Source organism: Paenibacillus sp. FSL K6-3182 (genome assembly GCF_037976325.1).
Taxonomy (GTDB): domain Bacteria; phylum Bacillota; class Bacilli; order Paenibacillales; family Paenibacillaceae; genus Pristimantibacillus.
In genome coordinates, this window is the sequence record NZ_CP150265.1 from 4833983 (window position 1) to 4949325 (window position 115343).

General features: G+C 44.4%; 96 protein-coding genes, 1 pseudogene and 1 riboswitch (2 of these 98 running past the window's edge). Of the genes and pseudogenes, 23 read left to right on the forward strand and 74 right to left on the reverse strand.

Annotation, left to right across the window (positions count from 1 at the left end):
* The 11 genes from MHH56_RS21495 to MHH56_RS21545 form a co-directional block, all read right to left on the reverse strand.
* A protein-coding gene (locus MHH56_RS21495) for an ECF transporter S component (RefSeq protein WP_144376710.1) crosses the window boundary here: on the reverse strand, positions 1-31 show its 5' end (the start). 602 nt of this gene lie to the left of the window's left edge; 31 of the gene's 633 nt are visible here — the first part of the coding sequence; the start codon lies at positions 29-31; its stop codon lies off the left edge, out of view.
* A 41-nt stretch (positions 32-72) separates the two neighbouring features.
* Positions 73-1722, reverse strand: coding sequence for an ATP-binding cassette domain-containing protein (locus MHH56_RS21500; RefSeq protein ID WP_339203718.1), 1650 nt, complete (start codon positions 1720-1722; stop codon positions 73-75).
* The gene (locus MHH56_RS21505; RefSeq protein WP_339203719.1) at positions 1713-2582 is read right to left on the reverse strand and encodes an energy-coupling factor transporter transmembrane component T; all 870 of its coding nucleotides are present in this window, start codon (positions 2580-2582) and stop codon (positions 1713-1715) included. Before MHH56_RS21505 ends, MHH56_RS21500 begins: the two co-directional genes overlap by 10 nt.
* Positions 2575-3348 carry a DUF4430 domain-containing protein gene (locus MHH56_RS21510; RefSeq protein WP_339203720.1) on the reverse strand — a complete coding sequence of 258 codons (774 nt, stop codon included), beginning with the start codon at positions 3346-3348 and terminating at the stop codon, positions 2575-2577. Before MHH56_RS21510 ends, MHH56_RS21505 begins: the two co-directional genes overlap by 8 nt.
* Positions 3349-3522: 174 nt before the next feature.
* Positions 3523-3724, reverse strand: a riboswitch (cobalamin riboswitch).
* Positions 3725-3738: 14 nt separating this feature from the next.
* Positions 3739-4404, reverse strand: coding sequence for an ABC transporter ATP-binding protein (locus MHH56_RS21515; protein WP_339203721.1), 666 nt, complete (start codon positions 4402-4404; stop codon positions 3739-3741).
* Entirely contained in the window at positions 4401-5999 is a 1599-nt protein-coding gene (locus tag MHH56_RS21520; protein ID WP_339203722.1) for an iron ABC transporter permease, read from the reverse strand. Before MHH56_RS21520 ends, MHH56_RS21515 begins: the two co-directional genes overlap by 4 nt.
* Before the next feature lie 59 nt (positions 6000-6058).
* Positions 6059-7198 carry a Fe(3+) ABC transporter substrate-binding protein gene (locus MHH56_RS21525; RefSeq protein WP_339203723.1) on the reverse strand — a complete coding sequence of 380 codons (1140 nt, stop codon included), beginning with the start codon at positions 7196-7198 and terminating at the stop codon, positions 6059-6061.
* Between the two features lie 127 nt (positions 7199-7325).
* Positions 7326-8741, reverse strand: a complete 1416-nt coding sequence (locus tag MHH56_RS21530; RefSeq protein ID WP_339203724.1) for an ATP-binding protein — start codon at positions 8739-8741, stop codon at positions 7326-7328.
* Positions 8738-9415, reverse strand: coding sequence for a response regulator transcription factor (locus MHH56_RS21535; protein WP_339203725.1), 678 nt, complete (start codon positions 9413-9415; stop codon positions 8738-8740). The genes MHH56_RS21530 and MHH56_RS21535 overlap by 4 nt, the downstream gene beginning before the upstream one ends.
* A gap of 144 nt (positions 9416-9559) precedes the next feature.
* Complete coding sequence (locus MHH56_RS21540) at positions 9560-11002, reverse strand: DHA2 family efflux MFS transporter permease subunit (RefSeq protein WP_339203726.1); 1443 nt, start codon at positions 11000-11002, stop codon at positions 9560-9562.
* Between the two features lie 57 nt (positions 11003-11059).
* The gene (locus tag MHH56_RS21545; RefSeq protein ID WP_339203727.1) at positions 11060-11644 is read right to left on the reverse strand and encodes a TetR/AcrR family transcriptional regulator; all 585 of its coding nucleotides are present in this window, start codon (positions 11642-11644) and stop codon (positions 11060-11062) included.
* A gap of 212 nt (positions 11645-11856) precedes the next feature.
* On the opposite strand from MHH56_RS21545, the gene MHH56_RS21550 reads away from it, so the two are divergent.
* On the forward strand, positions 11857-12846 hold the full coding sequence (locus MHH56_RS21550; protein ID WP_339203728.1) for an aldo/keto reductase family protein: 990 nt from the start codon (positions 11857-11859) through the stop codon (positions 12844-12846).
* 14 nt (positions 12847-12860) lie between these two features.
* Here MHH56_RS21550 and MHH56_RS21555 read toward each other — a convergent pair whose 3' ends face one another.
* The 6 genes and pseudogenes from MHH56_RS21555 to MHH56_RS21580 form a co-directional block, all read right to left on the reverse strand.
* Positions 12861-13754, reverse strand: coding sequence for a LysR substrate-binding domain-containing protein (locus MHH56_RS21555; RefSeq protein WP_339203729.1), 894 nt, complete (start codon positions 13752-13754; stop codon positions 12861-12863).
* A 177-nt stretch (positions 13755-13931) separates the two neighbouring features.
* Complete coding sequence (locus MHH56_RS21560; RefSeq protein ID WP_076266669.1) at positions 13932-14558, reverse strand: FMN-dependent NADH-azoreductase; 627 nt, start codon at positions 14556-14558, stop codon at positions 13932-13934.
* A 159-nt stretch (positions 14559-14717) separates the two neighbouring features.
* On the reverse strand, positions 14718-15377 hold the full coding sequence (locus MHH56_RS21565; protein WP_076266668.1) for a response regulator transcription factor: 660 nt from the start codon (positions 15375-15377) through the stop codon (positions 14718-14720).
* Between the two features lie 9 nt (positions 15378-15386).
* A complete protein-coding gene (locus tag MHH56_RS21570) occupies positions 15387-17039 on the reverse strand; it encodes a GAF domain-containing sensor histidine kinase (RefSeq protein WP_339203731.1) in 1653 nt (550 codons plus the stop codon).
* Between the two features lie 107 nt (positions 17040-17146).
* A pseudogene (locus MHH56_RS21575) lies at positions 17147-17464 on the reverse strand (MFS transporter); the annotation flags it as partial.
* Positions 17446-17697: a hypothetical protein gene (locus MHH56_RS21580; RefSeq protein ID WP_339203732.1), complete on the reverse strand. Its 252-nt coding sequence runs from the start codon at positions 17695-17697 to the stop codon at positions 17446-17448. The pseudogene MHH56_RS21575 and the gene MHH56_RS21580, both read right to left, overlap by 19 nt.
* 128 nt (positions 17698-17825) lie before the next feature.
* Between MHH56_RS21580 and MHH56_RS21585 the strand changes: the two genes are divergently transcribed.
* The 4 genes from MHH56_RS21585 to MHH56_RS21600 all read left to right on the forward strand — a co-directional run bounded on the left by MHH56_RS21585 (position 17826) and on the right by MHH56_RS21600 (position 22613).
* Positions 17826-18767: a ribose-phosphate pyrophosphokinase gene (locus MHH56_RS21585; RefSeq protein ID WP_076266664.1), complete on the forward strand. Its 942-nt coding sequence runs from the start codon at positions 17826-17828 to the stop codon at positions 18765-18767.
* Positions 18768-18916: 149 nt separating this feature from the next.
* The gene (locus MHH56_RS21590; RefSeq protein WP_339203734.1) at positions 18917-20395 is read left to right on the forward strand and encodes a spore germination protein; all 1479 of its coding nucleotides are present in this window, start codon (positions 18917-18919) and stop codon (positions 20393-20395) included.
* The gene (locus MHH56_RS21595) at positions 20392-21492 is read left to right on the forward strand and encodes an endospore germination permease (RefSeq protein WP_339203735.1); all 1101 of its coding nucleotides are present in this window, start codon (positions 20392-20394) and stop codon (positions 21490-21492) included. Before MHH56_RS21590 ends, MHH56_RS21595 begins: the two co-directional genes overlap by 4 nt.
* Positions 21489-22613 carry a Ger(x)C family spore germination protein gene (locus MHH56_RS21600; RefSeq protein WP_339203737.1) on the forward strand — a complete coding sequence of 375 codons (1125 nt, stop codon included), beginning with the start codon at positions 21489-21491 and terminating at the stop codon, positions 22611-22613. Before MHH56_RS21595 ends, MHH56_RS21600 begins: the two co-directional genes overlap by 4 nt.
* A 69-nt stretch (positions 22614-22682) precedes the next feature.
* On the opposite strand, the gene MHH56_RS21605 is transcribed toward MHH56_RS21600, so the two are convergent.
* From MHH56_RS21605 to MHH56_RS21615, 3 genes are all read right to left on the reverse strand, one after another.
* Positions 22683-23450 carry a DUF3891 family protein gene (locus tag MHH56_RS21605; protein WP_339203738.1) on the reverse strand — a complete coding sequence of 256 codons (768 nt, stop codon included), beginning with the start codon at positions 23448-23450 and terminating at the stop codon, positions 22683-22685.
* Positions 23451-23499: 49 nt separating this feature from the next.
* Positions 23500-23802: a chorismate mutase gene (locus MHH56_RS21610; protein ID WP_339203739.1), complete on the reverse strand. Its 303-nt coding sequence runs from the start codon at positions 23800-23802 to the stop codon at positions 23500-23502.
* 171 nt (positions 23803-23973) lie between these two features.
* Positions 23974-25281, reverse strand: a complete 1308-nt coding sequence (locus MHH56_RS21615) for a hypothetical protein (protein ID WP_339203740.1) — start codon at positions 25279-25281, stop codon at positions 23974-23976.
* 67 nt (positions 25282-25348) lie between these two features.
* Here MHH56_RS21615 and MHH56_RS21620 point away from each other — a divergent pair, with 67 nt between their 5' ends.
* Positions 25349-26329 (forward strand): AraC family transcriptional regulator, encoded by a 981-nt coding sequence (locus MHH56_RS21620; RefSeq protein WP_339203741.1) that lies wholly within the window; start codon positions 25349-25351, stop codon positions 26327-26329.
* On the opposite strand, the gene MHH56_RS21625 is transcribed toward MHH56_RS21620, so the two are convergent.
* From MHH56_RS21625 to MHH56_RS21665, 9 genes are all read right to left on the reverse strand, one after another.
* The gene (locus MHH56_RS21625) at positions 26316-27932 is read right to left on the reverse strand and encodes a hypothetical protein (protein WP_339203742.1); all 1617 of its coding nucleotides are present in this window, start codon (positions 27930-27932) and stop codon (positions 26316-26318) included. The genes MHH56_RS21620 and MHH56_RS21625 overlap by 14 nt on opposite strands.
* Before the next feature lie 203 nt (positions 27933-28135).
* Positions 28136-29227: an LLM class flavin-dependent oxidoreductase gene (locus tag MHH56_RS21630; protein ID WP_339209694.1), complete on the reverse strand. Its 1092-nt coding sequence runs from the start codon at positions 29225-29227 to the stop codon at positions 28136-28138.
* A 199-nt stretch (positions 29228-29426) separates the two neighbouring features.
* The gene (locus MHH56_RS21635; protein ID WP_339203743.1) at positions 29427-31424 is read right to left on the reverse strand and encodes a beta-galactosidase; all 1998 of its coding nucleotides are present in this window, start codon (positions 31422-31424) and stop codon (positions 29427-29429) included.
* Entirely contained in the window at positions 31421-32248 is an 828-nt protein-coding gene (locus MHH56_RS21640; RefSeq protein ID WP_339203745.1) for a carbohydrate ABC transporter permease, read from the reverse strand. The genes MHH56_RS21635 and MHH56_RS21640 overlap by 4 nt, the downstream gene beginning before the upstream one ends.
* The gene (locus MHH56_RS21645) at positions 32245-33129 is read right to left on the reverse strand and encodes a sugar ABC transporter permease (RefSeq protein ID WP_339203747.1); all 885 of its coding nucleotides are present in this window, start codon (positions 33127-33129) and stop codon (positions 32245-32247) included. Before MHH56_RS21645 ends, MHH56_RS21640 begins: the two co-directional genes overlap by 4 nt.
* 187 nt (positions 33130-33316) lie before the next feature.
* Positions 33317-34612: an extracellular solute-binding protein gene (locus MHH56_RS21650; RefSeq protein ID WP_339203749.1), complete on the reverse strand. Its 1296-nt coding sequence runs from the start codon at positions 34610-34612 to the stop codon at positions 33317-33319.
* A gap of 101 nt (positions 34613-34713) precedes the next feature.
* The gene (locus MHH56_RS21655) at positions 34714-35775 is read right to left on the reverse strand and encodes a response regulator (protein WP_339203750.1); all 1062 of its coding nucleotides are present in this window, start codon (positions 35773-35775) and stop codon (positions 34714-34716) included.
* Entirely contained in the window at positions 35768-37546 is a 1779-nt protein-coding gene (locus MHH56_RS21660) for a sensor histidine kinase (RefSeq protein WP_339203751.1), read from the reverse strand. The genes MHH56_RS21655 and MHH56_RS21660 overlap by 8 nt, the downstream gene beginning before the upstream one ends.
* 89 nt (positions 37547-37635) lie before the next feature.
* Positions 37636-38979: a glycosyl hydrolase gene (locus MHH56_RS21665; RefSeq protein ID WP_339203753.1), complete on the reverse strand. Its 1344-nt coding sequence runs from the start codon at positions 38977-38979 to the stop codon at positions 37636-37638.
* 216 nt (positions 38980-39195) lie between these two features.
* Here MHH56_RS21665 and MHH56_RS21670 point away from each other — a divergent pair, with 216 nt between their 5' ends.
* Positions 39196-45903 (forward strand): hypothetical protein, encoded by a 6708-nt coding sequence (locus tag MHH56_RS21670; protein WP_339203754.1) that lies wholly within the window; start codon positions 39196-39198, stop codon positions 45901-45903.
* Between the two features lie 23 nt (positions 45904-45926).
* Entirely contained in the window at positions 45927-47579 is a 1653-nt protein-coding gene (locus MHH56_RS21675) for a DUF11 domain-containing protein (RefSeq protein WP_339203755.1), read from the forward strand.
* A gap of 57 nt (positions 47580-47636) precedes the next feature.
* On the opposite strand, the gene MHH56_RS21680 is transcribed toward MHH56_RS21675, so the two are convergent.
* Positions 47637-48500 carry a sugar phosphate isomerase/epimerase gene (locus MHH56_RS21680; protein WP_339203756.1) on the reverse strand — a complete coding sequence of 288 codons (864 nt, stop codon included), beginning with the start codon at positions 48498-48500 and terminating at the stop codon, positions 47637-47639.
* Between the two features lie 3 nt (positions 48501-48503).
* Complete coding sequence (locus tag MHH56_RS21685; protein WP_339209696.1) at positions 48504-49313, reverse strand: phytanoyl-CoA dioxygenase family protein; 810 nt, start codon at positions 49311-49313, stop codon at positions 48504-48506.
* 134 nt (positions 49314-49447) lie between these two features.
* Between MHH56_RS21685 and MHH56_RS21690 the strand changes: the two genes are divergently transcribed.
* Positions 49448-50260, forward strand: coding sequence for a helix-turn-helix domain-containing protein (locus tag MHH56_RS21690; RefSeq protein WP_339203757.1), 813 nt, complete (start codon positions 49448-49450; stop codon positions 50258-50260).
* Between the two features lie 41 nt (positions 50261-50301).
* Here MHH56_RS21690 and MHH56_RS21695 read toward each other — a convergent pair whose 3' ends face one another.
* Positions 50302-51240 (reverse strand): aldo/keto reductase, encoded by a 939-nt coding sequence (locus MHH56_RS21695; RefSeq protein WP_339203758.1) that lies wholly within the window; start codon positions 51238-51240, stop codon positions 50302-50304.
* A gap of 30 nt (positions 51241-51270) precedes the next feature.
* On the reverse strand, positions 51271-52242 hold the full coding sequence (locus MHH56_RS21700) for a Gfo/Idh/MocA family oxidoreductase (protein ID WP_339209697.1): 972 nt from the start codon (positions 52240-52242) through the stop codon (positions 51271-51273).
* A gap of 247 nt (positions 52243-52489) precedes the next feature.
* Between MHH56_RS21700 and MHH56_RS21705 the strand changes: the two genes are divergently transcribed.
* Positions 52490-53326: an AraC family transcriptional regulator gene (locus tag MHH56_RS21705; RefSeq protein WP_076270881.1), complete on the forward strand. Its 837-nt coding sequence runs from the start codon at positions 52490-52492 to the stop codon at positions 53324-53326.
* A 480-nt stretch (positions 53327-53806) separates the two neighbouring features.
* Here MHH56_RS21705 and MHH56_RS21710 read toward each other — a convergent pair whose 3' ends face one another.
* The 6 genes from MHH56_RS21710 to isdC form a co-directional block, all read right to left on the reverse strand.
* Positions 53807-54577, reverse strand: coding sequence for an ABC transporter ATP-binding protein (locus MHH56_RS21710; protein WP_339203760.1), 771 nt, complete (start codon positions 54575-54577; stop codon positions 53807-53809).
* Positions 54567-55550, reverse strand: coding sequence for an iron ABC transporter permease (locus tag MHH56_RS21715; protein WP_339203761.1), 984 nt, complete (start codon positions 55548-55550; stop codon positions 54567-54569). Before MHH56_RS21715 ends, MHH56_RS21710 begins: the two co-directional genes overlap by 11 nt.
* Before the next feature lie 12 nt (positions 55551-55562).
* Positions 55563-56510, reverse strand: a complete 948-nt coding sequence (gene isdE / locus MHH56_RS21720; protein WP_339203762.1) for a heme ABC transporter substrate-binding protein IsdE — start codon at positions 56508-56510, stop codon at positions 55563-55565.
* 119 nt (positions 56511-56629) lie between these two features.
* Positions 56630-59956 carry an NEAT domain-containing protein gene (locus MHH56_RS21725; RefSeq protein ID WP_339203763.1) on the reverse strand — a complete coding sequence of 1109 codons (3327 nt, stop codon included), beginning with the start codon at positions 59954-59956 and terminating at the stop codon, positions 56630-56632.
* A gap of 137 nt (positions 59957-60093) precedes the next feature.
* Positions 60094-60519, reverse strand: a complete 426-nt coding sequence (locus MHH56_RS21730; protein WP_339203764.1) for an NEAT domain-containing protein — start codon at positions 60517-60519, stop codon at positions 60094-60096.
* Between the two features lie 13 nt (positions 60520-60532).
* Positions 60533-61552, reverse strand: coding sequence for a heme uptake protein IsdC (isdC, locus tag MHH56_RS21735; RefSeq protein WP_339203766.1), 1020 nt, complete (start codon positions 61550-61552; stop codon positions 60533-60535).
* A gap of 340 nt (positions 61553-61892) precedes the next feature.
* Between isdC and MHH56_RS21740 the strand changes: the two genes are divergently transcribed.
* The 3 genes from MHH56_RS21740 to isdG are packed head-to-tail and all read left to right on the forward strand — an operon-like array spanning position 61893 to position 64983.
* Positions 61893-62834, forward strand: coding sequence for an ABC transporter substrate-binding protein (locus tag MHH56_RS21740; protein WP_339203767.1), 942 nt, complete (start codon positions 61893-61895; stop codon positions 62832-62834).
* A 20-nt stretch (positions 62835-62854) separates the two neighbouring features.
* Positions 62855-63850 (forward strand): iron ABC transporter permease, encoded by a 996-nt coding sequence (locus MHH56_RS21745; RefSeq protein WP_339203768.1) that lies wholly within the window; start codon positions 62855-62857, stop codon positions 63848-63850.
* Positions 63847-64983 (forward strand): heme oxygenase, encoded by a 1137-nt coding sequence (gene isdG / locus MHH56_RS21750; protein ID WP_339203769.1) that lies wholly within the window; start codon positions 63847-63849, stop codon positions 64981-64983. The genes MHH56_RS21745 and isdG overlap by 4 nt, the downstream gene beginning before the upstream one ends.
* A 118-nt stretch (positions 64984-65101) precedes the next feature.
* Here the strand turns inward: isdG and MHH56_RS21755 are convergent, their stop codons facing one another.
* Genes MHH56_RS21755 through MHH56_RS21765 form a run of 3 tightly spaced genes read right to left on the reverse strand, consistent with a single transcriptional unit; the run spans position 65102 to position 67655 of the window.
* A complete protein-coding gene (locus MHH56_RS21755) occupies positions 65102-66112 on the reverse strand; it encodes a Gfo/Idh/MocA family oxidoreductase (RefSeq protein ID WP_339203770.1) in 1011 nt (336 codons plus the stop codon).
* 37 nt (positions 66113-66149) lie between these two features.
* Complete coding sequence (locus tag MHH56_RS21760) at positions 66150-66989, reverse strand: sugar phosphate isomerase/epimerase family protein (protein WP_339203771.1); 840 nt, start codon at positions 66987-66989, stop codon at positions 66150-66152.
* Positions 66990-67013: 24 nt separating this feature from the next.
* Entirely contained in the window at positions 67014-67655 is a 642-nt protein-coding gene (locus MHH56_RS21765; protein ID WP_076270892.1) for a carbohydrate-binding family 9-like protein, read from the reverse strand.
* A 168-nt stretch (positions 67656-67823) separates the two neighbouring features.
* On the opposite strand from MHH56_RS21765, the gene MHH56_RS21770 reads away from it, so the two are divergent.
* The 3 genes from MHH56_RS21770 to MHH56_RS21780 all read left to right on the forward strand — a co-directional run bounded on the left by MHH56_RS21770 (position 67824) and on the right by MHH56_RS21780 (position 71650).
* Positions 67824-68729 carry an AraC family transcriptional regulator gene (locus MHH56_RS21770; protein WP_339203772.1) on the forward strand — a complete coding sequence of 302 codons (906 nt, stop codon included), beginning with the start codon at positions 67824-67826 and terminating at the stop codon, positions 68727-68729.
* Between the two features lie 190 nt (positions 68730-68919).
* Positions 68920-69912 (forward strand): ABC transporter substrate-binding protein, encoded by a 993-nt coding sequence (locus MHH56_RS21775; protein WP_339203773.1) that lies wholly within the window; start codon positions 68920-68922, stop codon positions 69910-69912.
* Between the two features lie 121 nt (positions 69913-70033).
* Complete coding sequence (locus tag MHH56_RS21780; protein ID WP_339203774.1) at positions 70034-71650, forward strand: AraC family transcriptional regulator; 1617 nt, start codon at positions 70034-70036, stop codon at positions 71648-71650.
* Positions 71651-71657: 7 nt separating this feature from the next.
* Here the strand turns inward: MHH56_RS21780 and MHH56_RS21785 are convergent, their stop codons facing one another.
* Positions 71658-73373 carry an ABC transporter ATP-binding protein gene (locus tag MHH56_RS21785; RefSeq protein WP_339203775.1) on the reverse strand — a complete coding sequence of 572 codons (1716 nt, stop codon included), beginning with the start codon at positions 73371-73373 and terminating at the stop codon, positions 71658-71660.
* Between the two features lie 253 nt (positions 73374-73626).
* On the opposite strand from MHH56_RS21785, the gene MHH56_RS21790 reads away from it, so the two are divergent.
* Complete coding sequence (locus tag MHH56_RS21790) at positions 73627-74709, forward strand: Gfo/Idh/MocA family oxidoreductase (RefSeq protein WP_076270896.1); 1083 nt, start codon at positions 73627-73629, stop codon at positions 74707-74709.
* A gap of 156 nt (positions 74710-74865) precedes the next feature.
* The gene (locus MHH56_RS21795) at positions 74866-75534 is read left to right on the forward strand and encodes an SIMPL domain-containing protein (RefSeq protein ID WP_339203776.1); all 669 of its coding nucleotides are present in this window, start codon (positions 74866-74868) and stop codon (positions 75532-75534) included.
* A gap of 44 nt (positions 75535-75578) precedes the next feature.
* Here MHH56_RS21795 and MHH56_RS21800 read toward each other — a convergent pair whose 3' ends face one another.
* The 4 genes from MHH56_RS21800 to MHH56_RS21815 form a co-directional block, all read right to left on the reverse strand.
* The gene (locus tag MHH56_RS21800) at positions 75579-75755 is read right to left on the reverse strand and encodes a hypothetical protein (protein ID WP_161807520.1); all 177 of its coding nucleotides are present in this window, start codon (positions 75753-75755) and stop codon (positions 75579-75581) included.
* Positions 75756-75951: 196 nt separating this feature from the next.
* Positions 75952-76509, reverse strand: a complete 558-nt coding sequence (locus MHH56_RS21805; protein WP_339203777.1) for a hypothetical protein — start codon at positions 76507-76509, stop codon at positions 75952-75954.
* Between the two features lie 12 nt (positions 76510-76521).
* Positions 76522-77268: a GTP pyrophosphokinase family protein gene (locus MHH56_RS21810; protein ID WP_076270899.1), complete on the reverse strand. Its 747-nt coding sequence runs from the start codon at positions 77266-77268 to the stop codon at positions 76522-76524.
* A gap of 54 nt (positions 77269-77322) precedes the next feature.
* Positions 77323-77739, reverse strand: a complete 417-nt coding sequence (locus MHH56_RS21815) for a MarR family transcriptional regulator (protein WP_076270900.1) — start codon at positions 77737-77739, stop codon at positions 77323-77325.
* A gap of 106 nt (positions 77740-77845) precedes the next feature.
* On the opposite strand from MHH56_RS21815, the gene MHH56_RS21820 reads away from it, so the two are divergent.
* Positions 77846-78310, forward strand: a complete 465-nt coding sequence (locus tag MHH56_RS21820) for a MarR family transcriptional regulator (protein WP_339203779.1) — start codon at positions 77846-77848, stop codon at positions 78308-78310.
* Positions 78311-78377: 67 nt separating this feature from the next.
* Here the strand turns inward: MHH56_RS21820 and MHH56_RS21825 are convergent, their stop codons facing one another.
* The 5 genes from MHH56_RS21825 to MHH56_RS21845 all read right to left on the reverse strand — a co-directional run bounded on the left by MHH56_RS21825 (position 78378) and on the right by MHH56_RS21845 (position 84333).
* Complete coding sequence (locus tag MHH56_RS21825) at positions 78378-80000, reverse strand: MDR family MFS transporter (RefSeq protein WP_339203780.1); 1623 nt, start codon at positions 79998-80000, stop codon at positions 78378-78380.
* Positions 80001-80227: 227 nt separating this feature from the next.
* A complete protein-coding gene (locus MHH56_RS21830) occupies positions 80228-81352 on the reverse strand; it encodes an NADH-dependent flavin oxidoreductase (RefSeq protein ID WP_339203781.1) in 1125 nt (374 codons plus the stop codon).
* A 153-nt stretch (positions 81353-81505) separates the two neighbouring features.
* Entirely contained in the window at positions 81506-82162 is a 657-nt protein-coding gene (locus MHH56_RS21835) for an SDR family NAD(P)-dependent oxidoreductase (RefSeq protein ID WP_339203782.1), read from the reverse strand.
* Between the two features lie 225 nt (positions 82163-82387).
* On the reverse strand, positions 82388-83800 hold the full coding sequence (locus tag MHH56_RS21840; RefSeq protein WP_339203783.1) for an MFS transporter: 1413 nt from the start codon (positions 83798-83800) through the stop codon (positions 82388-82390).
* Positions 83801-83880: 80 nt separating this feature from the next.
* Positions 83881-84333 (reverse strand): MarR family transcriptional regulator, encoded by a 453-nt coding sequence (locus tag MHH56_RS21845; RefSeq protein ID WP_339203785.1) that lies wholly within the window; start codon positions 84331-84333, stop codon positions 83881-83883.
* A gap of 216 nt (positions 84334-84549) precedes the next feature.
* On the opposite strand from MHH56_RS21845, the gene MHH56_RS21850 reads away from it, so the two are divergent.
* Both MHH56_RS21850 and mprF read left to right on the forward strand, forming a co-directional pair.
* Positions 84550-84768, forward strand: a complete 219-nt coding sequence (locus MHH56_RS21850) for a hypothetical protein (RefSeq protein ID WP_339203787.1) — start codon at positions 84550-84552, stop codon at positions 84766-84768.
* Positions 84769-85006: 238 nt separating this feature from the next.
* Positions 85007-87655, forward strand: coding sequence for a bifunctional lysylphosphatidylglycerol flippase/synthetase MprF (gene mprF / locus MHH56_RS21855; RefSeq protein WP_339203788.1), 2649 nt, complete (start codon positions 85007-85009; stop codon positions 87653-87655).
* A 52-nt stretch (positions 87656-87707) separates the two neighbouring features.
* Here mprF and MHH56_RS21860 read toward each other — a convergent pair whose 3' ends face one another.
* The 13 genes from MHH56_RS21860 to MHH56_RS21920 form a co-directional block, all read right to left on the reverse strand.
* Positions 87708-88487 carry a phytoene/squalene synthase family protein gene (locus tag MHH56_RS21860; RefSeq protein ID WP_076270964.1) on the reverse strand — a complete coding sequence of 260 codons (780 nt, stop codon included), beginning with the start codon at positions 88485-88487 and terminating at the stop codon, positions 87708-87710.
* 372 nt (positions 88488-88859) lie between these two features.
* Positions 88860-89456 (reverse strand): YdcF family protein, encoded by a 597-nt coding sequence (locus MHH56_RS21865; protein WP_339203789.1) that lies wholly within the window; start codon positions 89454-89456, stop codon positions 88860-88862.
* A 43-nt stretch (positions 89457-89499) separates the two neighbouring features.
* Positions 89500-90354 carry an AraC family transcriptional regulator gene (locus MHH56_RS21870; RefSeq protein ID WP_339203790.1) on the reverse strand — a complete coding sequence of 285 codons (855 nt, stop codon included), beginning with the start codon at positions 90352-90354 and terminating at the stop codon, positions 89500-89502.
* A gap of 23 nt (positions 90355-90377) precedes the next feature.
* Positions 90378-91184: a sugar phosphate isomerase/epimerase gene (locus MHH56_RS21875; RefSeq protein WP_339203791.1), complete on the reverse strand. Its 807-nt coding sequence runs from the start codon at positions 91182-91184 to the stop codon at positions 90378-90380.
* A gap of 27 nt (positions 91185-91211) precedes the next feature.
* Complete coding sequence (locus tag MHH56_RS21880; protein WP_339203792.1) at positions 91212-91949, reverse strand: phytanoyl-CoA dioxygenase family protein; 738 nt, start codon at positions 91947-91949, stop codon at positions 91212-91214.
* Positions 91950-92131: 182 nt separating this feature from the next.
* Positions 92132-93976, reverse strand: a complete 1845-nt coding sequence (locus tag MHH56_RS21885; protein WP_339203793.1) for a sensor histidine kinase — start codon at positions 93974-93976, stop codon at positions 92132-92134.
* Positions 93977-93997: 21 nt separating this feature from the next.
* Positions 93998-95575, reverse strand: coding sequence for a response regulator (locus MHH56_RS21890; RefSeq protein WP_339203794.1), 1578 nt, complete (start codon positions 95573-95575; stop codon positions 93998-94000).
* 32 nt (positions 95576-95607) lie between these two features.
* Positions 95608-97245, reverse strand: a complete 1638-nt coding sequence (locus MHH56_RS21895; RefSeq protein WP_339203795.1) for an extracellular solute-binding protein — start codon at positions 97243-97245, stop codon at positions 95608-95610.
* A 202-nt stretch (positions 97246-97447) separates the two neighbouring features.
* Positions 97448-99136 (reverse strand): ABC transporter substrate-binding protein, encoded by a 1689-nt coding sequence (locus MHH56_RS21900; RefSeq protein WP_339203796.1) that lies wholly within the window; start codon positions 99134-99136, stop codon positions 97448-97450.
* Between the two features lie 72 nt (positions 99137-99208).
* On the reverse strand, positions 99209-100069 hold the full coding sequence (locus MHH56_RS21905) for a carbohydrate ABC transporter permease (RefSeq protein WP_339209698.1): 861 nt from the start codon (positions 100067-100069) through the stop codon (positions 99209-99211).
* Between the two features lie 67 nt (positions 100070-100136).
* Positions 100137-101114 (reverse strand): ABC transporter permease subunit, encoded by a 978-nt coding sequence (locus tag MHH56_RS21910; protein ID WP_339203797.1) that lies wholly within the window; start codon positions 101112-101114, stop codon positions 100137-100139.
* A 284-nt stretch (positions 101115-101398) separates the two neighbouring features.
* Positions 101399-103231, reverse strand: a complete 1833-nt coding sequence (locus tag MHH56_RS21915; protein ID WP_339203799.1) for a UbiD family decarboxylase — start codon at positions 103229-103231, stop codon at positions 101399-101401.
* Between the two features lie 257 nt (positions 103232-103488).
* A complete protein-coding gene (locus MHH56_RS21920; RefSeq protein WP_339203800.1) occupies positions 103489-104346 on the reverse strand; it encodes a phytanoyl-CoA dioxygenase family protein in 858 nt (285 codons plus the stop codon).
* Between the two features lie 180 nt (positions 104347-104526).
* Here MHH56_RS21920 and MHH56_RS21925 point away from each other — a divergent pair, with 180 nt between their 5' ends.
* Entirely contained in the window at positions 104527-105420 is an 894-nt protein-coding gene (locus MHH56_RS21925; protein WP_339203801.1) for an AraC family transcriptional regulator, read from the forward strand.
* Positions 105421-105522: 102 nt separating this feature from the next.
* On the opposite strand, the gene MHH56_RS21930 is transcribed toward MHH56_RS21925, so the two are convergent.
* From MHH56_RS21930 to MHH56_RS21950, 5 genes are all read right to left on the reverse strand, one after another.
* On the reverse strand, positions 105523-106557 hold the full coding sequence (locus MHH56_RS21930) for a DUF1835 domain-containing protein (RefSeq protein WP_339209699.1): 1035 nt from the start codon (positions 106555-106557) through the stop codon (positions 105523-105525).
* A gap of 1 nt (position 106558) precedes the next feature.
* Positions 106559-107359, reverse strand: a complete 801-nt coding sequence (locus MHH56_RS21935; protein WP_339203803.1) for a GNAT family N-acetyltransferase — start codon at positions 107357-107359, stop codon at positions 106559-106561.
* Positions 107360-107699: 340 nt separating this feature from the next.
* Entirely contained in the window at positions 107700-108719 is a 1020-nt protein-coding gene (locus MHH56_RS21940) for a LacI family DNA-binding transcriptional regulator (protein WP_339203804.1), read from the reverse strand.
* A gap of 223 nt (positions 108720-108942) precedes the next feature.
* Positions 108943-110199 (reverse strand): glucuronate isomerase, encoded by a 1257-nt coding sequence (locus MHH56_RS21945; protein WP_339203806.1) that lies wholly within the window; start codon positions 110197-110199, stop codon positions 108943-108945.
* A gap of 106 nt (positions 110200-110305) precedes the next feature.
* Positions 110306-111067 (reverse strand): SDR family oxidoreductase, encoded by a 762-nt coding sequence (locus tag MHH56_RS21950; RefSeq protein ID WP_339203808.1) that lies wholly within the window; start codon positions 111065-111067, stop codon positions 110306-110308.
* 169 nt (positions 111068-111236) lie between these two features.
* On the opposite strand from MHH56_RS21950, the gene MHH56_RS21955 reads away from it, so the two are divergent.
* Positions 111237-112235 (forward strand): LacI family DNA-binding transcriptional regulator, encoded by a 999-nt coding sequence (locus MHH56_RS21955; RefSeq protein WP_339203809.1) that lies wholly within the window; start codon positions 111237-111239, stop codon positions 112233-112235.
* A gap of 82 nt (positions 112236-112317) precedes the next feature.
* On the opposite strand, the gene MHH56_RS21960 is transcribed toward MHH56_RS21955, so the two are convergent.
* From MHH56_RS21960 to MHH56_RS21975, 4 genes are all read right to left on the reverse strand, one after another.
* The gene (locus tag MHH56_RS21960) at positions 112318-113166 is read right to left on the reverse strand and encodes a DNA alkylation repair protein (protein ID WP_339203810.1); all 849 of its coding nucleotides are present in this window, start codon (positions 113164-113166) and stop codon (positions 112318-112320) included.
* 106 nt (positions 113167-113272) lie between these two features.
* Entirely contained in the window at positions 113273-113953 is a 681-nt protein-coding gene (locus tag MHH56_RS21965; protein ID WP_339203811.1) for a Crp/Fnr family transcriptional regulator, read from the reverse strand.
* Between the two features lie 40 nt (positions 113954-113993).
* Positions 113994-114902, reverse strand: coding sequence for an alpha/beta hydrolase (locus MHH56_RS21970; protein WP_339203812.1), 909 nt, complete (start codon positions 114900-114902; stop codon positions 113994-113996).
* Positions 114903-114966: 64 nt separating this feature from the next.
* Positions 114967-115343: the 3' portion of a MerR family transcriptional regulator gene (locus MHH56_RS21975; RefSeq protein ID WP_339203813.1), read on the reverse strand. The gene runs 31 nt beyond the window's last position; only the last 377 of its 408 coding nucleotides appear in the window; the start codon falls outside the window, past its right edge; the stop codon is at positions 114967-114969.

Consider the following 115343-nt stretch of genomic DNA (forward strand, 5'->3'; position numbering starts at 1 on the left):
GATCATCGGTAATGGCAGAGGATAAAGCCATAGCTGCGATGAACAGTCCAATGCTGGCTAAGAACCAGAACTTTATTTTGCCCACGTTGCAATCACATCCTCTGTCGTCAGCGCTTCTGGCAGCCATTCCCGCACCGTTCGATTGATGGCTGTTGTGTAAAAATAATTAGTACCAAAAAATTGCGCCGGCTCCGCCTCAGCAGATATTGCTCCATCAAACAGCATCGCGCAGCGAGTTGCATGCTCGGCAGCAAATTCAATATCATGTGTGACCATGACTATGGTTTTGCCTGCATGGCATAACTGCTGCAGCAGCTCCGCTGTTCGCTGCTTGGCTATGGGATCTAGCCCCTTTGTCGGCTCATCCAAGCATAGAACATCCGGCTCGCCAAGCAGCACTAACGCTAACGCCGCTCTCTGCTGCTCTCCTCCGCTCAAATCATAAGGATGCTTCGGCAAAATAGAGGAAATCTGTAGGGAATCGACAACCTGAGCTATTTTCCGATCCCGATCATCAAGTTTGGCGTAATCCGCCATCCGCTGAAGCTCCTCTTCAACTGTATCGTAGCTAAAATATAGCAGTGGATTTTGCGCCAAATAACCGACTTTAATCGATTTATCCCGCTTCAGCTTGCCTCGCTGCGGCTTTAATAATCCGGCCATCATTTGCAGCATCGTTGTTTTTCCAGCCCCGTTGCCGCCGAGCACCGCCAAAAACTCATGCTTGTACACGTTAAGCGACAGCTTCTTCAAAACCTCTGCACTCGCTTTTTCGTATTTAAACGTTATTTCATCACAAGCAAGCAGCCATTCCTTTTTTTCGAGCTCTCTGCTTTCGTTGATTACTGATTGATTTGCGGCTATTGTATGTACACCGAAATCATTGGAGAGCCACTTCTTCCCTTCACGCACGGTAAGCGGAATTTGATTTGCTTCTGGTAGGTTGCCAGCCTTCTGGGTAGATAGAAACAGCTTCGTAACGGAAGGCAGGTATGGCATTTCTTTTTGTGCTGCATCAGCACCAACGAGCCGGCATAGCTCTCTCGGCGGCGCGTCGTATTTCACTCTGCCTTCCTCCAGCAGAATGATTCGATCTGCAAGTGGAATAACATCCTCCAGCCGATGCTCGCTTATAATAACCGTCATTGACATTTCCTGATTCAGCCGATAAATAAACTGCAGAAAATCTCGTGCCGCTACCGGATCAAGCTGCGAGGTGGGCTCATCTAATAGAAGCAGCTTTGGCTGCAGCAGCAATACTGAAGCAAGATTGATCAGCTGCTTCTGTCCCCCCGATATTTCATGAACGGATTTGTTAATCAGCTCATCCAGCCCAAAGAAATGGCTCATTTCGGCTAGTCGTTTACGCATAACCGCTTGCCCATAACCGACATTTTCCATGGAAAAAGCCAGCTCATGCCATACCTGATCCATCACAATTTGATTTTCAGGATTTTGAAACACCATGCCGATCTGTTCAGCCGCCTCGACCGCAGGCAGCTCCTCTAGCAATACACGTTTATACTTAATGGTGCCTGAGCGTTTTCCCGTAGGCTGCGTTTCTTTTTTCAAATGCCGAAGCAGCGTCGTTTTGCCGCAGCCGGATGCCCCACAAAGAACGACAAAATCGCCTGGCTTGATATTTAAAGTGATGTTATCGAGTGCTGCAACCGTTGATTCCGGATAATGGAACGTCAATTGATCAACCTGAATTACTTCCATGACCTTCTCTCCATTTCTTCAAGTACGACTGGTGTTAACAGAAAGGCGCAATAGCAAGCGTATGCAATGCCTTCCCCCCTATGAAACTGCATGTTTTCCAGACGCGGGTAAATAGTAAGCACACCAAAACCTTGCATCCAGCCCCAAATGCATACTAGTGCCATTGCTCCAAGAAACAATAGAACATACCAATCTCTACGATCCATACGATAGATGACATAAGAGCTTCGTTTAGCTACGCCATACCCTCTAGCTTTCATAGAATCAGCGGTCTGAAGCGCCTCCTCCAAAGACCAGGTCAACAACACACGAACAAGCAGCATGCCGTCCTTGCTCCGTTTTTTCAAGTTGCCTTCAAGAATCGAAACCCCTTTTATTCGTTGAACCGTAGTAATTTGATCCAGTCTCCGCAAGAAAAGCGGTACGAACCGAATCGACATCGAGGTTAGCAGTGCAGTTCGCGGAGCGACTCGTGAAAATAAATACATCCATTTCTCCGTCGTAACAATCTGCTGAAACGATACAAAGGCTAATAAAATGCACAATAAAGAGAGCATCATCGTCACACCATATAAAATAGCTTCCAACGTGATCGGCTGATCCATAAAATAAAATAAAATATGCCGCCCGCGATGAGAAAACAGCGGGTTAAGAACAGCAACCAAACCGCCCATTAGAACATAATAAGGAAGCAGCTTAAGCAGCCGCTTCCCTTCGCCATGAATGACAATAATTACCGTAATCGCAGCAAGTGACGTCAATAAGAAAACAGGATGAAATAAGAGCATGCCGAATGTAATGACTCCTGCATAATAACTGAAGCTCGTAACCGGATGTACCGAACCGAACGCACTATTCATCGAATTTTGCTCCTATATCCTCGCCAAGATCAGTCGTGTACAACCATTCAATAACATCATCTTCATTAACCTTGTAAACCCCGGCGCCCTTGTTAGGGAACTCACCGTTTACTCGGTACATCCAGCCGCTCTTCGCACCCAGATCGAATTCGTAAATATTATCGATGCCTTCGATATAAGCACCGCCTTTAACACCTCTGTATTCCATTTGTATTTTGTTTTTTCTCGTAATTTTCTTCAATACATCTAGAACGGTATCGTCCTTCTTGAACTCTACGGCTGTTGGTGCAAGCACCGTTCCCGTATCTTTGTCCGCGACAATTGAAATCGTAACCGTCTGCACAGGATTCGGCGTTGCAACAGGCGTGACGGGCTTCGCAGTAGCCGCACTGTCTGTTTTGGTTGGTTTCGCAGAAGCAGTAGGCTTCGTTTTTGGATCATCCAGTTTTGGCTCATTTGTCTGCTTCGGCTTCGGGGAAGGCGTTGCTTGCTTACCGCCAGCGTTGTCGGTTGCCTTCCCGTTATCTTGATCTTTAGCTTCGCTAGGCAACTGCGTTGCCTCCGCCGTTTCTGATGCTGAAGTACTCGTTGGCTGCTCATCAGCGGCTTTCTCCGCTTCTTTTCCCACTTGCCCTTCGTTGCTGGTTTGCACTTGATTGGTATTGGAATTAACGCTTTGTGCCGGACTGGCACAGCCAGCTAATAAACCAATAAACAGCCATAGGATGATTAAGCTTGGTAACCATTTCTTGCAGATCTTTGCCATCGTCTCTTTTCTACTCCTTTTTGTCTCATTCACACAAACCTTAACAATAAAAAAAGACCCCCTTCTATTAGGGGATCTGCATGTCGAATGTAAGAATAGCAACCGTATATAACTAAAATATATGATGCGTCCTGCAAAACGATTACGCCTCCACATTCTTTACCCCCGAAGAATGAGAAACAAAATAAAAAAGGCAGGTTTCCTGGCTCGTGCGTCAACGCGATTCTCACACCTTCCCATCCTTGAATCGGACAGTGGCATTTGCAGAGAATCACTCTTCACATACAGTGGCGGGACCGCGCCGGCATTGAACCGGACTTCCCTATTAAGCAAACAAAAGCATGCTTTTGTTTGCACCTTCTCTATTCAATTATGCGATTATTTAATCAATCATATCGGGATTGCTGGGGTTTGTCTATACGGGATTTGAATGATTCGATCGCAAATAGCAGCTGCATCCTCTTGATCATGGGTAACGAACATACAAGTAATTTGGGCTTTGTGAAGCAATCGCTTCAGCTCCTCCCGAATGCTTTGCTTTAAGTGTGAATCCAAACTGCTAAATGGCTCATCCATCAACAGCATCAAGGGAGACGGGGCAAGCGCACGAGCAAAAGCAACACGCTGCTGCTGACCTCCGCTAAGCTCATGCGGATAACGCTTGACGAACTCATTTAACTGTATCAGCTCCAGCATTTCATCCAGCCGTTTGAATCTATCTTTTCTTGATAATCGATGTAAACCAAATAATATATTTTGACCGACAGTCAGATGAGGAAACAATGCATAATCCTGAAACACCATGCCTATGCCGCGCTGCTCAGGCTGAATAAACTGCTGATCATCTACTAAAACCCTGCCGCCAGCGGCAATACGTCCCGAGGCAGGAATCTCAAGCCCGGCAATAATCCGCAGCAGCGTGCTTTTCCCGCAACCGCTTTGACCAAGCACTCCAACAACTTCACCCTTCTGCATTTGCATCGTAAAGTTTTCTAACACACTCTTCTTCCCATTATCATAGCTAAAAGAAACGTTAGTCAGCTCAAAAAAGTTCATCTGGATTTCTTCTCTCCTAACCAATGATAAACAAAAACAGTTGCCGTTCCCACCGTGATTATGAATAAAGACGGTACCGAGGCTTGATGAATTTGCTCATCGCTTGCATATTGATAGGCTTTTGTCGCTAGCGTCTCAAAATTAAACGGGCGCAGCAGCAGCGTCAGCGGCAGCTCCTTCATAATTTCCATAAAGGTAAGCAGGAAGCCTGCTAATATGGAGCCTTTTATTAAAGGTAAATCCACTTTGAAGAAAGTCGCAGTCATACCGATGCCGAGCGTTCTGGAAGCTTCAGAATAACGATTGCCTATTTTATCAAATCCCGCTTCCACCGCATTAAATCCTACACCAAGGAAGCGGATTACATAGGCGAAAATAAGCATCACGAGCGACATGCTGAGCACGAGCTTGCTCGATCCAAAGCCTAACCATGAATAGACGCCGCTTAATTGATGGTCTAGGGAAATAAACAAAGCAAGCACGCCAATGGACAAAACAGCACCCGGGATTGAGTAGCCCATTAAAATTAGCTTCGTTGCTGCAAGCGACAAAAGCGATCGATTCAGGCTCCGGCTTACATTGGCGACAATAACAGCAAGCAGCATCAACACGGTAATCGCAACAATGGAAACCAAAAGCGTGTTTGAGACGAGCTGCGCAAATTTGCTGTTCAATACATCTTGATATGTCCATTTCGCCCAAACGAGGAGCTGAACTACTGGAATAGCGAACGAGAGGGCAAATATAACCGTGCTCACAAAAATAGCAGCAGCTGTCCCTAAATAGGATAACTTCCTTCGTTTAAGCGGATTAAGCTTGCTTGTCGCGGAATGATACCTTCTTCGCCTGCGAAGCAGTCTCTCCATTATAAACAATCCAATAATAGCGCTCATTAGGAGTGCAGATAATCTCAGGGCAGAATCAACGTCGTACATACCAAACCATGTTTTGAAAATCGTTGCAGTAAACGAAGCAATGCCAAAATGTTTGGTTACTCCAAAATCATTCAGTACCTCAAATGCGACGAGGCTGGCTCCGCCGATAATTGCAGCCTGCGACAAAGGCAATACGATTCGAAAAAAGATATGAAGCTGCCCTTTGCCGAGCAATCTTGCGTTTTCTATGAAAGCTGCGCTTTGCTTCTCCATAAAGGTTTTGGTCATCAAATAAATGTAAGGAAATAAAAACATTGAAAATATGAAAATAGCGCCTTTCATGGACAATATATCAAAATAAGCTTGGTTAGGGGTTACGCCGAGCGTATTTCGCATAAAAACTTGTACGCTGCCCGTATAGCTCAGCATAGAACCGTAAGTATAAGCTGCAATATATGGTGGAATAGCCAGTGGCAGCAAAAATGCAAAGTGAAAAAACTTCCGCATCGGGAAATCATAGGCTGCAACAAGCCATGCAAGCGACACGCCGATGATAACGGAGAAAAACACCGTTCCTACTACAAGATATAAAGATTGAACGACAGATTCAAACAGCATATACTCTTTGATTTGCTGCCAGTTTTCATTCGGTTTGTCAAACAAACCGAAAAAAATATAAAGAGACGGAATAAGGGCCATGATGGCCCCTATTACGCTCAATATAACCCAGCCGTTCAATATTCTCTTTAAATTTCGCAAAGAGATGGAAGCCATCATTTTTATTTCCAACCTGCCTTAGCCAGAAGCTCGACTGCTTTTTTGTTATGATCGCCCAGCTTGGAGAAATCCAGCTTCTGTGTTTTAAAGTCACCCCAGCCCTTTAACAACTCAGGCTTTTCTGCAGCAGCATTTACAGGAAATTCGAAGCTTCCTTGCGTTAACAGCGTTTGCCCATCCTTGCCTGTCATGAATTCGATCAGTTTAACAGCGTTATCTTTATTCTTAGCATGCTTAGTAAGGCCTACACCGCTGATGTTAAGATGTGTGCCTGTCGTTTCTTGGTTCGGGAAGAATACGCCAATTTTCTCTGCAACCTTAACCTCTTCCGTATCCTTCGAATTCAACATTTGCCCAACGTAATAAGTGTTCATAATCGCAACATCACCTAGACCAGCAACGACCGCTTTCGCTTGGTCGCGATCTCCGCCTTCTGGATCACGAGCAAAGTTTGCTACAATCCCCTTCGCCCATTCTTCAGCCTTTTGCTCTCCATTTAGTTCGATGAATGAAGCAAGCAGCGACTGATTATAAAGGCTGGCAGACGAGCGCGCCAATACTTTCCCTTTCCATGCGGCATTTGCAAGATCTTCATAGGTGGACAGCTGCTCCGGCTTCACACGATCTTTGGCATAAACGATAACGCGTGCACGGGTTGCAATGCCAACCCAATTGTTTTCGTTATCCCGCAGCTCTGCGGGTACATTACTATCAACCGTTGTGGATTGAATCGGTTGAAGCACTTCATTTTGCTTCGCATAATTTAGAACGCCGCCATCTACTGTAATGAACAGATCTGCTTCTGAGCTTTCTCCTTCTCGCTTCAAACGTTCAACGAGCTCTTCTGCTGTACCTTTAATTTCATTGACTTTAATGCCTGTTTCTTTCGTAAAGGCATCAAACAACTGGCTGTCAACATCATAGTGTCTTGCTGTAAACACGTTTACGACTTGCTCTTTGTTGTTATTCTTACTCGTATCATTACTTCCACCGGCTGCTTCAGTCGTTGCTGGGCTCGCCTCTGGCGATGGCGAAGAAGCATTCGTCTTATCGTTTCCTGCATTATTCGCTCCACAACCTGCTAATACGAGCACTGTCAGCATCGTTAACAATACGACACTTACGATATAATTCTTTTTCATCTTGGTCATACCTCTCGTTCCCACTTTTAATTTGATAATGAAAATCATTACCACCAATTCAACAGTTCCTATTGTAACCTACTAAAATGAGAAAATGCTGTGAAAATAAAAAAAAGCTACCCGACATTCATTTTCGGGTAACTCGTTTAAAAACAGCTGAAACGGTGGTACCTTGATGAAGTTTACTTTCAATGAGCAAACTACCGTCATATCGTTGCACCAAACGGTTCGCAATCGCCAGCCCGAGTCCATGACCGCCGCTTGTGCCGCTCCTCGAACGGTCTGCGCGGTAAAAACGATTCATAACGAGCGGTAAATCCTGATCAGATATGCCAACGCCAAAATCTGTGACTTGAATGACAGCATCCGTTTCCCCTAACAAGCAACAAAGCTCTATTCTTCGGCTTTCTCCCGAATAGTTGACTGCATTATCAAGTAAGATGAGCATAATTTGTTCCAAATGCTGCTCAGACACAAATAGATCTACGTCTGACAAAAGACTCAAATCAGCATGAAAAGTGAACTCCGGATGAAGCACCTCTACATTTCTAATAAGCTGTTCCATCTTCTGCTTCGAATGGCTGCTCATCTCATTCCCGTAAGTCGGCTCTTTCTCTGCACGAGACAATGCGAGCAGCTCATGTACAAGTCCTTTCAGTCGAGCAATTTCCTGCGACGAAGCTTGCAGAGATTCTTCCAGAACTGCAGGGTCATCCTTTCCCCAGCGCTGCAGCAGTGCGAGATGCCCTTCAATGATGGCAATTGGCGTTCTTAGCTCATGAGAAGCATCCTCTACAAATTGTTTCTGTTGCCCGAACGAGCGCTCAAGTTGATCCATCATTTCATTAAAAAGCTTCATGAGCGTTGCAATTTCATCATTTTTATTTTCGTTTAGCTGAACCCTTTCTTGTAAGCCCTTCTGCTTTACGCCGGTCATCGCAACATTCATCGCTTGAAGCGGCTTTAGCAGCTGACGCGCCAGCAATCCTCCGCCGATGCCGCTTATAATAATGGCACCGACACAGCAAATTAACATAATTCGAAAAAAAGCTGAACTAAGCTTCTCAAAATCCTCGATGTTTTTCACAATTTCGATTGTTCCATTAAACGAGAAGATCGTTAAAGGGCTGCGCATAAGCAGCAGGTTTTGGTCAAGAAACCACGACCCTTTGGCAGCTAAACTCGAAGAAGGATAAGCACTTAACCACTGCTCTGTTAGATTATCAGAGACAATCATGATCGGTGCTCCATCTTCATCAAGCACGCGTATTAGCTGATTTTTACCATTTACTTTTTCAAGAAAGCTTCGTATTGAAGTCAGCTCCGATTGCTCGAAAGTGAACTCCTTTTCCAATAAATAGTTTAATATTTCCCGCATGTCTTCCTGTGTGTTCGTCTCTGCTTGTTTATTCATCCACTTCTCTACAAACATATATTGAACGGCATTGTACGCAGCAAATAAAAGAAATAACAGCAGCGCCGACCATAATGTCAGCTTCCACTTGATCGGTATTCGTGAGAAACTTACGCGCAAATTATTCATTTTTTCATCACATACCCAATACCGCGCAGCGTTTGAATGCAGCTCGTTCCTCCGGGGACATCAATCTTATTGCGCAAATATCTCACATATACATCAACAACATTCGTATCGACAGCCGCATCGTAACCCCATACGGTATCAAGCAGCGTTTCGCGTGAGAAGACACGGTTTGGATTTTGCATGAAAGCAAGCAGCAATCCGTATTCCCGCTTAGTCAACTCTATGATTTGTTCGCCTCTGCTAACGATTCTAGCGTCTAAATCAACACTTAACTCGCCAGAAGACAAAATGGAACGCTGATCTGATGCAATCATATCCTGTCGCCTAAATACAACGCGTAGACGTGCAAGCAGCTCTTCAATCGCAAACGGTTTCGGGATATAATCGTCCGCCCCGCTGTCAAGGCCAGATACTCGGTCTGTAACGCTGTCTCTCGCTGTCAGCATAAGAATAGGTGTTGCTTTTGATTCCCGAATACGCCTGCAAACCTCAAGTCCGTCCATGCCAGGCAGCATAAGATCCAATAAAATAACATCCCATTCTTCTCGCAAGGCGCGCTCTAGACCACTATTGCCATCATAAGTAACAACTGTCTCAAACGATTCATGACGCAGCTCAAGCTCAATAAAACGCGCTAAATTTCTTTCATCCTCAATAAGTAAAATCTTTTTCATGGATTGACCCGCCTTTAGTATTGCAAATGCTTGTCTACAGCATATTTTCAATCATTGTAATTGATAATTGTTCTCACAGTCAATCGTTCTATCAAAAAAGAGACAGTCCATGTTCCCATAGACTGTCTCTGGTATTCAAATCTATTAATGCTGTTTGCTCACATGAACCCGTTTAATGAAGAAAGCAACGATCAAACCGATAATGGCAACAATCATAGCGAAAATAAATGCGTTCTGAATTCCTGCTGTCAACGCAAGCGGAGCATTGGCTGGATCTGTAGGATCAGCCACATCCTTCATAAAGCCGGTCATTCCTGCGGTCATAATACTTACTGCAACTGCGGTACCGATAGCGCCAGCGACCTGCTGCAGTGTATTCATAATCGCCGTACCATCCGGGTACAGCTCGCGTGGCAGCTGGTTGAGCCCGTTTGTTTGTGAAGGCATCCATACCATCGAAATACCGATCATCAAGCATGAATGAAGGACAATAATTAATGTAATCGTTGATGCTGTCGTTATGCCTGAGAAGAACCATAGCGCAGCGGCAACGATGACAAGACCTGGAATAACAAGCCACTTAGGACCAAACTTATCGAACAGGCTGCCCATAATGGGAGACATAATTCCGTTAATAAGTCCACCTGGCAGCATAATGAGGCCAGCTGTCAGTGCACTAAGACCAAGTCCACTGATCAAATACATAGGCAGAACGAGCATAGAAGATAATATAACCATCATACAAATAAATACCATTAACGTTCCTACAACAAACATCGGATGCTTAAACGCCCGTAAATTCATCATCGGCTGCTTCATCGTCAATTGACGAACAGCGAAAATCGCAAGGGACAATATACCAACGATCATGGTCGCAATCACTTTTGTACTGCCCCAGCCGCCTTCACCTTCACCCGCGCTGCTAAAGGCAAACACAATACCGCCGAACCCAAGCGTTGAGAATACGAGAGAAAAAATATCAATTTTCGGTTTTGTTATGGTAGATACATTTTGCATATACATAATCCCGAATAATAGTGCAATGACTAGGAACGGAAGCGACAACCAGAAAATCCAGTGCCAGCTTAAGTTTTCAATCAAGAGTCCTGCAATCGTTGGGCCTACAGCAGGCGCAACCATAATAACAAGCCCAATTACACCCATTGCCGCTCCCCGCTTCTCAGCCGGGAAAATAATAAGAATTGTGTTAAACATAAGCGGCAGCAAAAGCGCCGTTCCAACTGCTTGGATAACACGCGCAGCCATAAGAACTTCAAAGCTTGGTGCGAGCGCCGCTACCAATGTTCCTAGTACGGAGAAACTAAGTGCGGCTATGAATAGCTGCCTTGTAGAGAACCACTGGAGCAGCAGCCCCGATACGGGAACCAATATGCCGAGCGTCAGCAAGTATCCCGTTGTCAACCACTGTACCGTTGGCGCCGTGATATCAAAGACGCGAATTAAATCGCTTAGTGCTACATTTAATGCCGTTTCACTAAACATTCCGATAAAACCGCTTAATAATAATGAAATCATAATGGGGATTACTTTATATTTTTGCCCCGTATTTTGTTGCGATTCTGTCATTGTTGCTTGCAAGCCTTCCACTCTCCTATTATCTATCTAGCATTTATTCATGACTTCTCATAGAGAAGGACATTTATTAATGATATACGGCAAACATTTCGCTGCGGATAACAACGGCTGCTTGTCCCGATTCGTCAGCGTTAGAATAAGCGCACCTTCCAATAAGGAAACGGTAACGACGCCAACCTCAACTGCTCTAGTCTCTTCCATTCCAAGTTGAACCAGCCTCTCGGAAATCACGTTCTGCCATGCTGCAAATACACCTTGTCCAGCTGCTCTCAGCTTCTCGCTAATCGATGAGGTTTCGACTGCCATCCAGAAGCTAAACGGCATATAACCCTTATAATCAAACTTCTCTGCGTCATCAGCCATATCAAATACAAAAGCCTGAACGGCTTCAGCAGGGTCCTCATAATCGGCAAATTTCTTTCTCCATTTCTCAATCACAAGCTCCTTCGTGCAGTTAATGCATTCCAGCGCAAGCTCTTCTTTGCCGTTTGGGAAATAATAATAAAGAGATCCCTTCGGACAATCACTTTCTTTAATAATTCGGCTTAATCCCGTCGCATGATAGCCCTGCGTAAAAAAAAGCCTAGCTGCCGTATCAAGTATGGCATGCCTTGTATTATGTTTTTCCGACATTGATTCACTCCTCGATTATAACGATCGGTCTATATAATGAAAACATTGATCCGCTTATCAAGTCAACCTTTTTTTATATCCAGCGACAATAGAACCTTTCGTCCTTCGATTTCATTAATACATAAATCAACTTAATAATGCGATTATTATATATTTTTAATATTAAATATAGATTGCTATAATCAGATTTACATTGAAAGGAGGAATGAAACATGAATTATAGGAAACTAGGTAAAAGCGGCTTATTAGTAAGCGAAGTGGCTCTCGGAAACTGGATAACCCACGGTGCACAAGTGGATGACAACACCGCACAAACATGCGTAAATGCTGCACTAAACGCTGGAATTTCAACTTTCGATACAGCTGATGCTTATTCGGAGACGAGGGCGGAATCGGTCTTAGGTCATTGTTTAAAGGGAATACGTCGTGAAAGTATTGAATTGTGCACGAAGGTTTTTCATCCAACAGGGAATGGGCATAACGATAGAGGGTTATCACGCAAGCATATTATGGAATCATGCCATGCTTCACTTCGCAGATTACAGACGGACTATATTGATATTTATTACGCTCACCGATTCGATACGACCGTATCGCTTGAAGAGACATTTGTGGCGTTTTCCGATTTGGTTCGACAAGGAAAAGTTTTGTATATCGGCGTAAGTGAGTGGACAGCAGATCAGATAACGCAAGGAGCGGCTTTGGCAAGGGAGCTGAAAGTTCCTTTTGTTGCGAGTCAACCCCAATATTCTATGCTATGGCGGGTTATTGAAGCCGAGGTTATTCCCGCTTGCGAGCGTGAAGGAATTGGTCAGATTGTCTGGTCACCACTGGCGCAAGGTATCCTTTCCGGTAAATATGCACCTGACAAGCCAATTCCAGAAGGCTCGCGCGCTTCTACGGCCGCTGGTTCGCCGTTTTTCAAACGTTTGGCAGGACAATGGTTGAATAAAGAAGTCCTTCAGGCAATAGAACAACTAGGGCCGATTGCACAAAAATGCAGCTTAACGCTGCCACAGCTCGCGGTAGCGTGGGTTTTGCAAAATCCGCAGGTGTCCTCCGTTATCATTGGCGCCTCTAAGCCGGAGCAGGTATTGGAAAACGTAAAAGCGGCAGGAGTTTGTCTAGATGCTGAGATCGTAGTGCAAATAAATAACATATTAAAAGACGTTGCTCAGTTTGATGCTAGTAAAACAGGTTAGAGCGTTCACACAAATCAGCTTGTCTGGTTAGCGGCTGTTTCCTCCACTGCTTTTAGAAAATGAGTCAGAACCGTTTCACTCTTCTCTGTTTTCCAGGCTGCATAAAGAGGGACACGCGGTGTATCCTCATCAAATGATCGAAATACGACATCACTGCGTTGAAAAACGGAAACCGAAGAGGGAACAATTGAGATGCCTATGCCTGCAGCTGCCAGATTTACAATCGTGTACATTTGAACAGCTTCCTGTACGATGCGGGGCTGAAATCCATGCTGCCTGCAAAAATCTACAATCAGGTCATGAAATGAAGCCCCCATATGATGTGGTGATAAGATAAAGGGATCTTCTTTCAATGAATGCAGTGAAACGGTTGGTTGAATGGCTAACGGATGTGTTTTGGGCAATACAGCAACTAGTGATTCGTTCGTGAACAGTCTGGATGTGATATGTTTTGAAGGGTCCAGCAACCGATGGAATCCAACATCAATTTCCCCATCATGCAGCGCTTTCAGTTGCTCAGCAGATGTCATTTCAGATAATATAACCTGTACATCTGGGAAACGTTCTCGATATTTCTTTAGAACATTGACCATCATACCGCCTGCTGCTGAATCCACAAACCCGATGGATAAATTGCCTATTTTCCCTTCACTTGCAAGTTGTGTCATCTTTATCGATCGTTCCAAATGAGCAACTATGTTTCTCGATTCCTCCAAAAATATCGCACCGGCAGTCGTAAGTCGAACCTGTCTCTTGGTTCGTTCCAGAAGTTTCACACCAAGCTCTTCTTCAAGAACTTGAATTTGTTGGCTCAATGGAGGCTGAGTCATATTCAGCTTTTGGGCAGCACGGTTAAAATGCAGCTCTTCTGCTACTGCGATAAAATAACGCAGCTTTTTCAAATCCATAGACATCATACCTCTTCCTATTTTAGCTCTGATTTATCACCTTTTCGTCCATGCTCTCCTATCGCCATCGTACCCGATCACGTATCGCACCGCAAATTTTTATTAACGGTTTGAATTTATCCACATACAAAAAGGCAGCCGAAATTGTCCGGCTGCCTTCGCATTTAAACGGTTGATTTAGAAACGAGCAGCTGATGCTGCTGCTTCCTCAAGACCTTTTGCTACAATAGCTTCTGCTTGGTCAGGAAGTTGGTTGTGACCTTCAATGATGATGCTCTCTAGGTTAGTCACACCGTAGAAGCCCATTACTGTGCGGATAAAGTTATGTGCCATTTCAACCGAAGCTGCAGGGCCTTCGGAATAAATGCCGCCGCGAGCAGTAAGCAATACGACTTTTTTATCAGTGATCAGACCAACTGGGCCTTCAGCTGTATATTTGAACGTTTTGCCAGCTTGTGAAAGGTAGTCGATATAAGTGTGCAATACTGCAGGAACAGTGAAGTTCCAAAGCGGGAATGCGAAAACCACTTTATCCGCCGCAAGAAATTGGTTCATATATTTGTCCGAAACAGCTACAGCTGCTTGCTCTTCAGGTGTAAGGTCATAACCGCGAGCTGCTTTGAAGTTGCCGTTAATCATATCAGCGTTCATGTAAGGCAAGTTTTCATTGAACAAATCAAGCTCAACCACTGTGTCTTCTGGATGGCTAGCTTTAAAGCTGTCTAGGAAAGATTGATATAGCTTAACGCTGACTGCTTGTTCGATTCCGCGATCGTTTGCTTTAATAAATAATACTGTACTCATTGTATATTTCCCTCCAAGATGTGTGTTTACTTTTTGTAAGTACCTTAATTGTATATAGTTTTAGAGCAACAATCATCGGTAAATAGTCCGAAAAATCGACATAAAAAAACCGCCAAAGGCGGAGAGCTAGTCTTACGACTATAGTCTTACGTCAGCGTGTTATTCAGGTTCTCGCATTAACTGCACCGCGTATAACGCAGCTTGCGTTCGGTCCGTTAAATCCAATTTGCTTAAAATGCTGCTCACATGCGTTTTGACTGTTTTCTCCGCTACAGTGAGCGAGTGCGCAATATCTTTGTTGCTCATTCCTTTGGTAAGCAATTGCAGCACCTCTAGCTCTCTCGGAGTCAATATTTCACTTAACTCACGAATAGGCAGCCCTTTCACCGAACTAATCTGCGGCGATACTTGAGCGAGCAACGCACTTGCTATATCCGGATGCAGCTGAATATTCCCTTTATAGGCGCTGCGAATTGCTTCTGCAAGCTGATCAGGTTCTACATCCTTCAGCATATACCCAGCAGCTCCGGATTGTAGAGCAGGCACGATATGACTCCGATCCGAGAAGCTGGTGAGCACAAGCACTTTAATATCCGGATTTTGCCTAGCGATTAAATTGCTCGCCTCGATCCCGTCCATAACCGGCATGTTCAGATCCATCAGTATGATATCAGGCTTTAGTTCAGCAGCTTTTTCTACCGCTTCCTTGCCGTTATTCGCTTCACCCACCAGCTCAAAATCAGGCTGCATGCTTAGAAAAAAAGAAATTCCCTTCAACACAATTTGATGATCATCAACGAGCAATATTTTTATCGTCAAAACAGTTCCTCATTCCTCTTCCCACATTTCCATTTCCGTTGCAATCGGTATAACAGCTGTTACCATTGTAGGTTGCCCTTTTCCGCCCGTTATCGTTAGCTCTCCGCCAAGCGTTTCTGCACGTTCCCGCATCGTTAGCATTCCCATGGTCAGTTTTCCTTTACGCTTCTCTTGCGAAAACCCGCGGCCTCGATCCAAAACTTCCAAGCAGGCGCGAGACTCTGTTTTGATGAGCCGCACATAAACTGTATTCGTATCTGCATGTTTCCTTACATTATTAAGCGCCTCTTGCCCGATTCTCCAAAGGGCTTCTTCAATCGCACGCGGAAGCTCGCGAACGCCCTCCACCTTCTCATACACGGTTAAGTCCATGCTCTTGCCATATTGCTTAAGCGCAGTAATTAGCCCATGCTCAAGACCTGCCGGTCGCAGCTGCCATATCAGCGTTCTCATTTCCTTCAGCGCTTCCTGTGACAGCTGTCTTATTTCTTGTAATGATCGTTCCACGACAGGTTCTTTGCCTGCCAGCACCGTCTCGGCGCCCTTCGCTAGAAAGGATAAAGAGAAAACCTTTTGAATAACCGAATCATGCAAATCTCTAGCCATTCGATTTCGCTCTTCCATGCGCGCGAGCTCGCGACGCTGCTCATATACCCGCAAATTTTCTACGCTTAACGTGAAATGATCCCCAAGCGAATACATGAAGTCCTCTAAGTAATCATCAAACTGCTTGCCTAACTGACTGCTTACAAACAGAACGCCAATCGGGCGGCTGCGAATGCGAAGCGGTATTGCTACTGCTGATGAGAACGGTGGTATCCCTATGGATGATAAGGACGAGCAGGAATTGCTGTCGCATTCGGACTGTTTGACAAGACGATTCTCATGAAACGCTTTGCTCACCATCCCGCCTTGATCGATGGCAAGCGAAAGCCACTCTTTTCGGACGTGATTGTCTGTATAATGTGCGCGAAGCGATAATTGCTCTTGTTCATACATAAATAACGATACATGCTGCCAGTTGAACGTATCGCCTATATGGCTCACTGCTTGCAGCGGCAGATGGTTTATATCTTGTATGGCGTTTATTCTCTGAATAACATCACCAAGCTTCGCATAATGAATCGCATGCTGCTCCTGCACCTGATACAGGCGGATTCGCTTAATCGCCGTCCCGATCTGATAAGCAACGGCTTGCAACAGTGCAAGCTCCTCCTCAGTGAAACGATCCTTGCCAGCTTCAGCAACATTTAACAAGCCGAATTGATCCGTTCCTGCTCTTAGCGGAACCGTCGCATGATGAGTAACACCCTCATTATCACCAAGCTTGTTCGTGATGGCATATGTAATTCTTGAGCATTCTATAATATTTACCGCTTGATCCAGCTTGTTTTGCTTAAAGCTTTCAATGCACCAGCAAACCTCGCCGCACATGACCGCCTGATTGTTTGCCGCTAAACCTTGAGGCAAATTATGTGTAGCCACGCAAAGATTTTCACTTTTATTGTCAATCATAAATATCCAGCCCGTAGTAAAACCTGTAACCTGAAGCAGCTTGGCAAGCACATCATTCAGCATTTGATCCATGTCGTTTGTGCTGTTAAGTGTCTCTGCTATCTCCTTCAATGCGACCAGCTCATAAGCTCTTTTTTCTCTGGACATGCTTCCACTTCCTTCTAAGCACACATTATACACCTACCTGAACAGCAAAAAAAAGAGCCGATCCAAAGCAGCTTGCGCTGCTTAAGCTGGATGGCAGGCTCGTTGGATTAGCGCTTTCGAAACGGCTTTTTGATCAAAAGAATATAACAGGCTACAGCACTCAACTCTGCAATGGCTATCCAAATTCCCATAGGGAGCGCATTTGCGCTGCCGCCAAGACCTACGAGCGGTAAAATCATGCCCCCAAATGTAAAGGATAATAACCCGAGCAATGCAGATGCGCTTCCCGCAGCATAGCCATGCTTTTGCATTGCTAAAGAGAAGCCAGTCGTCGAAATAATACCAACGCTTGCTACAACAAAAAACAATGGCACAAGAATCGCAGCGAGCGGCGCGTCAATTAATATCATGATAAGCAATATTCCGCTAGCTGATGCCGAACAAGAGACGCGCTTGTAACGAAATCATCCGTTAGCTGCGGCAGCGCCGGCAAATACATGTCAAGGGACAACGGCCCAAACGCGGAGAGCGATCCAAGCAAGAGGATCAGCCAAAGCCGTTTAATGCCAGTGAATTGATTTTGAGTTTGAATTTTTTTCTGAGCAAGCAAGTAGGGCATCTCATTCTGTGGCACTTTTTCCTTGATCCACTTTATCACCTTTCATTATTTGTTCCAATAGAAAAGTCGTTTCAGCAAATATTTGTCCTCTTTTGTTTTGTTTGTTATGATTGAGCTAATAATGTCGTTTAACGTAGCATCTTGTAGCTACCATTTAGGAGGATCACATGCAAAAGATTAAAATTTTCTCCGGCACTTCGAACCAGAAGTTGGCTGAGGAGTTATGTAAAGAACTTGAGCTCCCGCTAGGCAATGTTGCAATATCAAGGCATCAAAGCGGTGAGATTCATGTTTCATACGGAGAACCTATTCGTACTTGTGACGTATTCATCGTCCAATCACTATCCCATCCCGTTAATGAGCATTTAATCGAAACTCTCGTCATGATAGACGCTGCCAAACGAGCATCAGCGAAAACCATTAATATCGTTATGCCTTACTATGGTTATGCACGTCAGGAAAGAAAGTCGGCACCGAGGGAGCCCATCTCCGCTAAGATGGTAGCCGATGTATTGACTACCGTTGGAGCAAACCGAATCATTACCGTCGATTTGCATGCTGATCCGATTCAAGGCTTCTTCGATATTCCAGTCGATCATTTAACGGCGCTCGATTTGATCATTGATTATTTGCGAAGCAAAAACATTAAAAACCCTGTTGTCGTATCGCCAGATGCGGGCCGAGCTACAACAGCCGAGAAACTTGCCGGCTTGCTGGACTGTCCATTTGCGATCATGATCAAAAATCGTCCCGCTCATAATCAGTCTGAAATCACGCATATCATCGGTGATGTTGAAGATATGACACCAATTATTATTGAAGACTTAATTGATACAGGCAGCACAATTGTAAACGTCGTAGAGGCGCTTAAGAAAAAAGGCGCGCATGATTCCTACATATGTGCAACACATGGCCTGTTCTCAGCCAATGCGCTTGAGAAGCTGGATCATCCGAACATCCGCGAAGTCGTTATTACAGATACGATCAGTATCGGTCAAGAGCATTCGAGTAAATTTGTCGTACTGCCGATGTCCCCGCTCCTTGCAACCGCCATTAAAATCATTACCGAAGGCGGCTCGATTGCAACTTTGTTTAAATCAGGCTCATAGGCCGTCAGTAAAGCAAAATAACATATAACATCAATTATGCCCCCTTGCTCTTTCGCAAGGGGGTATTTATTTTGCATGCGTATAGCTATGGTAAACCGTGGCAAAATAGGTGTATCAATCAAGACGGCAGCGAGGATGGGAGGATAACAATGGATCAAACAGAACCTATCAGCTCAGACCTGAAAATAAACATAGAACGTATAAAAGAAATTTTTTCGGATACAAGCGATTTAGTCATAAGGAAACTAACGATCAAGCAAACAACTGAGCAAGCAGCACTCATATACATCGATGGGCTGACAGATGGAGCAGCAATTAATAGTGACGTCCTTCGTCCCTTGCAGCTAGATTCGAGCGGGGGAAAACCCGGTGATGAGTTAATGATGACCATTGGACAAATCGTACCCGAAACGAATTGGTACCAAATTGAGATAGCAATACTGCACGGCAAATCCATATTATTCGTGAGCGGCAGAGAGGCGGCCTATGTGCTTGGCACAAGCGGCTGGCCGCAGCGGGCAATTGAAGATCCACAAATGGAAGCCTCCTTAAAAGGCGCCCATCAAGGCTTTGTCGAAACCAGCGGCCAAAATATCGCTATGATCAGACGTTATATCCCGAATCGCGAATTAAAAATGAAACGGCTGATTGTCGGTCGGCGCGGCCAGACCTCCGTAACGATTATTTACCTAGAGGATGTAATGAATCCTCAATTGTTAAACGATCTTAAGGATCGCATTCAAAAGATTGACGTAGACGTCATTTTAAACACCGGTGAGCTGGCAGAGCTGATCGAGGATAATCCCTTCTCACTCTTCCCGCAATTCGTTCTTACTGAGCGGCCAGATTCTGCAGCATCGCAAATTTTGCAAGGAAGATGTGTCGTTGTCGTCGACCGTTCGCCAAGCGTACTCGTTGCTCCAGTCAGCTTCTACTCTTATTTCCAAAGCATCGACGATTATAGTACTCGTTGGTCCATTGCAACCTTTTTGAGGCTGCTGCGAATGTTTGCATTTATTACTGCTACATTTTTGCCTGCCTTTTATATCGCAGTTGTTTCCTTCCATATCGAGATCATTCCAATGAAGCTGCTTCTCACCCTGGGAGAATCACGCGGACAAGTACCGTTTCCACCTTTTGTGGAGGCCATTATAATGGAAATCACTTTGGAAATGCTCCGTGAAGCTGGCGTCCGGCTGCCTGCCCCCGTTGGCCAGACGGTTGGCATCGTTGGGGGTATTGTGCTTGGACAAGCTGTCGTTCAAGCAGGCTTAATAAGCAATGTTATGGTTATCGTTGTAGCATTTACAGCCATTTCTTCATTTATTTTGCCGAACTACGATATGGTTGCAGCCGTTCGCTTAATTCGTTTCATGCTCATGATTTTATCCTCACTGTTCGGATTTGTCGGGATCATCGTTGGTTTGATGACGATGATCGCTCATTTATTAACGCTTAAATCGCTTGGTATGCCTTATGGAAGCCCACTGGCTCCGCTCCGTTTCTCAGATTTGAAGGATACCCTAATACGAGCACCATTATGGCTGATGGAAAAAAGACCAAAAAACGCACTCCCGCTTCAAGAAAAACGTCAAACAAACACTCGGAAGGAGGATGGAGCACATTGACGAACACCGAAGGTAATACGATAACTTCGATGCAATTTATATTTATTATTTCCGGTATTCAGATTAGTGTTGCCGTCCTTTCCTTACCGAGAAAGTTAGCAGAAATAGCAGGAACGGACGGCTGGATTTCCATTTTAATTGGTTATGCCATCAGTCTTCTATGCGGGTATATCATTATTATGGTGATGAGACATTGTTCTGATAAAACATTAATTGATGCGCTGCCTGCAATGATGGGGAAATGGCTTGCCAAAGGATTCACCCTATTGTTGGCCTTGTTTTTCCTCTCTCTTATGTACGACGGTCTTGTGCGCACTATCTTGATTATTAAAATTTGGCTGATGCCAAACACCCAGTCCTACATACTCATGATTCTGCTGTTAATACCCGCTTATAAAATCGCTATAAACGGACCGCGCATCTTGGGACGATATGCAGAACTAGTTGCTGTCATATCATGCTGGTTGCCCTTTGTTTATCTATTTACCCTCAAATATGCTCATTGGCTCAACTTGCTGCCCATATTAAAAGTAGGCTGGCTGCCTGTCCTGTCGGCGTTGAAAGTAACGATTTATCCGAATCTGGGCCTGGCTGCCGTTTTTATATTTTATCCTTATTTAGTTAAGAAGGATAAAGCTGCTTCTTCACTATTTATATCCAATACGATTACCCTATCTGTACATCTATTTATTACAATCATATGCTTCATTTACTTCAGTCCCCATGAAATCACACTTTATAATGATCCAATCATCAGTATTCTCAAAACAATTGAATTTCGCTTTATTGAACGGATTGAGGTGCCTTTCATCGCGTTTTATTTGTTTGTCTTCTCACTCGTTTGGATTCCGTCTATGTATATCGTCTCTTTTTGCATAAGCAAGGTTTTCGGGCTAAGCAGCCATCGTGTCCCATTACGCATCTTGTGCATTATGATTGCAATAGCTACTTTTATTCACATCCCCTCATTCAAGCAAAGCGATCAAATGGAATTATGGCTTACTTGGTTTGGTTTTGGGATGGAATATATACTCCCTATTCTACTGCTGATATACATGGTCATCTACAAACGAATACATCGGAGGGCTGAACTATGAAGCTGCGCCTCTTTTTTGTATGTTGCTTGTTCATTACGATTTGTCTTACTGCAACCGCCTGCGGGGATCAGCTGTATTTAGAAAATGCGGCAACACCGCTTGCTCTTGGCATGGATTTGGATAAAAATGAGAAATTTCATTTTTATTCTTCCGCTCCTGTTTTCAGCAAAAATATAAAGAAAAAGAGCCAAGAAACGTCAGGCAGCGCGAATTCGCTTCGGCAATCCAAAGCGATCCAAGACTCGCAATCAAGCGGTTCCATCCAAGGTCGAAATTACCAGGTTATTCTCCTAGGCAGACATTTTCTGAGTTACGAGGATTGGTTTCCGATGCTTGATGTGTTGTTTCGTGATGCAAGAAACACGGTAACCGACCGAGTTATTGCTGTTGATGGCTCTTTAGATGAGGTATTTTCACTAAATCCTCCTGATCAGCCGCTGCTTCCTATTCTTCTCAGAGGCATGGTGGACACCAAATCGATAAAATCGGAAACGTATGCGACGACCGCCCAAGAATTTCACAGGCAGTTTTATGATAAAGGCTTAACGCCTTACATTGCAGAAGTGAAGATCGTCAATAATCAGGTTAGGCTGAAAGGCTCCGCTTTGCTGAATCCGAAAGGCAAATATGAGCTTTCATTGGGCCCCCAAGAAACGATCCTGCTAAGTATTTTGCAGAAACAAGCGGCACCGGGCTTCAGCTTGTCCTATCCCATTCCCGGTGAGCCTGTAAACGGGCCATTCGAAACGAATATTTTAAGCCTAACTGGCGCCAAAGTAAAAACAAAAATCAAAACTACCTATGAAAACAATAAATTCAAGTTTGATATCCACGTGAAGACAAGGGGCAGTCTCTCCGAGCATCTATTCCCTTTCAATGTAGAGAAGGAGGATAAAAAGCTGGAAAAACAAGTAGCTGTTCTCATGCAGGAGCAATTTACGAGCATTATCGAGAAACTGCAAAAACATAAAATCGATCCCATAGGGCTTGGAGTGTATGCAAGAGCAAAGGAATACGAGAAATTTTGCAAGGTAGAGGATCATTGGGGTGAAGCATTTGCGAATGCTGAAGTGCGTGTAAAGGTAGATTTAGAAATCACTTCAATGGGGCCTGTTAAGTAAGTATCGAGGGATTAAAAAAGAAGGATACCAGCAAGTATGCGGTATCCTTCTTTCTAGCGATGACTATTCCTATGGCGCTTGCTGAAAACGAATCTTATGCGCAAGCAGCTCTGCACGCTGATAAGCTTCTGCGATCCCATAAACAGCAATGTCCGCCTTGCTTACTTCTTTATAAGATAATGAAGTCTCCACCTCATGTTTGAAAGGGAATGGATGCAATTGGATGGTCGTTTCATCCTTCCAATCCGCTATCAATGAGGTTTGTCCCGTACGATCGAACCAATAGGGAAACCCATTAGCAAACCATTCATATTGATTTCGAGGTGTTCCCGGCTGCTCCATACATACAAACAGCGACAGCTCATCACAAAGCAGCAGCGTTTTCGCATGAAGCTGAAGCAGGCTAACGTCCAGCTGAAGTCGCTCGATGATCGCGCTTTGTCTTGCAAATTCACGTTCTACAAACGTAATCGTATCATCATTTCTGAACCTTTCAGCAAGCGTCGTATACAAAATACTGCCGAGCAAAGCGGCGTATTCGCTCGTTTTCTGAACATGATCCAAGCCTTTGGAATAGAAGAAAAAGCGGATGTTGCCTGGAAAATCGCGGAACGAAAACGGCATATTTGCTGCATCATTCCAAAGCGGGATACGGTCCAAATCAATCCAGTTGCTATCATGCTCATATGCAGCGTAAGCTAATTCATCTTTTCGTTCCTCACTATGAAATAACTGGCTCTGCCAGGCAGAAACAAGATCTCCGGATATTCTCGCATGATCATGTTGTGCGATCAATATGAATGCGTCTTCCTTCTCATATAAAATCATCGTTTCCATCCCTTTCTTCGTCACACAGTAGTTAAATAATATTGTATTTCTATATCAGCTAATCACGATTGTTCAGCGCGTAAACTTGCTCAATTTCCTTATGCCGTGAAATAACAACATCCATTAAGCATCTATAAATCGAAGCTGCTGTCTCTGGATTTAAATCATGGCTGCTCGCAAGTTTCTTTATTTTATCAAATTGTTGGGCTTCCCGGCTCAGGTCTTGTGCAGCGAGATGGTTTGCTGCTTTGTACATACCCACTTCTTCCGTTAATTGAAACCGCCTTGCAAGCAAGGAAATGATGTCGTGATCGATTTGATCGATCGCTTGTCTTAATTCATCTAGTCTAGATACTTCCATGCGTCTCTCCCTTAAATATTTTTCCTATAATTGTACCATCTCCATCACTTAGCGGCTATGTGCATTCGCATTTATCGGATGTAAATTCCAGAACAATAAAAAGAAGAGCCGCCTTATTTCTAAGAAGGAGCTCTCCTGTGAACATTTCTATCGTTCTATTTCGCAAAGACATTACGAATGAAACTGTGGCAGTAAATCATCATGGCTTTCGAGCATCTGCTCCAAAGCTTGATAAGCAGCCTCTTTATTTTCAATAGCCGGATCAGCGTCTATCGCTTTTTTCGCAATAGATACATTGCCCGTCACTGCTGCTTCAACGACAAGCTCATGAACATCCGAAATAACACGGCACAATTGAAACAGCGGCTCTGGGAAATCTGGAACCTCTACCGGATGAATCATCCCGCCTGATACGGTTACTGGTAATTCTACGATTCGATCCGAAGGAAAACCCGGTATTGCGCCATCATTCTTAACGTTCAAAATATCAATCTGAAGGTCGCTGCCTGTATATAACGCGTGAGCAAGCGCTACTGGATGCTCCCAGCTGCCATGGTCAAATAAACGATCATAATGCATTTTGCCTGCACCAATCTGCTTCAGCTCTTCCAAGCGTCTGCTGCGTTCTTCGAACGATCCATGATATGGAGGTGCTGTCGTGTAATGAATGTCCTCTTGATAAGGAAGATATTCCGCATGATGATCAACATGTCCAGCCGCGACTGCCCCATACTCGCGCAGCCATCGCTTAGAAATACGAAGCTCGCGCTGCGTCTCTTCATCTTGATCAGACCAGTTCTCCTCTTCAATAAATTGGATAAGCTTAGGCAGAAGGTCCTCACCCGTGCGGCTATCTTTTATTTCCATCACCCATGCAAAGTGATTAAGTCCAGCAGTTACGATAGATACCTCAGAGGCCGATTTGCCGAGCAGCTTTGGCAAGAATGTGTAGCCCTCAGCACCCCGATACGCAATATTGCAAAATCCAGCTATGCGAATCGATGAATAACGTGCTGCTGCCGTTACGACACGAGGCATTGGATTCGTTACATCCAGAATCCACGCCTGCGGGCACAACTCATCCATATCACGGCAAATATCCATAATCAGCGTAATGGACCGGAAAGCATTCATCAAGCCCCCCATGCCTCCACATTCCCTTGCTTGATCGGCCATCCCTAATGCATGTAATATATCAAAATCGATTTGCCAACGGCGTGCACCTTGAACCGAGGCGGATACGATGACAAAGTCCGCACCTATTAGCGCTTCTCGTCTGTTTACCGTTGCAGTCGCAAGCATGTCTACCTCTAACTGCCTTGCTATTTCTCTTGCAGCTGCTGCCATCCCTTCAGCCGCATCCAGATTTGGATCAACAAGGACAAGCTCACAGCCTGCAAGCCTCTCCTTTACGATGATATCTTCGAGTACCGTTGGCGCAAATACGAAGCTTCCTCCGCCAATCAATACGATTTTCACGATAGTCTCATTCCTCTCGGTTGTCTTTGGATTGCTATTGTTGAGCGGTAAGAGAGATAATAAAGGTATGAATAATTCCGTTTACAAAGGAGCTATGATGAGCAATCTTAATCCTGCCCTCAACCAATCATTTCCTAATTATAAAGAACAGCTTATCCTATACGGCATGCGCACGTTCGAAGCCGGCCAAGGCCCTGTATGCGATTTACATCTCCATCATCGGATGCTGGAGATCAATATTGTCCTAACAGGCGATCAAATCGCTCGTATTGGAAACGAGAGCTTCACGCAGCATGAAGGTGATATTATTCTCATTCCTCCCATGAAGCTCCATGACTTTATTGTTCCCGAGCAGCAGACGATGCACGGTTTTGTCCTTCATTTGCAAAATGTGGACAGCAAGCTGCTCTACGCCTTTCGAGCTTGCGGAGAGTATTTATTTGCGAGAGACCATCCGCTCAATGAACGTTTGAATCCGCTGCTAAAAGCACTTATTTCCTGCTTGCAGCAGAATCCTTCTGCTCACCGCGTCTTTATGCTTTGTAATGAAATGCTGGTGCATTTGGAGGAGTTTGTGCAGAGCGAAGCCTTACTCTCCATCAATGAACCAAATGAGCAGCCGCTTGCTGATCGGATCGCGAGGGAAATTGAGGCGCTCATCAGCACCTTCAATGAGCTCGGTACAGATTCCTCAACGAGCAACTGGCTTGAAACCATTGCAGCTAAGACAGGCATTAGCCGCAGACATGCCGGCCGTTTGTTTCAACAAGCGTACGGCATGTCGCCTCGTCAATATTTATCGATCATTAGACAGCAGGAGGCGATGCATATGCTTGTCATGCGAAACATACCGCTTGAAGAGATCGCATTCCGAATCGGATTCGAGAATGTGCAAAGCTTTATTAGGCAGTTCGCCAAATGGTCAGGATTAACGCCTGGCGCCTATCGGAGACAGCATAAATCAACGATAAGCTATTTAACGCCGCTTGAGGTGGAGCCTCATGCTGGTCATTTATCCAGCTCCGTTCCCTCTGCTACCTCAGAGTAACTTGAGGACGCTCATTCAATTGTACGCCGCGTTCAGCATACCAATTGAAATGCCGCTCCTCTCCGGCTATCTGCCAACGGGACGGACAGCGATCATCAAGCCAGTCCAGCGGTTCAGCCGGCGGCAGCGGTTTAGACGCTCGTTCGAACGCTTTGCGAATCGCTGCTTCCTGTTCCGCGCCAACCGCTTTTGGGTCTGCGGAAATGAACAGCGGTGTTCCGCTTTCGGACAATAGCTCCAGCCACTGCTTGTTCAAATGCCAAGGGACATCGTCGGTCAAGCCAACACAATCCGCATCAGCCGCAAAGAAAGTGTCATGCTGCGGCATGCGGAAAGCAAGCGTGTTGACACCCATTTTACGTGTACGCTCCCATTCCTTACCGCTCGTATCGTCACCTGTCCTCTGAATTTCAACCAAGCCCGCTGCTAAGTGCCCTACTGTATTACAGCCAATAATTAAACTGTCCGCTGAAGCTTCTGCAATCTTCTTATACAAAGCGACAATAATTTCCGCCGTCGTCTTCGTGCGATCAGCAAAAGCTAAACCATGATTACTCATTGATGCGCCCATTTCAAAGCCCCATTTGGCAAAAATATCGAAAGTGGAAAAATCATGCTTAATCAGTTCATAACCCCAATCATGCAGCTTGCGAATTTCATTGCCTACATAGTCAAGCACATCAGGTACGCTTGGGTCCAAATAGATGCTGCCCACATTGTGGCCACCATATCTTCTCCAATGATTTGGCACACTGTTTGCGACTAATAGCGGTCTGCACCATATGCCAGGACGAACCCCGATTCCTTTCATATCGCTGGCCAGCTTCTGCATATCAGAAAACTGATAATTGGGTTCCCAAGGCCCACCATTGCAGCTGCCCCCGCCGCTGCAGAGCTGCCAACCGTCATCAATGACCATAAACGGACGGTTATCGACCGAAGAAGACCAATCTGACACACGCTCTGAATCTGCGATTATCTCAGCTGTCGAGCTATTCCCATAGGCATAATACCAGTTGTTTCCCCCATACACAGGCTGTGAAGGCAGAATCGGCTGCTTGCACATCATTCTGCAAAAAGCCGTTGCCGCACCGAATGCCGATTCGCCTTCCGCACCTTCTCTCGTTACAATGACCGCAGCCTCGAGCGTTCGATCACCAAGCAGCACTCCCGCTTCACCACAGCGAACATCAAGTGTCAGGCTAATTCCGCCTGCATCCGCTTGCCAATAACAAAAGGAGCTTGTACCGGTCTCTACGCCATAACCATGCGTACGTCCCCCTTTTGACAACAGGAAATACCAAGGCATTTCACGCTCAGCAACTAAACCCCGCCATTCCAAATCACCGTAACCTCGTTCCCATTGGTCACCCAGAACACGAATGCCCCCGCTGTCCAGTTCTCGCTGCCATCTCAGATGAAGCCGCCTAACTGGCGTCTGACCTGCACTTAATCGAACGGCCATACAATTAGCCCTCGTTTCAAATGAAATGACGGTTTCGCCTGCATACCATTCTCGTGAACGGAATGACGCGCGAACCCATCCCTGTTCCCACTCCATTTCAACATTGTCCGGATTGGTTAATAGATCTAAAAACTCCATCGTGAGCGCCTCCCGTATTTGAACATCGTTCTATAAAACCGAGTATAGTATTCGCTGCCAGCAATTTGAATAACGAAATGAGTCGTACCACGAATAAATAATGAACCAAATGGGACATCCAATAACATTAAAAAAGACTGCCGCCGCCACTTCATGGCATTGAACAGTCTTCATATTCACTATTAATCTGACTTAGCAATCTTTTATTTGCTCAGTTCTCTGCGTACAACTGGCGCAACCTTCGTCGCCAGCAGCTCAATGGAAGCCGCTACCTTTGAGAACGGAATGCCGCCGATATCAAACTGAGCCATGAAGCGCTGATGACCAAAGAGCTCATGCTGCGCCAAAATTTTCTCAACAAGCATTTCCGGGCTGCCTACAGCCAGCGCATTGATTGGACTTGCCAATTGTTCGAATTGCTCGCGTGCCATCGACTCGCCCCTCTGCTTGCCTCCCATAAACTGGCTTACATAATGAGCATAATAAGGATAATATTCATCCTTTGCTTGCTCAGTCGAGTTGGCAATATAACCATGGCTTGTGATCGCTACTTTTAGAGCTTCTTGTTTATAGCCTGCGCGAACACCAGCAGCACGATATACGTCTACAAGCGGTTTAAATCGAGCTGGATCTCCGCCAAGGATGGCAAGGGCCATTCCTAGACCATGACTTCCTGCGAGCTCCGCGCTCTGAGGCGTACCGCCGACACCGACCCATACGGGCAGCTGCGCCTGCTCTGGACGAGGTGCAATCTCAGCATTCAGCAGCGGCGTTCTATATTTTCCATTCCAAGTGATATGCTCGGTTTCATTTAATGCAAGCAGCAGATTAAGCTTCTCCTGAAAGAGCTCCTTATAGCTCTCAAGCTCATACCCAAACAATGGAAATGACTCTATATACGCTCCTCGTCCCGCAATAATTTCCGCGCGTCCATCCGAGAGCAAATCAAGTGTAGCGAAATCCTCAAATACTCGAACTGGATCTGATGTTCCAAGCACCGTCGTTGCGCTCGTTAACCGAATCCGCTTCGTCGCTTGCGCGATTGCAGCAAGCAGAACAGGTGGAGATGTAACAGCGAAGTCCAAGCGATGATGCTCACCCACTCCAAATACATCAATGCCCGCCTCATCTGCAAGCTTGGCAGCTGCGACGATTTCCTTCAAACGCTCTCTCGCATTTGGCGATACTTTACTGATAGGATCAGTACTTATATCACCTAATGTGTAAATGCCAAATTCGAACACATCTGCTCGTTCCTTCGAAGGCTGAGCAACTTGTTGTATTTTCTCGTTGATTTCAAACACCGCTTTCCTATATTTATATCCAAGGCAAGAGTACATATTTTGTTCGCCGACCTAGTTACTTTACGTAAGTAATGATACATAAGTTATTAAGTTGCGTCAAGATCAAGAGCATGAAGCACGCCTAAATCGCTTACAAAGTACAAAAGAACCTTCAAAATCACAGTAAAAGTGATCGGAAGGTTCCTACTATTTAGGCTGATATGATGAGAAAGCCCCATGGTGCGAGCTCCAGCTGTTGTCCACTTATAACTTTAATGCCATTCAGCAGCTCCGTACCGTCCTGATACTTATAGTCAAATGTAACGGCGTCATTTGAGTAGTTGAAATAATATCGTATATGCTTTCCGCTAGTATTCAAGCCCGATTTTACGATGATTGGAAAAACAAGCTCTTGCTCTGCGCCCCAAAGACCTGCATTCTGCAAAGCCCCGCATAGCAAACGTTTTACAACAGCAGGGCTAGGCAAGCATCCTATATAGGTAGCCGTTCCTTTTCCATAGTTATTTCTTGTAATTGCCGCATATTCACCCCACTGCGCATGATCATAATAAGCCAGCACTTCAGCGGTTGTTGGCGTGATAAGCTCCATCCACGCTTCAACCTCTTTCGCCTCGTTACTCTGATCGATCAGTGCCCCTTTTAACCCGACATGATTTGGCGTTACGAACATGCTATAGGATATGCCGCAAGCTGCTTGTATGATACCGGGCTGCTGTGAAGTACGTACCTTAACGACTTCGTCGGCGAATCCGCTTTTGAACGTATAAACCACATGTCCCCCGCTTCGTACGAATTCATTTAATCGCTCCAAAGTCTCTGAAGGGGCAGCGTAAAGCGCTGGTACGACAATCATATTGTATTTATCCAAATGGGTGCAGGTCGGCTGAATAAAATCGACCTCGACGTTAAGCTTGTACAATTCGTCATAGAGAGCGCGAACAACATCATTGTAGGTTTTTCCATCTGGAAGCTTAAACCATTCCATTGCAGATAAAGCCTCGTTGCTGACCATTACAGCCACTTGATTGTTTTTGCGGAGGCTGGCAAGCTCCTCGCTCAGCCTAGCAAAATCCGCACCGATCGTTTTAGCTTCGTTATAAACAGGATTAGGCTGAAAATCATGGCTGAGCAGCCCCTTCCAATACGTTTCGAACGAATTGTGAATCGAATGCCAGTGCCAATACGCAACCATGTTCGCACCGGAAGCAAGGTGGCTAAACGCCTGCAAGCGCAATTGCCCGGGATACGGCGTCCAATGCGGGAAGGCTTGTGCCTGCGTTTCGAGCACTAAGTAATTATCGTTTTTGAGCGATCTTGCCATGTCGCCGCCAAACGAGATTTCGATGCCGGTTAAATCATCCTGCGAAGGATGATAAATATCGACACCAGCAATGTCAAAAGGCACCGAAGCAGCAAAGTGATCAACGGAAGGCTGAACGCCAAATGAGTAGCCTCTCCATTCAAAATCAAAGTTTTGAGTTACAAATTGTCCCGGCTGCTTATATTCGTTCACGATAGAGACCTGCCATGCCAAAAAATCATTTACCAGCTTCCGCTGGAACTTCGCGAACTCCGCGCCTAAGCTGCCATTGATTGTGCCGACAACGGAAGGGAACTCCTCCCAGCTGTTGATGCGATTGCTCCAATAATCAAGCCCAAACAGCTGATTAACGACGTCTAGCGTTTCATAAGTATCCCTCATATATTTGACAAACTGCAGTTGAACATTTGGCCCCGCCGTGTCATAATGTTTCGTTTCATTATCCGTCTGATAGCCAATCACGGCTGGATGTTTGCTTACCCGGCTAATGAGCTTGCGGATGATTCGCTCTGAATAGAAAAGATAAGCAGCATTTGTAATATCCATAATTTGGCGAGCGCCGTATTTTCCCGGTCCGCGAGGTGTTACAGCAAGTACATCCGGGTGCTCTTTGACCATCCAAGCAGGCACAGCATAGGTTGGTGTGCCAACAATGACGGCAATACCGGCTTTGTGCATCGCATCCAGCACTCTGTCTACGGATGAGAAGTCGAATACGCCGTTTTGCGGCTCATGTGTGCTCCATGTCGATTCCGCGATTCGAACCACGTTAATGCCTGCTTCCTTCATCATCCGAATATCCTCATCTAATCGCTCATAAGGCATATATTCGTCATAATAAGCGACGCCATATAACAGTTTATTCATCCTTTAACAGCCCCCTCGGCAATCCCATGCATAATAAACTTTTGGAAGAAGGAGTAAATAATAATGACTGGAATCGCAGTCAGTACGAGCGCCGCCAAAATAAGCGACCATTCCTTGTTATACTCACCGAACAGCGTGTTTGTCGATAAGATAAGCGTGTAATTGCTTACGTCTGTCAGCATGAGCAGCGGCAGCAGGAAATCATTCCAGATCCAGAGGAAATCTAAAATCGCTATCGTCACTGTAATCGGCACAAGCAGCGGGAAAATAATTTTAAAGAACGTTTGATATTCATTGCAGCCATCAATTTGCGCCGCCTCCTCCAGCTCCTTAGGTATAGACTTCACGAAGCCATGATACAGAAAGATCGCCATATTGACGCCAAGTCCAATATATATGATTGCAAGCCCATACGTACTGCCTTGAACAGACAAGGCTTTGGCCATTCTAGTCAATGGAATCATAATCGAATGAAACGGCACAAGCATGGAAGCGATAAACAGGAAAAAAATCAAATTGCTTATCTTTCCGCTCGTACGTGACAGCTTATAGCCAGCAAGCGATGCGCAAAAGATGATTCCGCCGATGCCGAGCACCGAAATAATGATCGAGTTGAGTGTGCTGCCCAGCAGATTGATTTGATGAAAAGCATTTACATAATTATCGAATTGAATCTTCGATGGCAGCGAGACGAACGACTTGAACATCTCACCTTGTGTCTTAAACGAGTTAATAACCGCCAAGTAAATCGGAAAAAAAGAGATCGCAGCCCCGATCGACAGGAAAATGGTAATAAGGAGGGAGGTTGATTTCTTCTGTCTCATGCTTCCACCTCTCTTTTCTTCATGACACGAATTTGGATAAATGTGAAGATGAGAATAATCACGAATAGAATGACCGATTTTGCGCTGGCATAACCATATCGGAAGTTGTTTGAGAAGGCTTCCTCGTAAATGTTCATCGTAATAACCTGTGTGCTTCGTCCTGGTCCTCCGCCTGTTAAGCCATATACAACCTCGAACACTTTAAACGCGCCGTTTAGCGTAAGGAAGAAACAGATTGTAATCGCATGTGAAATCATCGGCAAGGTCACATTGCGAAACGTTTGGAAAGCGGTAGCGCCATCGATAACAGCTGCTTCCTTCAAGCTTTGAGGCACACCCTGCAGCCCTGCCAAATAAATAATCATCATGTAGCCGACGCCGTTCCAGAGGGAAACGGTCAGAATCGAGAAGAAACTTACTTTTGGATCACCGATCCAAGCTTGGTCCAGAAACGTAAGCGCTGTCTTTTCTGCCAGCTGAGGAAGAACCTGCGCGAATACAAATGTCCACATAAATGCGCTGATAATCGTGCTTATCATGTTGGGCATGAAGAAAATGGTACGAAAGAAACCTTTGCTTTTGCGGCGTGATTCAATAAATACAGCCAGCAGCAGCGCAAATACATTTTGCAGCACAACCATGAACAGCACATACTTCAAGGTGAACAATAACGAACCGACAAAATCGGGATCGTCTCTTAGCGCTTCAATAAAGTTGCCCATTCCAATAAAGTCATAGTCACGATTCAAGCCATTCCAATCCGTGAAGCTGTAAAACATTCCGCCGAGCGTTGGAATCAGCAGGAAGATCGCGTACAAAATAAAAGCGGGCGCGACAAACGTAAATAACGAGATGTATTTTTTGTAGCTCTTGATCGGCACAGTATCCGCCCCTCTCCTATGTGTCTTTACTGCGCAAAGATGTCTTCGGCGTCCTTTAGACGCTGAGCAGCTTTGACGGTGAAATATAAGATAAGTATGAGAAAATGATATACTTTCTTATATTTTAAAATCGGGATGAAGCGAAGCAGAATCTCCTTGTCTCCCCTTCATCCCGAGCATGTGTGGTTTATTTATTTACCTTGTTGTACGATTTCCAAGCTTTATCGAGTGCTTTGAGTACATCATCTTGCGATAATTGACCGGCATAATATGCTTGCAGCCCTTTGCCCACTTCATCCTTCACGGATTGAGGAATAGCTGGGTCTTGATAAGACTTGCCTTCTTTCACATAAGCTGTTGCATCATTTACCCATGGATAGCTCTCATACGTATGCACAGTGGAGATTGGGTTGAATTTAAGCGCTTGGAAGAAAGCATTTGAAGCAGTATCATCCAGAATGTAGTTGATGAAATCCAGCGCGACTTCCTTGTTTTTTGTGCTCTTAGAGACAGCTAGGGAAGTCGAAGCGCTAAGGTTAATAAGTGTCGCATCTGGATTGTCATTGATTGGAAGCGGTGCTACGCCAAAATCAAGATCCGGATTGGATTTAAGAATCGTTTCTGCGTACCACGGACCTTGCAGCCACATTGCGCCTTTGCCTGCCGCAAACGCTGCTGCGCCATCATCGCCGCCCACTTCTGTCGCTTTTTCCGTTCCGTTCGCATTAATAAGATCAAAGATGTCGAACATTGCTTTTAGCTCTGTAAAGGAGCCTTCATCCTTATTCATCCGTTCGATGAAATCAGCGTCCTCCGTATTGATAAGTGCGCCTGCTGCGAGCGGCAGCACTAGCTGTGGAATCCAAGCTTCCTTATATGAAAGCACAAAAGGCGTTACCTTATTCGCTTTCAGCTTCTCGACAACCGCTTTCATTTCTGTCAACGTTTTTGGAGGCGTAATGCCAAGATCCGTAAAGATCTTTTTGTTGTACAAGTAGCCCCATGACAATGTTTCCAGAGGAACGGCTACGACTTTACCATCTGTCGTTGTAACCGATGGTTTAACGCTGTCCAGCAGCTTGCCGACAAAAGGCTGATCGGATAAATCTTCTAAGTAACCTGCTTTGTAGTAAGAAGGAATTTCGTTAATGGCATGAAGCGCGAAAATATCAGGTGCATCATTGGAGGCAAGGCGAGTCTTCAAAATTTGCGCCGCATTATCGGCAGTCGGCATTTCGAGCTGTACCGACACGTCGATGTTTTTCTCTGCTTTTTCTTTCGCTACGAAGTCAGCAATATATTTATCGTAATGCTCTTTAAAACGAGGCTGAGCAATGAACATTTTCAGCTTTACGCTCTTAGCTTCACCGCCGCCGCTTGCTGCCCCATCTGTGCTGCCAGCATTATTTGTATTGCTGCCGCAGCCAGCTAACAGTGTTGTCGCGAGCATCGTAACGAGTAAGCCTTTAACTATTTTTTTCATCTCATTTGACCTCCCAGAAGCTTGTTTTGTTTACGCTTTCATTGTATCTAAAAAATGAAAGCGTTTAATTGGACAGAATTAGACTCTTTCGTTGGACATTTTTAAACCTCGCTGCTCTTCCTCATCTCACCTGGCGCGATGCCAAAATGCTTCTTGAACACTCGATAAAAATAGGTGATGTCTTCATAGCCCGCCATTTCCGCAATCGCTTTAATGGGAATGCTCTCATCCATCAGCCACTCTTTCGCTTTCACCATGCGCAGGTGCAGCATATAGTCCGTGACATTGCGTCCATATTCCTGCTTGAACACTTTGCTCAAATATTCCTTGCTCACAAAAAAAGCTCTAGCGAGCTGCTCCAGCGTAACCGGCTCCGTATAATGTTTCTCCATATACAGCCTGACTTCATCCAGATTCAATTTGTTTTTGAACTTCCGCTGATGAATAAGCTGCTCCAGTGTAGTCACATAATGATGGGTAAGAAAAGCAGCTGTATTCTCACTTGACTGGGTGATTTCATGCCCATACGGCGCATGCAGCGAGTCGCTGTCTTGTGAATTAGCATTCATTAATTCCTTAAGCAGCAGAAGCAGCTCTTGTACGACCTGCTCCAGCATGACCGCTTTCGTAATTCCGCTCTGCTCAAGCTCCTTCATCATTTGAGCAAGCGTTGTCTTAACGCCATCTTTATTCAGCTCATTGAAACGCAACTTTAAAAGCTTCTTATACGATGCCAATGTATATGAAATATCAAGATCCAGTGATATTGTTCCACGCTCCATTTGAACAGCTTCAAGCCCGCTTTTGCAATTTTGCAGCGCCGTATTTAGCTCTTTCGGATCAACTGGCTTAAGCAGATAATCCATCGCCTTGAAGCGAAGCGCATGTTTGGCATATTGAAAATCATCATACCCGCTGACGACAATCGTCTTGATTGCTGGAAATTGATCATTAAGCTGCTGCAGCAGTGCAGCGCCATCTGTTCCGGGCATCCGCATATCAGTAATGACAATATGAGGCTGCAAAACCTCCATCATTCGAAGCGCTTCGGTACCGTCCTCTGCTTCTCCTACAATTTCCATGCCGAGGCTTTCCCACTCTCCGAACGCTTTGATGATGTCTCTTGCCCAGCTCTCATCATCCACAATGAATACTTTAAGCATGCTGATCTCCCCCTGCTATTGGAATAGAGACGGTGACCGTCGTTCCCGCTCCTAACTCGCTTTCAATCGTAATCCCATAGTCTGGGCCAAAATGCATTTGAATGCGGGACGCAACATTTTGAATGCCGATGCGATTGCCGTGCGTCCAAACCTGTCCGCTATGTTGGTGAAGCCGCTTTTGCAGGTCGGCAAGCTTATCCTCGCGTATACCGACGCCATTGTCACGGATTCGTATTCGAACTTTATCATGCTCCCGCACTACGCTCACGCTAAGCTCCCAATGACCTGATTTATTTTCTAGTCCATGGAAAAAAGCATTTTCAACAATTGGCTGGAGCGTCAGCTTCGGAATCGGAGAAAGCATCAAGGACTCGTCCATTTCCGTGTGATAGGTAAGCTTGGAGTAAAAACGCTGCTTCTGGATAAGCATATAATTGTTTAAATGATCGATTTCTGCTTTTAATGAGGCGAGATCGTTGGGATCGCGAATGACATATCGAAACATATCGCTAAGCGATCGAATGATTTCATAGCTCTCCGCAGGTTTTTTCGTAAAGAGCATGCTGCCGATCATTTGAAGTGTATTTTGCAAAAAATGCGGATTGATTTGCGCTTGGAGCGCTTTAAGCTCCGCGGTTTTTTTCTCCAGATTGATACTGTATTCCGTTTTAATATGCTCTCTAATGCGGTAGGACATGTTGTAAAGCTTCGTTTCAAGCAAGCCGATCTCATCTACGCGGTTGCTTTGAGGCAGCTCCGTTTCCTTAATGATGCCAAGGCCCTGCATCGATCTTGCGAGCGTAACAATTGGCGTGGCCGTCCGCCATGCTAACAAAATAGCAATCAAAATGGACAGCACAATAGAAATTGCGCCTACGATAAGGCCAAATCGCATCGTCGATTGCGCGCTCTTATTAATAAAGCTGGTCGGAATAATTGTAATCAGCTTCAAGCCGACGGGATCAATCGTGTTATAAAACACGTACTCCTTCGACATGCGGAAATAACCTTGATCCTCTGTTGTTTCCTTGATCCGCAGCATAATGTTATCCGACGGGCGCTCTCCGAAACGTTGATAAAGCACATTTCCGTCTTCGCTCGCGATCAGAACCTGATGATCCTTGCCTCGGCCTATCAAATCGAGCGTCTGATCAAGCATCGACCAGCGAATTTTAAGCGAGATGCCGCCTAGCTTCTCCCGATTCTCAAAACGGTTAATGCTCCGAATCAATTGAAAGTGACCTTCATCCAAAGTATTGGATTGAATAAGAAAATCTTTATTTTCCTCAAATAGCTGCTTATATGGAGAAGGGATTGCAGGCGACGTTTCCAAATCATACTGATTCCCGCTTATGGTAAACAGTTTCCGCGGCTCTTTCAAAAACAGCTCAACGCCGATGACATGATTTCCTGCGGAATAAAACAAATTGCTCAGCGTATCCATAATATTTTTTTGAGCGGCGAATTGGTTAATGAGCAGTGAACCCTCTGTGCTTGCCAAATAATCACTAAGATGAGGGCTGATGAGTACGGAATAAACGAGATTGTTCAATTGCGAGAACTGCTCGCCCAAGTAGACGCCAGTCCACTTCATATTGGATAAATTCGTTCCGATAACTTCCGCTTCCATCGACTTTCGGTTGTTTTCGGCGGCTAAGGCAGTAACCGCTATAATCGGAATAACGGATAAAAAAATCATCGTAAAAATCAATTTATTCCGAATACTGCGACGGAAGGGTTCTGTCAGTAAACGGATTAGCTTGGCCAACATTTGCTCTCTCGCCTCCCGCTTCTCTTCTAGCTATTGTGTGCAAAAAACTAACGCCCCATCGATTGCTGGCGTTAGTTTATATGCTTTCATCATCCACATGGAATGACAATTGTATGAAAGGATTCCGGTTCCAGCTCAAACAGCTGGAGTTTGGAGCCGATGGACAAACGCAGCTCCCTTTTTTCCTTGAATGGATTCGTTAAGACGATGATGCGTGTGCCGTCCGGCTTCTCGAAAGCAATCGCATTGCCTGACCATGGACCTTTCAGCCCTATTCTTCGATCATCAGGCGAAGTGAAATGGGCAAAATGCTTCATCACATAATACTCCGGATTACGGATGGCAAGCTGCTTTTCCTTGTCTACGGTCAGCATCGCATTTTGCTCCCAGCCCCATGTGCTGCGGCCTTTTGGTTCCAGCACCATGTTCCAGTAAATATACGCGTTCACGCCATTCGTAAAATAATGATGATAGAGATTAAACACATATCTTGCATAGAACCAACTGTTTTCACCGTCACCGCATTCATTTTCCGTTTGCATATAACGAAGCTCAGGATAGCTTTGAACGGTACGCTGCAAAGCATGCTTGCCCGCCCATTGATAGCCAACGCCCTTCACATATTTATAAGCTTCAGGGTCGCTTAGCACCGTATTGGCATACGCATCAAAATCAGTTGCCTTCTTCTTCAGCCATTCATCCCATGCTTCCGGCGCATTAATTGTGCCCAGCCATATTTCTGTATCGAGTCCGTGGCTCTCAAAGGCAGGTCCCAAATAATCACGTATAAATTCACGAAGCTGCTCGCCCGTCCATACGCAGGAAGGAAACTTCTGATCCGCAACCACCTCATTTTGAACATGAACCTGGTGAATCGTAATGCCTTCTGCCTTGTATGCCTCTACAAACTTTACAAAATAGAGCGCGTACGCTTCTAAAATTTCTTTCTCCCAGCGTAGCGTGCCGTAATTGTACGCCTTCGGAAATTTCATCCAGGTCGGAGGGCTCCACGGAGAGGCGAACAGTTTCAATTCAGGATTAAGTTTTAGCGCTTCCTTAATATAAGGAATCAAATGTTGTTGATCACGGGCAATGGAGAAATGCTCCATACTTAAGTCTCCGTCTGTTTCGTTTAAGCTATACCATTCCAGTGCATAATCGCTAGCGCCAATCGGAAGCCTGCAAATACTGAATTTATGCTCGCCTTCGGGATGAAAGAGCGCATGCATCACTTGACTGCGTTCTTCCTCCGGCAGATGCTGCAGAGCAGCATAACCAAGCTCGTTAAAGCAGCCTCCAAACCCTTCTAACCGCTGAAAGCTCTCACCTGAGAATGTCAGATTATGGTTTCCATTACCGGCTTCCTCTATCGTTTTATTGAACCATCGCTTGGTTTCCGTGCTTGCAAACCATTGTATCTGTTTCTCTCTCATCACCGCAAACCTCACTTTTTGAAAGCGTTTTTATCATTATATCTTGTAAATGAAAGCGTTTAATTGGACGGAATTAGACTTTATTATTGGACGATATTAAACCAACGCTGTAAAGTTCAAAAACATAATTTTAAAAAGACAAACAAAATTGTGATTAAAGGCTCATAAGCTAATCTATCCACTCATATTTCCAAGAAAGTTAGTTTTTGATGGGGGGTGAATACGATACCTCTGGTCGTCCGATCAACATTAAACGCAACCGGCGCCATTACATTTACGGGGAATACGCTAGGTCTCAGCCGCTCAGAAGTAGCTGGAACCCCTGGTACTTCCGATAGTATAGGCGCTTTCAGTACTACGAATACAGCAGCTCGGTACGGCACGTACCCGCTTGGAACGACGAGCAACTATTTGGAGAATAGTTCTGCCGCCGTTCTCGTTCTCCCCACTGGAAGCACTGTTCTTTATGCAGAGCTTATTTGGGGCGGCACCTATGTCAACGGAACCGTTAATCTAACCGCAGCCATTAACAATCCCGTTACGTTTATTACACCGCTCGGAACCTCAAGCATCACTCCTGATGCAGCAACTAGCAATACGTTCGATTTGGGGGGAGGCGCACTTGGCTATACTCGTTCAGCCAATGTCACCTCGCTTGTGCTGGCGGCCGGTGCGGGTACCTATATAACAGGCGGCGTAGTCGGAACGATTGTTATTCCCGGCGATTCAACTGCTAACCATGCTGGCTGGACCCTCGCCGTCATTTATCAGAATCCTTCACTTCCGTTTCGCAACATGTCGCTGCGGGTTGGCGCTATTTTGGTTCAAAGCACTTCGGCAGCGGTCAACACGACAATTACCGGATTTGCCACGCCGATCTCAGGAGCCTTAGGTGGCAGGGCGTTGTTTAGCGCTCAGGAAGGAGATGCAAACCGAACAGGTGATCAAGCGTTGTTCGGCCCGACGGCAGCTAGCTTAGTCGCTCTATCTGGCACGAACAATTTCGCTAACAATTTTTTCGCCTCACAAATTAACAATGATTCCGGTGCATTAAACACAACTGGAACTTTCGGGGACCGCAATCAAATAAATGGCACACCCGGCACGAACATCATTGGCGGTCGACAGGGCTGGGATATTACAAATGTTGATATTTCCGCTAGGCTGACGAACAACCAGAGCTCAGCCGTTTTGTCACTTACAACCTCTGGGGATGCTTATGTACTAAACGCGAATGCCATCCAAGTCAATATTAATGCGCCCGTTATCAATGTAACGCTAAGCGAGAATGCAACAGGGCCTACCATCGGCGACATCATCACCTTCACGGTCACGGTCAACAACTCAGGGACAGCAAACGCAGCCAGTATCGTCTTAACCGATACTTTGCCTGCTGGCGTTACGTTCGTACCAGGCAGCGTCGTTGTAGGCGGCGTCTCGAAACCGACATTCGACATAAGAACCGGAGCGCCGCTAGGCTCATTAAACCTGGCAACCTCCATCACCGTTACCTATCATGCTACCGTAACCTCCTTGCCAAGCAACGCTCAGCTTTCAAGCACAGCCAATGCGGCCTTTACGTTTCAAAGCATAGCAGGCGGTCCCAATATTACAGGCGTTATTCCATCAAATACTGTCACTATCCCTGTTTATGCCCCTAATTTATCTATTGTAAAAAGTGCGAACACACAGAACGCAACAGTTGGTAATCTAGTAGTCTACACACTGCTCGTTGCGAATACCGGCAGTTCAGCAGCCATTGTCAACCTGACGGACAATATACCTGCGGGAACATCTTTTATACCGAATAGCTTCCGTGTCAACGGAGTCGTTGTAGCAGGTGCGAATCCATCTGCGGGAGTAGCCATAGGAACGATTGCAGCTGGGGGATCGTCAACGATCACGTTTCAAGTGCAAGTAAATGTTTTGCCATCTCCACCTCAGCTTGTGAATCAGGCATCAGCCACCTATACGTATCAAATACCTGACGGAAGAATCTTTCCCGGCTCATTATCTTCAAATACGGTTACAGTTCCTGTAAGACTTCCAAATGTTGTTGTCACGAAGAGCGCTAGCTTAACCGACATCGCTGTAGGTGAAACATTAACCTATTCCTTAGTCGTCACGAACAGCGGTATCGAATCCGTCACCAATGTCACATTGGGAGACATCATTCCTGTTGGAGCGGAATTCACCTCTGGGAGCGTAATTGTAGCTGGCGTATCCAAACCAACTGCAAATCCCGCGAGCGGCATCAGTTTAGGAACCATTGCGCCAAGCAGCTCTGTCACCGTTACTTTTGCCATTCGCGCAACTTCTATTCCAAGCTCAGGTGCATTAGTTAACCAGGCTTCGGTATCCTACAGCTCTGGCGTTTTCACAGGTCTCTCACTGTCTGGCAGCGTAACAACGCCTGTATATCAACCAATCATCAGCATTACAAAAAACGGTACGCCTACGAACGCTACTGTTGGAGGAACAATAACCTATTCATTCAGCGTAAAAAACAGTGGAAATATTGCTGCCCAAGTGACCTTAACGGATAATATCCCAACCGGCTCAACCTTTGTGCCAAACAGTGTCATCGTTAATGGAACAGCACTTCCCGGCAGCAGTCCCGTTTCAGGCATTTCACTTGGCGCTTTGCCTGCTTCCGGCGTATCCAGCGTTTCATTTCAGATCTTGTTAAGCTCGCTTCCGTCGCCGCCAACTTTGGTCAATCAAGCCTCAAGCTTATATACCTATCAGCTGCCTAGCGGCAGAAGCTTAAGTGGAAGCAGCAGCTCCAATACGATCACGCTCACTGCCCAAGCCCCAAATGTCACAATTACTAAAGCTGTCAACGCCACCGCAGCTGCTGTAGGTGACATTTTGACATTTACGATTGTTGCTGTGAATAACAGTGTCGTACCCGTTACAAATGTCAACATCTCCGACACGTTGACCAGCAGCGCAGCTTTCATTGCAGGAAGCGCAACAATTAACGGGGTCGCAACAACTGCAAACCCGAATGTCGGCATTTCTATCGGTACCATTAATCCATCTGCCAACGTTACTATCGTATTTCAGGCACAGGTAACATCGCTGCCCGATCCTGCTGTCATATCTAATCGTGCGGCCATCAGCTATACATCTGGTTCATTTACAGGATCATCATTATCCGAAAAGGTTCAAATTCCGGTGTACCAGCCCATCATTTCTATTGTTAAGCTTGCAAGCACACAAAATGCAACGATAGGCGACACTTATACTTACACATTAAGAGTCCAAAACAGTGGTAATATTGGCGCAACAGTAAACGTAACGGATAATATCCCAGCCGGCGCTGTTTTCGATACAAACAGCGTGCTCATAAATTCCGTACCCTTTCCCGGATTAAATCCTGTAACTGGGATACCCATCGGGAATGTACTGCCTGGGACCATGACAGAAATCAGCTTTGTCGTAACTGTTGCAACGCTGCCCTCACCTCAATTTCTCGTCAACCAAGCAAGTGCACCCTACAATTACTCACTGCCGGACGGTCGTCAATTAAATGGGGCATCGGCTTCTAATACCGTATCAATACCTGTGTCACTGCCAAACGTAACTTTAGTGAAATCTGCAGCACCCACTTCCGTAGTTGTGGGCGATACCTTTACCTATACCTCCATTGTAACCAACAACGGTATTGCTCCTGTTAACCATGTTGTTGTTAACGATCCTTTAGCCGATAATATTGCCTTTATTAGCAATAGCGTGTTCATTAACGGCACTCCCCGGGCGGATTCAGCTCCATCCACCGGTATCCCAATCGGTACCCTCGCCCCTGGCGGTTCGGCTACCGTAACTTTTGAGGTGAGAGTAACGATGGCAGTCCCAACACAAATAACGAATCAATCAACCGTTAGTTTTACATCAGGTGTATTCTCAGCTTCATCCTCGTCCAATACGACAACAACTCCTGTAACTCAGCCGCAAATTTCTTTGCAATTAAGCGCGAATACAAGCAATGCTACGCTTGGAGACACCGTTACTTATACTGTAGTTGTAAGCAACACTGGGAATCTTGCAGGAATACTCACGTTAACTGACATACTTCCGACTGGAACAACGTTTGCGCCAAACAGCGTCGTCGTCGGCGGAGTTCCGCATCCTGGAGAATCTCCTGTAACCGGCATTAGTGTGGGAAGCGTTTTGCCCGGGGTGCCGATAACTGTTACCTATTCGACAGTAATTACAACACTTCCAAACCCGCAGGTACTTGTGAATCAAGCCATAGGAGCTTATACATTTACACCGCCAGATGGCAGGCTCCTGAATGGCTCCACACAATCAAACGTATTATCTGTTCCCGTTTCTGCACCTAACGTAGCGGTCGTCAAAAGCACAACGACGGTCGATGCCGCGCTTGGAGACATCATTACTTATTCAGTAGCCGTAACAAACAGCGGCATTGAATCGATCAATAATGTTGTACTTACAGATCCTGTGCCGGACGGAGCAACATTCATTGCTGGCAGCTTGACGATAAATGGCAATCCTGCACCTGGAGTACCTGCATCGGGAATTGCCCTTGGATTAATTCCTTCATCCAATACGGTAACAGTGTCGTTCAAGTTGAGCGTTACTTCTATTCCAGTTTCCGGACAAATCGGAAACCAAGCAAATATTACCTTTACATCCGGTGTATTCTCGGGCATGACGATGTCCAATGTCGTTAATACCCCTGTCTATCAGCCCGTAATCTCACTCGTTAAAAGTGCAAATTCTATTAACGCCACGCTTGGGGACACCGTCAGCTACCGAATCGACGTCAGCAATACAGGAAATTTTGCTGGGAATGTGACGTTAACTGACAATATCCCGCTTGGTGCAATCTTCGAGCCCAACAGTGTCCTTGTGGGAGGGCAGCCTCAGCCAGGTACTGACCCTGTAACAGGCATCAATATTGGTGCTGTTGCTCCTAATGCTACCGTGTCCGTCACCTTCTCTGTCATCATTGATTCCCTGCCGAATCCGCAGCAGCTTTCAAATCAAGCTATTGCGAACTTTGCATTTGTTCTGCCAAGCGGCCGCCCGCTTAGCGGCAGCGCAAGCTCCAACACCGTCGTAATTTCTGTATCTGCACCTAATGTCAGTGTTGTCAAGAGCACAACTTCAACAGCCGTAGCAATTGGCGATATCGTCACCTATTCTATTAACATTCTCAATAGCGGCATCGCAGCTGTAAATAATATTATTTTTACAGACCCATTGCCGGTCGGAAGTGCTTTAGTTCCAGGCAGCGTATTGGTAGACGGAGTGCCAAGACCAACGGCCAACCCGGCAACCGGTGTAGCTATAGGGACGATCGCGCAAGGTAATACCGTTGTAGTATCCTTCAACGTATCCGTCATTTCTTTACCCGCTTCTGGACAGCTTAGCAATCGTTCGTCTGTCAGCTTTACATCGGGTGTATTCTCGGGCGTCACTTTCTCGAACACAGTAATCATTCCTGTCTATCAGCCGATACTAACGGGAACCAAAAGTGGAAACACCAGCAATGCGACGGTTGGCGACACCGTTGTTTATACGATTCCAATTCAAAATACCGGAAATTATCCCGGTGACGTTACCTTAACGGATACGATTCCAGCTGGCACAAGCCTTGTCCAGAACAGCGTCATCGTAAATGGCCAGCTCGTGCCAGGTGCAGATCCCGCAGCAGGAATATCGCTTGGCAGTGTCACAACTACGGCAAGTGTCATTTTTTCGGTAGTCATCAATACGCTTCCGCAAAATCAGCAGCTTGTTAACCAAGCGTCCGCTACCTACAGCTTCTTGCTGCCAGATGGCCGCACCTTAGGCGGCTCATTTAGTACAAACGCATTGTCCATTCCTGTATCAGCACCTAATGTTGCCGTTGTGAAGAGCACCACTGATACCGATGCCGTCGTAGGCGACACGATTACCTATCGAATTGCAGTTACGAACAACGGCATTGAGAATATTAATAATGTGCTGGTGGTCGATCCCTTGTCCCCTGGATCATCCTTTCAGGCTGGAAGCGTCTTAATTGATGGTGTTCCTAAACCAGCAGCTAACCCGTCCCTTGGCATCTTAGTCGGGTCAATCGCGCCTAGCGTTACCGTGTTAGTTGATTTCAGCGTACTAGTAACGTCACTTTCAGATTCCGGCACGCTCAGCAATAGAGCTACCGTAAGCTTTACTTCGGGCGCTTTTTCAGGAAATACGTTTTCCAACACGATCGTTACACCGATTTTTCAGCCTATTATTGCACTTGGCAAATCTGCCGATACCGCAAATGCGACTGTCGGAGACACAGTAACTTATTCACTAACCATCACGAATACAGGCAATATTGCCGTGCAGGCTTCCGTATTTGATACGATTCCAACTGGCGCCGCCTTTGTACCAAATAGTGTACTAATCAATGGTGTTCCGCAGCCTGGCGCTAATCCGGCGACTGGTGTTTCCGTTGGCACCGTTTCGCCTGGCGCATCCATTAGCATTCTGATTTCACTGCAGGTAACGGTAGATGCACTTCCTTCACCGCAGCTGCTCGTGAACCAAGCAACAGCTAACTTCTCCTACGTACCGCCGGATGGCCGTGTGCTCACCGGAACTATTTTATCGAATGTATTGTCCATTCCTGTGTCTTCTCCAAATGTGTCTGTCGTGAAGAGCACATCTTCCGTTGATGCTGTTGTAGGCGATACCATTACCTATACTATAACGGTGTCCAACAATGGCATTGAATCCGTCAATAACGTCATACTCATCGACCCTACCCCAGCAGGAACAACGTTTACGACGGGCAGTGTCACTGTAGATGGTTCACCGCGGCCAACAGCTAATCCCAATAACGGCATTACTATTGGCACCATTGCTGCTGGGGGCAGCTCAACCGTTACATTCAATGTGCTGGTTGTTACACTATGAGCCCGCTTCCTGGCGGTAATCCAATGGTTCAAAATCAATCGCTTGTTCAGTTTGCTTCAGGAAGCGCAGAGCTGGTGACCTACTCCAACACGGTCAATACCGCATTAATAGGGACTCGTATCGTACTCGAGAAAAAAGCCTATGAAAGCGAGGTTACTCTTGGCAGTACGATAACCTACAATATCACGGCAACGAACATGGGAAACACAGCCGGCAGCGTCACACTTACCGACATGCTGCCGGAAGGAACTTCATTTGTCGCGAACAGCGTAATATTGAATGGTACACCCATGCCTGGCGCTAACCCAAGCAACGGTATTGCAATTGGAAATATGATGCCGCAAACGCAAGCTCAAATCATATTTCAACTCATTGTCGTTTCCATTCCAAGCAGCCTTCAGCTAGTTAACCAAGCGCAGGCAGATGCCGAATTTCGAACAGCAGAAGGGCGAATTGTCACGAGTATTACCTACTCGAACACGCTCGTTACACCTGTTAATGAGGTATCGCTATCTGCTCGACTTAGTGCAAGCACCGAACAAACCTTTGTCTCAGAGCATGTAACCTATGAACTTACGATTGTTAATGACGGCAACCTTAGTCTCCGAGAGGCAGTCGCTTCCTTCGATCTGCCTCTCGGCATCCTTTTTGTGCCCGGCAGCGTGACAATCAATGCTGTTATTTCACCAAGCGCTGATCCGAATGCAGGTATCCCGCTCGGCACTATTAGACCACAATCAACCATCGTTATCACCTATCGCGCGCAAACGACGGAGGATGCAGCCTCTATATCTATCAGCAAAGCAAACGTTCGTTATCAAGTTTCCAGCACGCCGGATTATACGCATTCAAATAAGGTCGCCGTTATCCTTATCCAGCCCGAGATCAGCGTTAATAAGCAAGTAGATCAGCTTGTTGCTGTCCCAGGTGATGTCTTGCATTACTCGATCTACATTGAGAATGCCAGTAATGTTGCCGTTGATGCCGTGATGGATGACGCTTTGCCTGCTGGTACAGTCTTTGTACCAAATAGCCTGAAGTTAAATAACCATTCGATGCCAGGCGTGTTTATTGAAGATGGCATTAATCTCGGTACGCTGCTCGGGCAATCACAAAACATGATAACCTTTGATGCCCAAATCCCTTTACCCCTTGCCACTGTTGCACCATTAACGAACACTGCATCGGTTGTCTACACTTTTCGGCTCTCAGACGGAAGAGTAGTTAGCAATTCCGCGATATCAAATGCTGCAATAACAGAAGTGGCTGCGCCTATCATTCAGCTTACAGCAAAAATTACTCCACCTATTGTGGAGTATGGCGATACAATAACCATCGTTTCAACGCTTATGAATAATGGAAACTTGCCAGCTTTCGTTTCATTTACAAGCGAGTTTCCATTTGGCGTGGATTTATTGCCAAAAACGTTCCGTGTGGATGGAGCTCGACTAAGCTCCATTGATTATGACGGCAAACAAACATGGCAGCTTGGGAATGTACTACCCGGAGCAACACTTGAAATCATTTATTCTGCTATCGTTACTGACGCAATCGTTTCTGATGAAATCGTAGGTTATGTCAAAGCGAAATTCTCCTATGAGGTAAGCGGGCAAAGCTACACTGGCGAGGCTCTATCCAATTCATTAGCAGTTGCTGTGATTGGGGATGACGAGTGAAACAAAGAAACAAATAAACCCCGATTTGAACCATGATGGTTCAAATCGGGGTTTCAATTATTGGATCTCCTTTTGCCAAAGCTGCCTCACAAGTTGCTTCAAATAAAGGGACTGCGACCAGCGGTCACTAATCTCCGACTGCCGAGAACCAGCCTCATCTGACGTAATCGCATACGATGCAGGACCCAGCTCAACGACGACAGGGAATGAATCATTCTCTTTTCTTTGTCCATTAAGCCAGTGTCTCATTGCACTGCCCCACCATCTGGAGAAATGGGGTACCATCGGATGATTGCCTGCTTCCCCCGGGTCGATCTGTATTTGCTCGCCATTTGAAATACGGGTATGAATACTGTGCGTGTTTGGCAGCAAGCTTTGCAGCATCTGCTCCGCCTCATCCGAAATCGTATGAAGCTCACCAGCTACGACATAATGTGAATAGTCAATCGTAAGCCTCAGTTCCGGCAGCGACTGCAAATATTGCCGCGTTCGGATGAGATCCTGTGTAATCGTACCTCGGTGCGTCTCTACATAAACCGGGATGCCCGCCTGCCTCGACAGTGCATCAATTCCAGATAACAGTTCAATGGCGGAATCGCCAATGAGGAAAGGCGTCATCACCTGTGCATTGATGTAGCCGATGTTTTCGAACGCTGCTGCTTTTTCCAAAAACTGAGACATCTCGTTTAGTGAAGAAGGATAAGCATTTACACTAAATGACATGTTGTATTTATGGAGCAGCTCCTTCCATAAGCTGCTTTCCTCAGTTGCCGGCACAAAGGCGTTAATGCCGTCGAAACCATTCTCTGCTATTAGCTTGAATTTCCCTTCTATATCTTGCGCATGCCCCGCTGTTCCTTGCAACCCGCTCATACCCCACCAGGACATCTCAACCAACAATTTATTTTCTGTTTTCATCATTAATTAGTGCGGATAGGCCGTATCAAATTCAACTCCGCATGGTCCTCCGTCCGGATTAATTTCCAAATCAACGGCAGTGCCATCCTGTCTAAACAAAGGGCGATAATGATCGCTAATATGAGTTGCTGATGCATTCGCATAATGGCAGATGAAGGCTCTGCGGAATTGATCCTTTGTTTTGTTTCTATACGACCCATGGATCAAGTTCCCGTTGAAAAATAGCACGTCGCCCTTATCCATAATTACCGGCATCGCCTTTTGATCCTTAGGTGGTTTAACGAAATGGGAAGTGAACGATTCCGTTGAATCCGCAATTTCAGGGCAGCTAATTTCATGCTCGCTCGTCTTCGGAACGACAAGCAAGCTGCCGTTCTCCTCATTTGCCGCATCGATCGCCGTCCAAGCTGCGATACAATTGCCAGGCTCCACCTGCAAATAAAAATTGTCCTGATGCAGCGCTTGACCGCGTGAGCCTGGCGGCTTGTAATAAAACATGCTTTGGGCTGCAAGCGCTTCTTCACCATAAAGATCTGCTAATACGTCCATGACCGGCTTATGGAGCAAATATTTTTTGGACGTCTCATTAAAGCGATGCGGATGCATGACCCGCGGATAACGCTTTAACGGATCATCTGTCTCCCCTGACAGATCTGGCTCAAAATAACCCGGCACTGCTTTATGGCTCATTTCCTCGAAAGTATCCTCTATCGTGCGAATGTCTTCCTGAGAGAAAAGACCTTTTATCACAATGTAACCCTCAGTACGAAATTGATTAACCTGCTCTTCTGTTAGTGCAATCAATGCTTCTGTCATCGCATAACGCTCCTTCACTGAATTAATCATTGCTCTTGACATAATCATAGTAGTTTCGCTATTTTTAAGGAAGAATGATTACTGCTGAAAACTACTTGTATTATGCTATTTTGAAAATGAAGGAGGAGTTTGGCATGCATCCAAATCATAGAAAAGAAGCTGAAACAGAAGCACATGGCGGTGTGTTTCTAAGTGGTCTATTTGATGAATCCGACTCCTATCGTTATCGCAGGCCAAACGGAATAAGTGATTGGCTTATCTTTTATACCTTAGAGGGTGAAGGCTATTTACGCACACCCGCTGGAGAGAGGCGCTGCCGCAAGGGACAAATCGGGCTGCTGCGCGCTGGCATTCCCCACGAGTATGGCACAATTGCGGGAAGCAGCTGGCACTTTTATTGGGCACATTTTCAGAAACTACCTGAAATCGACTATTTGCCAAAGGATGAAAGCATCGTCATCACGATTCCAGACGGCAATATGAGAAGTAGAGTACAACTCACCTTCGATCATATATTGAGTGATTCGAGAGAGCGGGCAAGCTTCTGGCAAATGTTATGTGAGAATGCACTGCGCCAAGTGATATTGCTCACAGCGCAGCAGCTAGATAAACGGCTGGATCCTCGCATCGAGCTTGCCCTGCAGTATTTATCACAGCATATGGAGCAGCCGATACGCATTGAAGAGTTGGCTCGGTCGGTTGGTTTATCTCTCTCGCGGCTATCCCATCTATTCAAGCAGGAGACAGGCATGAGCGTGGTCGAGCATCTGAATCATCTGCGGCTTCAGCAAGCGGCTCTTCTCATGGAGCATATGGGCCGTTCGGCAACCGAAGCTGCGCTTGATGTCGGCTTTAACAATTACAATCATTTTGCTGCATTGTTTCGCAAAAGTTATGGCGTAAGCCCACGAACATACAAAAAGGACAAAACCGCTCATAACGAGTAGCTTTGTCCTTTGGATGCCATCTATTTAATTAGGGAATGTGATTAAACCTTTTGTACGGCTAAATCAAGCCAATCCATCTCTTCCTTGGTGAGCGTAATTAGCGAGCCTGCATCACAGGAATGAAGCTCTTCCGCTGATTGCGCGCCAATCAGGGCACAAGTCGGAAACGGTTGGTTTAGCACGTATGCTAGTGCTATCTGGATAGCACTAACGTTTTTCTCAGCTGCCAACTGCTTTGCACGCGCCAGACGCTCCCAGTTCTCATCGCTATAGAACACGCGCACAAGATCCTCATTATCTCTAACTTCTGGTGTAAATCTACCTGTGAAAAATCCTCTTGCCTGCGAAGACCACGAAAGCAGCGGGAATTGCTCTTCCTCATGCCATGCGCACGTTTCCTCATCAGCAGAAACGCAGCCATGCCAGAACGGTTCATTCGCTTTCGCAAGGCTAAGGTTCGGACTGCTGAATGAAAAACCGACAAGTCCATTTGCAGCTGCGTATTCATTCGCTTCCTTAATACGCTGCCATGTCCAGTTAGATACGCCAATCGCTCGAATAGTTCCTGCTTTCACATGCTCATTAAGAATATCGATAACCTCTGCTGCTGGTACTGCCGGATCATCCCGATGCAATGCATAAAGGTCGATATAGTCGGTTTGAAGACGCTTCAAGCTAATCTCCAAATCATGAGCAATGGCCTCTTTGCTCACACGCGAACCCGTATGATCATGATGTGCGCCCTTGGTCAAAATAACCAATTGCTCCCGATTGCCGCGTTCCTGCATGTAGCGGCCAATCACTTCCTCGCTTTCCCCGCCGCAATAAATATGGGCTGTGTCAATTGAATTGCCTCCAATTGCTAGAAAAGCATCTAGATTAGTTGCTGCTTTCTCGTAGGAATCGTTATAGAAATAATCCGACCCCTTCATTAAGCGAGATACCTGCTTGGGCGAACCTTCAATTTGAATATATTCCATCGTTGTTTTGCCTCCTTAATTATGGGTTCGTTATATTTTAATTCGTGTATGCTCATGAGCAGAAAGCAGGCAAGCATCGATTACTTTCATGTTGTTAACCCCATCAGAGCTGCCGAACTGAAGCTCTGATACACCATTAATGGCATTTGCCATATGATCGGCCTGCAAAGTGTAGGCGTTTACATGCGGCACCTCAACTTCACGGCGCTCTCCTTTTGCATCGACGAAGAAATTACCGCTGCCCGGCGCACCAGTCACAAATGCGGAAGGCACTTCGATAATACCCTCTGTACCTAGCACCTCAAGCGGGTTGCGGAATGCTGCCCACATGCCGCAATCAAACGTCAGTGAAACCGCACCTTCAAACTCGATTAATCCAGAGGCCATCATATCGACATGATCATGCTCTGGTGAGAACAAAGCCTGAACGGTAACCGCTTCAGGTTCTTTGCCAAGCAGCAAGCGAGCAGCATTAATTGGATAACAGCCTACATCGTAAATCGAGCCGCCTCCCCACTCCTTGCGGTATCTCACGTTTTCTTTATGTCCTGCATTGTTGAAGGTGAACGCGCTGCGAATGCCGCGAATGTCGCCAATTTCCCCATCTGCGATCACTTTCTTGATCATGTCGTATCGAGGGTGATAGCGATACATAAAAGCTTCGGACAATAACACGCCTGCTTTCGCAGCAGCTTCAGACATTTCAGCTGCTTCTTGTGCAGTCAAAGCAAGCGGCTTCTCGCACAAAATATGTTTTCCTGCTTCAGCAGCCCGGATCGTCCACTCTCTATGCAAATGATTTGGGAGTGGAATGTATATAACGTCAATAGAAGCATCCGCAAGCAATTCTTCATAACTGCCGTAAGCAGTCGGGATATTCAGCTCTTCTGCCGTTTTCTTTGCCTTGTCCACGTCACGGCTAGCAATAGCCGCTACCTCATTTAATTCCGAAAGGTGAAGGCCAGGTATTACTGCGCCTTTGGCAATTCCAGCGCAGCCCATGATGCCCCATTTTAGTTTCTTCGTCGTCACTCCATCGTCACCTCAACCATTATTTTATTATTATATTGCGATTACATGCTGAAACTAGTTACACCATCAGTTCAGAGCGCTGCACCTAAATCGTGAGGTACAAATTAGTATCAAACGATTTCATTGTGCTTGCCTCTAGTTTAAAGTAGATAACCAAAAAATAAAATGATATTATTTTGTTATAAGTTAAAACAATATTGTCATTGAGGTGAACAACTTGCAAAGACAAATACATCTGCTTACGCTGCCAAATAATCCTTTTTTCTGTTTACCTGAATCCGTCGGGAATTACTGGAATGAGCCTGACCATTACACGCTTCGTATGGCGGGAGCGCTCAATAACTTTAATATTCATTACGTCGTTTCTGGGAAAGGTTATGTGGAATGGGATGGCGAGGTACACACCCTCGAGGCTGGTGAAGCTGTTCTATATTTCCCCTTGCAGAGACAGCATTACTACAGCAGCAAGGATGATCCGTGGGATATAAGGTGGGTTCATTTTTATGGGAGTGGGCTTCAAGACTATATGATCGAAAGAGGTTTTCACAAAAGCCAGCTCTGGACAATCCGTCAGCCAACCGCTTGGGAACAGGTGCATGAGGATTTGCTGGTCGAAGCAGAAAAGTCTCGCATGCTGCATCCGACCAAGCTTTCTGCTCTCATGTATGCCATACTCGCAGTATTCATCGAGCAAGCTGTACCGATATCCGGCAGCAAAGCTAGTACGTCCGGCAACCGAATCTTAAAGCTGCTCCCTTTAATGCAGCAAGAGGCGGCTGAGCCGTTCATACTCGAGCAATGGGCGGAAAAAGCAGGAGTTAGCCCCTACTATTTTTGCAAATTGTTCCGAAATGTGATGGAAATGACGCCAATGGACTTTATTACACGCTGCCGGCTTCAAATGGCGAAGCAATGGCTTCTGGAGCGCAAGGATGTTAATATCGGACAAATTGCTAGTGATGCCGGCTATCCGAGCGTCAGCTACTTCAACAAAAGATTTATGGCTCATGAGGGGATGACGCCTACGGTATATCGTCAGCTTTACGGGGTGTAATACGAATGTTACTTTACGCGCTGTAAGAACACATATGCGCTTAATGCTCTCTTTTGTGAGTAACCACCCTTCACTTGGGCTCTGTAAGAACCTATTGGTTCTTACAGACACTTATGAATGTTACTTTTTGCTCTGTAAGAACACCTATGCGCTTAATGCTCTCTTTTGTGAGTAAACCGTCTGCACTCGAGCTCTGTAAGAACCTATTGGTTCTTACAGACACTTATGAATGTTACTTTTTGCTCTTTAAGAACACATATGCGCTTAATACACTCTTTCGTGGGTAACCCCCCTTCACTCGAGCTCTGTAAGAACACATATGCGCTTAATGCTCTCTTTCGCGGGTAACCACCCTTCACTCGAGCTCTGTAAGAACCTATTGGTTCTTACAGACACTTATGAATGTTACTTTTTACTCTGTAAGAACACCTATGCGCTTAATGCACTCTTTCATGAAAATAAAAAGTAATATACACACGCTTAAATTCCTAATGGAACCATATACAGTCCGGTATCTCCGTCATTTCTTATCACAACATCAACGCCATACGTTTGCTTAATCGTTTCCGCAGTCACAACTGTCTCAGGAGCACCTTCTCCTACGATGCATCCTAATTTCATCACAATAATATGGTCGCTGTATCGAATGGCCTGATTCATATCATGCAGGACCATTACTATCGTAATTCCATGCTTGCGGTTCAGCGTCTTTACTAACTCTAATATTTCGATTTGATGATAGATATCCAAATACGTCGTAGGCTCATCCAAAAATAGCAGCGAGGTTTTCTGTGCCAGCGCCATTGCGATCCAAGCTCTCTGCCGTTCGCCGCCAGATAAATGCGCTAAACTTTGCTTTCGCTTGTTCAGCAGATTTGTGCAGCTAAGCGCCCAATCCACGGCTGCATCATCTAATTCGCTCTCTTGTCCCCACCGACCCCGATGCGGCAATCTACCGAAGCGAACCAGCTTCTCTACAGTCAAATCTGCAGGCGCTTCCTGCTGCTGATGCACCACGGCCAGCTTCTTGCCAAGCTCCTTTGGCTTAAATTGCACGAGCTTCTTTCCATTCAGCAGCACCTCACCTTCGCTTGGCCGAAGATTTTTCGCCATTACACCAAGCAGAGTTGACTTGCCGCAGCCATTTGGACCAATGATCGTCGTAATCCGACCTTCCGCGATACGGCTGGTTATTCCGTTCAAATGGAAAGTTTTTTTGTCATATGAAAACCTTATTTCATTAATGTCCATGGACGCGTTCGCTCCTTCGCAGCAAAAAGATGAGAAAAGGACCGCCGATGACTGTCATGACAATCGAAGCTGGAATTTCTGTCGGGGCTAAAAGAGTACGGCCAAGCGTATCCGCAGTCAAAATGAGCCATGCTCCGCCAATCGCAGAGAAAGGCAGCAGCACTTTATGGTCTGAGCCAATGAGCAGCCTCGCGATATGTGGGACGAGCAAGCCGACAAACACGATTAACCCGCCAATAGCTGTTGCAACAGAAGCCAAAAGCACGGCAACAACCGAAACGAGCAGCCTTACTTTCATAACAGACAAACCAAGATTTTGAGCGGTTCGATCCTGCAAAACAAGCGTATTGCACCATGAGCCAAGCAGCATTGAGAGTAACAAGCCTACACCGCCATACAGCGTCAACATATGTACATCATCCCAGGTTTTCATTGTAAAAATAGAGGAAATCGCTTGATTCACGCTAGTTACCGCGTAGCTGCCGCGATAATTAAAGGACTGCCCAAGACCTGTAAATGTAGCATTGACCGCCACACCGACCAGAATAAGCCGAAGCGGGCTGAGTCCAGAGCGCCACGAAAGCGAATAGACCAATAGACAAGCTATTGCTCCTCCAACAAATGAAAACAGCGGCATCCAAAAAAACAATGTCGGGAATATCGTTACGAGCAGCAAAGAAACCAAGCCTGCCCCTGATGAAATGCCGATAACGCCTGCATCCGCCAGCGGATTGCGCATTACGGCTTGCAGCAGTACACCAGACACAGCTAGCGCAGCCCCTGTCAGTAAAGCAACGATTATACGCGGCAGCCGCAGGTCGCGAACAACCTCTACCTGTTCACTTGGCGAGCCAAGCAACCCTTTCATGAGTTCAACAAATCCTACGCTGATGCTTCCAGTCGTCATGGAGTATACGATGGTTGCCAAAAGGAGCAGCGTAATTGCGATGAAGCTGAATATTGTTTTTGGCATGAAAAAACATCCTTATTTATAATCCTGATAAAGCATTGGAGCGAGCGCGGTTAGTGCTTGGACAACAGCCAAATTGCCCGTCGTACCAAATAAAGTTTCTTCCAGATCATATACACGCCCCGATTGTACCGCTTCAAAATGCTTCCAGATATCATTTTTTTTGAATTCTTCATCAAACATTTTTACAACCTCAGCCGGCATGCCATGCGCTGCTCGCAAAATGACATCCGGATTCGCCTTCTGCAAATATTCCGTATTGGAAGCCAAAAATTCAACCTGCTCGCCCTGCACGATATTTACTCCCCCAAGCAAACGAACAAGATCTCCGATGTAAGAATGCTCCGTCGCCACCAAATAACTGCCGGGCACACCAAGCAGGATCAACACCGTCGGTTTTTCTTTACCTTCTGTATTCCGAGTGATGGCAGCCAGCATTTCCTTCTGTTCATTTACGATTGCAGCAGCCTGAGTTTCCCGCTCATACCGTTCTCCGAGCGCTGTAATTTCAGCTTGCATGCTGGAGATACTCGTTAAATTTAGAAAATCAGCCTTTAGCCCTGCACTCTCAAATACAGGCTCCAGCTCATATTGCAGCGTCGAGACAGACAGCACCTCCGTCGGCTTCAAGGATTTAACCATCTCCATATCAGGACTCATTGGATTTCCGACTTTAGTAACGGTGCTGTAACGCTCCGGCAGCGTTTTTACGCTTTTTGGTATGCCAACTAAATCAAGCTCAAGTGCATCCATAATTTGTGTTATAGCAACGGTTGTTGACACGATGCGCTGGCTAGACTCCTCGGATACTGAACCCAAAGCAGCAGCTTTGGACGAAGAGTTTGCAGACGGCGCAGCAGTTGGCGCAGCAGCCGAGCCGCTTCCCGCTCCAAGCGTTCCGCAGCCTGCCATCATCGCAGCAAGAATTAGCAGGGATAACCCCTTTATAAATCGATAGCGCATCTCTTTCTTGCCTCCTTAAAAACAGCACAGAGGACACCCGTCAGTCAGGGTCCTCCTATGCCATCTGTTTAAATAACCAGCTTAAGCTCTGCAACAGCTGAAACCTTCCTTGCTGCCGCTTATGCCGTTTTAGCTTTTTCTTGCTCCGCTGCTTTCGCTTCTAAATAATCGACAGCACGCAATACGAGAGTAATCGCCTCAGCTCTTGTTGCGGACTTCGTTCCGCCGAACTGATTTTGATCCAGTCCCTTAATTAATCTGTACTTCACTGCCGTAGCAATGTAAGCCTTAGCGTAGGAAGGGATTTCCGCTGCATCCGCAAAATTAAGCGAATCCGCTGCTTCCAGCGGCAAATGAAGTGCTCTTACGATCATGACTGCAATTTCCGTACGATTTACATTTTGCGTTGGACGGAATGTCTGATCCTCATAGCCATTAATAATGCCTGCTGCTACCGCTTGCTCAATAAAGGACTGTGCCCAAGTAGGAATGTTTTTCATATCTGCAAAAGTTGTTGAAGCGTTCTTGCCTTCCAGCTTCAGAGCTCTGCCGAGTATAACCGTCCACTCCGCACGATTGACCGTTGCATTTGGTTTAAAGCTTCCATCCGGATAACCCTGAACGATGTTTAGCTTCAATGCGCGATTAATGGCATCTTTCGCCCAGTTGTTCGCTAAATCTTTAAATGCAGCCGTTGCATCTTTGCCAGCCAGCTTATCTTTTTCCTCTTGTTCCTTTTTCTTTTTCTCAATTTCTTCTGGCGTCTCTCTTGGCACCACAGAACCAAATGAATCAGAGTCCCAGCTTGCTACTGGCGTTATTGCCCCAAGCTGAATTTGAATGCTGTATTCATGATGGTACTTCACTTCTGGCCAATCTATTTTCACCCAGCCATCCAGCTTAGCCGGTAGATCGGCTACTGTAAATTGTACTCGTCTTGTGTTAGCGGAAGCATCGGATTCGATCGTTGTTGGCGTAGAACCGCCAATCGTAAATCCGGTAATTTCCTTGCTTTGCTTTAGATTCACTTGTACAAGCTTCACGCCATTTTGCACGAGCAAACGAGCAGGATGTGCTACATATTCATCCATCACCGATGTTTGTGTAGTGCCTTGTTTTAAAAACTGAATATCAATCAAATACTTGCCGTCCGCAAGTGCACCCGGTTCTGTCGGTTTGACCGGATCAACAACGACAATTTTTGTCGCTTGGAAAGCACGAAGCGCTTGATCCAGCGTGCCTTCTGCATCAATGAGCTGCTGCTTTGTAGACAATATGCTGTTTGCGACAGCGTTCGCTGCTGTAATTGCACTAAGCAGTGTATCTTTCGCTGATTGCGGATATTGCCCGGCACCTGTACCTGCAGCTGCTCCATCATGAGCCGCCTTTGCTGCCGAAATAGCTGCCTTCAATACTGCTGGATCACCATTGTCAAACAACAGACGAATGTTATGAGTCGCATCATAAGGTTTGCCTGTACGTGGGTCAATTACGTTTGGCATAATGATTCGAACTTGCCCTGGCACAATTGCCGTTAAATCATCCACTTTAAATTTGATAACCCTCGTATTTTCTGTCTTGTTTTCACTGACAACGGTCACATCTGTGAGTATGCTGTTCTGAGCAACTTTAAACTCTGTAACGATGCTGCTGTCCTTTATTGAAAATGATACATAAGTCTCACCGTTATTAGACGTAACAGAAGCCGGCTTGAGGAAGTAACTGTCCATGCTCGATAACGCTGCATTTGTTGCATGCAGGGCTGCGAAAGAAATATTGCGAATCTGGCTTCCTTTGAAAACTTGAACAGATTTCTCTAAAATCTTTGCCGCATTAGCAATTTCTGGACGTGTAGAATTGAGTTTCTTCCCTGTTTGTTCAGCTAATTGAATAGCAGAAAGCAAAGATTCTTTTGCCGCCGCCTCATATTGCCCTGTAGCCGTTCCAACAACAGCGGAATCATGCAGTTTACGCGCTGCAGTGATCGAAGAGTTTAAGGCATTAAGAAGATTGGCATTATAGCTGAAAAGTACTGTTCGCTTCTCTGTACCAATTGAGTACTCTAGTTTTGATAAGCCTTGATAAATAGAATTGTCTGCCTTTTGATGTCTTGCGGCAAACTGATAGGCCTGTATCAGTCCTTCATAGCCCTTTTGGATAAGCGTTTTATAACCTGTCAGCGTACTAGAGGAAATCTCGCCGTTTGCGCTTTGTCCATATAACGTTAATTCAGGTGCAATTTCCATCGGCTCTGCAAAAACAACGTGAGCATACGCTTGAAAATAAGGCGCTGCCGATTGAGTAAACATACTTACTTCTGTTTTGAATTCTTTATTGTGTTTGGATATTTCTCCTGTTTCAGGGTCCAGCACAAGCAGCGGTAATATCTCCTTCTTGTACTGCTGCTTTTTCAAATCCTCCACATTCGCAGTCAACACATTTAAAACATTATTGACGGCTGTTTGAGATGCTTGCGTATCAGCAGCAACAGTCTGAGCGTCCACAATCCATTGCCCAAGCCTTACGCTCGCTCCAACCGAATACTCACCATCCGTTAATACCCCATGAGCCACTGATGCTCCATTTGCTGTCCCTATATTTTTCACCGTTGTCGCAAAAGCTGAAATCTCTTCTATTGCACGAACCAAATTAGCTTTATTGACGACAAGCCGAGCAGCCTCGTACTTCTTTTTGCCCTCTTGCAGAACAAGGTAAGCAGCCTTGATCAGCTCTTGATTGGAACCGCCAGCGCTATCGGCAATACTTCTTGCCTGAGTGATCGCATTTTGAAAAGCCGCTTTGGAGCCTAGCAAATAGAAGCCATCGCCAGTTCCCTCCGTCGTTGTATTCAGCAGCTCATTCGAGGTTGTAAATAAAGCTTCAAGCTGCTCTAATGTTACAGCACCCGTCTCGCCTCCGCCCCCATTGCCGCCTCCATCAACTGGTAGACCTGAGATATCCAGCTGAAGCTGAACATTATACCAATTGTCATAATTTACTGAAGGAATGACGATATGAATCAAAATTTCTTGTTTCTCTTGCATGTTCTCAATATCATAGCTAACAACGACGTGATCCGGATCTAAGCCGTCCCCTGCTGGCTGAGCAGCAACGACTTGATACCCTTCTATGCCGTTGATTGTGTTCCCATTGATTACTGCTTTGTCTTTACCTGGTAACTTAGCAGAAAAATGATGAAAGGAAGTATACTGCGTAACCTCATGCTGAAAATTTGCACTGCCATTAGTAATAATCAATTTGCCTGTGCTTGGATTTAGATAATCGTTAATGATTGATCGTTCATTGCTCCCATCCTTCACATAAAGAAAAGGAACACTATACTCCCCATTTGGCGTTACTCCCGCCGCTGCACTCACAGGAAAGGCCGACAGCAACAATACGAGCGCCATGAGCAGCGCCGTCAATCGGCGAAATTTCATTTGCATTTCAAAAAACACTCCTTCGTCATTTAACTGCTATCGCTTATGTACCCTTGCATTTTGAACAGGAGAGCGAATCATGCCGCAGCATTGCTCTCCTGTTATTTTTAAAGCGCTATTCTAACCGTAGAGCTCGCTGATGCTTAAACGCTCCAATTGAATTGGATTGTATGAACCGTATTGTAGCCTTCAAATCCTGGTGATGGCGGAACGACAACGTGGATTTTGGCAACTTGGTTCGGTGTGAAATCAGCCACTTCAAATGTAAATTCAACGTTGCCGCCTGTATAATTAGCAGCTGCATAGCTGTATGTTCCAGTAGCAGGGTCTTGCACTTGCAAGTATTGAATGAAGCTTGAACCAGAGAATGTAACCGTTGTCGTTGTGCCATTGCTTGCTACAACTGCATCGCCTACTTTATAGGCATCAGCATAAGAATTGGCTGTATCTCCCGCGTTGCGAACGACATAGCTTACACCAGTACTTGCGAAAGCAGATGGAACAACTAGAGCTAGAGCCATAACAAGCATCATCATTACAAAACTAGTTTTTTTCATCGATTTGATCATTTATCAACACTCCTTATTTTTTAGCGAATTTGGTTTTGCGCAATAAGATAAAGGCTACTCCAACAACGATAATAATTAGACAAATAACAAGTGGCGAAAGCAAACGATTGGAAGCCGCATCTGACAACTGCTGCGCAGCTTCACCTGATGCAGGTGTATCCATATCAGCCCCAATAAGCTGAACATCGACCTTCGGCTCTTCGTGAACAGCTGTCTCCGCAGAGTCCATTGCTAGGGTATCCTCTGCAGAGGTAGACTCTTGTGTAGATGGGGTTAAAGTCTCCTTAGGCGATGATTGCCCTTCAGCTTCAGCCGCTATCGGACTAACGGTTGGAGCAGGCGAAGCTTCGACCTGTATCTCTTTCTTAGAATCTTCTTTTTTAGAATCGACCGTTTCAGAGCTCGGCTTATCTACCTCAACCTTTGGTTTTTCGATCACCTTATTTGTGGTTTGAGGAGCTGTTGTACCTGTCTTTACATCGGTCTCTTTTTTTGGTTCTTTCGTGGTTGTTGCTGGTTTCTTTTCTTCTTTGACAGGGGCCTCCGCTTTGCTGATCTGCTTCAGACTGCTAGAATCGAAAACTAGACGAATCGTGTAGCTGTGATCGTAATCAATATCCTCTACCGTTACGTGGATCTTGGACTCTAACGGCGTTGTTAGATCAGCAATCCCGAACTTAACAACTCTCGTATTGTCAGCTTCGTTGCTAGATACAATAGCCGTATCTATGTACCCGCCGTCACTCGGAACTTTATATTCCGTTACCCATGAGCTATGGTTTATTTGCAGTTGTACCTGCAAAGCTCCTTTGGTCACAATCAGCTTGGCTGGTTTTTCCCAATAGTCATTTGCCATCGATACCGATTCATCTTCGGCTTTCTTGACAACATAGTCTATCGAGTACGTACCATCAGCCAGTTCAGCCGCATGTGCTTCAGGTGCAAACGGAACAACGAGTAAAGTAATCATGATGAAGAAAGCCAGCACTCCAAACTTGCGAATAATTCTCTTCTCCTCCTTTACTCCTGACATCCAAGCTCGCAGCAGATTATCCGAATGGCTCTCTCTCACATCATGAATATGATAATCATTATCAATAAAAAGATATATTGATTATGATAATCATTATCATTAAACAATTAAAAAAAAAGCAATCTGCTGCAGAATGCATCACCATTTCAGGAAACGCCATTCTCAGGAATGAAACTATCATGCATGCCCACATTTTGTCAACACAAAATAAGAAAATTAGTTATTTTCTATATAATTCCTTTTTAGGTATTGACATCCTCTGTTTTTAAGCATTATACTCTCGAAGAGATCATTGAGACTGATTATCAATACCATTTAGCTTGGAGGTACTGCAATTGTTATGAGAACTTGTCTCCCCCTATTTGCTGTGCTTCTGTTACTCGTTTTTACAGGATGCGGTATCGGCAAAGGCAGCTCTTCAGAAATGAGCGATGGAAGTCTGATTGTAAAAGACTTTGCAGGACGCCAAATTTCTTTTAAGGAACCTCCCGCCAACATTGTTGCACTGGGCAGCGGCGAAGCTGATATTGTAGCAGCTTTAGGAGGAAATCTAGTCGGCCGGCCAACAACATCCGTTCAGCCCGTTAATCGGGCAGTCCTCGAAACTGAACAAATCGGGAATGCTCACGAGGTTGATTTGGAAAAAATAGCATTGCTTCGCCCTGATGTCGTGCTTGGCAATTATCCATTGAATGAAAAGGATATTCCCGTTCTTCAAGGAATCGGTGTACAGCTCCTGTTGACGGGTGCCAACTCCATCGAAGACATTAAACGCCAGATTGAGCTGATAGGCCAGCTTCTTCACAAAGAAGAGCAGGCACAAGCAATTATCGCCAACATTGTTGATAAGATTGCTGTTTATAAACCTACCGATGAAGCCAACAAGCCGCGAGCGCTGCTTGTATATGGAGCACCAGGTACATTCATGGCAGCACTCCCTAATTCCTTGAGCGGCAACATACTCGAAACCGCTGGCGGAGTAAATATCGCTTCGGATTATCCGAGGCTGCAAAGCTTCCCGCAATACGCGCAGCTAAACGCAGAACGTGTTGTTGAAGCAGACCCCGACATCATTTTTTTCATGACGCATGGCAATCCGGAGGAAATCAAGAACAGCTTCATTCGTGAAATGGAGACTAATTCTGCATGGAGCAGCATATCCGCCGTCAAGCAGCAGCGTATTGAAGTGCTGCCGCAGGACCTGTTCGGTACTAACCCTGGAACTCGTGTGATCGAAGCACTTGAGCTTATGGACCGCTTGCTGAAAGAAGTGCCTAACTGAAAGGATGCTAAATAAGGATTATGAATAAAGAAACACGTACAAAAAGACGTAAGCTGGCCTTCATCATCACACCCATATTTCTGCTTTTAAGCGTTCTTATCGGGTTAATATCTGGATCAATCACGATTCCACTGCACGAGATATGGAGCATTCTTATCACAGGCGATTCATCAGCTCACTCCGTAATATTGCTTGATCTTAGGCTCCCTAGAGTATTAATTGGTTTGTTGACAGGCGCATGCCTTGCTGCATCAGGAGCAATTCTGCAAAGTGTCATGCGCAATCCGCTTGCCGATCCCGGCATTATTGGCGTTTCGGCAGGCGGCGGTCTCGCTGCTGTCATCACGATGGTGATGCTGCCGCAATTCAGCTTTTTATTGCCAGCTGCTGCTTTTGTTGGCGCCCTCTCTGCAAGTCTAATTATTTATTTTCTTTCATGGGATAAAGGTGCATCACCTATAAAGATCGTATTAGCCGGTGTTGCAGTAAACGCCCTCGTGGGGGCCATTATGAATGGCGTGATGGTCGTTTACAGCGACCGTGTTCAAGCTGTGCTTCCTTGGCTTTCCGGCGGATTAAATGGACGAAGCTGGCATCATTTCAGCTTTATGCTGCCTTACGCGCTCGTTGGCCTCCTTCTTACGATACCAGCGATCAAATCAGCCAATCTGCTGCTGCTCAGCGACGATTCTGCTCGCTTGCTGGGACAAAAAGTGGAGTTGCAGCGGCTTCTGCTTATTCTCTTATCTGCTCTGCTTGCAGGAATTGCAGTAAGCGCCGCAGGCCTTGTCGGCTTCGTTGGGCTGGTTGTGCCCCATATGGTCCGCCTTTTAATTGGAGACGATTACCGTTATTTGCTGCCAGTATCTATAATAAACGGTGCTGCTCTGGTCGTCATTGCCGATGCCGCGGCTCGTTCCTTATTCAACCCTGTTGAGCTGCCGGTTGGCATCTTATTAGCTTGCATCGGCGCACCGTTCTTTTTGTATTTGCTGAGGAGGAGTAACTGTCGATGAAGGCGATTCAAACCCATTCGTTAACGCTTGAAGCAGGTATGTTCAAGCTGTCCGATGTTAATATGGTTATCCCTAAAGGTAAAATAACTGCGATAGTCGGGCCAAACGGCTCAGGCAAATCAACGATGCTTAGATTAATCTCGGGTCTGCTGACTCCAGATAGCGGCAGCATTCTCATTAATGAGAAGAGTACGAGCGATTATAAAAGATCCGAATATGCCAAAAGTCTTTCCATGCTGACGCAAGCCAAAGATATGCTTCCTTCACTGACCGTTCGCGAGCTGGTCGCTTATGGGCGTGCTCCCTACCAAAAAAGCTTCCGTCAGCGGCTAACTACGGAGGATGAACGTATCATTGACTGGGCATTGCGGGCAATGCGCATTCGGAGGCACGAAGACCGAATGTTTCACACCCTCTCCGGAGGCGAGCAGCAGAAGGCGCGAATCGCCATGACTTTAGCGCAGCAGACCGAAATTCTTTTACTTGATGAGCCAACTACCTATCTGGACATGTGTCATCAGCTCGAGGTGCTGGAGACACTCGCCAAAATAAATCGGGAATATGGAACGACGATCGTTATGGTTCTGCACGATCTGCAGCAGGCAGCCGCTTATTGCCATTATATGATTGCCATGAAAGAAGGGGAGCTTGCTGACGCTGGAGAACCACGAACTATCATTACGCCTCGTTTCATGCGCTCCGTATTTGATTTGGATGCGAGAATCAGCTTTGCTGAACGTTATCCCATTATCATTCCTATACCCAAAACCAATGAGGAGGAAGAAACGATGATCATTGTGACGAATGTATCGCAATTTACGAAGGGCGAAGGAGAAAAGCTTGTTGAACGTTTTGATCGGGTAGGCAAAGTCGAGGAAATGGAAGGGTTTCTTGGGCTTGAGGTGCTTCTCACGCAAAACCTAAAGGACTATGACGAGGTTTCCATCGTTACAAGGTGGCAATCGAGAGATGATTTTAACAACTGGACAAAAAGCGAGGCGTTCCGTGAATCTCATTCCCACCGCAAAACGCCGGAATACATTCTATCTAACAAAATTATGTTTCAGGAAGTCAAAGTCAAGCGTACTCCGCTCCCTGCCGCGGAACGCAGTGATGAACGGCTTGCCCAATAAACTCCTTCTTAATAAACAAGCAAGACAGCCATTCCTCCTCTAAACAAGGCGGCTGCTGTCTTGCTTTTGTCTGTTCATTATAACGAGCTTATCCGGCTACTAAGTGAATGCTAGGCTTTTACAAAGATACTAGCGTTCCGCCTTCATTTGCAGAGCGCAGCTCTGCTTCAATAATTTCAAGCGTGCCTACCGCGCTCTCAGGTGCACAAATCGAAACTGGCTGCCCCGCATGAATGGATTCAATAAAATATTTGATTTCACGATAATAACCCATATCCTCAGACAATTCAGCAATAAAGCCTGGCGCATCATTTGGATTAACTTTCACTTGCCCATTTTCAAAAATGAGATTTCCGCCTTCAAAATTAACGCGATACGTCATAGCGAAGCCAAAGTCGCCTTCCAGCGTCCAATCTGCCTGAGCATTCAGCACCTTGCCATCTGGATAAATATAATGAGTAGACACGACATCATAGCCGCTGCCTGGAATGACATTGCGTGCAATCGTTGATACCTTCTCTGGCTTGCCGAATAACCAGTGAACCATGTCTGCATCATGAATGTGCATGTCCAGTAAACAGCCTCCGCTTTTGCTGCCATCCAGAAACCAACCCTTTGGCGCGGCAGAACCTCTGAAGAAATAACCGCCCGTAACAGCTCCATAACGGCCATCCTCTACGCAAGCCTTTAAGTATTCATAAGCTGGCCAGAAGCGCAGACATTGGCCGATCATCAACGTTTTTCCTGTGCGCTCTGCTGCATGTGCCATGCGCCAGCCATCCTCTGAGCTTCCTGCCACAGGTTTCTCGCATAATACATGCAACCCTCTCTCAAGCATCGAGCAGGTTAAATCAGCATGCAGATTAGTAGGCAGCGTAATATCGACGATATCTAGTTCCTCGTTCTCTAGCATTGCAGCAATATTATCGTACAAACGGTAAGGCGCAAGATCGTAGACGTCCTGCTCTGTCGCGATGTTTCCTGACGCTTTTCCTTCCTTCAACTCCTCGATCAGCAAATCGCAAATCGCTACGAGCTGCACAGGAGCTCCTTCCTTAGCAAGACGGACATAATTGTCAAAGTGCATCCGACCCATAAATCCAAAACCGATTAAACCAACCTTTAACATATTAAAAACCTCCTAATAGTTTTTGAGTAGATGAATTCTAACGTCCTAATATGGCATCCATCGCTTTTGAAGTGTTGAAAATGATTTGTTCGGAATGATGATTGTATGGCGGAATCATTTCTCCAGTTACATAATTGTCATAGCCAATTGCATGAAGCGCCTGCATGACAGCTGGGTAATCAACATCACCTGCTAATAGATCAACAAAACCATGCAATCCGCCTGCTTGACGGCGGTAATCCTTGAAGTGCACTTTCTTGATGCGATGACCCAAAATTCGAATCCATTGCTCAGGATAACCATTATGAAGCGCATTGCCGACGTCGAAATACGAACCTACAAAACTCGAGTTATGCGCATCAATGAAGGAACGCATCTCAAGGGGCGATAATAAGAACTTGTTCCAAACATTCTCAATGCCAATCGAGACCCCCGCGCTCTCAGCAAACGGAACAAGCTTCCCGATCGCTTCCAGCGCCCGGTCATATGCATATTCGTAGTCAGCAACTTCACTTCCTGGTATAAAGTCAACGCCTACAGCGCCTGGAATGACCAAAATGGTATCCACGCCAAGAGCCGCTGCAAGCTCCAGCTGTTTCTTGCACACATCGATTGCTTTCTCGCGTGTAGCCGCGTTTTCACTCGTCATTGGATAGGACCAGTACAAGCCTGTTGCTAAACCTGCAATTTCCAGTTCATTTTGCTGCAGTTCGTTTTTGATTTCTTGAATCTCTTTGTCGGAAGCTGCTAGGCTAAGCTCACCCGTCTCGTTCAATGACAGCTCAATTCCGTCAAAACCTGCTTTTTTTGCTGTACGAATGTTTTCTGCAATGGTTGAATCACCTTTGAAAGACCAAATATTAATCCCTTTTTTCATGTTAAACCCTCCTACATTTATGTTTTAAATAAATAACAGCCTGCCAAATTTACGGGGAAGATGAAAGTTTATCGCTTTGGTAGCCTGCCAAGCCTGGAATTCACGGTTGCCGTGTTTATCCTCATCAATTCGGTAAAAATTCACTCTCCAGCTTAATCCTTGCTCGAGAGGCTTCTTGAAATTCTCAACCGGAATATGCACAAAATAAATCCGTTCAGCATCGCCACTCGTTTCAACAGTCGTCTGGATACCCTCAAACCTCCATGCTAAGTCCGTCGAAGTGATCTCAGCTTCACCATCATTCGCAATCAGAGCATCAAAAACAACATTGTTCGGACTAACTTCTAGCTCTAGATAACGATGCCCAGTTCCATCCTCATCGATAAACAGCTCAACGACATCCTGCTCATAAAGCGGCTCATCGCGTATGGTGAAATCAGATACAACATGTGAATCCTTGCATAAATAGCGAATATGCAAATAGTTCTGGCTCCAGCACGCTCTTACTTCCGTACGCTCCTTAGGCTGCATGGCAGTGACCGTATCAACCAGTTCAATCGCATCGAAGCTATCCCAATGGATAGCGCCAAAACCGGCGTCTTCGATGCTGATCGGCACTTGCCTGCAAAGATAGGTTTTACTCTCTTGAAACGCAGGAACCTCCATTTGTTCAAACTCCTTTTTAGATAAATACGTTATATTGAATATGCTGCAACAACATGTGATAATACGTTTATAATAAACGATTATTCTTAAAATTTATTTAGCTAGAATAGCGATTTTTTGGACAATTCCGTTCTCTTTTTTATTTTCTTAATGAAAGGAGCCTACCGCTTGGAAAAGTCTGAATCTCCCTTTCCACGCATTCGTTCAACTCCATTTCGTGAGTGGTCGCCCAGCGTCCACTACGCGCAGTTCCAGCGCTTGCCAACGGGTGCTCTGCCAAGACGTAGATTGTATGATTACGAGCTCCTGTACGTGTACCATGGCGAAGCAGCGACGACCATGCATGGGCAGCGCTATAAGATTGAAGCTGGTCAGCTTATCTTTTTGCCCTCTGGCGTCTATCACCAAAATGAAGTCGTTTCCAGCCCAAACGCTCGATTTCTCGGCATTCATTTTGATTTTTTTGATGAGCTCGATATTCAGACAGAGGCTGACATGGTTGTGAACGAAGCTGCTGTTTTGCCGCATAAATTCATTTATGAGCCTTATGTAGAAGGGTTAGCTCCCTTATCTGACCATCCAGTCTATAAGCCGCCTCTTGTATGTGTACAATTAATGGAGCAGCTTGTTCATGAATTCACAATGCGTCCTATTGGGTATGAGCTGGTTTGCAAAGGTCTAATGCTACATATATTGGCCCATTTGCTGCGTTTGCCCTCATCTCGATCCGCTGGACAATCCTCACTTCACGGCGGCAGGATTGCCGAGTTAATGGAGGAAATAGAGGCATCACCTGCTGCCAATTGGACAAACACAACGATCGCAGCAAAGCTGAATTTGAGCATCGACCATACCGCGAAGCTGTTTAAGCAAATTGCCGGCATGCCTCCTAGCGAATATGTTCAATCGATACGTCACCGTGAAGCTAGAAGGCTTCTTCGGGAATCCGAGCTTTCAATCGAAAACGTCGGCAGCATCGTCGGCTATTCCGATATCCACTACTTCAGCCGGATATTCCGCCGTCATGAAGGAATATCTCCGCGAGAATATCGGAAATTGTCCAAAATATTATAAAAAAAGAGCTCTATATAATGAAAGCCGAATACCTACAGTGGTGTTCGGCTTTTAACTTTTCTTCATGTTTGGACAAACTAAAAAACACTTCTTTGCTTTGTCCATTGAGTACAACTCGTGTATCTATTACGATAATACATATCGATAATGATTATCATTATCTCATAACATCTATTGGGGGAGAATTAAAATGTATCAAGGAACAAAATCAGCCGCTCTTTTGGCTACATTCGCACTAATGGGAACCCTATTGCTAGCCTGTGGCAGCAATTCAGCAAATTCGGGCAATACAGCGAGTCCAGCTGCAGAAGTAACAAAAGCACCTGCAGCAACGGAACAAGCAGCCGATACCACCCGCTCCTTCACCGACTGGTCGAAGCATGAGGTAGAAGTGCCTGTTACTCCGCAGCGTGTTATCTTTCACGGTGAAACTACAGGTGATTTGCTTGCGCTAGGCGTTAAGCCGATCGGCGTCATACAGGATATGATTAAAGGGACGGTTTTTGAGCAGCAGCTGACTGGTGTCGAGGACGTAGGTTTTCCGCTAAGCGTCGAGAAATCATTAACACTGCAGCCTGATCTTATTATTTTCTCGAATTCGGACGAGCAGCAGTATGAGGTTATTTCAAAGGTTGCTCCAACGGTAACGTTCAACTCCTTCGCCACGCTGGAGAACAGAATGCGTACGCTAGGGGATTTGTTAAATAAGAAGCAAGAAGCTGAGGATTGGCTTGCAGAGCACGCGGTCAAAACCGCAGATATGTGGAAACAAATTCACGATAACGGTATTAAAGAAAGTGAAACGGCAGCCGTATTTACAATGTACCCTGGCAACCGCCTCTTTATTATGGCTGGTACTGGGCTGCCGCAATTCTTATACGAGAAAGGCGGTTTAAAGCCAACGCCAATCATCCAGGATCTTATTGATAAAGAACAAGGTTTCGCAGAAATATCTTCTGAGCTGCTGCCAGAATATGCGGCTGACCGCATCTTCATTCTGAATCCAGTCGCTCCTGAGGCGCAGCAATCAACGAACGAGCTTATGAAAAGCGATTTATGGCTCAAGCTCCCTGCCGTGAAAAATGGACAAGTGTACAATTTTGATTTGCTCAAAGCTTCCAGCGACGCACTTTCTAGAGAATGGTTGTTAGAAGAGCTCCCAAAAGCACTTATTAAAAAATAAATGCTGCTTAACGTCAGTTGAAATAGAAGAAGCTCTTCAACTACGGTTGATAAGCTTCTTCTATTTGTTTATAATGGGATTAATTGATAACGATTCTCAATACTGAAATGAGGCTACAGCCATGTCTAACTTAACGCATCCGACTTTACCTCTGCGCTCCTTAAGCTTCCATTTTGTAGATATGAAGCTGTACAGCCATACAGAGGGCGAAGTATTAGCGGAGAAAGTGACTTCCTGCTATACGATGCTTATATCGAGGAGCGGCAGAGGCAGACTGTTTATGGGTAATGAAAGTTCCCTTTTCTCGTCATACAGTTCTTTCCTTCTATCCCCGAACACCGCATATCAATTTGAAAATATAGGCGACGGCAAATTGGAATATTACCTCATCTCTTTCCAAATCCTTCATTTGCTGAACCAAGGTCCTGTGCTTTATACGGAGCAGCTATTTCCGAACCGTCAGGAGCTGCGCGTTTATCCGCTCGCACAATGGATGGATTTGCTGAGCCAGCTTTATACCGGAATTACGGACTGCGATAACATTGAAGCGCATCGTCAGCAAACGCATTTTCAGAAGCTTATCGGATTTGTTCTTGAACATAATCTGCAATTCGACTCGATGAGCAGCTCCACGCAAACGGTTGAACAAACCATTCAATATATGCAAAATCATTTTCAGAACCGAATAACGGTCAAGCAGCTCGTCGATATGGCCAACGTACCTGCTTGGCAGTTCACTTCAATATTCAAGGAGCTGACTGGCAAGAAACCACTTGATTATTTGAATGAGCTTCGTATCAGTCGGTCCAAGGATTGGCTAATCCATACCGACAATACTTTGCGCGATATCGCAGATCGTGTCGGCTTTACTGATGAGTATTATTTCAGCCGCCGCTTCCGTCTTATAACCGGCTTTTCTCCAAGGCAATATGCCCTTTCGATGCGCCAAAATATACTCGTTAAGGATTGGGATGGTCACGAGGTCAGCATTCCCGCTCAGCCCAATCGCATCTTTTATTGTGGAGAAAGCATCGGAGATATGAATACGCTTGGCATACAGCTTGTAGGAAGCCATATGATTAGCAAAGGCGAGCCTTTTCATTCGGAACAGGCTTCTGCACTAGCGCCTGACTTAATTATATTCGACCATTCTGATGAAAGCCTGTACGCACAAATGTCAGAGCTTGCCCCTACGCTTACCTATAATTCACGCGGGTCACTTGATGAGAGACTGCTCATGCTTGGAGAGTGGCTTGGCAAAAAAAAAGAAGCCCAGCAATGGCTTCTTCATTATAATAGCAGTACGTTATTGATGTGGCAGCAGCTTCAGGCGTGCATTCGGCCTAACGAAACAGCTTCTGTCTTTATCTATCACCGGGGAAAACGTTTATTTGTAATGGGCAATATCGGTTTATCCTCTATACTGTACCATCCAGACGGTTTCCGGCCTACAGGGAAAGTTCAAGACATTCTGAAGTCTGGCAGACCCTATAAGGAAATTACAGAAAAAACGATCCAACAATACGCAGGCGACCGCGTATTCATGATGCTGCCCGAAAATGAGGAGTCCAAAGCAGCCATGGAGAAATTAGTGAATAGCCCAATCTGGAGAAACCTTCCTGCTGTCAAAAATGGCTTCAGTTACGTGCTCGACGAACGCGACTGGAATCAGGAGGATGCTTCAGCAAGGGATAAGCTGCTATTGCTTCTCCCCGAGCTGCTGAACCAAACCTCATAACTCCCCCTTATGCGCCGAATTGAGCCTGGTGAAGCCTGCTGTAAGCACCACGCGCGTCGAGCAATTCATCATGATTGCCTTGCTCGGCAATCCCTTGCTCAGCTACAACTACGATGCGGTCAGCATTTTTGATCGTAGCAAGACGATGAGCGATAACAAGCGTCGTTCTGCCGCGGGACAGCTCAGCAAGCGCTAGCTGAATCGCCGCTTCCGTCTCGGTATCCAGCGCGGATGTCGCCTCATCCAAAATAAGGATCGGCGGGTTCTTCAGAAACATTCGTGCAATGGAGAGCCTCTGCTTCTGTCCTCCCGACAGCTTAACCCCTCTCTCGCCGATCATTGTATTCAATCCCTCAGGCTGCGACAAGATGAGCTCCTCCAGCTGCGCCTGACGAGCGGCTTGCATAATTTCTTCCTCCGATGCTCCGAGCTTGCCGTAAGCAATATTTTCTCGAATCGATCCATCAAAGAGGAACACATCCTGCTGCACAATCCCAATGTTGGAGCGCAGTGATTCAAGCGTCATATCCCGCAAATCAATGTTGTCGATCGTAATCGAGCCTTCTTCGACATCGTAGAAACGCGGAAGCAAGCTGCATAACGTTGTTTTCCCTGCTCCCGATGGACCTACTAGAGCTACCGTCTCACCTGCGCGGATCGATAGGCTGAGACCTTGCAGCACCTTGTCTTTATTCTCATAACCAAACGTCACTTTGTTAAACCGAATATCACCCTTGAGATGGCTTACCACTTGTGCATTCGGCGCATCGGCAATATCAGGTTCCGTTTCGAGCAATTCCAAATAACGTTTGAATCCGGCTATTCCTTTTGGATACGTCTCAATGACAGAGTTAATCTGTTTAATCGGACCTAAAAATACGTTCGAGAGCATAACAAATGCGATAAACTCACCATAGCTCATATCGCCTTGAATAACGAACCAAGTTCCGCACACGAGTACAAACAAAGAAATGAGCTTCATTAGAATAAAGCTGATTGACGAGTTCCATGCCATCACGCGATATGCAATGAGCTTCGTCAAACGGAAACGACCGTTATTTTCAGCAAAACGCGCCATTTCATGCTTTTCGTTCGCAAACGCTTGAACGACACGAATGCCGCTCACGTTATTTTCAACGCGTGCATTGTAGTCAGCGATATCAGAAAACATCCGATTAAAGGCTGCTGACATTTTACGGCTGAAGTACAGCGACAAATAAATCATAAGCGGAATAATAATAAAGGTCATTAACGCAAGCTGATAGTTAATGCTCAGCATAATACCGAATGCACCAGTCAGCGTCATTAAAGCAATAAACAAATCCTCCGGCCCATGATGGGCGATCTCTCCAATATCCATCAAGTCATTTGTCATCCGGGATACCAGATGTCCTGTCTTGTTATTGTCGAAGAAACGGAAGCTCAGCTTCTGTACACGGTCAAACAGCTGCTTGCGCATATCGGACTCGATGTTAATTCCGAGCTTGTGCCCCCAATAGGTAACGACATAATGCAGAGCAGAGCTGAACACATAAATAGCTAAAAGTCCGATACAAGCATACAAAATCCATTTCCAGTTGCCGCTCGGCAGTAGATCATCCACAACCCGGTTGACGGCAAGTGGAAAAGCAAGCTCAAGCAATGCAGCCAAAATGGCACATGAAAAATCTAAAATAAACAGCTTCTTGTAGGGCTTGTAATAAGCAAAAAAACGACGTAGCATATCCAGCTTCCTTCCTAATCTATTTTTATCACACAATCAATGATAACCATTATCATTTGCAGCTAATCTATCGTAGAACAAAAGGGTAAGGGGAGGCAATGGACAAATGTGATCATTTTTTTGTACAAAATGAAGCAGGCATCATCCAAACAGATGTCATGATTTTGTAGATGCCATGTCCTTTTCTCACCATTTCATGCCTAATACAGCTGTGCTAAAGTAGAATCACTACAATGAAATGAGGGATATTGAAATGACTAGAACGATCCGAATCGGAATTATTGGAAGCGGCGGCATTGCAAGAGCGCATGCTTCAGCTTATAAAAAAATGCCTCTTCACGTGGAGATCGTGGCAGTGGCAGACAGCATAGCAGGAAAAGCACAAGCTTTTATTGATCAAGAGGAACTTGTAAACGCCGTTGCTTTTGATGATCATAAGAAATTATTGGAGCTTGACCTAGACGGCGTCAGCATTTGCACACCAAACTTTGCACATTCTGAAACTTCAATAAACGCTTTGAATGCAGGCAAGCACGTGCTCGTAGAGAAGCCGATGTCTGTCACACTCCAGCAGTCCATCGATATGGTCGAAGCCGCTGAACGCAGTGGGAAAATTTTGACGGTAGGCTTCCAGCCGAGATACGATCCCAATATGTCGTTGATTCAAGAAATTGTTCAATCGGGAAAACTTGGTAACGTTTACTTTGTTGAAACAGGCGGCGGAAGACGGCGCGGTATGCCTGGCGGCACTTTTATTTCCAAAGAGCTTGCAGGTGCTGGCGCAATGGCTGATATCGGCTGCTATTCGCTTGATATGGCGCTTAATGCGCTCGGCTATCCTAAGCCGCTTACTGTATCGGCTTATACATCAAATCATTTTGGAACAAACCCGAAATACCATCGTGAAGCGGCCAACTTTGAAGTTGAGGATTTTGGCGTGGCGATGATCCGTCTTGAGGGCGACATTGTTCTCAATTACAAAATCAGCTGGGCTATGCACATGGATTCATTAGGTGCAACAATGTTCCTTGGAACTGACGGCGGTCTTAAAGTCACTCCAGCAGGCACTGGCCCTTGGAGCGGTGTTTGGGATGGTAGCGTAGGCAGCATGACGCTTTATCATGATGTCGTTGATCAGCATATCCATTCGACTATTCCTGTTATCCAACATGGGCTAAATTTGTTTGATGAGAAAGTAAGAGACTTTGTTGCAGCGATCGCAGAAAATCGTCCAGCTCCTATTCCTGGAGCAGAAATTTTGTACAACCAAGCGATTATCGACGGTGTGCTCCGTTCAGCTGCAAGCAAGCGTGAAGTTACAATAGAGCTGCCTTAAGCTCATTACAAAAAATGGCGGTGCAAGATTACTCTTGCCCGCCATTTTTGTATTCTTTTCTAAGCTTTCATCCGCAAACAGAAATAAGAAGCAATCATTTCGGCGGGTATCCTTCCATACATTAATCTATAACCTGTAAGAAGGAAGGAGCCTGCAATGTACGGCAATCAAATCTACTATACCGCTATTCCCATTCCCTGCAAAAGCGTGTCCACGATTGAAGTTTTGGGCGAAGGGATCGTTACAGCTGCTCCAGATACAGCTTTGGTCATCCTTGGTGCTGTTACCGAAGGCAAGGAGCTGCAAGCGATACAAGCTGAAAATGCACAAATTACAGCAGATATCATACAATCCCTTCTCGATCTAAGCATTCCGCGCGAACATATCCAAACGAATGATTATCGAATCGAAATGATGTATGAATTCCCGGACGGGAAGCAAGTCTTTCAAGGCTACAAAGTAACTCATCTCCTGCAAATCACCATCGATCAAATTGCACTCACTGGAACTGTAGTAGATACCGCCGTTTCTCACGGTGCCAATACAGTCACTTCCATTCAGTTCTCGGTTTCCGATAGAAAACAGTTGGAAAATGAGGCCTTGTCGCTTGCTGTCCAGAACGCCCGTCTGAAAGCTGCTGCTATCGCAAATGCATTAGGAACATCCATTTCTGCAGTTCCCAGCAAAGTTCAGGAAGTCTCCAGCTCATCTGAACCCTTCCCTATCCAGAGAACCTTCCAATCCGATGTTATGGTCACACCAATCGAGCCTGGACAACTGAAGATTTTTGCAGCTGTTCGTGTATGGTTCGCGCAAATCACATAAAAAAAGAAGCCGCTCCATCCCGGAGCGGCTTCAACCCATTCTAATTATACAGATGAAATAATGCCGCGGTTACTATTTTTTGCGAAGTTGATAATGGACTCATATTGCGTTTTAGCAATGCGACGGTCAGACATGGGAAGCTGAGGATTTTTGACTATCTCGGCTAGTTTCTTAAGCTCATGCATTTCCTCAGTTGTCACTTTGACCGTTATTTTCCCCACACGCTCCACCCTCCTTCGATATTTTTGTGAAAAATCGATTAGTCAAGCTAAAACGCCTTCGGCGTCCTTTAGACGCTGAAGTAGCTTTGACGGTGAAATATAAGATAAGTATGAGAAAATGATATACTTTCTTATATTTAAGCAAAAGGTTTATCAGCTATGGTCATTATACGCAAAACTTAAGTAAACTTGCATGTTATTTCGGTGGCGTTTGCGGATTTGAATCATCTATTTCTTCAGGAAATAAATCAGCAAACTCTTTGTTCTGCTTGCTCTTCAGGTAAGATAAGCCTGCGTAGCCTGCCAGCAATGAACTGCTCACGACTGCAAAGTTGTCCGATGTATTTGCCATAGCCAGCGCTGTTTTTGCTAATATGCCCGTTCCGATTGCGATCAGCAAATCGCCGAGAAAGCCGAGATCAAAAAAAATCTTTTTTTTCGCATTGCTGTGATCTCTGAAGCCGATGACAAAAATAGCAAAGTAATAACAGCGCTGAATCCACTTTACTAACCAATTTGAAGAAAGGGATAATCCTTCTTCATCATATTCTATGACGAGTTTCGGCATTTCGATAATCCCATTTTTCACAAAATGTCCGATGAGGCCGCCTACTAAGCTCATGGAGATTGATAAGCCAAACACCTGAATAAAAGCTTGAAAGCTTGAAATAACCATCGCCGCATGACCACCTTTCAACAACACTCGTTTGGCAGCACTTTTTGGCACTACTCTCACTTTATGTTGCTGATGCATGGTTCACGACTATTATTTTTTGGTTCCATCCTCAAAAAGCTCTAACAGCATGTTTGGAATAGAGCCGCTTTGATTGTTCATAATCAGCCGAAGCATCTCATCGCCCAGATCATCCTCACGCTCTTCTTTAATGGCTGCGATCTCATTATGCAGCCGCTCCATCTTCTGATCCAGCGCGGATGCGGAATCTGCTGCTTCTTTTAGTTCATTCAGTAAGCGAGGAGGTATTGCCTGTTTATATTTATAATAGATTTTGTGCTCCAGGCTCGCCCAGAAATCCATCGCTATCGTTCGAATTTGAACTTCTACACACACATTTTCCACTCGATCCGATATGAACACCGGCACCTCAATGAGCAAATGCAAGCTTTGGTAGCCGTTTGGCTTCGGATTTTTTATATAGTCTTTAACCTCCAATAAGGTCAAATCACTCTGATTGCTTAACATGTCGCTAATCCGGTAAATATCAGAAATAAAAGAGCAGGTTATTCGCAGGCCTGCTATATCTTTAATGTGATTCCGAATGCCGTTAAAAGAAAGCTCGCTTTGCTTCCGATATAGCTTTTCAACAATGCTCTTAGGCGACTTTAGGCGCGAGCTTGTATGCTCAATCGGATTGTATTCATGCAATAAATGAAATTCTTCCTTTAATATTTCGACTTTTGTCTCAAGCTCTTGAATTGCAAATTTGTACATCATTAGAAAACGAGTGATTTGCTGCTTCATGTCTTTCATTTTTTGCATTTGATCCATAACCATACTTCCGTATTCCCCTTCCAATTCTTGCTGCTGAAATGTTTCGATTAGATCCCGCTAATCATCAAGCGATGTAAATATTCGTCTCAAATGCTCCAAATCCTCTTGCGAGATCCTCTCACTCATATATCGGATAATAGCATCATCATTTTCATTAAAAGCCTTCACAAATTGTTTTCCCTCATCTGTAATTTCCAGATAAACGACTCGTCTATCATCCTCGCTGCGATTTCTGCGAATAAGCCCTCTTTCCACGAGCTTGTCCCCGATGAGCGTAACCCCGCCCGCGGTAACCAAAAGTAATTCAGCTAGATCCGTCGACTTCATGGGACTTTGTTTATCCAAATGTTGAAGCATTCTTGTTTGATTAATGGAGAAGCTGCAATCTATTCCTTTATACCATTCGGTTTTTAATTTTTTGTAAACAACCTTTAATTGCGGAAACAGTTCTTTCCATTCCTCATAGTTGTTCATGTTCCACCTCATTTCTGTTGTTTTGTTGACTTCCTGTCATCATAATAACTATAATTACTTAGGTAACCTAATTACTTTATAAAATAAGTTCACCGAGGTGAATCCAATGTCCGCAGATAAATATGAGAATGTAACAGACTTAATCGATGTTTTCCAAAAGTTCGCTAAAGCCGACTGGCGGAAAAAAACGATGTGGGGCGGTCTTAAAGCGAGCGAAGTTCGTATGCTCGTTTGTGTGAAAAAAAGCAATGATAAAGGTTCAACAGGGACGACGGTTACAGAAATCAGTAAGTTGCTGCAAGTCACCTCTCCAACCGTTACACAGATGATTAATAGCTTAATTGCATCTGGCCATGTGGTTCGTACATCCGATAACACAGATCGAAGAATTACCGAAATAACATTAACGGACTCTGGCGAAGAAATTGCTCAAAAAGCAATAGACCGTTTTATCTCCATGTTCAAAGGCATGATTGATCATTTAGGCAAGGAGCAAAGTGATCAGCTTGTCGTCATGTTAAACCAAGTATTCGACTATTTGGACTCAGCCAAAACGAATGAAGACTTTTAATAAACAAAGGGATTTCGCTTCCTGCAAGCTGCAGGAAGCGAAATCCCTCCTATAGGAGCCGCTCTTATTAATTATTAAGAGCAGGCTCTTTTTTCAACTTTTCAGATGGCTCTACGTTAACTGCTTCTTTCTTGTCAGAAGAGCGAAGCGGAATTTCTTTCAAGAAGAACACGAGTACAAATGCGACGATCAGCAAGGACATACCGAACAAGAATACAACCGTCAAGGAGTCGCTCAGTACCGAGCGAACCATCTCGATGATGTGTGTAAACAAAGGCTGAATTTGTTCCGGCAGCGTCGCATGAAGCTCTTTAAGCTTCGGTTGATCGAGCAGCATTTGCGGGTTAAGGAAACTAGACAGTTTCTCAGCTGTAGCCGCATCTACTTGACTTAAATCAGGTCCTTGACCTGCTGCGACAGCATCCTTCAGCTTACTGGTCAAAGTGGAGTTCATAACCGTACCCATAACTGCAATACCAATCGTACCGCCCAGGTTACGGAACAACGTAGCTGTAGCTGTAGCAACACCAAGCTGTGAAGGCTCTACTGCATTTTGAACGGTAAGTGTAAATACTGGCATCGAGATACCAAGTCCAATACCAAATACGATCATTGCAGCAACCGCAACGCCAACGTTAGTCATGAATGCCATCATAAGCATTCCCGCGACCATGAATGGCATACCGATAAGGGCGAATCGTTTGTATTTCCCTGATTTGGAAATCCAACGACCAGACATTGCACTTAGGAAAATCATGGCGATCGACATCGGCATATTTACAAAGCCCGAGTTCGTTGGTGAAATACCAAGCACGCCCTGCACGAAGAATGGCAGGTACATCATCGCGCCCATCATGCCGGCATTCATAAGGAAACCGACGGAGTTGGAGATCGTTACAATGCTGTTTTTAAACATCGACAAAGGCAATACAGGGCTTTTGGCTTGACGTTCTACAAGAATCAATAGAACTAACAACACTGCTGCAGAGGCGAACATGCCAATAATTTGTGGCGAGCCCCAGTCATATTTTGTACCTGCCCATGAGAAGCCGAGCAGCAGTGCAATAAGCATCAGTGAAAGCAATAATGAACCCCAATAGTCAATGGATTCCGTTGTTTTACGCGCTGTTTTGGGAAACATGGACCAAATCATGCCAAATGCAATAATGCCAAGCGGTAGGAAAATCCAGAAAATCCACTTCCAAGCGATATGATCGACCATAAAGCCGCCTAATGTTGGTCCAATTACACTTGAGAAGCCGAATATGGCCATCATTAATCCAGTCCATTTCGCCCGTTCTCTAGGTGCGAACAAATCACCAACCGCCGTAACGGTTGCTGACATAAGAATACCGCCGCCTATACCTTGAATACCACGATAAGTGATAAGCTGGAATACCGTAGTTGAAGTGCCGCATAAGAAGGCTCCGATTATAAATAACACGATACCGACTAACAAAAACGGCTTCCTTCCGTAAATATCCGAAAGCTTTCCTACAAGTACAGTAGCAATCGTTGATGTGAGCATATAGATGGTAATAACCCATGTGTAATACTCGATGCCACCCAAGATGGCAATAATGCGCGGCATAGCCGTACTTACGATTGTCTGATTGATAGCTGCGAAAAACATAGCTGCCATCAGTGCAATCATGATTGTTAACTTTTTCTTCTGACTCAATTGCTCCATATGCTCTGCACTCCTAAACATTTTTATTTATTATGGCCTATTGGCCGCCAAACTACTTCGCGAAATAGTTAGGTTGCCTACCTATTAGACAATGATACAATAACTTTAGTACTAAAACAACTGCCAATTCATTGTCGTGCTGGATACACTAAAAAAAGATTAAATCGATTAAAGACGCAAAAAAAAACAGGTCAAGAAATGCTTGACCTGTTTTCCTGTCATCTATATTAATCGCCTAACGGGAACCAGCCTGGCGTATGAACAATTGCTTGCCAGAGCGGGGTAGGAACGACCAATCGATCTTGATCATCCTTGCTGAGCGTTGTTTTTATTTCCGATTCGCGGCCTTCTTGCACCTTCTCGACCCAATCCGGTTCAACAATAATTTCACGGCCAATCGCAACAAGTGGAATGCCGATATCCAATGCCTTTACAGCATCTTCTGGGGTATGAATGGAGCCCACGCCAATAATCGGTATGGAGTGACCTACACGATCTTTTATCCATTGCATACGCGTTTTCGTTTCTTCAGCACCTCGTTTAGGCAATGACCAGAAATCCATTAACGATACATGAAGATAATCAAGTTCTTTATTGGTTAGCTCATCTAGAAGCCTAAATGTATCCGACATGGTAATACCAGGCGTAGTCGCCTCCTCAGGGGAGAAGCGGTAACCGACTAGAAAAGGTTTTTTCGCATAGGCAGCAACAACTCGCTTCACTTCATCAACGACGGCTAATGGGAAACGCAATCTGTTCTCTATATTGCCTCCCCAACGGTCATCACGTACATTGGAATGCGGAGAGAAAAATTGTTGGACAAGATAACCGTTTGCACCATGAATTTCAACACCATCGAACCCCGCCTCAATCGCTCTTCTAGTCGTTTCTCCAAAGTCGCGAATAATCGATTCAATTTCCTCATCTAATAATGCTCTAGGTGTAACCCCAGCGTTCTGCTCCGAAGCTACAGCGCTCGCACTTACCACATCACCATTTGGCACGAGGTTAATTGGACATTCTCTGCCGCCATGAAAAATTTGAAGCACCGCTTTAGCGCCCTTTTCTTTAATCGTTGCTGCCAAGCGCTGTAGACTCGGAATCATGTCATCGCTGTCGCTTGCAAATTCGCCGTGAAATCCTTTTCCGTTTGGTGAAACGTAAACACAAGCTGTAATGACTAGGCCTACTCCACCTGATCTGCGGCTATAATAGCTGAGCTCCGTCTCCGATACCGTTCCGTCTTCGTTTGCTGAGAAATTCGTCATTGGCGCCATAACAATCCGGTTTTTTAATTCAATACCGTTTTTAAAGGTCATTTGTTCAAACAATGGCAAATAAGTTGATTTCATTTATTTCATCTCTCCCGTTATCCTCTGTTTATTTAACTAACTGTAACTTTTTCGTATACTGTAATATTATTTCATACAGTTAGAGATGTCAAGCAGCAATAAAAAAGCATCCAAAACCATAAGGCTTAGGCATGCTTTTTCTACTCTTCCCCATTAGTCTTGCTTATATAAATACTCGACTTCACTTCTATTGATGTATAGATTCCAAAATTGATCCGCAATTTCATCTGGATCATAGAAGCTTCCTTTGGCAACAAAACCAGCAATTGTTACGGTGCCGACATAAATGCCATGCGGTTGTAGTTCTTGTGAGAGTGAGAAAGCAAGAGAGCGAATGCCCGCTTTACCGATCGACAATGACGACAATTCAGCAGCAGGTGCCAGCGCTAATCCGCCGCCAGTAAACAGTATTGCCCCTTTCTTATGCTCAATCATATTAGGGATGACTTGATTCGCGCTCGTTAACGCTCCAACAACATTTACTTTAAACTCCTCGAGCAGCTGCGTTTCGGTTAATTTTGTTGGTGTAGCCTTAGATATGACAGCCGCATTATAAACTAGAACATCAGGGGAACCATAAAGCTGCTTAATTTGTTCAAATGCAGAAGTTAATGATGATGAATCCACTGCATCAGCCTTAATGCTGTAGGCTTCAATCTTGATATCATTAAGCTCCTTCGTATAGGTTTCCAGAGCATCGGCGTTCCTCGCTGCAAGCACAACGCGAAATCCTTCGTTACCGAATTTCCTTGCAACACCCGTACTTACACCTGGTCCAGCCCCGACAATTACGACTAAAGGTTTGCTCATCTCGCTCTCTCCTTCTAATTAAATAATATATTTTCCAGTTTATTACACTTGTAGGTAGAGTCAAATTTTATCATTTTTCGCATCATTCATCTAATTCAAATATTTTATATCCTTATTATGAAATCACTCTGTTTCAAAACAAACAGCCCCCCAAAATCAACTACAATGCAGCACTAACTGCATTTAATTGAATATAGAGAGCTTCGTTTATTTTACGATTGGCTTCTAAGCGGTTGTTGAAGATGATTTGGTCTTCTCAAGCTTTGTCTGCAAAGCTGCTTTATCACGCGATGGTCTAAATAACAAATAATACAAGCCTACAATGATTGCAGCCAAGATAGCTAAGGAAAAGAAAATATTGCTATATAGGTATGCCCCGTTATGAATGGCAAATGGGTTAAAATGGACCGCTGTTTGCTTTAAGTCCAGCATCTTGCCGATAATGCTCGTTGTCATTGCTCCCGAGATAAAGTTAAGCAAGGACATGAGTCCCATCCCTACTCCTATTTGCTCCTTGGCAAGCGTTCTTGATATTGTGTTGGACATCGCAATTTGCATAAAGGTTTGACCTATATTTCCGAATATTAACAAAAACACGATTAGATATGGTGATAATCCAACAAACACTGATAACAAAATAAAACAAGTAAAGCTTAATGAAATCGCAAGGTATACTAAAAATGAGTTGCCTTTCTCATCTGCAAGCCTGCCCCCGCGACGCCCCATTAAAGCAGAGGTAATAGCTGCGGGAAACATGACAAAGCCGATAATGGCAGGGGACAACTGATTAAGTCCCGCCAAAAACTGTGGGGTTACAAACGGCATGCTAAAGCTTAACGATGTAGCTAGAAAGGTCATGATTAAGCTAAACGTATATTTCTTATTGCTGAACAGCTTGGGCTGGATAAACGGCTCAGTCGCTGTTCGAATGCGAACAATAAATAAAACGAGTGTTACAGCACCGCCTAGAGCAATAAACCAACTTCCAACTGAAATGGACATTAGTAATAATGCGACGGAGCCTCCAAGCAGAATGCCGCCCAAATAGTCAATTTTTTGAGCTTTTCCTCTGTCGTTGTCCAAATATTTTCTAAAGAACGGAAGTGCAATCAGCGGAATCACTGATATTAAAAATAAAAATCTCCAGTTGATGAAGCTTGTAACGATTCCGGCAACAATGGGCGCGAGTGCGGTTCCAAGAGCAAGACCCGCCGCAACCGTTCCTAACGCCCTGCCACGCTTCTCAGGAGAGAAATAACGTACTGGGACAATCATCGCTGTAGCTGGGATAACGGCTGCCCCGCTTGCTTGCAGCACCCTCCCAAGCACGATCATCCAATATTCAGAAGCGAGCAAACCTACGATCGATCCAAGTGCAAAGATAATTAATCCGAAGGTCAATAGATCCTTTAGCCGATATTTGTCCGCGAGCTTTCCGTATGTAACGGAGCCTACTGCAAAAACGATCATATACCCCGTAATCAGCCAGCTCACCTGTGAGGCGGTAATGCCAAATTCCTTGCTGATGACAGGCATAACAACATTAAACATTGAAGCATTCATAATAGAGAAGACTAATGTAAAAGCTAATATAGGCAGCAGCTTCTCGCCAATTTTTTGTTTATCTGTAACTTCCATATCCCGTTACGTCCTTTCCTGTTTTAGACTACATTTAGTTTGAATTCAAACTATATGTTCGAATATAACAAGCGTATCGCTTACTCATACGCTTTAATAATTTTTCTAAGTAAAACATGTAGATGTGCCGCTTCTTCCTTGGTTAGCAAATGGTCCGATTTCTCTTTCGCTTGTGCAACAGCATTTGAAGCTTTCAAGGACATTTCTACCCCTTGCTCGGTTAAATAAATTCTTTTCATTCTTGCATCCGAGTCATGCGCACGCCTTATTACCCAGCCTCTCTTCACCATCCCGTTGATTAAGCTGGTTACACTCGATTTGTCTATAAATAGCAGCTTCTCCAAGTCGGCATTCATCACGCCTGGTTTCATGGTGAGCAAATGAAGAGACTGTGATTGCTGAGGAGTGAGGCCGAGCGGTCGAAGCGAAGTTTCAATCTCACGCCGAATATTCGTAAATGCCAGCTTTATAAGCAATGTACTGCTGTCCTCTTGCTCCCAAGGAAAACGAGTAATGTGATTGTCTTCTCCCATTCAGATCACCGCCTAAACTAGTTTGAATTCAAACTAATAATAAGGATGTAAGATTGCTTTGTCAACGTAAAATTACTGGACCGCGCTCGTTAATCTCCTATATCTAGTCTATAACTTCAATTCTCTTGTTTCATTTCATATAAAAGAGGTTATAAACAATAGAATTAACTGCATATAATCAAATAGCTTGTTTCACATTACAAGGAGGATTCAATCATGGACTATATTATTAACAAAACATTTAAAAACGTGGATGTATACTTTGACGGCTCTCATTATATTGGCTGCTCATTTATAGACTGCACGATTCATATAACATCACTGCGTTTTAATTATGATCGCTGCATGTTCTCTGGTTCAAAATTCAAGCTGAGCCCTAAAATGCTTATGCTGAAAAACGTTTATTCATTATTGCCTTCATCTATAACTGGATAAACGATTGTACAAGCCTAAACCTAATGTCCAGCTTCAGGGAAGCTAAAGTTTAAAAACTTTAATGCCTCTGAGCGCTGGGCATTTTCTTTTCCCCTAAAAAAGATGTTCCACTTCGTTCACATTTCGGTTTAATTTCCTAATTGAGGAAACATTAATGAGTGAGTAGGCTATACTTTATGTGTCCCACATGGCAAAATAATGAATAGTAAGGGACAAACCATACATAAGGGGAATATTAATGAAATGGATTCGCGAAATAGCTTACAGGCTGCATCTAATTAAGCTTGTATCCATCCTATACCGTGCAAGAGTGCTGCGTTTTCTACTGCCAGTTGCTATTATCGCCTTTGTTTACTTCGAAGGAAAAAAACAATTCCGTGAGATCCACTGGGGAAGAATGATCCATGAGTTTCATCACATGCACCCCTTTACGATTTTTCTTCTGCTCAGCTTCTCCATGCTCGCTGTCTCTGTCATGAGTACGTATGACTTGTTGATTCGCAAGCATTTTCATTTAAAGATTGGGATTTGGGATACGATTCGTTATGGATGGATTGCAAACACCTCAAACAATTTGATTGGTTTTGCGGGTCTTACAGGAGCAGGGCTGCGATCAATTTTATATAGAAATCGAGAGGTTCCCATCGGGAGTATTGCTGCTTCTGTTGCCTTTCTTTCGACGATAACTTTCACTGGGCTATCGCTGCTAGCATGGCTGTGTATTATCGGCATTTTCCCTGTTCAAGCATTGCTGAATGCTCATCCATGGCTCACCTATGCGATGTGGGCAATCGCACTGTATTTACCGCTATTCGTGCTGCTTCAAAGAACCTCGCTTTTCTCCAAATGGATTAATCGGAATCGAGGACAATTGACTTGGCGCATTATGACCGCTTCCGTTGGTTCTTCCTTTTTGGAATGGTTTTTTGCTGGTATGACCTTCTGGCTTATTGGAGCAACATTTATTCCTGAACTTACATTTACAAACGCGCTTGGAATTTATACGTTAGCAGCAATAGCCGGCATTATTAGCATGGCGCCTGGCGGTATCGGTGGTTTTGATTTAACGGCTATATTAGGCTTACAGCTGCTCGGCTTTCCACCTGATAAATGTGCGGTCATCCTTGTTCTGTTTAGAATTTTGTATTATTTTGTGCCATGGTTAATTGGCCTTATGATGGCAGCATTCGAGTTTCCTATGAACCGGAAACGAACAGAGCAGTCTGATAGCGGCATCATGGATCGAGCATTAAATATTTGGCAAAGCGTTTGGCGCTGGCCGGGACAATTTGCGTTTATCGGCGAGGTTGGGGCATGGTCACTCGGTAAGCTTGTATTTGCGAGTGGGGTCATATTGCTGTTGTCCGCAGCGACACCCGCTTTACTTTACAGGATACATTTTACGGAAGAATTGGTTTCGTTTCAGATTATGAGGCTGTCCCATCAATTAAGCATCATCATCGGCATTATGCTGATCATGCTGTCTCGCGGCATTTCGCTTCGAGTAAAGCGAGCCTATTATTGGACACTTTTCCTGCTTTGTGCCGGTTCCTTCTTCGCACTTGCCAAAGCGTTTGATTACGAGGAAGCTATATTTCTACTCATTGTCGCGTTGCTGTTATGGATTTCAAGACATCGATTTTATCGTTTGGCTATACCCGTAGGGATTTATAATGTGCTAGGCTGGGGGCTTATTACACTCTTAATCACCTATGGTTATTACCTCATCGCATCCCATTCGTATCCGGCATTTCTCAAACATCTGCCAAGAAAGGCTCACACCACATGGCTGATAGATCCAAGCCAGCATACGATAGCTGCGATATTTGGTCTCTTGGTTGCTTGGCTCTTCCTATCCTTGCTTTATATGTTTCGTCCTAAGCCGCTCGCCGTTGGAGAAACAGCCGAGGATGAGCAGTTGAAATTAAAAGCTTTTCTTGAAAAGGAACAAGGAAATTTATTGACGCATATGCTCTTTACCGGTGACAAGAGCTTCTTCTGGGCGATGAAGGATCAAGTGTTAATACCCTATGCGAAAATTCGAAATAAACTTGTTGTGCTCGGTGATCCTTTAGGTCCCAAAAGCATGATTAGCGAAGCGATTCAACAGTTTCAGCAATTCGCTGATCAGTTTGCGGTAGAGGTCGTATTTTATCAAACGGCACCTGACTATTTACCGTTCTATCACGAAAACGGCTATCGCTTTTTTAAACTGGGTGAGGAAGCATTGGTTCATCTGGACAATTTCACGCTTGTCGGAAAACAAAATGCCAGTCTTCGGGCGGTTAAAAACCGCTTTGAACGTGAAAATTTTCAATTTGAAATCGTACATCCGCCTCATGATAAGCAGTTGTTAAAGAAGCTGTCGTACATCTCTGACCAATGGCTCGATGGAAAACATGAGAAGGGTTATTCTCTCGGATGGTTTGACGAAGATTATTTGCAGCTCGCGCCCATTGCGCTATTAAAAAATTCAGATGATCAAATTATTGCTTTCGCTTCTTTGACGCCTGCCTATGATGGTACGACCTTATCTGTAGATTTAATGCGCTATTTAAAATCCACCCCAAATGGAACGATGGATCAATTGTTCATTTGCCTTATGGAGTGGGCAAAAACAGAAGGATATGCGCAATTTAATTTGGGGATGGCTCCACTTTCGAGTGTAGGCCAGAGCCAAAACGCAATAAAAGAAGAGAAGCTGGCACGCATTCTGTTCGAGTATGGCGGAAGCTGGTATGGCTTTGTTGGCCTCCGGCGATACAAAGACAAGTTCTCACCACATTGGGAGCCACGCTATTTGGCGTATCCTTCGACAGTATCATTACCGCTATTGCTAGTCGAGCTGGTACGGTTAATCTCACGGCACCCGAATAAAAACAAATAAAAGCAAAGCCCATGGAATCCCATGGGCTTTGCTTTTATTTATAGAACAAGCTCTAATTAATGCTGCCTACAAGCTTCATAACGGCGTCTCGCGTTAATTTGTTACCGCCAACTGCAATGAGGTTAATGGTTGCATGTGCCAGCGTAAGCGGAATTTTGCAAAACTCTAGCGCAGGACCGCCTTTTAAATCAGATATATACGAATCCGCCAACTTCAGGTTGCGGCGCGTGTACTTAATCATTTCTTTCTGTCCCCAGCCTTCAGGGAAAAAGTCTACGCCACGTTCAAGATCCTCTGTGCGGTTACGCAGAATATTTACGGCTTGTAAGCCTCTTCCAAAAGCAACTGCTTTGATTCGGTCTGATTTCGTGCCATCGTGCCAGAACCATATGTCAGACAACATTTCCCCTACCATACCTGCAACACTATAAGTATAATTATCCAGATCCTCTTCCGTTCGGATATCCCAGCCTTCATGAACCCAATCAGCCATCTGCTTGGCCATTGTCGCTGTATGGTTATAAACGACATTCGTAACCGTCGGAGGACATAAAAGCGCCCATTCATGAATTCTCATCGTAACTTCCGGCAGTGTTTCTGCATAAGGAGAAAGGAGTTTTTGCGATTCATTAATCACATCATCGGAACTAAACGCATCATGAATGCCAAGCAATAATTCTGCTTTCACCTCATCTGCTAGCGTCTCATGATCCTCAATTTCATCAATTGCTCTCATACACAAATAAGCGGATGCAACTGCATCCTTTAAACCTGACTTCAACCTGCTGATGGGAATATAAAAAGTACGACTTGTTTGCTTTAACATGATCATCGCATCATTCAAAATAAAAACTCCTTCATTATGGCAGCTTTACTTTTAACTTGTTTTAATCGTTAATATTATAATACCATACATGGATTTAGATGTGCACCGCAACTGTGATTTCCTGCGTTTATCCTTCTTGATTTAGGAAGAACCTGTAACCGTAACCTTAATATCGGAGGCTTTTGGCATAATTATTCAGTTAGGATGACACATTTCCCTCTCCTATCATTTAAACGCAGCCTTACTTCCTGAAACGATACCCTTAATAAAACAAAAACCCGAATGTTAAACTCATCCTATTGAGTGTTTAACTTTCGGGCTGCAAAAAAGCTGAGCTGTGAAACAGCAGTTATTTATAATAAGTGGCTTCTTTTATTCTTACTTTAAAAATAATATTTTCAGCTGATAACCTGTTAAGAAGAACGTTTCTCTTAAAAGAAAAGGAAGCTTAGTACCCAAACTCTTGTAGGCTGACGTCTGAGTTGGTGAAGAGTAAGCATCCATCCCTAAGTGTCTAGTCATAAGAAGAGCACGCTTCATATGCAAAGGATCGCTGACGATGGTAAAGGTATTGATTTGTTGTTGTCGTGCTATCGCATGGGCATTAGCTAAATTTTGTTCCGTGATTTTTGAATGCTCTTCAAGAACAATAGCCTCACCCGGAACCTTATTCTGCATAACATATCGTTTTGACACTTCCGCTTCAGACAAGGAATCTCCCTTACCTGTGCCTCCAGTAACGATTATTTTCTTTATGTATCCATTGTTATAGAGCCAAATGGCATGATTCAATCTGTTCTTTAGAACTGTCGACGGTTTATCGTCCCAGACTGCTGCCCCAAGCACAATTGCGGCATCTGTGTAAATGAGCTCATTAACCTTAGCAAACGAAATAATGCTCCATACTGCATAGAGAATATAAACAAAACATAAAAGCACAGCAATTGCTGTGCCTTGTATAAGTCTCCTTCTCACTGCTGTACCCTCCTAACATGGCGTATATTTTTATACGTCACATTTATGACCGAATATATTTTCTCCGAAACTCTCGAGGCGATTTCTCATACTTTTTTTTAAACGCTCGTTCAAAGTTTGGCAATGTATTAAAGCCCGCGGCATAACATACTTCCGTTATCGGCAATATTGAACTGCTGAGCAATGCAGAGGCGAACTGAAGCCTTTTTCCTTGTAGATGCTCTTGAAATGATGTACCTGTATGCTTTTTGAAGCATTCGCTAAAATAATTCGCTGATATTCCAGCATATCTCGCTATTTCATCTAATGAAAGCGGCTCTCGAAAATGATGTTGAATATAGATGATCGACTTTCTAATGGAAGAAGGGATTGCGCTAATGGCTACATAGTCGTCAAGCAAGCGCTGATGCCCGTTATTTCTATAGAGATGGATGAGTATTCTCTCAAAACTTCCCTGCACCAGCATGCTGCTGCCTAGCTGCCACATCTGTGATTCATTCCAAATCCGAGTAAATTCTATTTCAATTTCACTAGCACTTTCGTCACGAAAGGTATGCAAATGGAGCGATACCTGTTCAAATAACATTTCTGTCAGCTCTGGGCGGATAAATGATTCATCAAAAATAAGATTAAACAAATGAATCGTTTGTCCTTCATCAGGGATGATCTCATGGAAATCTGCCGTTGTCAGCAGAAAAGTCATTCCTTTCTCTAAAGGAAATGGCTCTCCGTTTATAACATGAGTTCCTGTACCAGACACAACAAAACCCATTTCAAAAAAATCATGCCAATGGGCAGCAATTTTATTATCGATCACATGTTTGAAAATCTTATAGGGGGATGACAAGGTCAAAAAGTTTTTACCAAGCAATCTCTCAGGTGTTAATTCATACTTCATGACGATTTCCCCCTATCAGACTTTTATTGGTCAAACCATTCGGCATATTTGGCAGCCATATAATCGGTCATCCATTGATTTACTTCTATTAAATCAACAATAGGCTTATTGGTAAAGGGCACCGTCGGCATATAATTCGGTGGACCGAACTCTGCTGTAAAAGTTGTCCAAGCTCTTTCCTCCGCAGCTTGCTTCATAAAAATCCGCTGCCACCAGCCTGTAAATAAAGCAAGCTCCGATGCGTATTCAGGTGCGCCAGGATGTGGCACTTGAGGTCCCTGCGGAAATCCGACACGGCCATGAACATGTATGCTGCGATCAATAGCAAGAGCGAGCTCATCCGCATGATTATCCAGATGCGACTCACATACGTTCACCCAATGGCTGAAGTCTGCAGTGATGCGCAAGTCAGGAAAACGCTTCAGCAATCTTGCAGTTGTCCATGGTGTAAACATCGCTCGGCTGCGATGGGTTTCATGCCCGACCTGAAGGCCACACCTCTGTTCAATTGTAAGTGCTCCTTCAAAAAAACGATCCTGCTCCGCTTCTGACATGCTGTCTCTAGCGCTTTGCGAGTTAATAAACAGCGGATTAAAATCCGTTGCTCGCATGACTTGTTTCTCGAAGCTAACGAGATGGTCATCATGTGTACTTACCTGCGCGATGAAGGCCAGCTTATTTGTTTCCAATGCCGCTTTAAAGGACTTTTCTTCAGAGGCAGGCGGCAGCGGCGCTTCTATTCCAAAGTAACCTGCTTCTGCTGCATATGTCAAAAGCTCCTCATAGCTACCCTGCATTCCCCACAACGCTTTTATTCGTCTCAATTCCAATACCTGTCCCCCCTTTTGTTAAGCCTATTATACATTGACAAAAGGATTGCCGGCTAAATCTTTTCCACGCGCTAGCCAGATTTTATGACCACGGTTCTTTTCAGTATAGACTTGCGCATCCGTTGAGAAATAACGCATCGTATAACCACAGCGGCGGAATTCACTTTTGTTAGGAGCTGCACCATGTATGATGCGAGAATCATGGACTGAACACTCGCCTGGCTCAAGCTCGAAATAAACAGCTTTTGACTCATCCTTATTGCGAATTTCTGTATCAAAAATGTTGTCATTGCCATCTACCTGCTCGTACTCCGAGAAACCATTGTTATGCGTTCCCGGAATGACGCGCATACAGCCGTTTTCCTTCGAGCTGCGGTCAATAGCCAGCCATACGGTCACAATGTTATCAAATCGGCTAAGTCGTCCATTCCAATACGCAGAGTCTTCATGCCATGGCGTTTGCTTGCCAATAAGCGGCTCTTTGCAGATGAAATGACTGGACCACAAGCCAATGTTAGGACCAATTAAAGGCTCTACCAGATCAAGCACTTCATCGCTTAATAGAAACTTAAGTAAACGCTCATCACGGAAATGCGGGGTATCCAGCTCGCTGTTCAGCTTCCGGCCCACAAGCTCCCATTGCTCCTCAAAAATATAAGTCAGCTCCGTCATCTTATCTGCGCTAAACAACTGTTTCTTATGCAGCGCATAACCATTTTCCTTATAAAATTGTACTTCTTGCTCCGTCAATGTAGATATCGACATCAATATCGCCTCCAATAAAAGTGGTGTATTGCTATGAAATGATCATAACGGAGCAGGAGCAAACTTACTTCTTATCCCATCGGCAAAAGTATGCATATCTTCTGATCCAACTGCTCGCTTATCCAGAAAATAAATTTAATATGCAAAAAGCCGCTTCCTAATGGACGCGGCTTATTCGTTGTTTATCCTGCAATATTTGGAATACATTCTTGAATAATAAGATTCCTTTTCCTTGCTGGAATCCTTATATGGACAGTTGTTCCAATACCTATACGACTGAATATGGAAACCCCATATTCTGAACCATAGTGAAGCTTGATTCTCTGATCGATATTTCGAATCCCATATCCAATGTTCCCTTTATCTAGCCCGCTGAATATTTCATCAATTCGCTCCTGCGGCATTCCGAAGCCGTCGTCGATTATCTTATAATGCACTGTGTTTTCTTCCATATAGGTGACAATCCGAATATGAATGCGATCTCCGCTCCATGCGTGCTTAAGCGTATTTTCAATGAAAGGCTGCAAAATAAGCTTCACCGTCTCAAAAGGCCATATATTCTCATCAATCTCGAATAATACTTCCAGACGTTTCCCGTACTTAACCTTCTGTATGCTTACATATGCGTTTGCCTGCTCCATCTCCGCTGCGATTGGGATCATCGTACGGCCTGAATTCAGTGTAAGTCTATAAAACTTCGCGAGCTCCAACACCATTTTTTGCAGTTTTTCATTTTCCCCGAATTTTGCCAGCTGGTTGATCGATGAAAGGGTATTGTATAAAAAATGCGGATTGATCTGAAGCTGCAGCATTTCCAGCTCAGCCTCTTTTTTCTGAAGCTGCGTCAAATATACCTTATTAATTAATGCCTCTACATCCTCGCCCATTCCGTTTAGCGCCGTTGCAATTTGAGAAAATTCATCCTTCCCTCTGTAGGCAATTCGCTTATGCAAATCCCCCTCGCGGAAAGCATTCAATACCGATACAAATTTCAAAATTCGTTTGGAGAAATAACGTGAAATAAAGACACCCGCAAACGTTAACAAAACGAAGCTTAGTACGCAGATGAAAATAATAAATGCCCGTACCTTCGCAGCTTCCTGCTCGATAATGGTAAGTGGAACTTGCGCCACTAATGTCCAATTCTGATTGAGCAATTTTTCTTCTATTCTTAAGTATTCTTGCTTATCGCTATTTTCATTTGTCGATACATTTTTGTTTATTTTCGAAACTGGTTTGGTTGAGCCTTCCGGAAGCTGCCCAGAGGAGAAAATAACGTATCCCGTAGAATCCACGACTGACAGCATGCTGCCGTCGCCAAGCTTCGAGAAGTCAACGCTATTAAACAGCTCCTTCATCTGAACGCTAAACCGCATAATAGCCAGCTCTTCAACTTCCAATGGATTATCGGTGTCGACGATACGTCGTATCATTGAAATACGATGATCTCGTACATCCTCTTCAACCTGTTTCCACTCCATAGTCACACCGTATTCTTCTTTTGGAATGGATGTGTACCATAACTTATCCTGAATGCGGCTCATATGATAAATATCATAGGTTTGCTCTTTGGATTCGTCATTATCGGCAGCATTGTCTTTCTTCCATCTATTCTCATAAATTTGGTTCACGGTTTTATTATGAAAGTAGACAGACAACCTTAAATTCATCCCAATAGATTTCGAGGCGCTTTCCAGCTTTGGGCTAATGATCTGATTCATTCGATTTAAATTTGCAATGCCTATTTCATCAACTCGAATGCTCTGAACCAGATTATAATCATCATAGAGCGTAGATGATATTCGTACGATATCATCTAGTTTATACTTCACGTTGTCGCGCATTTGCTCCATCGTTCCTTCAATATTCATACGCGTCTGCTTACGCATGGAAGAGTCATACATCGAATGTGACACATAGAAATTGACAACGACCAAAATAACGATAAAAATCATATAGGACAGCATAAGCTTGTATCCGATCGGCATATATCCGAGTCTCTTTCTATTCTCCCGGACTATTTTCATCTAAAGCTCCCCCATTAATGATCAATTCTCTCTCTTCCGATATTCCATAGGTGTCATGCCAAACTTCTCCTTAAATTGTCGGCTGAAATAGGGAAGATAACGATAACCAACCTGATCGGCAACTTCATAAATTTTTATCCCGGGTTGATTGAGCAGTTCACATGCTTTCTCCATACGCAAATGCACGAGCAGTTCATTGAAGGTATGTCCTGACTTTTCTTTTATTAAAAACCCCATATAGCTAGGCGAGAAAGAAAACTGCAGCGCCATATCCTTAAGGGTAATATTTTCACTCATCCTCTCCTTAATTGACTTCGTGACGCTGCGTATAAACTTGCTGTCTTTCATGACGTTTTTCTTCTGCAGGCGTTCAGAAATTTCATATAAGAGCTTTACAAGCCATGAACGTATATCGTTAATCGTTTCGAATTGCATTAAAACTTCGAGATGATGAATATCAATGCCTAGCAGTTCAAATAAATCCTCATTCATTTCACTTAAATATTGATCCAGCTTCCATATAATATAGCTGGTCATATGATGAACAGTAAATCTGGAGCGAAGACTAGAAGCCGATGCAAACAAGTTCTCGAATTCGTCGTAAATCCGAACAAGCTCATATCCTTCCATAGCCTTTAATAGTGCTTTCATTCGTGTATCCAGAATCCGAGCGTCCAGCATGCCTGGTTCCGCTCTGACCTCTTCATATTTGATGATATCCCCTTTTCCAAGAAACATCTTGCCTTCAATAGCTTCTATCGCTTGTCGGTACGATACTTGCAGCTGTTCTATCGAATGAACCGCTTCACCGAGGCCGGTTGTTATCGATACCGTTAGATGCTGCGAAAGCGCATCGCATAACGTTTTGACGGTTTGACCAATAGCTTTGTCTTCCAGCAATATAGCAATGCGTTGAGATGACAGCTTGCAGTATGGAAGCATGCCTATCTTTTGAATCGTTTCATGTACAATTTGAAGAGAGTTGCGCGACCATTCTCTCTGTGAAGATGCGTTCTCGGTTTGTCTCAACGACTGATTATCCAGTTCCATAATCGCAACACGGATAGGCCAGTTCAATTGATCGAAGCCGTAGTGTAAAATCAGCTTGGACATGGAAACGCCCTCCGTCGTTTCCAATCCTTCCAACACATGAATCAAAAAGTCGCTTTTCGCAATCGGAATCATTTGTTGATAGGCTTCTTCGACTTCACGCTGCTTGTTCTCCTCATCAAGGTCCTGCTTCACCTTTAACAAAGACGACACCAATTCATTGTCATCCATTGGCTTTAGTACATAATTGTAAGCCTTTAAAGATAACGCCTGCTGTACATAGCTGAACTCCTGATAGCCGCTAACGAATATAATACGCATATTAGGCTTGCGTTCGAGTGCAATTCGGGCAAGCTCAAGTCCTGACATATAAGGCATATTAACATCGCTGACTAATATATCGATGGGCTGCTCATCTATGATTTCGCATGCTGATAATGCATTATTTACGCTGCCCTTCACTTCCATTCCAAGCTCAGACCAAGGAATAAACCGTTTCATTCCTTCCAGATCGAGTTCTTCGTCATCGACTAACAATACCTTATACATAAGAGCAGCTCCTTCAAGTTAACAAATTTACGTTACTCTTGATTTAATACTTTTAAGTTTTCTTGCCACTTCGAAGTAATAAAATCTAAATAATCTTGAAAACCTGATTCCATCGAATCCTTATGCGCTAAATCCAAAATCTCTAATACCTCTTCATCCGTTTGCCCGTACATCGCATATGAGCGCGCGCTTAACCATATTTCTTTCACCCGGGCAAAAATTCTGCCTTCGTCAGAATTTGGAGTCGGTTGTAAATTGATAAACGGTGTTGCATCCCCCTGAGATTCCCAAGTTACCTTTTGCTGCCAATATGTTGACCAGTTTCGCTTGTCCTCAGGCAATGTTTTTTCATAATCGCTTTTGGTTTGATCGAGATATACGGTGTTGCCAACCCAAATCAACTCGCCAGAGATTGCTTGTATTTCACTCAGCCCATCCGGGTCTGATGTGTATTTGCTCGTAAATTTTGGCGTTATTCCATCTTCTTTGAAGCCATCCCAGTACCCGTTTGGCCCCGGCGGGCCCCACATCTGAACAGCAGAACCTTCCGGTCCTGTCATCCAATCCAGCATAGCGAATATCGCTTCTGGATTTTTTGCGCTTGTCGTTATCGTAGAGACATTCCAGCCAAGCACATTGTATGTGCCAGGATAAATCTTGTTCGGATCCAATCCTTCCTTATAAATAGGATCGATAAAGATATAACCGTCCTCGGGATTTTTCCTTACAAGCTCTGCATTAGCCAACATCACTTGACGCATAGGGTCCGCACTGGCATAAACCGCCACTTTACCGCTCATAAGCTTCTCACTTACCTGATCATCCGTTTGTGTCCAAGCATCCGAGGTAATTAGCCCCTCACGCACAAGCTTAGCTACAAATAATGCCGACTCGCGAAATCCTTCATCTTTATAGATCGATGTCATCTTATCTCCACTCGTTACAGCGTAGTAGCGAGTAAAGCTATAATTATTTTCCTTGAAGGCGGAAAATAATTGATCAATTCCTTGCCCCTCACTGGCAATTCCTGTTTCAAAAGGTACGACGTCAGGATAGTTGGCTTTCACTTTATTGAGGTAATCATAAAGCTCATTTGTCGTAGATAGCTTAGGGGAACCTAATTCCCGATATATTCGTTTATTAACGACATAACCTGCGTTGCCGTACGGTTTATTAGTGTAATAATTTGGAAAATAATAAATATGTCCATCTGGTGCTCGAAGCAAATCTAAAATTTTAGTGCCTGCCCATTTTTTTAAATTTGGATATTTATCTATATAGTTATCGAGCGGTACGAGTAAGCCCGCTTCACGCAAACGTTCCAGATCATAACCGCGATCACCCCAAATGATATCCGGCAGCTGCTTGCTGGCAATCATCTTTCGAAGCTTCTGCTTTCCGTTTCCTTCTACGTCGATTCCTTTGATGTGAATATTAAGATTATCCTTAATCCACTTCGAAGAGGGATCTGCGCCCCACTGTGGCATCGAATAATAACTGTAGTGACCATAAAAAGAAATATCAAGCCTTTCTTTGCCTAGTTCATAGAGCTGATCGGGAGGTAGATTTATTTGTATATCTTCCGTTGTTCCCTCATCAGTTGTTGGAACTGGTTTACTGTCTACTCCACTGCAGGCGACAAGCATACTAACAATGAAATAGACCAACATGAACCGCAGGAACCTCTCTTTCTTCGCGTACACTGACCAAGCACCCCTTATATGAGCAGCATTTTTTGAAAAATCTCCCTTTAATAATATCAAAATAAATGCAAGCTATATATATAAAAGTTAAGTATAACCAAAAATACAGAGATATCCCAAGTGATCCAAACGGATCCCTTGGGATGATCTCTTTCACTATTAAACCTTATTATTCTCCAAGAATAGTTCTGTTAGCATGCCATCTTTCAGTACGCCATTCTAGAAGCTCTTTGTATTTATACGAATTAGCTTTCTTATCAGCTGCATCTAGAATACGATCAACATCTGCATCACTCTTAGCTGTAGTTGATTCTGCTAGAGTCTCAAGAGTAAGATCGACAATTTGTTGTCTGGTATCACCGTATGGAGAATCCGGCTCAATATTAATGTTGGTAAGTGCTGTTGTATCATTAGATGACGGCCAAGTAATATCTCTCTGCCAACGTGCTGCCCAGTTTTGTTTTTCTAATGGCAGTGAATTAACATATTTCAATTTTGCTGGGTCGATGTACGATACGTTTCCTACGATGTGAACAACATCGTTTGCAGCTTGAATTGCTGTTACTTCCTCTTCATTGTAGTTTTCAGTGAAGATTGGTTGTTCATTTTCGTCGAAACCTTTCCAGTTGCCGCCCTCAGGTCCAAAGAATGAGATTGTCATACCTTCAGGTCCTGTCATCCAATCAAGTGCCGCGAAGATTTTTTCTGGATCTTTAGCATGTTTAGTAATCGTCACAACGTTCCAACCAAGCGCATCGTAACCACCTGCAAAGATTTTGTTCTTATCAAGTCCAGCTTTGCGAACAGGCCAAATCATGAAATAACCAGCATTTGGATCTGCCTTTCTAAGCTCAGAATCTCCGCGTGAAGCAAACGTAGTAACGCCTGATCCTGCATAAACAGCCACTTTACCGGTTACGATTTTTTCCGCAACGACATCTCTTGTTTGTGTCCACCAATCTTGTGCGATTAGCTTCTCACGGTACAATTTTGCAAGGTATTTTTGAGACTCACGGAAAGAAGGATCTGTAAAGAATGAAACGAGCTTATCATCCTTGATTACGCCTTGTACATCGCTGCTCAATGATTTGTAGAGGTTGTTTTCACCAAATCCTGCATAAACAACGCCTTGTCCTTGAATTTCAGAACCACGATCCAGTTCCAATGGAATCATATCAGTGTATTTCTCTTTTACTAATTTTAGGTATGCGTACAAATCATCAAATGTTTCAAGTGCTGGCGATCCAAGCTCAGCATACACTTTTTTGTTCACTACATAACCAGCTGTACTAGTTGGTTTATCTGTGTACCAGTTAGGGAATTTGTACAGCTTGCCATCCGCGGAACGAAGAAGTTCCATGGACTTAGGATTAAGATATTTCTTCAAATTCGGATACTTATCAAGATAAGGATCAAGCGCTACGAGCTGATCATTTGCAATAAGTCTTTCAATATCCGGATTGTAACGATCACCATAAATAACATCTGGCATTTGACTAGAGTCAGCCATAAAGGTCTGCATCAGCTGTGCAGAGTTCCCTTTTGCGTGAATCGGTTTGATCGTTACTTGTTTATTTTCTTTCAGGTATTTCCAAAAAGGGTTTGCATCCATGGTGTCAGGGAAATCTTGCCAACTATAGTGTGTATAAGCCGAGAATTCTATCGGGCTAGAACCAAATACCCATGGTTGATCTGCTGGAGCGTCTGTAGCCTCACTCCCTTTATTTGTGTTCGTTGCTGAATCTGTTGCTGCTGGTTTTGGATCATTGCCCCCCGAATTGCTGCATCCTGCAAGTACAGTTACCAGTAGAAACACCGCAGAGACTACCATTAACAGCGGCTTTTTCATTTTCTTCATGCTGATTTTACCCCTCTCATGATTAATATATATGTCCAAAGCGACATTCGCCTTAAACCGCTGGTCAACAAGCTATTCTTTTAGAGATCCAACCATAACACCCTTCATAAAAAATCTTTGAAGAAAAGGATATACAGCGATAATGGGAAGAGACACAATCATAATCATTGCACTAATAAGAGATTTGGAGGTAAGGGCTTTCGATGCCATTTTCTCACTAGCAATACTGTCATTTCCGATCGCATCCGTTAGAACATTAGAGTTCAATACTTTCCGCAATATCGTTTGAATAGGCAGCAAATCTTGATTAGAAACATAGATCGATGGCGCAAACCAATCATTCCAATGGGCAATGGCCGTAAACAAACCAAGTGTGGCGATTACTGGCATAGACAGCGGGAGCGCCATTTTGAAAAATATTCCCCAGTTGCTGCAGCCGTCAATTTGAGCCGACTCTTCTAATCCCACGGGCAAGCTTTTGAAGAAGGTTCGGAAAACGATCATGTTCCATACACTGATTAGACCGGGAATAATGTAAACAAGGAAGCTGTTCATCAAACCGAGTGATTTAATCAATAGAAAAGTTGGAATCAACCCGCCGCCGAAGTACATCGTAAAGATGAAATAAAAGGAATAATAGCCACGACCCATTAAATAGCTTTTTGACATGCCATACGCGAGCAATGCTGTCAAAAATGTTGCTGATATGGTTCCAATGATCGTTCGGCTAAAGGAAATGTAAAATGCATTTAAAATTTTGTCATCCTGAAAAACAATTTCATAATTTGCAAATGTAAACATCCTTGGCCAAAATGTAATGCCGCCTTTGGCTGTATCTGTTCCTTCATTCAACGATACAACGAGTGTATTCCAGAACGGATACAATGCGGAGAAAGCTAACAAAATGAGGAATACATATATGCATACAACCATAGCTCGGTCGTTATAGCTCAAACGCTTGAAAGTCAATTGATTTCGCCCCCAGTTATGAAGTAATGTTCTACCATAAGCCGTTGCCGGACCTACGGGCTAGGTAGTTAGCCGCCGTCAAGAGCAATACGCTGATCACTGCTCTAAATAAACCAACTGCAACACCGTAAGAAAATTTCCCATTCTGCAGGCCGACCCGATATACATAAGTATCAATAACATCCGACACCGGTCTTAGAATTGGATTCTGGGCAAGGATCAAAATATCTTCAAAACCAGCACTCAATAAATTCCCCATTGCTAGAATCATAAAGATGATAATAACCGGCATAATCGTTGGTATCGTTATGAGATAAATTTGCTTAAACTTGCTGGCTCCATCAATATCTGCCGCTTCATACAAATGCGGATCTACACCTGCAATTGCAGCAAGGTAAATAATCGAGCCAAAGCCGATTTCCTTCCATACCGTGGTCGAAACCAGTATGCCCCAGAAGTATTCCTTTAGGGACAGGAAGTTGACCGGTTCATCTATCGCTCCAACACCTTCAAGCAGCATATTGACACTGCCGTTTTCAGTTGAAAGCAACGCCATAACCATGCCGCCTACAATAACCCATGACATGAAGTACGGTAGATATGTAATCGTTTGTACGACTCTCTTAAACACCATATGCCTGACTTCATTAAGCATTAGCGCCAATATAATCGGTGCTGGAAAACCAATTAATAGCTTTAAAAGGCTGATCATAAGTGTATTTCTCATGACCGTAGCGATATCAGGTGCAGTAAGGAACGCTTCAAAATGTTTAAAGCCCACCCAAGGGTTATCGAATATTCTCGATCCCGTAAAAAGGTTGTAATCCATAAACGCCGTCAATACACCATACATCGGTATATAGGCAAATACGAATATCAGCAAAATACCCGGCCACACCATCAATTGCACATCCATTTGCTTCATCAGGCGGTTGAAAAAGGTTTTTTTTCTCGGGCTGTTCTCCGGCGGAGTCGCTGTGTACTTTACCTTCGTTGTTGCTTGCGACATGCTCATCCTCCCATAATAAATTGATATAATTTTTGCAAATTAGCACTGAAGCGTCCTGCATCTTCAGCAGCAAATGCCGTTCATTAGGCTCATTTACATTCTAACTCTGTAAAAATGTTGAAACTATATAATAAAAACCCGATTTTTTATACTTTCACAGGCTTTTATGATAAATTCGATCATTTTATTGATTTTTGCAAACAAAATCGGTGAGGATGGTTTCAAAAATGGCCTTAAAATGACAAAAAAAACACGCCTTAAAAGGCGTGTCGTGTGCTGTACAGCTATATGTTCAAACCACCCAAGCTGGCACCTTTAACAAATAATCGCTCGATGCTCTTCAGTACCGAAGGATCTGGAATTAATGGCGGTGCTTGATGCGGTTTAATACGAGCGTCAATAATCAAATTGTCACAAGCCCAATGCTTGTTCTCATAATGACTATTCACGCCATACATATCGTGTGATGGATTGCTGCGCGTAAAGGTAACCCATAGGAAGTTTTTAATCGTCTCGCTAATGAAATGACTATCATCACCTACTATAATCATAGGGCATGAAGAAAGAGCTCCCTTTTCTTGTATAGCATCACATAACAATTGCATTTCCTGCTTAGCACTGGCATAACTCATAAATGCAGAGCCTTGGATGACTGCAACTCCCGGCATGACCATACGCGCATGCTCAAATCCGCTTATTTCTTTGAAAACATCGGGCACTTCTGTACATAAGTCTCTTTTTTTGTCCCCATATGCTGCGATGACTACTTTGCTGCCGCTGTTTAATCCCGTACCCGAATAATCGAGTGTATCAATCGTCGTATTTGTATGGAAATGAATATCACGGCTAAGATCGATACGTTCTAGTATATACGTTAAAAAATCCACTTCATCGTGTGAATCCAACGGCCGTTTATCTTCAGCTGTAATAAAAAGGTATTTTGCCAAACTCAGTTGTCCCGTACCCAAAATCCGATTAGCAATGGTGAGCAGCTCTGCCGGCTGTTTCACTTGCTGATACGGGGTGTACCGTTCGCTCCCTATTGCAAAAAGCAGAGGATGAACACCCGCTGCATCTACAGCATGCACTTCCTTTACACCAGGAATTTCTTGTCTAATCGCATCACCTGTCAGTTCATGAATGAGCTCTCCAAACGCAGTATCCTCCTGCGGCGGACGGCCAACAACGGTAAATGGCCAAATCGCTCCCGGCTTCGCGTACACTTTATGAACTTTCATGACAGGGAAAGGATGAGTAAGACTGTAATACCCCAAATGATCACCAAATGGTCCCTCAGGTTTCGTCTCGCCTTGATGGATTTCTCCAGTTATAACAAAATCAGCATCGTTGCTAATACAGAACCCATCCAAATAACTGTAGCGGAAACGGTGGCCTGAAAGCATTCCAGCAACAGTCATTTCTGTCAATCCTTCAGGCAGCGGCATAACAGCTGCCAGCGTATGTGCTGGAGGACCGCCAACAAAACAGCTTACTTTTAAAGGAATGCCTTTTTTATTCGTTTTATCTTGATGCACGCCGATGCCGCGATGAATCTGATAATGCACGCCAATTTCTTTGTTCATTTCATAATCATTGCCGCTCAGTTGTACACGATACATACCCAAATTGGAGTTCATTATTCCTGGCTTGTCCGGATCTTCCGTGTAGACTTGAGGCAGAGTTACAAATGCACCGCCATCCATTGGCCAGCTTTGAATAAGCGGCAAATCCGAAATTTGTATTTCCTGCGCGGTTACTGGCAGACTGCCCGACTTCTTAACCGGAAGAGCTTTCCAAGCGGCCAAACCGGTTCTGACATGCTTAAACGGATTTTTTAATGCCTTCATGGGATCATTGCGCAGCTCCATCACACTTTGCACCGATTCCCAAGTGTTGCGGAATATGAATTTGCTGCGCTCTACCGTTCCGAACAAATTAGAAACTGCCCGGAATTTAGAGCCTTTTACATTTTCGAATAGCAGCGCTGGACCGCCAGCCTCATAAACTTTCATATGGATAGCAGCCATCTCAAGGTACGGGTCAACTTCTTCTTTTATACGAACCAAATGTCCGTTTTTCTCTAAGTCAATGACACATTCTTCTAAATTGCGATACATTTGAAATTCTCCAATCTCAGCCTGATAGGGTGATCAAAACTCACGCTCTTTTTATTAAAATTAATTCATATTGTTGCCTATTGTCAAACGCGAACAAAAACCAAGTGTTATATGCAGCCAAGTATTAGCAAAAAATAAAAATACGCCATAAATGGCGTATTTTTATCATCTTATTAACGAAGTTTATAGTATTGATTATATACTTACTCTACTACAAAAGTATAGGCAGGCATCCTTTAACAGGCGCCTCTCTTGCCTTACAATTCGTTTTTTGCAGTATACAATACAGGCCAAGCGTCGCCCTCGTATATTTCTCCCTCTCTGCCGTTCATCATCTGTGCATTAAAATGATTATTGCCCTTTGCATCGTATTTATATTTGGTTTCACCCGTCATGAGATGAACCGCCATCGAGCGGCGTGCTTGATCACTCGTATTAGGCCCGCTTCCATGGATAGTCAATGCATGATGAAAGCTTACTTGCCCGGCTTTCATAATAACAGGTACTGTTGAAAACTTTTCGTTTTCCGGGATGTCCATTGCTTGCTGCTGCTTCTCCAAATTTTGCTCAAAGAAATCATTTACATTCAACAAGCCCCACTGGTGGCTGCGCGGCACCATCTGCATACAGCCATTTGATAGATCCACATCCGTAAATGCAACCCAAGCCGTAATGAGCGTCGGACCCGCGCAGCATTGCCAGTAAGCGTAATCTTGGTGCCAGCCTACATTTGCTGTTTCCTTGCCTGTACCTCTTCCTGGTTTATACAGCAGCTGATCATGAAACAACCTTATCGTTTCCGTCTCCATCAGGGCTGCGGCAATTCCTCCGATTGTAGCGTTTACTGCTACGTTACGTAAAGTCAGATCTGACCAATGCGAATTATCTGTCTTCCTCAGAGCCCGCGGATTATCCTGTCCCTCCAGCCAATTGCATACCGGTGCTTTTCCAGTCTCGTATTCGCCGCGATATAGACGATCCTGATGCGCAACGATTTCCGCTAGCTCATCCTCAGAGAAAATAATAGGCGAAATCCAGTAACCATTTTCAGCAAAAAATGCGACATCTTCTTGTGCAGGGAGACAATCTTTACGCAGTTGACCATTCATAGACATATTAAGCACCTCATGTAATCATATTTAAAACATATGATCATTATAAACCGGTTAAATTACGTTGTATTTTTTAATCCCATGCATAGATTTAAAGTTTTTGATCATTATTGCTTGTTGAGATTTTGTGCTGAAAAGGTATAATCGAAGGTAATTGTTTTGAAGAGGAGAAGGAATACGCGAATGAGTGAAAATAAATCATTGAAGAACGAGGTGCCCAAACAGCATCTTGTTATTGAAAACGATGGTGAGTTTCGAATCGAATTGCCCTTCGATTCTGATGCGAGCCATATTTATTATCTCGGTGTGAACCATTATGAAAACTGGAGCACATCGATTCATTATCATGATCATTTCGAATTATGCTACGTGGATGAAGGGTACAGTCAATACAAAATCGATAAAACGGTTTATGAAATTGAGAAAGGCCAGCTCCTGCTTACTAAGCCTGAAGAAATCCATTTCGGGTTAGCAGGAAAACATAAGCCTTTCAAGCTCTATTACATCGGGTTTAGGCTTGAGAGGCTCCACCATTTGTATCCTGAATTTTATCGCATTGGGCTTCAACGAATCGCTCATGATCAAGATAGCCGAGTAAAAGCACTTTTCGAGCATATAATTACCGAAATTAAAAATAACGCTTATTTAAGCTTGCCCATGGTGGAGGGGTTATTTCAACAGCTGCTAGTTACGACGCTCCGTCATTTTCTTGATCCAGCATTAGCAGCCGAGACCCCTCCAAGGCCGCTTAACGACGCGATTACTGAAGTAATGAATCAGCTGCATCGTGAGGTTCGCTATAACTATGATCCCGAGCAGCTAGCAAAGTCTATCCATATTAGCCGCTCGCATCTCGCAAGGGAATTCAAAAATGCCGTTGGCATTCCCCTCGGAGAATATGTTCGTCACTTATGCTTGGATAAAGCGAAGTCCGAGCTTCGAAGCACGTCGAAAGCGATCTCGCAAATCGCAGAAGAGCTGCAATTCTCATCCATTCATACGTTTAGCATATTTTTCAAACGATTTACAGGGCAAACGCCAACTCTCTATCGCCAATCTACAAAATCTAATCTATAAATAAATACATGACTTTTGCTCTGATACACAGCCCAAAGAAGCCTTCCCGTCGACATGACGGGAAAGCTCCATCTGGATAAATAAAAGGGAAAGCATGCGAGCTTATTTCAGCCTTACACTATAAAACCTCATTGCACGAGGCACTCCCTTTATTTCTAATTTGCCTGCGTAAACAAGACAGCGCAGTCTATATTCGAAATAGCTGTCTCCAATACATTGCTCATAATAGCCCAATGCTTGGCCAACTACTCTGGCCGCCTTTATAAATTCATCTTTTGGTTTATGCTGCAGCAGCGACTCCACCGTTTCAAACAAATAATCATCCAAGTAATCTTCATCTACATGTTGAATTTTACTTTCATTCCAAATACGCAGCACCTCATCATGCTCTGCAAGCGCTAGCCATTCCCTCTCCAACTGCTGCCTTATGTCGCCAGTTGTCTGCCCATTTTCCTCTGCTTCACCTATAACAGCCTTTAACTTATCTACCGGAACCTCTCCTAATTGCAAATAGTTAATGAATGTTTCGGGTGTATTATACCTTCTGCTGCAGGCCTCTTCTGCATTAAACACGTAAATACGATTTAAATGGTGTCTGAGCAAATAAAGCGCATAACGCAAACCAGTCTGCTCATGAGCATTGTTGCCACACCATATGACAATTGAAGCTTGCTCTGGAATTTGTGCTAATAAGCTTTGATGAGAGGAGGCTTCCTCTTCCATATCAAAATATGATTCGTCATAACCAACATTAATATTATTTCTAAACCACTCCTTCCTCTTAAGCCATCCCTCTTCCTTATGCAGCTGCCATATTGGGCCTATAGAGAAGCTTTCATTAAGAGTAATGACCTTATTGGAATCCGCTAACCCAAGCTGTTTAATAGCCAGTTTCAAACTGCCTGCAACAGAGTCTCCAAACACAATATGAATTTTCGTGACAGCCGAATCCAGCTCTCTCTTATTATTGTTTTGGGAATTCAGCAATGAATCGTAAAGTTCTTTCAAATTATTGAAGAGATCCTCTCGAGCCTCTAAACTCTGCTCAGCTATCTCAATTTGAAGCATAACTAGCTTTAGAGCCTGTCTCACATCATCTGTAGAAAGCTCCTCGACCGCCTTGCGTATTTCCAGCATTTTATTCAAAAGCTATCTCCTTCCTCTCCTCTATACTTGGCGATACACAGGGATAAGAATAAGCCAGAAGATCAAAGCCCCTTTTCTTCAGAATAGGAAGACTCATCGGACTAGCATCTACCGTCAGCAAGCGGAATCCATTTTCCCAAGCTGCCTGTGCTCGTACAGCAAGTAAAGAAGTATACAACCCTTTATTTCTGTATTCAGATAAGGTTGAACCACCCCATAAGCTTCCAAAGGAAGTTCCATTATGCAAATACACCCAAGCCGCACTGACCGCTTTTCCTTCTTCATAAGCTGCATAGATGAACAAGCTATCTGGATCATTTTTCAAATTTCGTATTAATTCCTCTCCAAGCTCGCGATGTGATTCTCCCCATATTTCTTCTTCCAGTGAGACGATGTCATTGATTCCTACTTCATCTGTGATTCGTATGATAGAGGAAGGAATTTCACAGGATAACATAAAATCTCCTTCTGTTAGCTGCATAACCAGCAATCCCTCGGGATCTCCAATCGTAAATCCATGCTCAAGAAGTTTATCCTTTAAATTAGCGGGCTGGTCATAGTCATATAGCTTCCACTCAAACCGCTGATCCAATTGCTCAAAGTAAGATAGCTGCTCATTAATCGCATGTTGAACCGTTTCATTTGTTAATGCTGAGTAGGTTACATATCCTTCCCCGCCTGTAAGGGAAACCTGCCTAATCATTCCACCTTCTTCTTCACGACGAAAGCCCGCAATAGTCTGATCGATCCGTTGTTCCTTATTAAACAATGCTATAAGTTGTTCTTTATTCATCGAAAGCCTCCGTCGTCCATTTGTTCTTTCCGTCTTACTTAGGTACGTGACTGCCGGCAAAAAAGAATCACATCTGTCTTGCTCAGTATGCCATACTAACAGACCAATCAGCAAAATAAAACGAGCCTATAGAATGATTACTATGGCTCGTTTTATGAGGTTTTGGATGAAAGGACAACGCCCTATATTAGAAAAATTGCTTCTTATATTTATTGCGATTCACGATTTGGTTGATGAATAATCGCACTTCATGGAAGTCGTGTCTCTTGTATGCAAAGCGGCTATATTTTAAAATGGTATCGATTTCATTTTGTGAAAAAGAGATATTCATAATCTGAAATTATGATTGCACTCTTTTATAATTTGAAGAAGCACGAATGCACAGCTGAGAATCAACAACGACAATACGCTCATCGTCGTCCGCCATCTCACCTTTAATTTTCTTGATAAGCATTTCCGCAGCAGCATAGCCCATCTCAATCTTCAATTGATTAACCGTGCTAAGCTGAGGCACCAAATATCTCGAAACTCTTTCATTGTCTACGCCAAAAACAGCTAGATCCTGAGGGATTCTTACATTCGCTTCTCTGCACGCGGCATAAATGCCTAATGCCATCTCATCATTGGCAGAAAAAACAGCTGTGAACTTCTGCCCTGCATCCCAAAGGCGCTTTAAAGCTGAGTATCCGCCTCTTTTGTTGAAATCGCCATTTTCCACAAGCTCTGGCCGGATCGGAATTCCGTGTTTTTCTAATCCTTTGATGTAGCCTTCCAGACGATCCAAGCTATCGATCGCATCATTATAGCCGCTTATGAATGCTATATCTTTGTGCCCCTGCTCGATGAGATGCTCAACCACGTGCATGGCGACCTCTGTCGTATTCGTTTGGACATTATAAATTCTGGAATCCAGGATACTGCGTCCAATAGACCCTATGACATAACCTCTGTCGAGCAGCTCCATAACCGTCTCTTTCGGCAGTAACGACTCAATCAGGATCATGCCGTCAACCGTTCTGTTCGTTAGCATTTGAAGATAACCGAGCTCAATTTCTCTGCTGTTTTGGGTACCGCAGATAATGACTTTAAATTTCTCCAAATGCGCCTTGTTCTGAATTCCTTTTACTAAATTAGAGTAATACGCAACCATAATATCAGGCACTATTATTCCAATGGTAAACGTTTTTTGCTGGCGTAGATTTTTGGCTGCAGCATTGGGAACGTAGTTCATTTGCTCAATAACCATGAGAACCTTTTCCCTCGTTTTGTTCTTAACGAGCGGGTTATTGTTTAACACGCGCGAGACAGTAGTCGGTGATACCTTTGCCGCTTTAGCTACATCAACGATATTAACATCCATAAGATTCGACCTTTGCTATAAATTTTGTCAGATATAAACAAATAAAGCGATATCAAGTTGATATTTAATAATATAGCAAACAGTGAAATCGATTTCAATTATTTTTTGAACAATATTTCCAATGCTTCAAACTGCGCCAATATCATAAGAAAAGGTGATCCACACCGCATTTTACGGATAGAATCACCTTGAGCTTTTTTAACGGATAACCTTAAATGATTTACTACCTGCCTAGAAAACGCCAGAAGTTTTGATTCAGCATATCATCCAGATCCCGCTTGATCTCCTCTTCCGTCACCGTCCATCCACTATGATGCAGCTTCTCGTATTTCGCTGCAAGAACATTGCCAATGATTTTTCTAGAATGCTCCCATTTGTAAATCAATTGCTCAAACACACGACAATCGGAGTGCTGAGGAATCATTGAAGTACCTAGAAGCTCTATTCGGAAACGTGTCATTTCCTCGACCATCGATTCAATATGCAGAAACCACCAGCAGCCAAATATCATCAGATTCCGGAACTTACGAGCAAGCACCGTTAATTCATGCTGATTTTCTCTGGCCAGCATCGTGATGAGAAACTTTTGCTCAGGGTAACGGCGGCATAAGGCTTCCACTGCGGATACATCAGACAACATGCTCATATCGCCTGCTAATCTGAGTGATGGGTTCACCCGTCTGCGTACGCCAATCATTAACGCAAACGGAATACTTTTTGCTTGGCATACAGGAATCATAACCTCGTCAATCATCTTGCTTCGATGATCATCGGCTGGATATTCAAAATCACCAGGCATCGACACGGCAAGATAAAGCGCATCCATCCGAGTAATCCATTCCGAGAGAAAACGTCTTGTTTCTGCCTTTGTCCGCTCAGACCATTCCGCTTGTACATCATAACCAAGATTTTGCAGCTCTTTCACCGCATGATCCCAATCATTAAGAAGCGCATCAACTCGCAGCGCCGCATAGAAACGGGCATCCGTTTTTCCTTTGCCTGACAGCCAAACGGGACGTTCAACAGGATCAAACGGATCGTTCGTCATGACGATTTTCTCAATTCCAGCGATCTGCATGACCGTATCTACCTGCTGTTCTACCGTACGCTTCGCAAGTGCTTGCCTGTAATCGTCAAGATTGCGTGAAGATACATCGAATCCAAGGCGTTTAACAATCGTAATAAATCCGCTTGCAGCTTCGCTTACAGGAGAATGATCAATGAACAGCTGCTTCCATATCCAGTCCGCCTGCTCGCGCTTTGTCATCGACCAGAATTGGCTGTACTCCTCCTCTGACCATCTGAACGACTCTGAAATTAAGTAATGATAAGTCAATAGCTCATCGATGCCCCATAAAAGCAGTTCCCCAAATTCAGGAGCATATAGATGCGTATGCATATCCGTAACAGGCGTACTCATAGCTAAACGATCAACCGTCGCTTTAATATCTGCTAGGCTTGCAATGGTTTGAGTACTCATTTCCTTTTCCCCTCTCTTATTGGCTTCAACCGTTTCCCCAAAGCTTTATGCGCCTTATATGTTCAAATGCAGTCGTTGTTGTCCGTTCCTTTAGCTGTAAACGCGGTCATATCGTCATCGCACCAAATCCGCCATCCACGCGGAGGAATGAGCCGGTAACAAATGAAGACGCTTTGGATGAAGCCAAATAAACAACCGCGCCCTTCAGCTCATCCGGGTTTCCGAAACGATTCATTGGCGTATGCTGCATAATCGACTCTACTCTTTCGGGTGAAAGTATTTTTTTGTTCTGCTCCGCCGGGAAAAAACCTGGAATAATAGCGTTAACTCTTACTCGGTCTGGCGCAAATTCGCGTGCTAAAAATTGCGTGATGCTGTTAACTCCTGCCTTCGATGCTGAGTAAGTAAACACGCGAGAGAGCGGTGGTGATGAGGAGACAGAAGAGATATTGATAATGGAGCCGCCGCTGCCCTGTTCAATCAATTGTTTACCGAACACTTGGCAAGCCAGCACGACACTCTTTAAATTGACGTCCATAATTCGATCCCATTCATCCATCTCCAAATCAAAGAAAGGTGTGGGGCTGTTTGTTCCTGAAGCATTTACAAGGGTATCTATACGTCCTCCCCATTGCAGAATATCGTTCAGCACCGCTTCTAGTTCATCTTTTTTTGTTGCATCTGCTTGCAAAGAGATCGCCGTTCCGCCGCTGCTATTTATTTGATTGCATACTAATTTTGCTTTCTCCATATCGCGGCCAACGATGGCTACTTTTGATCCTGCTTCAGCCAGTGCAGAAGCCATGGCACTGCCAAGAACACCATTTCCACCGATTACAACGGATACGGTATCGGTTAAATTAAACATGAGAAAACCACCTTATAATCAAAATAACAACGTTGTTATTTTTCATAATATCGCAATAAGCCCATACTGTCTACACCAATTATACCGCTTTCATTTGCATAATAATTGGACTATGATAGGATGTATGACTTATGATAATAGTCGTTAAAGTTCCTTTCGGAGGGAAGCTATGGTAACCATCAAAGATATCGCAGAGCGTGCAGGCGTCAGCTTTTCTACAGTATCCAAGGCACTTAGAGACAGCCCGCTCGTACAAAATAAAACGAAACAGCATATCCTTTCCATCGCCAAAGACATGGGTTATCAACCCAATATTGCTGCTCGAAGCCTCGTCTCGAGAAAAAGCGGAGCGATTGGCATCGTATGGCCATCAATAGAACGCGCAGCCCTATCATCCCTTCTTACACGGCTTAATGAGGAGCTCGAGAAATACGGCTATATCACGTTGCTGTCTATTAGCAACATCGAATCCGCGATCGAAACTTTTCGCCGCTATCAAGTGGATGCCATACTCGCCTTTGGAGACAGGGATAATAAACCTAATCCAATCGACTCCAGCGCCATGCAAATCCCAATTCTCACCTATGGTGCCGCTGACTATACGCCCTATTCCGCAGTCGATGTTAACCGTGGTCAAGCCATTCGGCTAGCGGTTCGTCACTTGGCAAATTTAGGTCATAAAGAAATAGCATACATCGGGGAACCGAAGTCGCATGACCCGCTGCAAGCTGTAAAAATCGAAGCCTTTCAAGAAGAGATTAGACATCATGGGCTGAGTTTAACAGATGATTCCATTCTCCAAATGAACGGTTTAGAATTTCACGATGGTTATATTGCTGCACGAATGATGCTGGATCGTCCTCTTCGACCAACAGCTGTCATAAGCGGCGGTATCGATCTAACTCGCGGCATCCTTCGCGCCGTCAGTGAACTCGGCCTCTCCGTTCCTCATGATGTTTCTGTCGTTAGTTACGACAATCTTCCGCAGATGGAGAATCTTGAGGTTCCAATGACCGTCGTAGGTGTTGCCCTCTCCTCCATCGCAGCGGCAATAGCCAAAACTATTCTTGAACTTATCGATGCTCCAAACATGATTAAGACGGTTCACTTGGAACCCGAACTTGTTTTGCGTGCTTCTACTTCTAAACGGTTTTCAAATGCTGAATAGGGCTGTCCCATAAAGTAGATAACACTACTTGAGGATAGCCCTGTTGTTTGAATATGTATAAGCTTTTCCCTCATTCCTGGGCTTAGCGAAATACCGGCAAGCTTCTTAACGCTTTTGCCACAATTCTTTTCGTTTCCTTCGCCTTTGAGCGCTCCAACCAGTCATTACAAATAGCTCTTACCCACTCAGGATTAGTTTTGCTAGCGTCATTCATCCAGTTGCCTACTGAATCCTGAACATATTTGGCATCATCGCTGTTCACAGCTTCTAATAAGGAAAGAGCCATAGCAGGGTTTTCTTTCAGCTTAGCAATATGTTTGGCCCATACGCCTCGCGGTCGAATGGATTCAATGGCAAATCTCCTAATATTCGCATCATGATCACGCACCCAATCTTCGAGTAAATGAAGTGCTCCCACTAAATCATTGGAGATGGATTCCCTTAGAGCCATCCAAGCAATCTCGCGAACGCCAAAATGGTGATCTGCCGCAAAAGGACGAATCGATGCAAGCTTCTCTACTAAACTTAAACGCTGATCCACTCCGATAATAAAAGCAGCCCAGCAGCGAACACTGTCTGAAGGGTGAGCAGCTACTATGTCGTAAAGTTTAGACTGCTCTTCTTCTGCTAGTCGAGCGATTAAACTAAGCCATTCCTTTGCGATAGCAGGTATGATTTTCATAATTTTTTTCTCGTTCAAATGTTTCAACCTATCCAGAATGGGATCGGATTCTTGATGCAAACCAAGCTCGTTTAGTACATTTTGCAGCAGTACAATATGATCGACAACGAGCCATTCCGTCAAATTGACCGTCTCCAGTTTCCCCATATGAATCAGATCTATCACTTCATTTGGAATATCGCTCAACTTTCTTGCACCTTTGCGGTATAAAATGGAGTCAGAAATAAACATCGCTTTCTCATTATTCATAACACGGTTCCCTCGCTTATACGACATTTAAAATTGGAAGTACGCCAATCATACTTCTTATTTATAAGCGAAGATGTAATCTAGTTTACAACCATTCCTACATGACCTAGCTTTGCAGCAACATTTTTTTATGGATGTAGATGGTTTTAAAACCTGTCTTAATGTGTTTTTGTTCCGAAAGCTCTTGTAAGGCTACCGTTACCGCTTCTCTTGTCGCTCCAACTAGATTTGCTATTTCTTGATGTGAAAGAGGAAAATCAACTTTGCAATACTCATCCCTATCCATGCTCGTAAGTCCAAATTGCTCAGAAAGCTTCATGAGAACATGCAAAATTTTATCATGAAGACCTCCTAGAGCTAAATTTTGTGTTAAACGACTCATCGCACTAATTCGATCACTAAGAACCTGTAATAAATTCATCATGAAGCGAGGCCGCTGCATTAAAAAATTTTCAAACCTATCTTTACTCATCAAACAAATATGGCTTTCTTCAATCGTTTCAATATAGTGATCCCGCGTACCAAATGAAATGATATTCATCTCGCCAAATACATTTCCTTCACCTAATATATCCGAAGTAAATTGCTTGCCTTCCACAGACAGCTTATATAAACGAACCTTTCCCTTTTTTACAAAATAAAGCCCTTCTGAAAAAGATTCCGGTGTTTGAATAAATGTCTTTTTCGGGATAACGGTAATAGAGGTCATTTCATCCATCTCTATCAAGTCTTCTATTGTGAGTGATTGAAGCAAATTGAATTGCGATAAATATTGAATGTTATCCATTTCTCCTCCAGTTCGTTAAACGAGATGAAAAAATAAAGATTTAAGGCAGCTTCTTTTTTACAAAATGACCAATATGGTCGATAGCCTGCTGCGCTTCCGGAAGCATGTAGGCGAGAAAATGAAATACACTCCACATCTGATCCCATACTTCCAACGTAACTGCGACACCTGCTGCTCTTGCTTGATCCGTAAACCGTGTAGAGTCGCTTAACAAAACCTCATGATCGCCTACTTGGATAAACAAATCGGGCAGTCCGCTCAAATTCATCCTAAGTGGGGATAAGAGCGGGATTTCATCCGTTCTGCTGCCTAAATACATGTCCAATATCCTGCGATTTCCCTCCAAGCTCCCTGTAGGATCAAGCTCCGATCGAGTCGTATAGGATTCACCATCCAAATGAACTAGATCCGTATGGGGGGAGATGAGAAAAGCACCTGCTGGAAGCATCTCTCCTTGATCTCGAAGTGAAAGCAAGGTCATAAGCGCAAGGCTTCCGCCTACTGAATCCCCTCCAAATAGGATATTAGCAGCGGAATAGCCGTTTTCAAGCAACCAACGATAGGCAGTGAGGCAATCCTCGTTTGCAGCTGGATACAAATGCTCCGGTGCAAGTCTATATTCAATGACAAGCACTTTCACCCCACTGGATTTCGCTATTCTTGCCGTCAAATCACGATAGAATGCACAGGTGCCTGCTATAAAACCACCGCCATGGAAGTAAAGAACGACCTTGTTCACATCTACAGTTAGATTAGCTGGAGTAATCCATTCACCATATAGATTTCCGATTACTACCTCTTGGACAATAATATCCGTATTCATTTGCATTGCAGCTGCGGTATTGTTCATTTCATTTCGTATTTTCTCCACAGGCATTTCGCTAAAATTGCTCGTTTGTTTTAAAAATTGTTTAATCGCTGCAAGCTGTTCGATACTCGATTTTTCCATGTAATACTCCTCCTACAGGCTTAATAACGTAAGTTTACAGCCTGTAGCATAGTACAACGTCAAGCTAAGATTCCATGTGAAGGATGTGAAGTGTTTGCTGAGTTTCCGGGTGCCTTTCTTCTGCTTGCAGATTTGTTTTTAAGCTTGCGAGCATTGCTAATGTTTGTTCTTGCCGTTCCATATCTGAACGGATTTTACCCATTTTTTTATCAATCACAGTCAAAAAATCAGCGAGACTAATTTGACTGCTGCTAGACTTTGTTAATGCTTTTTTGATTTCTTTTAACGTAAATCCACAAGCCTTAGCATTTTTTATAAACGTAAGATGACTTAATACTTCCTCAGAGTACATCCGATAACCTGATTCAGAACGCATCGGCGCCGGAATTAGACCGTGATTCTCGTAGTATCTTAACGTTTCGATATTCACATTCGCCATTT

Bases quoted from the DNA above. Each gene is read 5' to 3' on its own strand.
- MHH56_RS21870 (WP_339203790.1), bottom strand. From the start codon at position 90,354: ATGAAGTATGAATTAACACCTGAGAGATTGCTTGGTAAAAACTTTTTG.
- MHH56_RS21935 (WP_339203803.1), bottom strand. From the start codon at position 107,359: ATGAATAAAGAACAACTTATAGCATTGTTTAATAAGGAACAACGGATC.
- MHH56_RS21900 (WP_339203796.1), bottom strand. From the start codon at position 99,136: ATGAAGAAAATGAAAAAGCCGCTGTTAATGGTAGTCTCTGCGGTGTTT.
- MHH56_RS21570 (WP_339203731.1), bottom strand. From the start codon at position 17,039: ATGTCCAGAGAAAAAAGAGCTTATGAGCTGGTCGCATTGAAGGAGATA.
- MHH56_RS21675 (WP_339203755.1), top strand. From the start codon at position 45,927: ATGGTTCAAAATCAATCGCTTGTTCAGTTTGCTTCAGGAAGCGCAGAG.
- isdE (WP_339203762.1), bottom strand. From the start codon at position 56,510: ATGCGCTATCGATTTATAAAGGGGTTATCCCTGCTAATTCTTGCTGCG.
- MHH56_RS21950 (WP_339203808.1), bottom strand. From the start codon at position 111,067: ATGTTTAATTTAACCGATACCGTATCCGTTGTAATCGGTGGAAATGGT.
- MHH56_RS21640 (WP_339203745.1), bottom strand. From the start codon at position 32,248: ATGAGACAGAAGAAATCAACCTCCCTCCTTATTACCATTTTCCTGTCG.
- mprF (WP_339203788.1), top strand. From the start codon at position 85,007: ATGAAATGGATTCGCGAAATAGCTTACAGGCTGCATCTAATTAAGCTT.
- MHH56_RS21665 (WP_339203753.1), bottom strand. From the start codon at position 38,979: ATGAGAGAGAAACAGATACAATGGTTTGCAAGCACGGAAACCAAGCGA.
- MHH56_RS21680 (WP_339203756.1), bottom strand. From the start codon at position 48,500: ATGATGAAAACAGAAAATAAATTGTTGGTTGAGATGTCCTGGTGGGGT.
- MHH56_RS21540 (WP_339203726.1), bottom strand. From the start codon at position 11,002: ATGACAGAATCGCAACAAAATACGGGGCAAAAATATAAAGTAATCCCC.
- MHH56_RS21660 (WP_339203751.1), bottom strand. From the start codon at position 37,546: ATGTTGGCCAAGCTAATCCGTTTACTGACAGAACCCTTCCGTCGCAGT.
- MHH56_RS21775 (WP_339203773.1), top strand. From the start codon at position 68,920: ATGTATCAAGGAACAAAATCAGCCGCTCTTTTGGCTACATTCGCACTA.
- MHH56_RS21525 (WP_339203723.1), bottom strand. From the start codon at position 7,198: ATGAAAAAGAATTATATCGTAAGTGTCGTATTGTTAACGATGCTGACA.
- MHH56_RS21925 (WP_339203801.1), top strand. From the start codon at position 104,527: ATGAGTGAAAATAAATCATTGAAGAACGAGGTGCCCAAACAGCATCTT.
- MHH56_RS21905 (WP_339209698.1), bottom strand. From the start codon at position 100,069: ATGGTTGTATGCATATATGTATTCCTCATTTTGTTAGCTTTCTCCGCA.
- MHH56_RS21620 (WP_339203741.1), top strand. From the start codon at position 25,349: ATGAATAATTCCGTTTACAAAGGAGCTATGATGAGCAATCTTAATCCT.
- MHH56_RS21810 (WP_076270899.1), bottom strand. From the start codon at position 77,268: ATGGTTATGGATCAAATGCAAAAAATGAAAGACATGAAGCAGCAAATC.
- MHH56_RS21945 (WP_339203806.1), bottom strand. From the start codon at position 110,199: ATGAGTACTCAAACCATTGCAAGCCTAGCAGATATTAAAGCGACGGTT.
- MHH56_RS21815 (WP_076270900.1), bottom strand. From the start codon at position 77,739: ATGAACAACTATGAGGAATGGAAAGAACTGTTTCCGCAATTAAAGGTT.
- MHH56_RS21960 (WP_339203810.1), bottom strand. From the start codon at position 113,166: ATGAATAATGAGAAAGCGATGTTTATTTCTGACTCCATTTTATACCGC.
- MHH56_RS21840 (WP_339203783.1), bottom strand. From the start codon at position 83,800: ATGGAAGTTACAGATAAACAAAAAATTGGCGAGAAGCTGCTGCCTATA.
- MHH56_RS21690 (WP_339203757.1), top strand. From the start codon at position 49,448: ATGCATCCAAATCATAGAAAAGAAGCTGAAACAGAAGCACATGGCGGT.
- MHH56_RS21605 (WP_339203738.1), bottom strand. From the start codon at position 23,450: ATGGAAACGATGATTTTATATGAGAAGGAAGACGCATTCATATTGATC.
- MHH56_RS21650 (WP_339203749.1), bottom strand. From the start codon at position 34,612: ATGAAAAAAATAGTTAAAGGCTTACTCGTTACGATGCTCGCGACAACA.
- MHH56_RS21560 (WP_076266669.1), bottom strand. From the start codon at position 14,558: ATGAGTACAGTATTATTTATTAAAGCAAACGATCGCGGAATCGAACAA.
- MHH56_RS21895 (WP_339203795.1), bottom strand. From the start codon at position 97,245: ATGTTGGTCTATTTCATTGTTAGTATGCTTGTCGCCTGCAGTGGAGTA.
- MHH56_RS21710 (WP_339203760.1), bottom strand. From the start codon at position 54,577: ATGGACATTAATGAAATAAGGTTTTCATATGACAAAAAAACTTTCCAT.
- MHH56_RS21845 (WP_339203785.1), bottom strand. From the start codon at position 84,333: ATGGGAGAAGACAATCACATTACTCGTTTTCCTTGGGAGCAAGAGGAC.
- MHH56_RS21545 (WP_339203727.1), bottom strand. From the start codon at position 11,644: ATGTCGGAAAAACATAATACAAGGCATGCCATACTTGATACGGCAGCT.
- MHH56_RS21600 (WP_339203737.1), top strand. From the start codon at position 21,489: ATGAAGCTGCGCCTCTTTTTTGTATGTTGCTTGTTCATTACGATTTGT.
- MHH56_RS21635 (WP_339203743.1), bottom strand. From the start codon at position 31,424: ATGAATAAACTGTTATATGGCGTCGCTTATTATGACGAATATATGCCT.
- MHH56_RS21860 (WP_076270964.1), bottom strand. From the start codon at position 88,487: ATGATCATGTTAAAGCAAACAAGTCGTACTTTTTATATTCCCATCAGC.
- MHH56_RS21850 (WP_339203787.1), top strand. From the start codon at position 84,550: ATGGACTATATTATTAACAAAACATTTAAAAACGTGGATGTATACTTT.
- MHH56_RS21555 (WP_339203729.1), bottom strand. From the start codon at position 13,754: ATGGATTTGAAAAAGCTGCGTTATTTTATCGCAGTAGCAGAAGAGCTG.
- MHH56_RS21830 (WP_339203781.1), bottom strand. From the start codon at position 81,352: ATGAAATCAACTTATTTGCCATTGTTTGAACAAATGACCTTTAAAAAC.
- MHH56_RS21745 (WP_339203768.1), top strand. From the start codon at position 62,855: ATGAATAAAGAAACACGTACAAAAAGACGTAAGCTGGCCTTCATCATC.
- MHH56_RS21590 (WP_339203734.1), top strand. From the start codon at position 18,917: ATGGATCAAACAGAACCTATCAGCTCAGACCTGAAAATAAACATAGAA.
- MHH56_RS21530 (WP_339203724.1), bottom strand. From the start codon at position 8,741: ATGAATAATTTGCGCGTAAGTTTCTCACGAATACCGATCAAGTGGAAG.
- MHH56_RS21740 (WP_339203767.1), top strand. From the start codon at position 61,893: ATGAGAACTTGTCTCCCCCTATTTGCTGTGCTTCTGTTACTCGTTTTT.
- MHH56_RS21730 (WP_339203764.1), bottom strand. From the start codon at position 60,519: ATGATCAAATCGATGAAAAAAACTAGTTTTGTAATGATGATGCTTGTT.
- MHH56_RS21700 (WP_339209697.1), bottom strand. From the start codon at position 52,242: ATGGGCTGCGCTGGAATTGCCAAAGGCGCAGTAATACCTGGCCTTCAC.
- MHH56_RS21795 (WP_339203776.1), top strand. From the start codon at position 74,866: ATGTACGGCAATCAAATCTACTATACCGCTATTCCCATTCCCTGCAAA.
- MHH56_RS21755 (WP_339203770.1), bottom strand. From the start codon at position 66,112: ATGTTAAAGGTTGGTTTAATCGGTTTTGGATTTATGGGTCGGATGCAC.
- MHH56_RS21725 (WP_339203763.1), bottom strand. From the start codon at position 59,956: ATGCAAATGAAATTTCGCCGATTGACGGCGCTGCTCATGGCGCTCGTA.
- MHH56_RS21955 (WP_339203809.1), top strand. From the start codon at position 111,237: ATGGTAACCATCAAAGATATCGCAGAGCGTGCAGGCGTCAGCTTTTCT.
- MHH56_RS21610 (WP_339203739.1), bottom strand. From the start codon at position 23,802: ATGGAAGTATCTAGACTAGATGAATTAAGACAAGCGATCGATCAAATC.
- MHH56_RS21885 (WP_339203793.1), bottom strand. From the start codon at position 93,976: ATGAAAATAGTCCGGGAGAATAGAAAGAGACTCGGATATATGCCGATC.
- MHH56_RS21785 (WP_339203775.1), bottom strand. From the start codon at position 73,373: ATGCTACGTCGTTTTTTTGCTTATTACAAGCCCTACAAGAAGCTGTTT.
- isdG (WP_339203769.1), top strand. From the start codon at position 63,847: ATGAAGGCGATTCAAACCCATTCGTTAACGCTTGAAGCAGGTATGTTC.
- MHH56_RS21655 (WP_339203750.1), bottom strand. From the start codon at position 35,775: ATGCTTAAAGTATTCATTGTGGATGATGAGAGCTGGGCAAGAGACATC.
- MHH56_RS21970 (WP_339203812.1), bottom strand. From the start codon at position 114,902: ATGGAAAAATCGAGTATCGAACAGCTTGCAGCGATTAAACAATTTTTA.
- MHH56_RS21940 (WP_339203804.1), bottom strand. From the start codon at position 108,719: ATGGATGTTAATATCGTTGATGTAGCTAAAGCGGCAAAGGTATCACCG.
- MHH56_RS21760 (WP_339203771.1), bottom strand. From the start codon at position 66,989: ATGAAAAAAGGGATTAATATTTGGTCTTTCAAAGGTGATTCAACCATT.
- MHH56_RS21780 (WP_339203774.1), top strand. From the start codon at position 70,034: ATGTCTAACTTAACGCATCCGACTTTACCTCTGCGCTCCTTAAGCTTC.
- MHH56_RS21820 (WP_339203779.1), top strand. From the start codon at position 77,846: ATGTCCGCAGATAAATATGAGAATGTAACAGACTTAATCGATGTTTTC.
- MHH56_RS21915 (WP_339203799.1), bottom strand. From the start codon at position 103,231: ATGTATCGCAATTTAGAAGAATGTGTCATTGACTTAGAGAAAAACGGA.
- MHH56_RS21910 (WP_339203797.1), bottom strand. From the start codon at position 101,114: ATGTCGCAAGCAACAACGAAGGTAAAGTACACAGCGACTCCGCCGGAG.
- MHH56_RS21510 (WP_339203720.1), bottom strand. From the start codon at position 3,348: ATGGCAAAGATCTGCAAGAAATGGTTACCAAGCTTAATCATCCTATGG.
- MHH56_RS21920 (WP_339203800.1), bottom strand. From the start codon at position 104,346: ATGTCTATGAATGGTCAACTGCGTAAAGATTGTCTCCCTGCACAAGAA.
- MHH56_RS21505 (WP_339203719.1), bottom strand. From the start codon at position 2,582: ATGAATAGTGCGTTCGGTTCGGTACATCCGGTTACGAGCTTCAGTTAT.
- MHH56_RS21765 (WP_076270892.1), bottom strand. From the start codon at position 67,655: ATGGAGGTTCCTGCGTTTCAAGAGAGTAAAACCTATCTTTGCAGGCAA.
- MHH56_RS21805 (WP_339203777.1), bottom strand. From the start codon at position 76,509: ATGCATCAGCAACATAAAGTGAGAGTAGTGCCAAAAAGTGCTGCCAAA.
- MHH56_RS21835 (WP_339203782.1), bottom strand. From the start codon at position 82,162: ATGAGCAAACCTTTAGTCGTAATTGTCGGGGCTGGACCAGGTGTAAGT.
- MHH56_RS21790 (WP_076270896.1), top strand. From the start codon at position 73,627: ATGACTAGAACGATCCGAATCGGAATTATTGGAAGCGGCGGCATTGCA.
- MHH56_RS21585 (WP_076266664.1), top strand. From the start codon at position 17,826: ATGCAAAAGATTAAAATTTTCTCCGGCACTTCGAACCAGAAGTTGGCT.
- isdC (WP_339203766.1), bottom strand. From the start codon at position 61,552: ATGTCAGGAGTAAAGGAGGAGAAGAGAATTATTCGCAAGTTTGGAGTG.
- MHH56_RS21825 (WP_339203780.1), bottom strand. From the start codon at position 80,000: ATGGAGCAATTGAGTCAGAAGAAAAAGTTAACAATCATGATTGCACTG.
- MHH56_RS21685 (WP_339209696.1), bottom strand. From the start codon at position 49,313: ATGACAGAAGCATTGATTGCACTAACAGAAGAGCAGGTTAATCAATTT.
- MHH56_RS21515 (WP_339203721.1), bottom strand. From the start codon at position 4,404: ATGAACTTTTTTGAGCTGACTAACGTTTCTTTTAGCTATGATAATGGG.
- MHH56_RS21625 (WP_339203742.1), bottom strand. From the start codon at position 27,932: ATGGAGTTTTTAGATCTATTAACCAATCCGGACAATGTTGAAATGGAG.
- MHH56_RS21965 (WP_339203811.1), bottom strand. From the start codon at position 113,953: ATGGATAACATTCAATATTTATCGCAATTCAATTTGCTTCAATCACTC.
- MHH56_RS21550 (WP_339203728.1), top strand. From the start codon at position 11,857: ATGAATTATAGGAAACTAGGTAAAAGCGGCTTATTAGTAAGCGAAGTG.
- MHH56_RS21930 (WP_339209699.1), bottom strand. From the start codon at position 106,557: ATGCTGGAAATACGCAAGGCGGTCGAGGAGCTTTCTACAGATGATGTG.
- MHH56_RS21695 (WP_339203758.1), bottom strand. From the start codon at position 51,240: ATGGAATATATTCAAATTGAAGGTTCGCCCAAGCAGGTATCTCGCTTA.
- MHH56_RS21500 (WP_339203718.1), bottom strand. From the start codon at position 1,722: ATGGAAGTAATTCAGGTTGATCAATTGACGTTCCATTATCCGGAATCA.
- MHH56_RS21880 (WP_339203792.1), bottom strand. From the start codon at position 91,949: ATGTCGATATCTACATTGACGGAGCAAGAAGTACAATTTTATAAGGAA.
- MHH56_RS21535 (WP_339203725.1), bottom strand. From the start codon at position 9,415: ATGAAAAAGATTTTACTTATTGAGGATGAAAGAAATTTAGCGCGTTTT.
- MHH56_RS21715 (WP_339203761.1), bottom strand. From the start codon at position 55,550: ATGCCAAAAACAATATTCAGCTTCATCGCAATTACGCTGCTCCTTTTG.
- MHH56_RS21890 (WP_339203794.1), bottom strand. From the start codon at position 95,575: ATGTATAAGGTATTGTTAGTCGATGACGAAGAACTCGATCTGGAAGGA.